The following is a 101585-nucleotide window of genomic DNA, read 5'->3' on the forward strand; positions in this document are numbered from 1 at the left end:
TCCCTGTTCCCTGTTCCCTGTTCCCTCCCTACGTAAATAATTTCAGTAATCAAATCGGATCGCTATTTTACCGTTCCCAAAATCTAAAATTGATACCTCCAGTTGTACGCCGGAAACGCCGAGTTGTTTTCCTTCTTCGCTTGATAGTGTTTCTTTCAGTAGATTGTTCTCCTTCAGTCTCTTCTGTGGGTTCAAGTGGCAACTGAGTTCTAGCTTCTTCCTTACTTCCCCACCAAGCGATCATCCAGCCTCCACCTAAAGCACCTAGTGCCCCCAATAAAATACTCATGGGTGCTGGATAGCCTAACCAACTAAAGCCTATCAAGAACAATAACCAATATTTCAATGCTGCATCAACGCCATCAGAGGAGGCTACAGACTGGGGTTGGGCATTATTCTTGCTGGCTGCGGTGATCCAACCTAAGGTGAAGCCGCCCATGATGCCGAGGAAGATGCTCAAGGCTATAGATGACCCTGTCATCGACAATACAAGGGTTAAAATTAACCCAAATATCAATTGTGATAGGAAGTTTGGCGAAAAATTTAAAAAGTCTTTTTTTTGTGCCATGAGGTAAACAAGGCTATTAGGGAATTATTGCTTTTAATTGTGCCTGTTGTGGCTGAGTTGTATCCAAAATCTTAACGTAGGGTTTTTCCGTGTCGCTGAATTGTTCAAATTGTTTAAGTTGGGATGCCAATAAATCGGCAGTTGCATCAGCGATATCCCCAGTACGTTTATGAAGGCGCTCTTGTACAACTTCTAAGGGTGCTGTGCATTGAACAATTTGCAGGGGTATTTGATGCTTTGCAGCTTGGGAAATAGCTTCTTGGCGTAAATTTTGTCGGTCATACTTAGCATCCAAAATTACGGAAAAACCTTGATTAGCCAGTATAATTCCTAATTCCAGCAGTCGTGTATAAGTTTTCTGCGTCATCTCTGGTGTATATATTTCATCACCACCCCGTTCTAATAAGGGAATTCCCGCCAAATGTTTTCTCACTGCATCTGAGCGAATGTGGATTGCTCCTAGTTGACGCGCTAAATATCGTGCTGTTGTACTTTTGCCAGAGCCAGATAAACCCGACATTAAAATCAATTGCCCTTGTTTGGGTTTAGTGTACTCCCAAGCTAGCTTGTAATACTTTGCTGCCGTTTTTGCGGCATCTTCCTTTACCGCCACTGGTACGCCAGGATCGTCTAACAAAAACGAGGTCACCTTTGCACGTACATATGATTGACGGATTAAATATATGGGTAATACCTGTAACCCTTCCCAATCACCAGTCTGCTCTACGTAGGTATTCAAATAGGCATTACTGAGGTCTTTTCGCTGCTGTGCTTCTAGATCCATTACTGCATAAGCGATATCGAACATGACATCAACAAAGCGAAACGGTTCATTAAATTCAATGCAATCGAACAGCATGATTTTGTCACGCCATAGAGCAATATTTCTCAGGTGTAAATCTCCATGACATTCGCGGATGTAGTTATTTTGAATTCTGCTGGCAAATAAATCTGGGCGTTCTGCAAAAAACTGCTCAGTGTAGGCTTTAGTTTCGTCAAACTGTACCTGCGTCTGAGGACCACCAATATATTTCTCGGTTTGCTCATAATTTTCGTCAAAGGCAGCTCTAACTTGCGGGACTTCACCAAAACTCCGAATATAATCATTTGTCTCAGTTTTGGCATGGTATTGAGCTACAACCTGTCCCAATTCTTCTAGACATGCCTCATTTAACTTACCTTGTTCAAATAGAGCACTCAACAAAGCTTCTTGGGGAAACTGGCGCATCTTCAGCACATATTCTACAGGCTCTCCCGTTCCCCCTAGATGGTATTGCTTCTCTACGAGAGTTATAGGTAACACTTCCAAATACAGTTCCCCAGCACCCCGCTGATTCAATCGCAATTCTTCGTGACAAAAATGCTCCCGTTTTTCTAAGGTTGAGTAGTCTAAAAAGCCAAAATTGACAGGCTTTTTCACTTTATAAACATAATCACCTGTGAGCAGTACATAGGAAACGTGGGTTTGAATCAGTTGAATGGGTTCTAAGACTGTATGAGGATAAAATCCAGGCTGCAACATTTGCTGAATTAACGCTGGAATAGTAGCTTCTGTCATCTTTTTTTGCTGGGTCCTGTGTAGTTAAAATACAAAAAAACCAGGAGTTTCCCCCTGGTATCATCAAAAACTATTACCTACTTTATCAAGCTTCTGAGACTGTTTGACTCTCTGTTTCAGCATCAGCCTCAGCAGCAGCACTGATTTGCGGCTGCGAAACGCTGACCACAACTTGTTCCGCTTCACTTAGAGGTGTCACACCTTGAGGTAAGGCTAACTCATGGATACGCAAACTGTCTCCAATTTGCATATTAGAGACATCAATTTCAATAACATCTGGTATATTTTCAGGCAAGCAACTCACTTGTAATTCAGTGATTACAGTGTCTAAAAAACCACCATCTTGTTTAACACCTACAGCATTCCCTACAATGCGCAGAGGCACTTTTACATTAGTTTCACCGTGACCTGCGACCGCGAAAAAGCTGAGGTGGTAAGGCGTACCTTTGGCTGGATGAACTTGAAGTTCCCGTAGCAGGGCTTTGCCTCGCCAAGGTACGTCAGTAACGTTTAAATCAATTAAGGTATTGTTAACTGAAGCTGCTTTGAGCAAGCGCTCAACAGTTTTGGCATTAATAGTCAAGGAAATTGACTCTGTACCTTTGTGACCATACAAATTTGCAGGTATTTCTCCAGAACGGCGCAAAGCTTTTGATTTGCTACCTTCTGGTCGCTTTTGACATTCGACTGTAAGAGGCATACAAGTTGTGAGTTATAAATTATCTTTGGTTCTCTTTTACAAAGTTTTGATGCCGTCGGCAACCCCTACCTTGCGAGAAGGGCTAGCCTAGCCTGCGGGAACTACTTCGTCAAAGGGTAACGCCTGCCGTAGGATGCCCGAAGGGCTTTAGGGCGAACGCCCGAACGAGAACGGAGTGAAACTTCGTAAGAGATTTTGCGCTTTGTACTTTGCCATTTGCTAATGACTAGCGCTATGCGCTGAGTAAGGAGACGGGAGTGCCGTCAGCTTGCAATAAAGCACGTTTGGGCCCGTGAATTGGGTCTTCTACAATTATGGTTTGATCGCGGCTAGCTCCTAAGGAGACGATCGCGATCGGGACTTCCATCAATTCTGCTAAGAATTTGAGATAGTCCAGAGCTTGCTGTGGCAAGTCTTGCAGTGTGCGGCAGTTACTTGTGGATACTTGCCAACCTGGTAAGGTTTTGTAGATGGGACGACACCGGGCAAATTGACGCGCACTGGTGGGGAAGTGTTCGCAGCGTTCGCCATCTATTTCGTAGGCGATACAAACTTTGATTTCCTCAAGTTCATCGAGGACATCTAGTTTGGTAATTGCTATACAGTCCATGCCGTTAATCCGGACGGCATAGCGACCGATTACAGCATCAAACCAGCCGCAGCGACGCTTCCTGCCAGTAGTTGTACCAAATTCAGCACCGCGATCGCACAACAATTCTCCCAATTCACCTTGTAGTTCGGTTGGAAAAGGTCCTTCACCAACTCGCGTTGTGTAAGCTTTCGACACCCCAATTACCCGGTCAATCATTGTCGGTCCTAATCCGGTGCCAACGCAAGCCCCCCCTGCTACTGGATTCGAGGAGGTGACATAGGGATAAGTGCCATGATCTAGGTCGAGGAGCGTCCCTTGTGCGCCTTCAAACAAAATATTTCGCCGCCGTAGAATCGCATCGTAGATCTTGAGCGAACTATCGACAACGTAAGGTTTTAAACGTTCTGCATACCCCAGATATTCTTCAATCACCTCTTCTGGGTCGAGAGGTGGCAAGTTGTAAAGCTTTTCTAAAATTGCGTTTTTATAATTAATCGTCCACTCTAACTGGTCACGTAACCCCTGTGGGTCCATCAAGTCTAAAACTCTGATGCCTGTACGCTCTGATTTATCAGCGTACGTGGGACCTATACCTCGACCAGTAGTGCCAATTCTGTGGCTTCCCCGTCGCTCCTCTGATGCCTGGTCGATCAATCGATGGTAAGGCATGGTGACGTGGGCCGTCTCAGAAATTAGCAGATTATTAGTAGAAATATTTAATTTTTCTAGTTGATCGAGTTCTGCTATCAAAACTTTCGGATCGATAACTGTACCACAGCCGATAATGCATTCGGTATCTGGATACAAAATACCAGAGGGAATCAAATGTAGCTTAAAGGTTTGGCCTTTAACTACAATTGTGTGTCCAGCGTTGACACCCCCTTGGTAACGTACAACAACATCTGCGGAGCGGCTGAGTAAGTCAGTTATTTTACCTTTTCCTTCATCGCCCCACTGGGCACCTATGACAATGACGTTAGCCAAGCTTTTATTTTATAGAGGTAAAGTTTCCACAAACAATAATTATCAACATATTCTGTTACTTATGTCAAGAAGATTAGAGAATATTTATTGAAACAAATTCTTCAGCAAGCTAAAACTAACTAAGCCAAGGGCTAGCTATGAAGAGTGCATACTTACGCATGAGGTTAGTCTATAGTCAACAGTAAAAAGTCAAGAATAAATCTGGACTCATTAGTATTAATTGCCTTAACTAAATTAAAGTGCAATATCTTTGCGCATTTGCTGATGAAATGTAGTCATGGATTTGCTCAGTAAAAAGTTATGTAATTTGATTTATTAGTACATATATATTTTTAATTAAATGTGGTGTCGGAAAGCACATTCATTGATGCAACCGTAATGATTATATAACTGCTGTAAAGTTCAATCTTTCTCAAAAAAGTATCTTAACTATAGTAATCCGTGTAGGAGTTGTAAAATTACTCGCTGAGTCAGGGAACAGGAAATAGTTAATAGGGAAAAAAGTTGTTTTGACAAAAATCCAATAAAATTTTTATAGCATTTTGCAAGTAATTTAATAACTCAAATAATTATTAGGACAACAGATGGGCACAAATAAACAAACATACAGCAGAATTCAGGAGTTAGAATTCAGAATTCAGAAGTAAAACAGTCTTTATGCTTGGGTTTGAGGCTTAGGATCTGTACTTCACTAACTTGAAATTCGCTGTAATTCTGTAATTTATTCTTTAATGAGAAGCACTATATAAGACCCGTATTCAATTTTTCGCACCAGAATACAGAGAAGCTTTTGCTGATCTGCACGAACGTGTTTGTCAAGGTGAAAAGGGTACTTTAGAGTTTGAAATAGTGGGGTTTAGAAACATATAATTATCGAGTTTTGACTGCCAGTAATGGTGTGGAAGCAGTAGCAATATATGCTCAGTACCAGCAGCAAATTAGTGTAGTGTTACTGGATATGATCATGCCAGCGATGGATGGTGTGATCGCTATTCGCAAGCTAAAAAAAATTAATCCCCATGTCAAAATTATTGTCATTAGCGGACTGTTATCAAATCAAAATAAAAAAGAAGCGGCTAACTTGGGTGTAAGAGCATTTTTATCCAAACCCTGCACTGCTAAAGAGTTATTACAGACGATTAGTGCAATTAATTGCTAAATAGTGAGTCATGAATGCTGAGTTAAAAATCAGGTAATTCCACTGAAAAAATTTTCATCCCCATAGGTGCAAAAGGGACGCGAGAAGGGGGATGACGAAGGTGTAGAGGACTCAAAGGTGGCTTCCCATCAGGTGAAAGACGCGGGGACACGGAGAATAACTAATGACTAATGACAACTAACCCGCCAAGTGCAATAAATTAACAATACTTTTACGAATATCTCTTCAGATACAGATTTTTTTTCGCTATCTTATTGTTAAGATTATTTAAATTTTTTCAGAAAACACCACTATGGCTTTATACGCTGAATTGCATCGGCATCTGGGCGGTTCGGTTGTACCTCGTGTGTTATGGCGATATTTCGAGAGACATGCATCGGAGTTAATTTCCCGATTTGCGGACTATCCAGAATTTGAAGACTTTTATACAAGGCCGCGCAACACCCTAGATGAGTATCTAGAATTGCATACCCTAGTAGAAAGTGTGCAGACTGTAGAGACTTTGCCTTACTTTATCTATCGCTTGCTACGGGGTGCTTACATATTTGAGAATTTGGCTTATTTGGAACTGCGCTACACTCCCTATCTCCGCACACCTGAACATCTGAGTCAATCCGAAAGAATTGACAAGATGGCAGAAATTGTAGAAGTTGTGGGACGAGCTAGTCAGTTGGAAGAATATCCGATTGTGACTAGCCAAATTCTTTGTATGCACTCGCGCCTACCTTATGAGGTGAATAAGGCAATTATTGATTTGGCGGCGCAAAGTAAACAGTATGTCTGTGCGGTAGACATCGCTGGGGGTGATAGCTACTATGCCGAGCGTATGGAAGAATGGATTAACCTGTATGATTATGCTTGCTCCTTGGGTATTAACACCACAGGACACCTTTACGAAACCACAGCAGGTTGTTACACCCAACTTCTACCCTATCTAAAACGGATTGGTCACGGAATTCAAATTCCGCTGTTGCATCCTGAGTTACTCCCAGATGTAGCTAAAAGGGGACAGTGTTTGGAGGTTTGCCCCACGACTTACCTAAAAACAGGTACTTTACAGGATATACGTCAACTCAAGTTAGTTTTTGACAGATGTTTTGAAACTGGGGTAGACATTGCTATTTGTACTGATAACGCTGGTTTGCACAATGTGCGTCTGCCATTTGAGTATGAAAATCTTTTGACATACGACATTATTAGCTTTAAACAGTTGCAAGCTTGTCAGGATGCAGCTTTTCGCCATGCTTTTGCTTGGCCTCATGGCGAACGTCCTGCATCTCTGTTGAACGGATTGCTAAAACCTGAACCCCCGAAAGTTTTGGCAATGAGAGATTAATCAATCACTGATGGCAAAAGTGTTAAATAAAGGGCCATTGGTATTGCACCGAGATTCTTATTAAGTGCAATACCTTGGCACCATAACGAGCAATATGCAGGCAAGAGTTATTTAACACACTCAATGCCAACTATGGGCATACAGTCAAGGAAATCCTGCCAAAACTCTTGACCAAATTCTGTCACCCCATCAGGGGAGACTATTGGTTTTTGCCAGCGAACCTCTTTGAAACCTACGCTGCGTAACGCCCATTCATAAGTAGCTGTGCCGAGGTAATAGTTATCAAAACTGAATTGCTGCTTGCTATCAGAGATTGTGAATGTGTATTTTATCGGCGTGCCTTCTCTTAATGGTGAGGTTATGCTTTTGATAAATCCATACTTTTCAGTTGAGAGATAGGACTTAAGGGGTTGGGAGTCATTGTTATTAATGGTGACGAAACGACCGCCTGGTTTTAGGTTGGCAAATATGCTCTGACTTATTTTGAGTAATTGTTCTCTGCTTTGGGCGTAATTGAGTAGATAGGAAGCCACCACCAGATCAAAGCTACCAATTTTACCCAGTTCAAATACATTACCAAGAATATATTCAATGTTTTGGGGTTCTCTGGTTTCTTCCTGTCTTGCGAGTTCAATCATTTTTTCGGAAATTTCGACACCTATCACCCGTGCTGCATCTAGGAGTTTGAATTGTCTGGTATAAAATCCTTCTCCGCAGGCCAAATCTAGGAGTGATTTGCCTACAATATCCCCTAGCAGATGAAAGTATGTATATGCTTCAATATGCAGGCGAAACGGCAATTGTTTGGATTTTTTATACTGCTGGGCTATGGAGTCATAATATGTCATTTTTTTACTCCACTAACAGGCGTGATGTTCAAGAGCGAGTTTCTATAACTGATTCAACATCTATAGCAGTGCTATTAATTCTCAGCACCGTGCTTCGTATTGCCCTAGAAATTGCAAGAATAACAATTGTCGGACGTAAAAAATTGAAAATCTATAATAACCGTAAATCTAAATTTATAGTTTCATTTAATGCTTAGAAAAAACTGTACTGCACACCGTGCAGTACACAGAAACCAAACAATAATTAAGCACCAATACCTTCTGTAGCACCACCGATGGCTTTCCAGCCAGCAAGACCACCTTGGATTGGTGAAACTTCAGCAAACCCAGCAGCCTTTAATGTTTGGGCAGCACTAGCTGATTGTTCATCATTTGTGCCATAAACATAGATATGGCGTTCTGTGTGCAAAGAGGATTTAGCTCTTTTTGCTAGTTCATCCAAGGGAAAGGGAATTGCTCCACTAATATGACCTTGGTTGTAGGTTTGGCGATCGCGCACATCAATAATTGTAAAAGCTGGGTGCCCCCATTCTAAACGCAGCTTTAGATCGTGGGCATCAGTTACTAAATTGGTACTCATCGGCTTTTTTACGCTTATATCCATAAAAGCAATCTATCAAAGATCTAATTTCGATCGATATTTCTTTACAATTAATAAAAATTTCTTTTGAACGGGAAACAAAATTGCTTATTCTATTCAGTGGTTGGCTATTCGCCTACACTGTAATTTATGACATCTACTATTCACGCTTTACCAACAGAAGTCGTATATCTAATTACAGCTGGAGAGATCATCGACTCTTTAGCTTCTGTCGTGCGCGAATTGGTAGAAAATTCCCTTGATGCAGGCGCAACGAGAATTGTAGTTTCTTTGTGTCCCCAGCAGTGGCGAGTAAGCGTAGCAGACAATGGTTGCGGAATGAACCTAGATGACTTGCAAAAAGCCGCAGCCACTCACAGCACCAGTAAGATTTATAGTTGTGCAGATTTGTGGAAAATTAGCAGTTTGGGTTTTCGTGGGGAAGCACTGCATAGTTTGACAAATTTGGCGAATTTAGAGATTTTAAGCCGTCCTGCAAATGAAAATTTCGGATGGCGCGTGATTTATCGTGATGGTGGGAAAGTTGACCAGGTAGAAATAACCGCGATCGCTCCTGGTACTGTGGTGACAGTCTCTAATTTATTTGCCAGTTGTGCGGCGCGTCGTCAGGGTTTACCCCCAGTAGCACAGCAAATGAAAGCCGTGCAAACCACAATTCAACAAATTGCCCTATGTCACCCCCATGTTACCTGGCAAGTTCGGCAAAATAACCGTGAATGGTTCACCATCTATCCGGCTGCATCAATTAAACAATTACTACCGCAGTTTCTACCTCAAGTTAAAGAAGCTGACTTACAGCAAATTCAACTAAAATTACCACATCCTCCCAACTCAGAACTGACAACTCACGACTCAGCACTGACATTGGTGGTAGGATTACCCGATCGCTGTCATCGTCATCGTCCAGATTGGGTGCGTGTAGCGATTAACGGCCGGATGATCAAAACACCCGAACTTGAGCAAACAATTCTGGGAGCATTTCATCGGACATTACCACGCGATCGCTATCCAGTTTGTTTATTACATCTTGTCATTTCTCCCGATCAAATAAACTGGAATCGCAACCCAGCAAAAACAGAAATTTACCTCAACGAAGTCAGTTATTGGCAAGAACAAGTTACTCAAGGAATTGAGCAAGCACTGCGCCTCAGTTCAGCCAATATTAAAGAAGCAGTTCACATAACGCGAGTTAGTAAATTACTCAAAGCCGCAGAAGCTAAAGGCGGTTACAATTTTAATCCTAAAAATTCCAATGAAGGAGATAACAATCAGCACTCAGGACTCAGCAATCCTTACTCTTTAAAAGCGGTTGCTCAAGTCAGCAACACTTATATTGTGGTGGAACATCCTGAGGGAATGTGGCTAGTAGAACAGCACATTGCCCATGAGAGAGTTTTGTACGAGCAATTATGCGATAACTGGCAATTTATTCCCGTCGAACCGGCAATAATTCTCTATCAATTATCCCCAAAACAAGTAGCACAATTACAACGCATCGGTTTAGATATAGAAACCTTTGGTGAACAACTTTGGGCAGTCCGGAATGTACCTGCAATGTTGCAGCAACGAGAAGACTGTGCCGACGCAATTTTAGAACTCAGTTTAGGTGGTGATTTACAAGCAGCACAAGTAGCCGTTGCTTGTCGCAGTGCCATTCGTAATGGTACACCGATGGATTTGCCAGAAATGCAAACACTTTTAGATCAATGGCAGCGTACTCGTAATCCTCGCACCTGTCCTCACGGAAGACCAATTTATTTATCATTGGAAGAGTCTGCTTTAGCGCGGTTTTTTCGGCGTAATTGGGTGATTGGGAAGAGTCATGGAATTTGACTTTCAGGGTTATTCATAAACCCTCTGTATAATATGCTTAGCCTGCCCAAGTTCCTCCTCACCAGTTAAAAAAATTGAGAATAAGTAAGGCTATCGGTACAAAGTTATTGCCCATTATTAAAAACTGCAAAAAAAAATGACCAGGTAGGTGCGAATATGTCGTTTCAGCGCGTCCACCAATCCAATTCCGAGAATACCCAGACTTCACGGAGTACTTCTCAGTTTACGCCTCGCCCTTTCTCTGTCCAGCAGCCTGAACATCCTCTAACACAGGCGAAAATTGAGAATCAAGCCTTCGAGCAAACCCAGTTTGAAGCAACAGGGCTACGGCTTAAGGAGAAGTACGGCACAATCACTCCTGTGGAACAAGAAAAGCTGGGTGTACTGCAAGCCAAAATGGATAGCTTTTGGGCACAGCAGATGGAAATGGCTAAAGCACAGCCGAATTTGTTGGAAATCCTCATTCGCAATGCTCAGTCAACTTCAGCAACCTCACCAGCAGCAATTATTCAGCCCAAGTTAACGTTGGGACAACCAAACAACCTATACGAGCAGCAAGCTGAACGTGTTGCCGATCCGCCTATACCGATTCCTTCTGATCAACAGGAAATAAGGGTTTACTTTGCAGGAATAACTCAGCCAAAGGCTCCTCCCGCTGGAATGTCTTTTATTAGTCAGCAATCTTCCCAATCTTCACTGGGGACTGTATTGGGTTGGACTGGTATTCCTAACGCACCTGCTTATACTGCTCCCAGACTTGATGTGAAAGAATCCCATGTAAGAAAACCCAATAATACAGTAATGCATTATGCCGAAATCCTACCTACAACGTCAAAAGATGCTGTTATCGAATCTTATTATCCGGCACCTGGGGATCATGCAAGGGGTACATATACCGACAAAGGAAAAACGTATATCTCCATTTGGCGAATTAGCAAAGTGATTTCTAAGCTAGTTCAGGATGGGGAACAGGAACATGTGGATGATGCACAAAGAGCTTATGACATCACCTACAAACTCATTGCCGATCAAATCAATCTTCTGGCTGCTAAAGGTGAGAAATTTGGTCCTGCAACTACCCCAGACAAAGCCCGTCAAATGGCTGAAGCTGAACTTTTCAAGTTACTTCCTGCACCACTGCAAACTGGCTATGGTGGTTGGGTTGCTATGCTTGATTTTCTTCTAAAAATGACCAATGCACGAGATGTAAAAGGTTGGCATACGCTAGATAGTTCTGCAAGTACCCAAGGTAATAAAACAATTTATACGATAGTTAAAACCGGGACTACTCAGATCACAACAGTCCCATCGGATAAGCTCGTCAATTATCCATCGGATAAATTCTAAATCGTATCTACAAATCACTCTATGAGAATATTTTTCTTGATATCGAGAATCCTTGGAAAAAATTTGCTATTAATTTAAAGCCCAATCTTCTAGAAAAAACAAGCGATCGCACAATACCCAGATCCAACTAGTTTTTGATTTGGCGAGTAGGAGCGATCGTAAACTTAAGACAACGCACTCAACGTCACCCTATGGACTGGCAATCTAAAATCACGATTGACCCTAATATCTTGGTCGGCAAACCCATTATCAAAGGCACTCGCCTTGCTGTGGAGTTTATTATCGACCTGCTTGCTCAAGGCTGGACAAACGACGAAATTCTCCGCAATTACCCTGGTATCACTCTTGAAGATATTCAAGCGTGCCTCAGCTATGCCAGCGCCACCCTCAAAGCAGAAAAAGTCTACGCCTTTCCTGCATAGCTCATGCGCTTTCTTGCCAACGAGAACTTTCCCAGAGATGCTGTAGAAGCCCTACGACAGCAGGGGCACTATGTAGTTTGGATTCGCACTGATGCGCCTGGGATTGCAGATCCAGAGGTGTTGAACCACGCTCAAACAGACGATCGCATTCTGCTAACCTTCGACAAGGACTTTGGTGAACTTGCCTTTCGTTCACAGTTACCTGCTACCAGTGGAATTATCCTGTTTTGGATTAAAGCTCCCTCTGGTGCAGTTGTGGCTCAAAAAGTTGCTACTGCGATCGCATCCCGAAATGATTGGGCAGGTGATTTCAGCATGAGAACTTTCTAAAAACACCTACTATTGATTTAAAATCCTACTTCTTGAAAAGAACAAGCGATTACACAATACCTAGACTCAACTAGTTTTTGATTTGGTGGCTAGGAGCGATCGTAAACTTAAGACAACGCACTCAACGTCATCTTATGGACTGGAAATCTAGAATCACGATTGACCCGAATATCCTTAGTTGCGTTTAATTTTCAAAGATTTTCTTTTGTGTCTCGCTTTGCTTCTATCAATTCCTGTAGTATGTCAGCCTCGTCTACGGTGTAAAACTTTTGATTTGGTTCTGCATTAATTTTGTCCATTAATGCGTAAAACGCCTCTGTATCGTTGCGATGTTCTAACAAATAACGTTTTAACTCAGATTTACTCATTTTCACAAAGTTCGGCTTGGTCATTCGTCATATCTCCATTTCCCATTGCGGTTGATCACAATTCCTGTTTCTTCTCCAGCCAAGATATAGATGTTTCCTGTTCGTTCATCTAATCTCACTATGAAGATAGCTAATAGCAAAGTTGTCAGGTTTTGGCTGAGAATGAAACAAGTCAGGTTTTGTTCATAAGTCGGATAGCGCGGATACCTCATCAACGTTGATTTACTTTTTTGATAGCCGCATCACACCACAATCTGATTGCTTGCTCCATTGCCTCGCTATGCCCAACCTCTAATTCCAGAGCTAATCGCTTGAAATTCTTCAGTAAATCTTTTGGTAAGTAGGCAGCGCTTTGGGTGTAATCGCTGTGAGTCCTTTTGTTAATTCGATTTTCCATAATGAGAAGACAGTTAATTTGCTGTTATGCTAGCACGCTAGCAAATATCTAGAGGAAAGGATGTATCTGAGATTGTCGATCCACAGGTGTTAAGCCGCGCTCAAATCGGCGATCGCATTCTCCTCAGCTTCGATAAGGACTTTGGTGAACTTGCCTTCCGTTCACAGTTACCTTGCTATTGATTTAAAATCCTACTTCTTGGAAAAAACAAGCGATCGCTAACTCAATGTATCCTGCGATCGCATCTCGAAACTATTAGGCAGGTGATTTCAGCATGAGAACTTTCTAAAAACACCTGCTTTGATTTAAAATCCAACTTCTTGAAAAGAACAGGCGATCGCTAATTCAGCGTGTTCTTTTAACGTATCTTGATCGAGAGTATGAACCAGATACTGGGGAGTGACAGCCAGTAGTTTATCGATTCTGTTTCTAGCTGCTGCTACTACTGATTCATCAAGGCTACCGCTACTGAGAGAATCCCCAAAATCTTTAGCGATGTGATAGGTACGTTCCAAAGATGATGAATTAATGTTACGCGAGACAATAAACAAATCGCAGCCAGCATGAATTGCCCGCGCCACTGTACCTTTGTGGTTAAACATATCTGAGACTGCTTTCATATCTAGGTCATCAGATACCACTACGCCCTGAAAACCTAGTTCTTCTCGCAGTATGGCGTTGAGAATGCCTTGGGAAAGAGTTGCTGGCACATCAGGATCTATTTTAGGAAACAGGATATGGGCCGTCATAATCAAAGGCACCTGTTCCTCAATTAAAGCTTTGAAGGGTATGAGTTCTCGATTTCGCAGATCTTCTGTAGACAGATGCAGTACTGGTAGTTCCAGATGGGAGTCCTGGCTGGTGTCACCATGACCGGGGAAGTGTTTGGCACATCCGAGAATTCCTGACTCCTGAAGTCCGAGGTAGTATTCCCGCACAGCTTTGGCAGCAGTTTCGGGAGTCGTACCAAAGGCACGAGGGCCAATGACAGGATTTTGGGGATTAGAATAAATATCTGCTACAGGTGCCCAGGATATATTAATTCCCAGAGACTTGAGTTCTATTGCTGTGGCTTTTGCTACCTGACGCGATCGCGATTGCAACAGTGAGGCATGAGGAAAACGAGTAATTGGTAAAGGTGTACGCACGACCCGACCGCCTTCATGGTCTAGGGTAATAAACATGGAATCACGTTCGGCGTATTGTCGTATCTGGTCGATCAACTCTCTAAAAGTTTGCAACCAAATTTCATAGGAAGTGCCATCCAAAAAGTTCTTCGCGAAAAAGATTACCCCTATCGGTTGTAATTCACTAAGTGCCCGTTTATCGTCGTCACTTAATGTCGTGCCGGAAACACCGAGAATTAAATGATGCCCAAAGCCCTGGAGATGCTGCGTTACTGACATAACGTTTTACCTGTGGCTATCTATTCAATAGCATTTAATTTCTGATACCAGAGGTATGGTAATTGCTAGTAGCTATTTATGCAATCAGCTATTAGCAATCAGCCATGAGTAATTAGCAATAATCAAGACTCGATTAAAAGTCGGAGACTAAGGCAAGTTGCCTGACAGGTTTGGGTTTTCCAGTTTTGGGGTTGGAAGCTTTCAAGGTCATTTTGGGTTTACTACTTTGCAAAATCACGGCTTCATAGGGCACTACTCCAGCAATTTCGCTGTCGAGACAACGCGCTGCTGCTTGTGATAGATCTAAGCTTCGAGGTGGAATATAAGGACCGCGATCGTTCACTCGCACAATTACAGCTTTTCTTGTTTTTAAATTTGTCACCTGCAAATATGTATTAAAGGGCAGGGACTTATGGGCTACTGTCAATTCATTTTGGTTGTATATCTCGCCGTTTGCTGTTAAACGTCCATGAAAATAGCCCCCATACCAAGAAGCTAACCCAGATATTTTGCTTGGAGAAGGGGTGACACCATACATTTCCCTCTGCCCTTCTACGAGTGTCAGTTTTGGTGCTTTGAATGCAGAACGCAGATTATTAATCCAATCAATTGCTAATAATTCACCACTTCTATGGAATCGTCGAGAAATCTGTTTTTCAATTCCCCATAAAAAGCGATTACCTGCCATTAACGCAGGTATACCATCTACTAAAGCAGGCCGTAATTGATGAGCATCTAAGTTGGGTGACTTAACTAAGGGCATTAAGCGTTGTTGCATTGACTTTGCAGCAATTTCTGTGGGCAAAGTCGCAACTGCACGGTTATTTACCCAGACTTCATAGTTCTCTCGACCTCTATGAACAACCAATACTGGCAAGGAAGCAGACATAAAATTCTGCTCAACAGGATTAGCAAAGCGAAAGAAATCTTGCAGCGATCGCAGGATTTTATTCGGTAAAAAATCTCGGTTTAAAGAGCCAGAGTTAATTATTTTTCCAGAAGACAACCCGCTAGATGTCTGTAAGATAGGTTGTTTTGATGCTATCTCTTGACCAAAACTACAAAGCTGTTTTTTGCTATTGTTAACTGCTGTTTCCTTAGCATTTGGCGGTTGCTCTAGATTTGTTTTGCTTTCACTCTTTCCCCAATCTATTCTTAAAAATCTTGTGGGTAGTAACGTCGTGCTCCAAACATTTATCGACTGTTTAGGTTGCACAAACAATGGGCGGTGCCTACTTACAAATTTTCCCAGATTGGCTGAAACTTTTGTTGGTAATACATTTGCTGTAATACTTGGTGGTAAGTTGTTGCTAAATGACAAAAAAGAACTAATCCAAGATGTCATGCAAAGGAATTCAAACAATATCATGTCGGTTTAATGTCCAAGTAACTGCACAATTCAACAGTGCACCCCTGGTTTTGCTAAACAACATTCTTTGGCTACGAAATTAAAATTTTATTCTTTGAAACAGAAAAAAATCCTCTCATTTTTTGGCAAAACACTGAGCGATCCCCAGCAGGGATCATCATATCTTGTTGTCAGTAAATATACAAATAAAACTTTTAGATATTGTTTTGAATTATTAGCCTGTTTTAAATTTAAATTTTTTATAATTCACTTTCATCCCACAGGAAAAAATGCATAATCATTTATTTAACAACTGCAAAAATACCTAAATATAAAACTAAAAAGTATTAATTTTTACATAAAACATTTATTTATAAAAATAAAATACACCGATAAGTGACCAACAATCTTCACCAATTGGGAAATTTAGCGTGAAAACAAATTTCAGTAGATTGGTAAAAAATCAATTCTGGGTGTCTACACAACAAGGTAAAAGGCTCAAATTAAAAGCTTTTAAGTTTTAAACATGAGTTGCTTTAAATAAAAATAATCTGATTGAGTGAGACTTTTGGGATTGATCGGGTATAGCGAAAGACCTAAAACTAATAGTGCTAAATAGTGATTTCACAGCCTATTTAAAAGTTTTTTTGGGAAGCGATCGCACAATCGCTGCGAAATGTAACAGATTGCAACGTATAATGAGAACGGCAAAATGACTAAGAAATCTTGAAGAGCAGTAGGGTTAAATGCGAGTAGCGATCGCGGGAGCGGGTCTAGCAGGACTTTCCTGCGCAAAATATCTCACAGACGCGGGTCACACTCCCATCGTCTTGGAACGCCGAGACGTACTGGGAGGTAAAGTGGCAGCGTGGCAAGATGCTGACGGAGACTGGTACGAAACAGGTCTGCACATATTTTTTGGGGCATACCCCAATATTTTGCAGCTATTCAAAGAACTAGGAATTGAAGATCGTTTGCAGTGGAAAGAACACACCATGATCTTCAACCAGCCCGATGCCCCAGGCACATACAGCAGCTTTGATTTCCCAGATTTGCCAGCACCCTTAAATGGCATAGTGGCAATCTTGGGAAACAACGATATGCTCACTTGGCCAGAAAAAATTCGTTTTGGTCTGGGTTTGTTACCAGCAATGGTGCAAGGGCAGAAGTATGTAGAGGAAATGGACAAATACTCTTGGACGGAATGGCTGCAAAAGCAAAACATTCCCCTACGAGTGGAAAAAGAAGTTTTTATTGCCATGTCTAAGGCATTGAATTTCATTGGCCCAGAAGAAATTTCCGCTACCATCCTGCTAACAGCCCTTAATCGCTTCCTCCAGGAGAAGAAAGGCTCAACAATGGCTTTTCTTGATGGTTCACCAACTGAGCGATTGTGTCAGCCGATAGTAGATCACATTACCGAACGCGGTGGGGAAGTTAGATTAAATGCCCCCCTGAAAGAAATTTTGCTCAACGGAGATGGCACCGTGCGGGGATTCTTGCTCCGGGGATTGAATGGAGCAGAAGATGAAGTTTTAACAGCAGATCTGTACGTATCTGCCATGCCCGTTGACCCCTTGAAGGTCATGCTGCCAGCACCTTGGAAGCAAATGGAGTTTTTCCAGCAGCTAGAAGGACTAGAAGGAGTGCCAGTAATTAACCTCCATCTATGGTTTGATCGTAAACTTACAGAAATTGACCACTTACTATTTTCGCGATCGCCCCTCCTCAGCGTTTATGCTGATATGAGCAATACCTGCCGTGGATATGCTAATCCCGATCGCTCAATGCTGGAATTAGTTCTAGCACCGGCAAAAGATTGGATCGCCAAATCCGATGAGGAAATTGTCAATGCAACCCTTGCCGAACTAGAAAAACTCTTCCCCGACCATTTTGGCGGAGACAATCCAGCAAAGTTGCTGAAATATCATGTGGTAAAAACGCCGCGTTCAGTTTACAAAGCGACTCCTGGTCGTCAACAGCACCGTCCCTCGCAGAAAACCCCCATTGCCAACTTCTATCTCACAGGAGATTACACCATGCAACGCTATTTAGCCAGTATGGAAGGGGCCGTACTTTCTGGTAAGCTGACAGCGCAGGCGATCTCTGAAGCACTCCCGGTGGCAAATGCCTCAAACCTGCAAACGCTAACTCGATCGCCCGCAACGAATGCTGCAACTGCCTGATTCACCCCCGCGCATGAAAACGCTGGTCTCTGTAGACGATTCCTACAAACTTTGTCGGCAACTAATCGCCAAGTATTCCGCGACTTTTTACCTCAGCACTTTGCTCCTGAGTAAAGAAAAGCGTCCCGCTGTTTGGGCAATTTATGCTTGGTGTCGCCGTACAGATGAACTGGTAGATGGCCCTGGATCTGCTATGACCACACCAGAAACCCTAGACTTATGGGAGCAGCAGCTAGAATCAATTTTTTCTGGCAACCCAGCAGAAAATTTTGATGTAGCTTTAGCGGATACTGTCCAACGCTTTCCAATAGACATTCAGCCCTTTCGGGATATGATTGCTGGTCAGCGGATGGACTTATACCGCAGTCGCTATGAAACGTTTGAGGAGTTATACCTCTACTGTTACCGCGTCGCTGGTACTGTCGGCTTAATGTCCACCGCAGTCATGGGGTTGGAAAATACCAGAAATACAGCCCCTTGGAACCGCGATCAACAGCCATATATTCCGATCAAGGAAGAAATTGCCTTGGGAATTGCCAAGCAACTTACCAATATCTTGAGAGATGTTGGAGAAGATGCGCGGCGAGGGAGAATTTATATTCCTTTAGAAGATTTGGCACGATTTGACTACACCGAACAAGACTTATTCAAGGGTGTAGTAGATGATCGCTGGCGTTCTTTAATGCACTTTCAAATTACAAGGGCCAGAGATTTTTACCGCAAGGCAGAAAAAGGAATTTCCTATCTCTCTGCTGATGCCCGTTGGCCTGTGTGGGCAGCCTTGATGCATTATAGTCAAATCTTAAATGTCATTGAACGCAACGATTACAATGTGTTCACTCAGCGTGCTTACGTCCCCCAGTGGAAAAAATTGCGGACTTTACCACTGGCTTGGATGCGATCGCAAGTGCTATGAAGCTTAGTCAAGGGTCAATAGTTAAGAGTTAATAGCCAAGCTAATCAGCACGGGTCAAGAGTCAATAGTCTCAGAGCTTTTGACTAATGACCAATGGCTAATAACTAATGACTAAAAAATGTTTGACTTCTCTGAATCTATCTGCTACCATTGTTATTCGTGACCCAGGAGAGGTGGCTGAGTGGTCGAAAGCGGCAGATTGCTAATCTGTTGTACGGCAGGCAACTCCGTACCGAGGGTTCGAATCCCTCCCTCTCCGTTTTCCAAGGTATTGGAACTAAGTGATGAATAATGAAAGCTCAATTTAATCACTAGCGAAACTATACCTTATATATTTTTTTTTACAATTGAGCGCCATAAATTTTTCCAAAGTGATAAAAATATTTTCTTTGGGTATAGGTATTAATTTTGGTGTGCATACTTCTATATCTTCAAGGGGATGATATTATTTATCCTTTGGAGTCTGTTAAAATCGGCCTAACCTGAAAATATAGTTTAGAATCCTACTTTCAGGCTCCTAAAGATTAGAGGAGTGAAAGTATTTATGCAAAGAATTAGTACTGCCTTAGCCTTGAGTATAGCTACCCTAGCAACAGGTTTCTTTCTAGGGGCTTGTAGTGATAGTGCTACTAACGCGAATAACACAGGTAACACTCAAAATGCCGCCCCAGCAGTGAACTCAACTACTACAACTAGCAATGCTAAGGGATTGAAAATTGGTTCCCTACTGCCAACAACCGGCGACTTAGCATCTATCGGACAACAGATGGTAGGTTCAGTTCCCCTGCTCGTTGACACAGTTAATGCTTGTGGTGGAGTTAACGGTGAACCAGTGACGTTAGTGCCAGTAGACGATCAAACAGATCCTAAAGCAGGTGCTGCTGGTATGACCAAACTAGCAACCTTAGATAAAGTTGCTGGTGTAGTGGGTTCTTTTGCTAGTAGTGTTTCTACTGCTGCTGTCTCTGTTGCTACACCGAATAAAGTGATGCTGGTTTCTCCAGGTAGCACCAGTCCTGTATTTACCGACAAGGCTCAAAAAGGTGACTATAAAGGCTTTTGGGCGCGTACTGCTCCCCCAGATACCTACCAAGCACTAGCTTTAGCCCAACTTGCTAAGAAAAAAGGATTTAAGCGCGTTTCTACAGTAGTCATTAATAACGACTATGGCGTTGGTTTTGAAAAAGCATTTGTGCAAACTTTTGAAAAGTTAGGTGGAACAGTAGTTAATAAAGACAAACCCGTCCGCTACGACCCCAAAGCCCAAACATTTGATACCGAAGCTGGTGCGGCTTTTGCTGGTAAACCAGATGCAGTGCTGGCAGTGCTGTATGCCGAGACAGGTAGCCTGTTTCTCAAAGCTGCTTACCAACAAGGCTTGACTAAAGGAGTGCAAATTCTACTGACAGATGGCGTCAAAGCTCCTACTTTCCCAGAGCAAGTTGGTAAAGGTAGTGACGGCAAATATATTTTAACCGGAGCGATCGGTACAGTACCTGGTTCTGATGGAAAAGCCTTGGAAGGATTTAACAAGCTATGGAAAGATAAAAAGGGTGGTTCCCCTGGAGAATATGCTCCTCAAGCTTGGGACGCAGCTGCATTGTTGGTATTAGCTGCACAAGCTGCTAAAGAAAACACAGGCGTTGGCATCGCCAATAAAATTCGAGAAGTTTCTGCTGGATCAGGTACAGAAGTTACTGATGTTTGTGAAGGGCTAAAATTACTGAAAGAAGGTAAAAAAATTAACTACCAAGGAGCTAGTGGCAACGTTGACGTTGATGCTAATGGCGATGTTGTTGGTGTCTACGATGTCTGGACTGTCGGAGATGATGGCAAAATCAAGGTAATTGACAAAGTTAGTCCTAAATAGAGAGAGGTTAAGAAAACCTGTATTTAGGCTGTAAATTTAACCTTTTGCAAAAGTCGATTTTAGGAAAAACCACAGATAAACACCAATTTTATTAGTGTTTATCTGTGGTTCCGAATCAAAAACTAGGATTTTGACAGAAAATCTGATAAGTGCTGAGTGAAATATACTTACAACTCAGCACTCACTAAGCTAATCATCATTCAAACTGCATCTTTGCGTCTTGCTGATGCTACGGATTATGCAGCTTAAAGCACATTAGCTTACTATGCTTTTAGAAACCACTGAAGTTATAACCAACTCCTACCAACAAACCTATGTCGGTATTATCAAAAAAGCCAGCATTGACAGCAGCTGTGGCTGTAAATTGAGAAGTTAGCGGGAAATCAACACCACCAGTTATTAAAAAGGCAGCTTCAGAATTATCCCCAGTTTTAAACGCTGCACCTGCGCCAATGTAGGGTGCAATCGGTAAAGGTTCGCTAAATGGGTCTGCTACCTGCTGAAAGCTAAAGTCATAGGTGAGGGGCACTAAAATCGTGGTATTGTCACCTAATATTGCTGATGGTCGCACTGAGAAAGTATTTGTCAGCCCGACTTTGCTGATGACCGCAAAGTTACCATCACCTAAAGCTGAGTCACTACCACTCAAACCAATGTTACCAGCAACACCAATATAGCTTCTACCTCCACGGGTAGGCCTACCTGGGTCGATATCTGCTTGCGCCACTGTAGCAGCAGATGGTTGAGAAGTAGACTGTTGAGAAGTAGATTCTGGGTTTTGAGTTACAAACCCAGCAGCTGAAGTAATTGCTGTACCTGGAACGGGTGTAACTATACGAGTAGCGGTTTCCTGTGTAGCAGCGTTAGGAAACTGCTGCAACACTGCTAAATTATCAGTTTCACTAGGTAGTTTTTGGCTTGTCGCCTCTATTTCAGTACCTAATTGCTTGGGAGACTCTACAGTTGTAGTAGCCTCGCTTAACGGCTGATTGCTTGATGTGTCTACTGTTTGGGCTAAGGTAGGTAAGCTAGTACCTAAAATGGCTATAGCTGCTAAACTGGGTAGCCAAAAAACAGTTTTACGAAGAAAAATAGTATTCACATTCACTCCTGACAGAATATTGCCACACATAGATAAAGGTTTTTTGTGTTGACTCAAGAAACCTTAGCAATATTCAACCATTTAACACGAAAAAATTAATTCTTACATCCTGTATTTAACGGAATTAGCTAGGATTTGAGCCTCAGGAGTAGTGCAAAAATCAACTTCTGAATGCAGCACTATCAACGCTGGTTATAAATGCTTATATAGCAATCCGATTTGATTACTGAAATTATTTACGTAGGGAGGGAACAGAGAACAAAAGTGTACTGAGTTTTTTTCAAAAATCAAATATGAGTCCTATAGTTTTGGAATTAGCTTCAATTAAAAACTTACTTCGCTGCGCGAAATTCTGCGCAGCGCTATGAGAGTCCCTATTGTAAACTACCGACAGCTTCGGTAATTAGCTTTGAGATAAAAGGTAGAATAGCTCGGTTTTTAGCGTTGGCTTTGCCTTCAGTAAATACTACTAAGAGGTAAGGATGGCGATCGCGTATCTCAATATATGCTGCATCGTGGCGCACTTGACTTGTCCAACCAGCCTTTGACCAAAGTTGGGCATCTTGAGGAAGTCCACCGCCCAAAAAACCCGTTACTTGGTCTTCTTCGACATCAGTAGGTAAATCATCAGGCTTGAGACTACGTTTGAGCAAAGCCATCATTGCTTGCGATCGCGCACTTGAAACGGCTACTCCGCCAACAATACTATGTAATAATCGGGCGATTGCATTTGTTGTCAGCATATTGCGATTTTCTAACATCTCTCCATAAAATGCTCTCTCCCTCCCATAGGGCCCATCACCCCAAGTTTTTTGGCAGACGTTAATCGTCTCCATTTCCTCCCAACCTAAAGACTGAAAATAGCGGTTGACAAAATTGCGCTGGGATTTCCAGGTTTCAAATGGGCCGGGGGGTAATTCTGGACCGGAAGTTGTGCCAGTGAGAACATCTACAACTAAACTGGTAGCATCGTTGCTAGAATCTACAATCATATCGCGGATGGCTCTTTCTAAGTCTTTGGAAGTTTGCACCATCCCTTTTTCTAGCCATTCGTTAATTGCTACCAGATAAAACAATTTCACGACACTTGCTGGGTAAATCCGCTCAACACCGCGATAAGTAAAACCACGTACAGAATGGTTCCAAAAGGCATCTGGAGTTAAAGCTCCACCAGTATTTACTAGTACAGGTGGATCGTAGACAATCCAAGTCAGAGCAATTTGATTCCGAGCTAACGTCGGAAATGCTGCCCAAGTTGCTTCTAAAATACTTAACCCTAGATTATCGAGTTGTTCGTCTTTTCGGAAGAAAATCATATTTAGTTATTAACCTTGCAGAATGCTCTCTAATCCAAAATCCATCATCCAAAATCTCTCAGCGGCTGAGTACAATTGTCTCGCTGACCTAAACTTATATGATTCTCCTGAATGTGCGCGCCTGGCAACTCAAGCCGCTTCTGGGCGACATCTGCGGGTAACATCAAATCATCAAGATGCAGCTGTTGAGGTGTATTTGTGTGAAGATGACTATCCAGGGTGGGTATCTCTTGCTGATGTAGGTTTATTACAAAGAGCTACTTTACCTTATCGGGTGACAATATTTTCTGAATCTGAGATTAAAAAACTGCTGCCAGAGGTAATCGCTTTTACTCACAAAGCGATGCAACAATCAAATTATTATCTTTGGGGTGGTACGGTGGGGCCAAATTATGATTGTTCTGGATTGATGCAAGCGGCTTTTGTGTCTGTAGGTATTTGGTTACCTAGAGATGCTTATCAACAAGAAGCTTTTACGCAATCAATTACTATTACAGAATTAGAGCCAGGAGATTTGATATTTTTTGGCACTCCCCAAAAAGCAACTCATGTCGGACTCTATTTGGGAGATGGTTGCTATATCCATAGTTCGGGGAAAGATCAGGGACGAAATGGAATTGGGATTAATCGGCTATCGGAACAGGGAGATGAGGTTAGTCGGTCATATTATCAGCAGCTGCGCGGTGCTGGCAGAGTTATCAAGAGTTACGAACCACAGAGACGCTGAGGACGCTGAGGAATATGAGGAGTGGCTTGGTTTCAGACAGGACAAATGGGGAAAATGGGGCGATTTTAGGAATTGTCCCCGATGTTTCGGTGGTGGTACCTGTACGTGATGAAGTGGAAAGCTTGCCATTATTAATAGAGGCGATCGCTTCTTGTTTAAGTGCCCATCAGTTAACCTATGAAATTATCTGTGTAGATGATGGTTCAACCGATGGTTCCGCCGAATTGCTCAAGCAACAAGCACAAACACGCAATGATTTAAAAGCAGTAATTCTGCGGCGTAACTATGGTCAAACTGCGGCAATGGCTGCGGGTTTTAATTATGCTTTAGGTAAAGTTATTGTCACTTTAGATGCTGACCTGCAAAATGACCCAGCTGATATACCCATATTATTAACCAAACTAGAAGAAGGCTATGATTTAGTCAGTGGTTGGCGACACAAACGCCAAGATGCTGCTTTGTCGCGGTTACTTCCTTCAAAAATTGCCAATTGGCTGATTGGTAGGATTACAGGTGTCCAATTACATGACTATGGCTGTTCTCTCAAAGCTTATCGTGCCGAAGTTTTGGCAGATATGAATCTTTACGGTGAACTGCATCGTTTTTTACCAGCCCTAGCTTACATTGAAGGCGCAAGAATTACAGAAATCCCCGTGCGTCATCATCCCCGGCGTTTTGGTCGCAGTAAGTATGGGTTATCGCGGACTTTCCGGGTCATGATGGATTTGTTGACGATTTCTTTTATGAAGAAATTTCTCACACGCCCAATGCATGTTTTTGGGCTGTTGGGCTTATTCTCAATGGTTTTAGGAGCAATTATCGGAATTTACTTGACCTTCATCAAATTGGCTTGGGGTGAAATGATTGGCAATCGCCCATTGCTGATTTTAGCGGTTCTGCTATTAGTAACAGGGGTGCAGCTGTTTTCCTTTGGTCTGTTGGCAGAGTTGTTGATGCGTACTTACCATGAATCTCAAGGTAGACCTATCTATCGCGTGCGGGAAGTGGTAGCAAAAAATGTTAACTAACGTAACAATAAGAGGAAAACACCTTTAGTATTCAACTGCATCTGCCTTGAAAGTCTTTGAGAACTTGGAATTCCAACTAAGACGTAACCTGCTGGCTTTATTTACAGCAGGTTTATTATTCTGGTCTAGTTTGGGTGCTTTATTACCAACGCTACCACTATACATGGAGGATGTGGGTGCGACCAAGCAACAAATTGGCATTGTGCTGGGTAGTTTTGCGATTGGGATGTTGCTATTTCGCTCCGTATTTGGAAGGTTAGCAGATCGACGGGGCCGGAAAATAGTCTTGCTGATTGGGATATTGGTCAATGCGATCGCACCGCTTGGTTACATCGTAGTGCAATCAATTCCTGGGTTAATGGCGGTGCGTGCTTTTCATGGCATCAGTATCGCGGCTTTTACTACAGGTTACTTAGCATTGGTAGCAGATTTAGCACCAGAAAAAAATCGTGGTGAAATCATGGGCTACATGAGTCTGGTAACTCCGATTGGTGCAGCTATTGGCCCAGCTTTAGGGGGATATTTACAAGCGGCGAGTGGTTACACACTGTTATTTTTGTTATCTACGGGATTGGCTGTGGTTGGTTTATTGTGTCTTGTACCTATTGTTAATCCCCCAATCCACAAACAGCATCAAGTTGACAGTAATGATGGCAAGTTTTGGCAATTGTTATTTAGTCCGAGAGTGAAAGTCCTAGCAACAATCATGCTGATGATTGGCTTGGCTTTTGGAACTTTGCACACCTTTGTACCTTTATTTATCAAAGCAGCTCAAGTTAATTTAAACCCAGGCTTGTTTTATACAGTTGGGGCACTTGCTAGTTTTAGCGTCCGCTTTTTCACTGGCAAAGCTAGCGATCGCTATGGTAGAGGTTTGTTTATTACCCTAAGCCTGGTTGTTTATGCTGTATCCATGATCTTGTTATGGAAAGCTAGCAGCGCGAATGTTTTCTTAATAGCTGGAATTTTGGAGGGGGCTGGTTCTGGTATCCTCATGCCGATGATTTCCACTGTGGTTGCAGATCGGACGCTACCACAAGAAAGGGGACGGATATTTTCTATCTGTATTATGGGGTTAGATCTGGGAATTGCGATCGCTGGCCCTGTTTTCGGTTCTGTTGCTGAACAAGTCGGCTACCGTAATATGTTTGCTTTTTGTGCTGGTTTAACTATTCTGGCACTGCTAATTTTTCTTACCCAGTGCAACAAAGACCTTCCTGGTTCCCTGCGCTTTGCCTTGGGTCGTGGGAAGGATGCTTATTCCCTTAATCAATCTTGATATACAGCAAAAGACGCAATATTTATTGCGTCTCTAACTTTATAATTAACGGGCGAGGAGGGATTCGAACCCCCGACACCGTGGTCCGTAGCCACGTGCTCTAGTCCACTGAGCTACACGCCCCTGCCAGGAAATTATATTAACACGTTCTCTCAAAATGATGCAAGAAGATTTTTTATCTAATTCTGCCAACTTAACCCATCTTGATCGGCAAGGACACGCACAGATGGTAGATGTGTCTGAAAAAGTGCCCACTGTTCGCCAAGCTGTAGCTACCGCCCAAGTACGAATGCTGCCGGAAACTTTTGCCGCCATCCAAGGCGGGAATGCTCCCAAAGGCGATGTGTTAGGAACTGCCAGGATAGCTGGAATCATGGCAGCTAAACAGACAGCTAATTTAATTCCTTTGTGCCATCCCTTGCCATTGCAAAAAGTTGAAGTTGAGGTGATACCTGATGCTCAACTGCCAGGCTATAAAATTTATGCCACCGTTAAAACTAAAGCTGAAACTGGGGTAGAAATGGAAGCTTTAACTGCTGTTTCTGTCGCGGCTTTAACTTTATACGATATGGCAAAAGCTTTAGAAAAATCGATTCAAATTGAATCAATTCGGCTAATTAGTAAAACTGGCGGAAAATCAGGAGATTATTCCCCGCCAGAATCATAGCCTACTCAAGCTCGCCTATAGCTTCGCTGAGATCGGTTGGACTTTCAAACTCTTCATCTTCTGGTAATTGCTCTAAAATTGAAAGCACTTCCTCATCAGCGCCTTGCTCTTGAGCGTACTCAATTAATTCTTCTGTGGTAGCAGGATAATCAACACCTTTCAAGTATTTTTGTACTGAAACTGGGTTAGCTTTAGCCATTTTCATCTACCTCTGAATTTCATTTCCATCTTCACAAGTAGCTCTGTTAACTCCCTCTACCAAAAAGAAGAATCATTTTTAAGTTATAAAGATTTAAAGTCAACCAATGGGTTGATGTAACAATTTTTATATCAAATAATTTTTGATATCAATAATTTATTTAAAAAACGAATTTGATTAATATTGAGACTTGAATAATTATTAAATACTGGAAAAATAATTTTTATCTAACATTCTTCAGCCACAAGATGTTATAGTATTTATCTTAAATAGACATATAAATAAAAATACTTAAAACAAGACGAGATTTATTAGATTACGCTGATAATTATAAATTGAGATTAAAGCAATGTCCTCTCTAAATAATGATGCTTTTGAAGCAGGACGTGTTTACAAATCTAGTGGTGCAATTCCTTTTAATTTGTTGCGATCGCCAATTTATCATGCTTGGGAGCGATCGCATCTTCAAGGAGCTAACCCCTGCGCGCTACAAGCCGAAAAACTATCGAGCTTAGATACAGAACGTTTGGTAGAGCAAAATAGTCATCTGATCGCTGCTGTCCGTCCCTATTTTCGGCTACTGTCACAAGCGGCGGGGCAAGATCGCCACGCAGTCATGTTAGGCGATCGCCACGCCATCGTTTTGGATATGGTAGGTGACGAGCAAACCGTAAATGGTCCCGAAGCTGTTCCTGGGATCGGTTCACTGCTGTCGGAAGCTGTAGCTGGTGCCAATGGGCTTGGCACGCCTTTAGCAGCAGAAAATTATGTAGAAATCGTTGCAGCAGAACATTTTATTCAAGGGTTTAATCAGTTTACTTGTCAAGGCATTCCCCTACGAAATGATAAAAAGGAAATTGTCGGAGTCCTGGGTATATCTTTACAGCGTCCAGATACTAGACAACGGCTAAAAGAAATATTGCTGTGCGCATCTGGTGGGATTGAAGCACAATTGTTAATCGCAAATTTACAAGACGATATTCGCCGTGTACTAACATCAAATTCTCAAGAGTATCAGCCATTAGAAGAACTACGTCAAGATATTATCCAAGCACATCAGGCGGCACGCTTAAAACTTGAAATTGGCTCTCGCATGGTAGCTGTTAATCGCTTAGATTATGCGATGCAATTACTGCAAAAAGCTGAGAAATCAATTCAAATATTTCGTCACCGTGCTGAAGTTTGGCGTAATTTGGCATCATTAGAGATTGGTACAGTCCAAGCTGTGTCGCTCACTGATAGTATTCGTGATTTAGTAGATCTGCTCTCAACTGAAGCCTCTATCCGTAAACTAGAAGTTGTCACATACTGGCAAGAGCCTATTACAGTTGCGGCCGATTCTAGAAGCCTGTTACGCAAGCTTTTTCGTTATTTTTTGCAAGCTTTTGAGAGTGCAGATAGAGGCGGAACAGTAGAAGTGGTAGTGTCTAGGATGCTTAATTCTGATTTAGCACAAGTGAATTTTATACCAATTTCAGTATTAAATATTGATCAATCAGAACATACCCAGTACACTTTTTCTCTACCGATAGCAAACAAGAATTTATGACCAATAACAGTTCAGTCAGACGCAAAGTGGTGATTGCAGACGATGATGATGATAGTCGAGAGATGCTTGTTTTTTTACTTGAGGATGAAGGCTGGGAAGTCAGAGAAGCACGGGATGGCAGAGAAGCTTTAGAAAGAGTGGTTAACGAGCGACCTGACTTATTAATTTTAGATAATCGGATGCCAGAACTAACAGGGGCAGAAGTTTATCAGCACCTCCAGGCAAAAGGCATCAATCTAGCAGTTGTATTGGCTACAGCCTATGGTCATGTAGAAGAATTAGCCTCATCCTTGGGTATTTCTTATTTTCTGAATAAACCCTATGACCCTACAGAATTATTGAAAATAATAGAGTCTGCTTACAAAAATTCTCCAACTTAGTGCTACATCTGTTCATTCTCAAGGTAAATTTTCCCTATTGCCTAGTTCTAATAGCAACTGCACCCCTATGACCTTTAGAATAACTAGGGTGTGTTGAAATATGTAACAAATATTTATGCCTCCTCGTTGGCCTACTAAACCCGATCGCCAAGACCCAGCCTACCGCAAGATAGATGACAGAATGAATTTTGCTGTACACGTGGCGATCGCAGCTACGATTAATTCTGGGCTGTGGTTTTTCCAAAATCTGAAAGCAGCTAACTGGGAATGGCTGCCTTGGTTGACAGTAAGTTGGATCGTTGTATTGTTGGTGCATTTAGTTTATATCAGTGCGATCGCAAATTATTCCGATACACCACCAAAATCCACCTGAAGATAGACTACCAATGCTAGGGCGATTGTAACCTGTGACTGTAGAGTTAGCCTGACTAATTGAGCGATAATGTTAAATAACCTGAGAGTTTGCGCTCTTTGTTGATATGGGGTTATTTTTATGGCTAAGACTAATACCACAGAGCTACTAGAAGCCCTAGCAGCCGAAATAGGTGAAAACATCTACATAGACATTGCTAAGTGGCATCTTTATTTATCTAATGCCAAATTGCATACAGTTGTTGCCGAACAACTGTATCCCTTAATTACTTCTAATACTGTCAATGAAGACCGAGTTATAGCCGTATTAGAATCCATCCCTGTCAAAATTGGTGGTGGGAGAAAGGAAATTCCTTTAATTGATTTACTACCATTGCAATGCCAGGTAAATTTAGTAGATATTTTGGAAAAATTCCAACGTGAGTTTTAATTTTTCTATCCACCCTAAGTGTCCATACTGGCTCTTGCAGCAACCTTCAATGAGGAAGTGGACATGACTGCATATCAATTCCATGATGAACAGACCCTAGCAGAAACAGCAGAAAAACTGGGTAAAAAAGCTTTGGATTTGGGTTTGATACCTAGTTTTGTAGTGCGTTATTTTCCCGATAGCAGGCAATATTACATTCCCAACGAAAAAGAATCTGAACCGTTGACACCAGAAGAAGCATACATGCGGTTTAAAAAACTAGTTGAACAATCTGGTAAGGCTTAAGTAAGCATTCTCTTGTTAACTGGGGAAATTGAGCACTTACTCAAAGTAAAACACTTCAAACATTGACGCTAGTTGTAGTTAAATTTCAAGCAAATTTAGTGAGGTTAATTAGATGTTTTTACAAATCAAAGATACTAATGATTTAGTAAAGATTGTTGATTTTGAGGAATTGATTGATCCTAATAGTGATAGTGTTCATGCACAGGATCAAGAAGGTCAAGAAGAACAGGAAACAGAAATCTTTAAAAAAGAAGAGTTGGTTTTTCCTTCTGGGGAAAAGTTACCACTTTGTTGGTTAGATGCTAACTATAGAAAAGCTAGCTATAAAAAAGCTAGCTAAAACTTGATGGGTAATAGGTTCTTTCTGATTACCTATTACCCAAATTAGGTGTTACTGGATGATATAACTTTGTCTACTACTGTCGCCGCTTTCTCTTCAGAAGAGGGAAAGAATGTTTTAGTTGTCCAGTAAGTCAAGATATGAGATAAAACTCCTAAAGGACCAGCAAATAAACATAGTGCAAGGGAGTGAATTGTCCAAATACCTGTTTTTTGCCCTTGCCAATATATCCAACGGCCAACAAATAAATCCATCACCAGAAAATGAATCCAACCAGTTGCCGCGGCTTTTTCATCGGCAAAAAATCTTGCAATGTCAGCTAATTGGGGATTAGATAAAGCTTGGGCATTTTCTGGGGTAATGCTGTTGATAAACAAATACAAATATGCCCCAGCTAAAGGTACAAAGGGTATATATGATTCCATTACCCGCCGAGTCACTTTCCAATTAGGTAGGAGAATCATCAGTGCCCAGAAAGGTAAAACAAAAAGATTGGCAATATTAAATAATTGTGTGATGTTCATGAAGTTTATTGTTTGCCCTTAGTGACTAACTCTGTCACAAATTATCCTACTCCCAAGATGGGTTCATGGAGAAATATAACAGACAATAATACAGATATTATGGGAGTCAGCAGCGCAATGTTAGAGCAAATTCCTGTTGTGATCACACGCAATCCCCGATTCCAAACTATAAAGGCGATCGCACCCAGAAAAATTGCCAAATAGAAGATTCCTAAGCATTGAGTATTCGTCTGTTAAAACCTAAATCCGAACAGAGGAATCATGCATAATAAAAATAAAAATCCAAATAAATTAAACAGAAATATCCCAATATCGGTAACCAATTTTTCGTGTTTAATTAATACTGAAAAGACAGCCCAAGACAAAGCAGTAGAAAAGGTGGCTATTGTTCCTAAATTCATACCTATATCCAGTGATTTGCCTTGAGCAATTAAAATTTATAGTCCGACAAATTCTAAGCAATTAATTAAAGCTAATTTTTTAGATATTTTTTCCTTAAACCAGAAACCTGATAATAGAAGAGGTAAGGGGTAGTAGGAAGAATCTTCCGCTTTTGCCCGTTCCTCTTCTTTTAATGCTGATTAACTTACAAAGCTACAAGTTGCGATTCTATCTCCGCAGATTTCAAATCACGACCGATGAAAACTAAACGGGTTTGCCTTGCTTCTTCTGGTTGCCAGGGGCGATCGTAAAATTTATCAAATCTGGTTCCTACACCTTGCATGACTAAACGCATGGGTTTATTTGGCACAACCACAAAACCTTTAATGCGATAAATCTCTTGCTGGTTTACTATGTGTTGCAGTTGTTGTTGTAGTTTTTCTGGGTCAAAGGCACGGTCTAAAATTACGTGAGTTGAGGTAATCTCTTCGTCGTGGTCGTGGTCTTCTTCAGTGTCGTGATGACTGGGACGGCTATCTAAGTCATCTTCCACAGCGGCTTGGAATCCCAGTAATATAGATGGGTCGAGTTGACCGCGATCGCTCTCGACAATCTTCACCACCCTTGGTAACTCTTGTTTAACCAACTCCTCAACTTTTGCTTTTGCATCAGCATCTACCAAGTCAGTTTTATTTAAAATTACTAAATCTGCACAAGCCAGTTGATCTTCAAATAGTTCTTGCAATGGTGTTTCATGTTCTAGGCTATCATCTGCTTGCCGTTGTTCTGCTACTGCCTCGGGATTGCTGGCAAATGTCCCTGCAGCTACAGCTGCACAATCTACGACGGTAATCACCGCATCCACCGTTGCACCAGTACGAATTTCCTGCCAGCGAAAAGCCTTGATCAGAGGTTTTGGTAAAGCTAAACCAGAGGTTTCAATCACAATGCAGTCGATGCTATCCCGCCGCTTGAGCAGCTGTTGCATTGTGGGGTAAAACTCTTCTTGCACGGTGCAGCACAAGCAGCCGTTAGTTAATTCAAAGATATTGCTCCCATCATCACTATCTTCGGGACAAATTTGACAGGATTTTAATAATTCCCCATCAATACCGAGTTCCCCAAATTCGTTAACTAAAACCGCAATTCGGCGTCCTTGGTTGTTTTGTAGCAGGTGGCGAATTAGGCTGGTTTTACCACTGCCTAAGAAGCCTGTGATTACTGTGACAGGAATTTTAGTAGCCATTGTTTAATGAGAATTTTGCCCAAAAGCCATAATTTGACTCTGTTTGCATTTTGCCTGATCGCCGCGCCGATTGGAAATCAGGATTTATATGTATGAAAAGGAACAGGGATGAGGCTGAGGCGGAAAGAGTAGAGCGGGACAAGAAATACAAATGACAACTGACAAATGACCAATGACAAATGACTAAATAGCAGTAGGGGCAACTTCCTTGCGATCGCCTAATTTTACTCAGGAGACCCCAGGGAAATCGCCCCTAGAATTTACAAAGATTGACTTACAAAAATTTACTCAGCAGTAGCGAGTTCGGTGCTACCACGTGTACGCTTACGTGTCAGGGTGTTGTACAGCATGACACCAATTGCTTTGATCAAGTTGCCTTCCAATTCTTGGAACATCTTCATGTTCATGCCAAAGGCAGCGTTAGCTTCATCAACAATGCGATCGGCTGTAGCTTCATCGATCGGCAATTCATCCAAAGCTTGACGATATTTAGCTTTGAATTCCTTCTCGTCCGGAATCTCTGCAAATTCATAAAAGGCAGTACCCTGCCCTTCCGAAAGGTTCATTGCCGTTACAGCAATGTTTTTGAGTATTTGACCACCAGATAAGTCACCGAGGTAACGGGTGTAAGAATGTGCAATTAATAGTTCTGGTTGTGTTGCAGATATTTCTCGGATGCGCTGCACGTAAGCTTCGCCCGCCGGAGATAGCTGGATTTGCTCTCGCCAGTTGAAGCCATAGTAGTAACTCAGGTCTTCCTCTAAGGTCTGCTTACGGTTGAGTTGGGGAAAATTAATTTTGCTAACAATCGGATGGTCAACAAGCTTTTCCATTTCCTCTTCCATAGCTGAGTAGATGAAATAGAAGTTACCAACTAGCTTGCGGTATGAGCTTTTCTCCACCACTCCTTTTAAAAAGCACTTGACAAAACCGACGTTTTCTGCCATCGTATGGGCTTTCTTAGTGCCTACACGCAATTTGCTTGCTAAATTGCTACTCATGCTAAATTTCTCAACTTTAAAAGGTCAACTACCAGAGTTCCGATTTACTAACGGCTAAAAAAGGCCATTAAAACGTTACATTAAAACTATTTGATGAGAATTTATATTAAAAATTTTTAAGCTCCTTGAGTTTGGGATCTAGTTTTACATAGCAAAACGTCTTATCAGGTGAGAATCTCTAGTTACGAAATTTGATTCTAAGTTCTAACTAGCTAATTTGGATATTTGCCAGAACAACTGCCGATTTGGCTCTAAATCCTAGAAAGTCATGCTTTTTACAGTTTATTTATCTTTGCTTACTTTGTAAAGTGATATTAATTACCGATAACCGGAAACAATACTGTCGAGATGACTGTCAGCAATAGTGATAGTTGCAGAGATTATTTATCAATTCCTGAGCAACAAGTCTCTACGAGAATCTTTACAATTAGCCAAAAATATTTATAAGTATTTTTACTTAACAACAGTATTTTTAGATTATAGAGATTCCGTCAAAAGAACAAATATATAGTAAGTTGGTAGGCAACAATCAACTGACAAGGAAAGAATCGTCGTCAGTTGAAAAGCAACGAGTGGCTATGTCTACAGACAACTTTGATGCTGACATTGATCTACATCTAGTTACTTCACCAATCAAAAGCTAATAAGTCAGAATTGTTGAACATAGTGTAAAGTGCTATTCTCCTGTGTGACTGTGTGGAGTGTTTAAACATATGGTTTCATCAATAACTCGAACTCAAGGCGGCCTTCATGAAGGTTCCGCTGTGGAAGACAATATCGAAAGTAATTTTGCACTTAACTTAATAGCACTACCAAAAAATCCTTTATTTGGTACAGATGGTATTCGCGGACGAGTAGGAGAGTTGCTGAGTGCGCCTTTAGCATTGCAAATAGGTTTCTGGGCGGGTATTGTTTTGCGTACTCATGCTGCCAACTCAGGTCCAGTTATTCTCGGACAGGACTCTAGAAACTCCAGTGATATGCTGGCGATGGCCTTGAGTGCCGGGTTAACAGCAGCGGGAATAGAGGTTTGGTATTTGGGGTTATGCCCTACTCCCTGCGTTGCTTATCTTACAAGCATTAGTGATGCCATAGGCGGAGTGATGATTTCTGCCAGCCACAATCCACCAGAGGACAACGGGATTAAGATTTTTGGTGCGGATGGTGCGAAGTTACCGCTAGCATTACAAGCAGAAATTGAAGCCGGACTACGTGGCAATAAGTCAGCTGTTGCCAGTGTCAGTAATTGTGGGCGGCATTATTTAAGAAAAGAGTTAGTCGGGCATTATAGCGAAGCCTTAAAACAACCCTTGCACAGTGCAGTCAATCTTCAGGGGATGAAGATTGTTTTAGACTTAGCATGGGGGGCAGCAGTTGGATTAGCCCCAGCAGTATTTAAGGAAATGGGAGCAGAGGTTATTTGCTTGCATAACGAAGCAGATGGCGATCGCATCAATGTTAATTGTGGTTCTACTCATCTAGACATTCTCCAAGCTACTGTCAAGGAACACAACGCCGATGTCGGCTTTGCCTTTGATGGAGATGCCGATCGCGTTTTAGCTGTAGACAGTAAAGGAAGGCAAGTGAATGGCGATTACATTCTCTACCTTTGGGGACGCCACCTCAAGCAAAAACAACAACTGCCAGATAATTTGATAGTTTCTACTGTCATGGCCAACTTAGGCTTTGAAAAGGCTTGGCAAAAATTAGGTGGTAAATTGACTCGCACAGCTGTAGGCGACCAATATGTGCAAGCCGAAATGCTGCGACAAGGAGGAATGCTAGGAGGCGAACAATCGGGTCACATCCTTTGCCGTCATTATGGCATTACCGGAGATGGCTTGTTAACAGCCTTACATATAGCAGCTTTAATTAAAGAAGCTGGTGTTGCCCTCCACGACATGGTAGACCAAAGCTTTCAGACCTATCCCCAACTATTACAGAACGTGCGAGTTATAGATCGCGATCGCCGGATGGCGTGGAAAGATTGCGAACCGCTACAAAAAGCGATCGCCCTTGCCGAAACAGCAATGGGTGATGCTGGCAGAATTTTAGTCCGTGTTTCTGGCACAGAACCAGTCATCAGGGTTATGGTGGAAGCGGCAAATGCTGAGCTTGCTCACCACTGGACAAATGAATTGGTTTCACAAGTCCAGCAACACTTAGGATAACCAGTGCTGACGTGCTGAGTTAAATATCAGGACTCAGCACGCAGAACTGAAACTCATGGCCAAACCCAAGAAAAAATCTCAAAAATCAAAAAAGCGATCGCAATCCGAAACACCTACTCTTAGCCTGAAAGAACGGTTAGCCCAAAAGCGCAAAGCCACCCTCGCACGTAAAGAATTTACGAGTTTATTGACCGCCGCCACCTTTGGCGGTGTCTTCTTTGGGATACTGCTTTTTTTTGTAGGTGGAATTAAGGTAGCAGTTCCTGGTGCTTTAGCAATTCTCATCTTTTCCCTATCTTACAAATACCCCCGCCAAGCTCTTTTTGCTTTCCTAATTTACGTACCTTTGGGGGGTACTATCACTTACTACCTCGGCAGTAGTCCTATACTTCAATTAGCTAAAGACGCTTTTTATGTTCCAGCCTTAATTGGACTTTGGCAAAATTGTCGTAAGCAGGGGTTACCCTTCATTCTGCCTCAAGCCATTAAAACTCCACTATTAATTTTATTAACATTTTGCTTACTAACACTGGTATTTATCAATGGCGGGCAGCAGTTCAACCCACCTAAAGTAGGATTACTAGAACAAGTACCAAATGAATTTCCTATAGGTTTGGGCATTTTAGGATTAAAAGTATTTTTAGGCTATGTACCTCTAATTACCTGTGCTTATTATTTAATTCGCAATCAAAAAGATTTTCTATTTTTATCGCGCTTACAAGTTGTTGTAACACTGATCTGTTGTGTCCTAGGATTTATTCAATACTTGTTACTACTAACTGGTGTCTGCCAAGGTACTAGAGGTCTAGAAGGTGATGCCTTATTTAGAGCAACATTAGAAGCTCGGTGTTATTTTGGTGGTGCCCTACTATACAGTCCAGAAGAAGGAGTAATTCGCCTACCAGGAACCTTTGTAGCTCCTTGGCAATGGGCATGGTTTTTAATTGCTAGTACCTTTTTTACCTTTGCTACTGGCTTCAGCGATCCTTCAATAATTTGGCGGTTTATAAGTTTAGGTTCTTTAGCTTCCGTCTTTATTAATGCTGTGATTTCTGGGCAGAGAATTGCCCTAGCTTTAGTACCAATCTGCTTCGTAATTTTACTATTTCTTACTGGTCAAATTGCCAACCTCAAACGTTTTATTCCCATTGGTGTAGGACTGGCTGTGATTCTGGGAATTGCCATGATCGCCAATCCTACTGTAGTGCAAGAACGAACTGAGAGTTTTACTGGTCGCTGGGAAGCTTCACCACCCCAAGAATTTATTGTTCAGCAATTTGAAGAAAACTGGACAAATGTCGATGGACCGTTAGGAAGTGGTTTAGGAAGAGCCACTAATTCTGCTCGTTCAATGGGTTCAACTAAACTGGTGGAAACCTACTACCCTAAAGTACTGTTTGAAGTAGGAATTTGTGGATTAATAGCTTTCTTGCTATTAGTCACCATCCTCACAAAAGCTGGATTCAAGACCTATCGCTCGTTAAAAAACCGTAATTTCCGCAGTTATGGAGCTTCTTTATGGGTGTTTATCTTGTTTATTAGCTATAACACCTACTATTACCCTCTAGACGTCGATCCTGTTGCTGTTTATTACTGGTTTTTTGCAGGTGTTCTTTTTAAATTGCCAGTAATAGAACAACAAGAGAAGGACAACATGGAAGTAGAGCAGACAGGAAATAAAAAGCGTCCTCTCAGATGAGAATTTAACTCAATATGAAACCCAAGCCAAATATAATACTCCCGTAAACTCTCGGAGGGCAAATACTTAATTTTAGACTAGGCTAGATTCAAAGTTAAAAACTTATATATTTAGCTTGATAACGGCTATTTTTGATTATTAATAAATTCAAAAATATTGTTTAACTTTTTAATCCAAGTTAGAGATACATAATCTTTTTAGCCTTGCGAACAAAAATTATTATATATGATACAAAATCAAAATCCTGAATATCGGAGGAGATTTAATTGGATTGACCAGACGAAAGGTTTTGCAATCTTAGCCATTCTAATATTTCATTTTTTTCAAAATTATCCAGAACGAATACAACTGATTTCTATATTAGACCGAAATACAGCCAAGCTAGGATATGCTGCTGTAGATATATTTTTTGTTATGGCTGGTTTTAATACAAGTTACAGTCTAATTTCTAAATTAATTAAATTCCAATCACAAGATATTAAAATAAACTGGCGATCGTGGCTTACTAAAAGATTACTAAGAATTTACCCAGCATATTTATTATCTGTTATATTAAGTTGTTTGCTTTATTATTTGTTTTCTAATTTAAAGATAAAATCTTATACTAACTTTATTTTAACCTGTCTAGGTCTAGCAGGAATTAAGTTCCAAGCTATTAACCCAGGGTTTTGGTTTTTCACAGTTATCTTAGAAGCTTATATATTTACTCCTTTAATATTTCTAATTTGTCGTAATCAAACCAAAAGAATACTTTGGTTAGGTTTGATATTTGCCAGCTTAACAAAATTTATATCCATCTACTTTCTACAACAAAATAATATTGAAAATTACTTGTTTTTTTTACAAAATAACTTTTTAGGTAGCTACGTATTTCAATTTTGTCTGGGAATTTATTGGGGATTTATTTATGCAGAAAAACAAAACTTCAGAAAAATAGATTTTATCATCTCGGCTAGTATTTTTAGTCTAGGACTAGTTTTTTACGTTATTTTGGGCATTACAAAAATAAATATCATATATATGCTAGGCTTTGATATCTTATTTACTCCCTTCTTTTTCTTGGGTATCCAAGCGTTATTAAGTCGTTTAGATAAAATAGCTAAACTAGAATGGATTTTAAGTTTTACTTCAATGCTAGGAATTTATTCTTACCAAATTTATTTAATTCATCAACCTTTGTATTTTGTCTTATTACCAAAATTAAATAATATTTTACAAACTAATGTTTATTTTAAAATTATGCTGTCATTATTATTGCTAACTATTTTAGTGGCAATCTATACCTTTTTATTTACTAAATTAGAAAAAATTGTTACCAAAAAACTATTAACTGTCATAAGTAAGTAAAATTCAAGTTCATAAAGATTAAATTTAATAAACTTAAGAGAGATAAAAATGGTAAAGGTAATTGCGGTTATTTTCTTATTTATCAACTAAACAAAAATATATATGAGTAATTTACCTTTAATTTCTGTAGTTATCCCGACCTATTATCGAGAAGAAGCACTACGCGATAGTCTTGTAGATGTCTTGAAACAGGATTATCCGAATTTTGAAGTTATAGTGGTAGACCAAACCCCAAAACATCAACCAGAAATTCAAGCTTATCTGGAAGAACAGGCAACCGTAGGCAAAATTAAATGGTTCCGCTTAGATTGGGCAAGTTTACCAGGTGCACGCAATTATGGGGTGCGGCGGTCAGAAGGTGAAATAATTTTATTTATTGATGATGATGTTCAGTTAACACCTGGTTTTTTATCAGCCCATGCGAAAAACTATGTGCAAAATCCAGAGGTAGGGGCTGTTGCTGGACGAGTATTTGACAGAATGAAATTAGGTGATTCTGGAGGCGATTTGCAAATTGAATATCTTCCACCGCAAGCGATGGACCCAGGAATTGCTTGGTATCACATAGATTTAGTCCATACCATCAAACCTCAGCAAGTACTGACAGCTAGGGGTTGTAATATGTCCTTTCGCCGCGAAATTTTTACCAAGCATGGACTGAGATTTGACGAACGTTTTCGTGGTAGTGCAGTGCGCGAAGAATCAGACTTTTGTTTGCGCCTGCGGCAGACGGGATATAAGATTTGGTATGACCCAGAGGCTGATTTAGTGCATTTAGGTGAAGAAACAGGCGGTTGTCATGATATGAGTATGCGATCGCTCAAATATCAACTCACCTTTTACCATAACCATTTCTTACTGGGACTGAAAAACCTCACGGTTACCCAAGCTTTACGCCTTTACGCCCGTTTATTTGATTGTCACGTTTTGGGAAGACCTCCTTGTCATAAAAGCGGTTCTCCGATCAAAATTGTGACTCGCGGCTTTTTCTATATTTTGGGTTTTCTCAAAGCTGTAAGCACTATCATTCAATCAATATGGAATGATGGACAAATTTATAGTCGTCTTGATCAAGAATTTTAGTTGATTTTAACCGCAGATGTACGCAAATATATTACCTATTAATTAGTTTGGTATTTTTGTAGGGTGGGCATTGTCCACCTTACAAAGTTTTCACTGTTACTGAAATATTTCAATTTTATTAATTAACTTACTTATGAGAATTTTAGTTGCTAGCCATACTTACATTGTAGATTTAAACTGCGAAAAATTACGCACTTTATCTCAACTAGAACCAGGAATTGAAGTGATTGTTGTTGTGCCTAAACGCTGGCAACCTGGTGGTGTACAAAATAAAATGATTGAAACTGAATACCGTGATGAAGGCTCATTTAAAATAGTACCAATTTCTAACTTTAGTCAAAATCATCAGGGACTTTTAGCATTTGGTGCTGATTTAATAAATTTGTTAAAGCAGTTTCGTCCTCAAGTTATTCAGGTAGAACAAGGCTCTAGAGGACTAGCGTATACCCAAATGATTGCGTTAAATCAACTCTTGGGTTTGAAAGCAAAAAATGTATTTTTTACTTGGTGGAACTTGCCATACGAACTAAAATTGCCAGTGGCTTTACTAGAAAAATATAACCTCAGCCATAGCCACGGAATTATTTGTGGTAATCAGGATGGAGCAGAAATTTTACAACAAAAAGGGTATCATGGACCAATTAAAGTAATGCCGCAACTGGGTGTAGATGATAAATTATTTACTCCCCAATCGCTACCAGAACTAGCTACTAAATTAGGAATTTTACCAACCGATTTTGTAGTCGGTTTCGTTGGCAGATTTGTTCAGGAGAAAGGGTTGCTAACGCTTTTGCAAGCATTAATATCTTTAAAAGATAAAGCTTGGAAGTTACTGCTGCTTGGACGAGGAGAGTTACATACAGAATTACTTAAAATAGCAGCAGAAAATAACATTAAAGAACGAGTGCTTGTGATTGAAAGTGTCGCACATAATGTAGTGCCTCAGTATATCAATTTAATGCATACTTTAGTACTGCCATCAGAAACTACTTATAAATTTAAAACTTTAACTGCTATTGGCTGGAAAGAACAATTTGGTCATGTACTCATTGAAGCAATGGCTTGCAAAGTACCTGTAATTGGTTCAAGTTCTGGCGAAATTCCCCATGTAATTGGTGATGCTGGTTTATTGTTTCCTGAAGGAGATTTCCAAGCCTTAGCTAATTGCTTAACTCAATTAATTGAAAACCCAGAATTCGCTCAAAAAATAGGTGCAATGGGTTATCAAAAGGCAAAGGCTCAATATACAAATCAAGCTGTAGCACAGCAGCAATTATATTTTTACAAAGAACTTGTTAATAGTCAATAGTCATTGCTTATCGGACAAAATATAAAGGATAAATGACAAATGACAAATGACAAAAATCTGCGAATTCTCCACATTATTCCCTCAATTTCTCTAATTTATGGTGGTCCCAGCCAAATGGTGTTAGGACTGGCTCCCGCCTTGGCAAAAGAGGAAGTAGAAGTTACAGTAATCACAACTGATAGTAATGGTGATACTGGACAAAAACCGTTGGATGTTCCCTTAAATTTTCCAGTTAAACAAGATGGTTATGAAATAATTTATTTTCGTTGTGCTCCATTTCGTCGCTATAAGTTTTCCCTAGATTTACTTAAGTGGCTAAAACTTCACGCCTGCGAATTTGAGATTGCACATATTCATGCCTTATTCTCTCCTGTTAGTAGCGCTGCGGCGACTATCTGTCGTCAGCAGAAATTGCCCTATATTTTGCGTCCTTTGGGAACTCTTGACCCGGCTGATTTACGTAAGAAACAGCTATTAAAACAGCTTTATGCCGCAATTATTGAACGGCGAAATTTAGCTGGTGCAGCAGCAATTCATTTTACTAGCGATCAAGAAGCAAAAATATCAGCAAGATTTGGAGTTACTACGCAAGATTTAGTGATTCCTTTAGGTGTGGTTCCGCCTAAATTCATCAAGCAAAAACAGAAGAGTTTGGTACGCAATGAGTTGGGGATACCAAATGATGTACCTGTAATAGTATTCATGTCACGCATTGACCCCAAAAAAGGTTTGAATTTGTTGATTCCAGCGCTAGAAAAGCTGTTAGTATCTGGCTGTAATTTTCACTTTGTCTTGGCAGGGACAAATCCCCAAGATCCAGATTATGAACAAAATATCATCTCTCAAATCCAAAATTCACCACTGCGATCGCACACTACAATTACAGGCTTTGTCACAGGTGAGTTAAAAGCTAGTTTACTGCAAGCTGCCGATTTGTTTGTCTTGCCTTCGTACTATGAAAATTTTGGTATTGCTGTTGCTGAGGCGATGGTAGCAGGAATACCTGTGGTAATTTCCGACCAAGTGCATATTTGTCACCAGATACTTGAAAGTGAATCGGGGTGGGTAGGTGCAATGGATGTACAAGTACTGGTAAATTTACTGCAAGAAGCTTTGCAAAACCCCGAAGAACGCCAACGCCGGGGATTGAATGCCCAACAATTTGCATTAAAACATTACAGTTGGGATGCGATCGCTCACCAAACTATCCTGGCATACAAGCAAATCTTGCGATCTTGAAGAAGGCAGAAGTACGATAGCGTAGCGTTAGCGAGTCTTCTCCTAAGGGGAGACGCTAAGAGCGAACGAGCGTCGGGCAGAGGGCAGAAGGTTCTGTTAAGAAAGGGATTCAGACCCCTCCTGAACGTAGTGGAACCAGCGAACAAAGTTTCCAGAGGGCTTGATATCCTTACTGCTTTTAGTCGTGGGCAGAAATTGAAGGTATTCCTTCTGCCTCCTGCCCTTTGCTTTTTTTATTCATCATGTATTGAGCTTCTTTAAGGGAAATTACGTAACATAAAATTTTCTTGCACATCTCTTAACCCGATGGGGAAACCGGGGTTTTATGTCACGATCGCATAGTAGAATACATAATGCCTTCTAACTACAGGAAAGCTCTCATGACTCTCCGTCTAGGTGATACAGTACCCAACTTTACGCAAGCCTCTACACACGGCGACATAAATTTTTACGAATGGGCAGGTGACAGCTGGGTAGTGCTGTTTTCTCACCCTGCTGACTTTACACCTGTTTGCACCACCGAATTAGGCACAGTTGCCAAGCTGAAACCAGAATTTGACAAGCGCAATGTCAAAGCGATCGCCCTCAGCGTCGATGATGTAGAATCCCACAATGGATGGGTGGGCGATATTGAAGAAACCCAAAGTACTACTCTCAACTACCCAATTTTGGCAGATGCAGATCGTAAAGTTTCTGACCTTTACGATATGATCCACCCTAATGCCAACGCAGCGGTAACAGTGCGATCGGTTTTTGTTATTGACCCCAATAAGAAGCTACGTCTTAGCTTTACTTACCCTCCTAGCACTGGACGCAACTTTGATGAACTATTGCGGGTAATTGATTCTCTGCAACTGACTGATAATTACAGTGTGGCTACACCAGCTGACTGGAAAGATGGAGATGATGTTGTAATTGTCCCCTCACTCAAAGATCCAGAAGTGCTGAAGCAGAAATTCCCCAAAGGTTACGAGGAAGTCAAACCCTATCTAAGGATGACACCTCAGCCTAACAAGTAAATCTGAAAATTATTTCATGTAACTGTTTGGTGTAAAGGCGCGAAGATAAAACTTTGCGCCTTTATATTTTTGCGTGAGAATAAAGATAAAAGTTAGTCTGGTAAGCATTATGTTTTCATCTCCCTTGGTGTTACAAATTCCGCCATCAATGCAAATGACAGACGAACAATTCTTTGAGTTTTGTCAGGTAAATCGTGATTTACGTATTGAGCGTAATAAATTAGGAGAAATATCAATTATGCCACCCACAGGATCAGAGTCAGGTAATCGTAACTTCAGCATAGCTGGTCAGTTATATGTGTGGGCAGAAAAAGATGGTACAGGTATTTGTTTTGACTCTAGCACTGGATTTAAGCTATCAACTGGTGCAGATAGATCGCCTGATGTTTCTTGGATGAAATTAGAAAGGTGGAATACTCTTTCAGCCGAACAACAACAAAAGTTTGCTCCGATTTGTCCAGATTTTGTAGTTGAATTGAGACTCCCCAGCGATAAACTCCAACCTCTTAAGGAAAAAATGGAAGAATATATAAAGGAACCAGGAGTAAAGTTAGGCTGGTTAATTGATCGCAAACACCGCAAAGTTTATATTTATCGTTCTGGTTTACCAGAAGAATGTTTAGATAACCCTAATACTGTAAGTGGTGATCCGGTATTACCTGGGTTTGTCTTAAATATGAGTAAAGTTTGGTAATTAAATTCGTAGTCCTGGATTGTTAAGCACTAATGTACTTACTATTAACGAAGAGTAGATTTTATTGAAATTTCTCTGCCAAAATTGTATAAGCTTCATTTACCAGCCGCATTTTTTCTTGAGCTTGTTGTTGCAATTGGGGTTTAGCTACAAATAAATCTGGATGCCATTTTTTTACCAAAGTTTTATAAGCCTGTTTTACTTCAGTAAATGACACACCAGGTTGTAATCCTAAAATGGTATAAGCGCGAGTAATTTTGTCTTTTTCTGCTTGGGTTTTAGGTTGCTGAGGCGATTTGTTGCTTTGGGATGTATTTTGTTGTTTGTTAGCTTGAAAACCAGGAGAACGCATTTCTGCTTTCATTCGTGCTATTTCTTCATCGAGTTCCCAATTGCGAAATTTGGTTTCCAATTCTGCTGGATTTGGAGAGGGTGAAGCCTTCGGTGGTGGAGGGGGAGAAGCGCTAACACGGTGAGTAGAAGATGTTTGAGAAGTAGCAGAAGTGCGATATGTGGAAGATGCAGAAACATTCACCCTCTCTTCTACTTTTGAGTAACTTCTTTGCTCCTTTTCGACTGGGGGAGAATATGCTGTATATTTTGGCGTTTCTCGATAAGGTTGATAGTTTGAAGATATCTTGGCTTTTGTTAACTCTTGCAGTAATTGATTAAAACTATTTTGTAAACCCTGCAAATTTTTGCGCTTATTAGCAATTTCTGGTGGCTCTTGGCAACCTGTAAAGCGAATTACTTTTTTTGTTTTTTGCTCATATTCAGCTAATACTGATAATCCTTGATTGCTCAAGCGAGAAAAATAATCTTCGGTTGTAGCTATGCAAATTTTAGCAACCTGCTGATGATAAGTTTCCTTAGCTGATTTTTCTTCTGAATCTTGAATATTTTTGTTTAATAAATAAGAAATACTACCAACCACAGCCGCACCGACAGGGCCACCCAATAACCAACCAATCCCACCACCAACTGCTATGGCTCCAGGTTCACTTAAATCATTACTATTACTTGGCTTGGGAGGTAATGTAATTTGTGGTTCAATAGGTAAGGAAATTAATAAATCTTCTGGTCTTTCTTCTCGAAAAAATTCATAAGCTTGATAAAGCCATTTCATCACAGAGCGTTGTAACTCCATAAGGTCTTTTTTTAAAGTACCTATTTGCCAAGTTTTAAAGTTATTCTCCGCGAGTGCTACTGTGGCATCAGTTTGATATTTTCTGAGTAGGTTGGATAAATCTAACCAATTACGTAACTCTGAAATACTAGTGTTTAAGCCTTGTTGAATTAGATTGGCAGCTTTTTGTTTAACTTCAACTTTAGCCTTTTGTTTTTCATCAAAGGAGTTAATTTCACTCAGGATAGGGTCAATTTTAGCTTTTAAATTTAATTGGATTTGGGAAGCGATCGCCTGCACTCTCGGTAACCGCACATCCCCACGATTTTGTTGTAAAATACCTACAATATTTTGCAAAGCTGCTTCAAAGGTTGCTAATCCGCTACTAGTAGCCGCCGCCGCATCACCTTTTAATCTGGCTCTTAAAGCAGGTAAAGCATCAACACGATATAAATTACTAAACCCAGGCGGTAATTCGGCGCGAAAACTTTCTGCAACAAACAACAGACGATTTTGCACTTGCTGTTGTTCTTCGGGTTCGAGTAAGTTAATAAAATTAGCGACAAAAATAACTGTTTTAATACCCCGATCTAATAACCAATCACGCAAGTTTTCACGCTCACCTAAAGTCATTAGCTTGCGGGCATCGAGTAATTGTACTACTAAATCTGTAGATAACAGGCGATCGCGTACTAAACTATCTTGTTCTTCGCGATCGTTTGTACCTGGTAAATCTAGTAATTCTATACCCCTCTCTAAAAAAGGATGAGGACAAAAAACTTCTACAGAGATTACATCTTGACGCATCTGTCTGTTACCATCGAGAATTGCATACTGCTGCAAAATTTCCGTACCGCTGCGATAAATTTCTGTACCATCTCTCAACATAATCCGAGTGCGCAAATCAGTACCATACTTGACAGTAATTGCTGCGCCTGTTGTGGGAATTAAATCAATTGGTAAAGTACGATTTCCTAAGATGGCATTTAGCAGGGTGGATTTACCATGATTAAAAGGGCCAAATACCGCAATCTGAAAGTTAGGATTAGTCAGATAATTAGAGATGGCATTTATATCTTGATATAGTTGTGATTTGCGCTCTAAATTTAGTAATGCAGATGCAGATTTGAGTGCATTTACCAAATCCTGATAATCTTCAGACTGTTTTTGCATAGTTTCCTTGTTTCACGTTGCGTATGCAAATAAATTTTGTATTTGTAACCACAGATGTAGACACGAAGTGGCTTCCCGAAGGGTACACAGATAAACACCGATAAAATATCTACATTTATCTGTAATTTAATTCTTCATTTCCTAATATCACCTGAGAATAAAATCAAACTATTGTAGGGTGGGCACTGCCCACCAATAATACTATTAGCTATAGTAAGCCAATAAATTACTATAGGCTGTCTCAATCTTTTGCAATTGTTCTATTACATCTTCCTGCAAATTTTTTAGCCGCTTTAACTCACTTTCGCGGTTAATCTCACGAGTGGCTTTTTGCTTTAGCAGATTATCTAATTCAGATTTGCGAGATGTAATATCGTCGTTAATGCGCTTACTCACTTCTCTTTCATAAGAATCGAAACACTCTTTCACTGCATCATACACAGTTTGCGATTGTTCATGGGCTAACTGTGGTAGGTATTTCACTAACTCTTTCTTAGTAGTTTTTACTAACTCTTTACGTGCTTGATCTGCTTGTAGAAAACCTACTCCTAAGCCTAGCAATGCAAAACCAATCGGCCCAAGGAAAATACCCGTTACAGCCGTAATTATGCCGCCAATACCAATTACGGTAAAGTAGTTTAACAAAATATTTTTCCAATCGAATCCTGCGCCAGCTAATGCAACACCAGCTAGGTTTCCTCGCGATAGAGATAACAATCCCATTGCCCATTTTGCCCATCCAGGAGAGTTATCATCTTCTGGAGTAGCAGCAGGATTTACTCTTACTTGCTGTCCTGTTAACTTTTCGGTAATTTGATCTGTAACTTGACTATAAGATGCGCCATACTGTGCAGCACTCAGAGAAAGTTCTCTAAAAGCTGCATTGATATCTTTTTCAGCAGTTAAAGTCCAAGCAGAGAATTTATCAGTAATGTATTGCTCAAATGCTTTTTGTAGTGCAGCATTAAATGCTTCTCTTTTTCCATTACTGAGGAAATCCAACAAATTTAACTCTGGCTGATAGCGCAAGAAATCGGTTTCAAAGGTATTACCTAAGTTTAAAACGTAGCTGCGAAAGGATTCAGAAATCTTTCTGGCTTGGGTATCTCTGGTGTTGATAATTTCTTTTTGGAATTGATCGCGGATAGTTGTAAGTTTATTAAACTCTGGTTCTACAGAGCCAATCCGTTGTTTCAATTCATTGACATCTTTATCAAGTAATGGTAGACGTCTTTCTATAGCTTCGCGAGTGTGATTGCACGCTTGTCTAGCTAAGGTTCTGACTTGACGAAGTTCCGCGATCGCACGTTCTCTAGTCAGAAAAGTATTGAGCGATCCCATAAACTCTGGAAAGCCAGTCCCCTCTAAACCAGCTTGGGGATTTTTCAACCTTTTTCTGAGTGCTTGAATTGATGAAAGTTCAAAAACACGCTCATCATAAATATCCCGACCATCTACATGACAATATTCTGCTAAATTCGCTTTGAATACTTGTCTTAACCTGTTTTCTGCTGCATTTAGCTCTTCTATATCATCAGGATCAATCAATGATTCCCGCACCTGATCCCAAGCATTGATTAAAAAGAAAACCGTCAATCCTCGACCTTTAATGTAATTTTCTAAATAGCGACGTTCACCCAAGGTACAAGGTTGCGATGCTCTCATCACAAACAAGATAGCATGGCAATTATTTACATAACCTAAAGATAATTCGTTACGCGCTTCTGTATCATTTAATCCTGGACTATCGACAATTTCAATTCCCTTTTCTAATAGCATTAAGGGATACTCAACTACTGCATAATCGACATCAGGAAATGCTTGTTTTTTTTCTTGTTCTAATTTTTTAGCTTCAGCCGGGTCAATAGTATACTTGTATTTGAAGCTTTGAAAATCTAGCTGTTGTGGACTTTTACCATCATTAAAATGAATTGTGACTTTTTTCTCTGGCCCGTAGCGTAAAACTGTTAAGACTGCGGTACAGGGATTAACATCACTTGGTAACAAATTCTCTCCAATCAAAGCATTGAGAAACGTACTTTTACCTCGTTTCATATCGCCTAAAACTAACAGGCGAAATACACCTTGTTTGAGATTTTTACTAGCTACTGTAATATCTTCAATATCTCGTTCTAAACTCAGCTTTCCTGATGAAGATTCCCCTGCTAATTCTGCTTGATTAATTGTGTCAGCAAGTCTACTCAAACATACTGACATGGACGATCGCACTTGCGCAACACGTTCTAAATCGTTGATAAATTTGTCAGCCGCAACTTGATTAGTCATATTGACACCCTAAACTAAGGTTTATTTTTTGGAGATTCCAGAAAAAGTTTGTAAGCCATCCAAGCCAGTGCAGCAAAAATCACAATTCCAGCTACGGCTGCGGCTATTCTGACAGCAACCAGCACCGCCACCCCAATCCCGAAAAGTTGTACACCGAGAATCGCTTTTTTCATCCACGGCTGAGACAACTTTTCTGACTGATGCTTGACAGTTTGATGAAAAGGCGGATTAGGACGATTTATATCCGCTTCCATTTCTCGGAGTCGTAATTCCACTTCTCGTTGTCTGAGTTTACGTTCGCGCTGTTCTAAATCTTGATTGCGATCGTTTTCCATTAATGTCCACCCTATCTAGGACAATGAAATAGTTTCAGTATTTATAATCTTTATTATGTATTTTATTTTACTAATAAATAATACTCATCAGTATAATCGCTACTTTAATGTGAAATGGTAAACAGCAAAATTCGTCAGATAATTTAGATTCCACCAGTTGAGCTTGTTTTTTCGGATTTTTGAAACAATAGCTGAAAGGTTGTGAATTTATCTGCCAAATTTTTAATTTAAGGTTTTTCGCAAATATTTAATCTCAGTCTCTAATACCTATCTGTGATATGTAAAATGGTCAGCGTATCTCGCTCAATGCAGGCGATCGCTCATGGCCATGACAAAACGGCAAATGCCGTCATTCTTACGCTTTCCCAAAAATCCGAATCTTTCTCAAAGACTAATGTTGATCGGGTTAGTCATTACCCTGTTTTTCTTATTCCTGGCGTTCTTCGCACCCGTATTTCAAGCTTGGGGATGGCTGCAAGATCCCAAAGATTTGTTAAGTAACCCGATTCAAGAGCCACCTTCAGCCAAATATTGGTTTGGCACCAGTCGCTTAGGTCATGATGTCTTCTCTCGCACAATCTTTGGTGCTCAAGCTGCTTTGCAAGTGGTGATATTAGCAACGGCGCTGAGTATGGTAATTGGTGTGCCTTTGGGTATGGTCAGCGGTTATCTTGGCGGTAGACTGGATAAACTATTGCTGTTTCTCATGGATAGCATCTACACCCTACCGGGACTATTGCTATCAGTGACGCTAGCATTTGTAGTAGGGCGGGGGATATTAAATGCAGCGATCGCCATTAGCATTGCCTACATTCCCCAATATTACCGAGTTGTTCGCAATCACACTGTGAGCGTGAAAACTGAGGTGTTCATTGAAGCTGCTCAAGCAATGGGCGCTTCAACGTGGGTTGTGCTGTCTCGATATCTATTTTTCAACGTTATTCAAAGCGTACCTGTATTATTTACCCTCAACGCCGCCGATGCGATTTTAGTCTTAGGTGGTTTAGGGTTTTTGGGTTTGGGATTGCCAGAAGAAGTTCCAGAATGGGGACATGATTTAAAACAAGCACTAGAAGCACTACCCACTGGCATTTGGTGGACTACACTTTTCCCCGGTTTAGCGATGACACTGATGGTGGTAGGGTTATCACTACTTGGTGAAGGTTTAAATGAATTTGTCAATCCTCGTTTGCGACGACAAAATAGTATTCGGAAATAATTCAGTCAACCGTGAACAGTAATTAGTACACAGGCTGATCATTGATTTGGAGATTCATGTGAAAGACAATTTGACTTTAATTGCCGCTGCCACTGGCGGGTTTATGCTTTCTGTTGCTTTATCTGGCATTTTACGGGGAACACCAGTCACAGCTTGGCAGGGTGAATCGGGTGTGAAGTCGGCGAATGTTACAAATTTACAATTTGCAGCCAAAAAAACTGAGAGTTCAGAATTTTTTAGCAACAAGACGCAAAAAAGCTAATATGCTTTTTGAAAGTATGGGGGATTGGGTAAGAGTCAAGAGTCAAGAGTTAGGAATTCTCCCCCTACTTCCTTGTCCCCCTGGTTTTCCTTGTCCCTCTTGTCCCTAGTCCCCAGTGTTCCCTTGTGAATATCTAAAAAGTGGTGGTGAATTCTCAAGTAATTGGTATTGATTTGGGGGGAACAGCGATTAAGCTGGGGCGATTTGATCGAGATGGCAATTGCCTGCAATCTCTGACAGTAGCAACTCCCCAACCATCCACACCAGAAGCTGTGGTGGCGGTAATGGTGGATGCGATCGCCCAAGTTGATCCAGATAATCAAACTGTAGCCATTGGTGTCGGCACTCCTGGCCCTGCTGATGCCAAAGGACGCATTGCAAAAATCGCCATCAACCTGGCAGGGTGGCGTGATGTGCCTTTGGCAGATTGGTTAGAAGCGAAAACAGGCAAACCAACGATTGTCGGTAATGATGCTAACTGTGCAGGGTTGGGCGAATCTTGGTTAGGTGCCGGTCGCTGCTTTCAAAATTTTATTATGCTGACTTTAGGCACTGGCGTTGGCGGTGCAATTATTTTAAATGGCAAACTGTTCATTGGACATCAAGGCGCTGGGGGAGAACTGGGTTTAATTAGCTTTAACCCTGACGGCCCGGTGTGTAACAGCGGCAATCGCGGCTCTTTAGAACAGTACACCTCAATCACAGCGATTCGTCGGCGCACTGGCAAGGAACCGCTTGAATTGAGCGCTTTGGCGCAAGCAGCAGATGCCAATGCCTTGAAGTTTTGGCAAGAATATGGTAGCGACTTGGGTATTGGCTTAACAAGTTTGATTTATGTTTTAACTCCAGAAGCGATCGTGATTGGTGGCGGAGTTAGTGCCAGTTTCCAGTTTTTCTTACCAGCTGTAAAAGCAGAAATTGAGCAACGAGTTATGCCGACATCGCGTGTTGGTTTACAAATTTTACCCGCAGAACTGGGTAATGCTGCGGGGATGGTGGGTGCAGCAAAGTTGGCATGGCAACACCTTTTAGGACGTTAGATGATACTGCCAAAAATCACAGCGACTGATGCATTTGTAGGGTTTCCCTTGAGGACAATCCATCAATTGACCCGTTGCAAAAATCGGAAATAAAAAGGAACCACAGATGAACACAGATGAACACAGATAAATATCAGTGTTATCTGTGGTTTGATATGTTTAATTTTTCCCGTTCGGACGCTGAATAATCGTTTCTATCACCCGCCGCTTCGCCTTTGGATCAATTCCTACCAAACGTAAGTACTCACCACTATATTCAGCTAGACATGATTCTAAAGCTGAGATTGCATCTGAGTGCGCATCGATGTGGGTGTTAAGACAACTTTCCCAAGAACCTGTGCGGAAGCGGCGTTCATTAACGTGTTCAATATTAATTGTGTAACCTTGAGCCAAAATTTGCCGAATCTGTTCTTGTGTCTCTAGGGTTAAATGCGGACTCGATACTTCCTTCTGAAAACCATTAGTTTTTGGGGCTTGATTTCCACCATTCCTTGACGGCTGACTAGTTGGTGTCACATCAGCAGGTGGCGGCGCAGCTTGATAACTTCTACCGCGATTCAGGCGATTGTACTCATCAACTAACTGAGAATTTTCCACCCGTTTTTGTTCGCTTACCATCAAGTGACCTGATTCAATCAAATGAGACAGGCTAAAATCTGGCTTTTTAAAGGCTGGCGGTCCTTCTAGGCTGTTTACCACGCGTAAGGAAACGCGCTCAAATCCTACTTGATGGATAAATTCCCGGATTTGTTGATCATAAATACGCGATCGCAAAGCGCTAAAGAAGTCAATCGATTGATTGGCAAATGTATCAACTAGCTGTTCAATTTCTCGCCCAGAAAGTCCATCTGGTTCAAAAATTCCCCCAACAATCCCCACTTTATCGTCGCGGTTCGGTTCCCAGTAGAATTTCTCCATGCGACCATCCCGAATTAATGGTGCATAAAGAGTGGAAAAATCATTTCCTGTGACAATAATCGGCACACGATGTAAAGGTGTGGAATCGTAGCTTCCAGGTAACTGCACATCTGTAGGATTATCAGCAATATTCATCAGTGTGGCATTCACTAACTGGGTATTTACAGTATATTGAGTGCCTTCATCAAAGCGTCCTGCACCTGCATCTAAATCATTAATCATGAGCACGCACATTTTACCGCGCACTTTGATTAGTTCCGCTGTTTCACGATAGCGCAGACGAATTAAACGCGCTGGATCTCCTGCATCTGGACTTTCCAATTCCCCACCAGAGATGTGAGTCACTTCGACACCCATTTTCTCGAAGACTAACTCACATTGAAAAGATTTTCCTTCACCTTTTCGTCCATGAATTCCCAAAATCAAGGGTACACGCACCCCAGGAAGATCTAAGAAGTTTTTGGTAATGTGGACACCGAGTTTATCCAGAAACTGAGGAGCAATGTAGTAACTCATAAAATTATTCTTGCCTGGGACTTATTAAATTAATGCTAAGTTTTTTGTGTCTATTTTTCATTTATCTTTTGGTAGAAAGGGAATGCTAACTACCACAAACGCTGAATTGGATAGGCATCAAAAATTGTATCAGCGCTAAGTACAGGGATATTTTCTACTATGGACTGTGCAATTAACAGTCTGTCAAATGGGTCACGGTGATGTAAAGGAAGTGTACTAATTTGAGCAAGATGACTGATTTTAATATCTAGTAATGTGAAATCATTGAAGTTGAGTTGCTGTGTGATGAATATTTCAAATTGCTGATTAAAACTAAGCTTTCCTACACTCTGCTTTATTGCTATTTCCCAAAGACTAGCTATACTCAGCAAAATTTGATTGTCCTCGTCATTGATTAGCTCTATTACTTGATTACTAAGTCTTGAATTGTCAGTTACATACCAAATAAAAGTATGTGTATCAAGCAATAGCACCATCACATATAATCCTGAAAATCTTCTAGCGGTTCATCAAAGTCATCAGATATTATAATTAAACCCTTGGCACTACCTGGTTGACGGCGGCGTTTCACTTGCAATACAGGAGTTAGCTTCACTACAGGTTGATTATCTTTGATAATAATAATTTCTTCCCCACTGAGTGCTGCTTCAATCAAGTCTGGTAAGTGTTGGGATGCTTCAGCTAAAGTAATTTGCTGCATAATATTAAGACCTTGGGGCACCTTTAAATAAAAAATCAGATGCTACTACTATCCTAACTTTGGATTATCAATTAAATTATAAGGAAACCAACTTAACCAAGCGTCCCAATTTTCTAAGATTTGGGCAAATTCTGCATAACCTCCTGCATTCGGATGAACGCCGTCATTTCCTATAGCTTCATCTCTCCAAATAGTTGATTTTTCTAATATGGAAAAAATGTCTAAATAAGGTACGTTCAATTCATGACAAACTAATGCAAACTGTTTAGATAAATCGCTAATTCTTTTCTTTCTCTGGGGGTCTTCTTGTTCTGCATATGGCGCAGGACCAATCATTAAAACAGGATATAACTGCTTAGCTTCAGTTAAAATTTTGCGAGCATTTCTGATGGAATCTATCAGGTCTACACGAGTTTTACCGTTTTCTACTGTTGTGTCATTTAGCCCAAAAGAAAATACAACTCTGCCATAAGAATTTTTAGGTAAGCGAACTGATACTTCTTGTAACCAACGCTTTGCTATATCGGTACTCGTATCTCGCCTAACTCCTAAATTATAGTAGGTTATGTCATAACCTTTTTTATTAGCATTAATGCATATTCTGCCTGTCCAACCAAGATACTCAGGGTCGCCAGTGCCATTAACAAAGGAGTCTCCAACAAAACAAATTCTGAGATCTGGTAGCTGTATTGAATTCATAATTCCGATTCATGAAAGAAGAGAGGCAGATAATTCTACCTCTCCTATGGGGGAATTAATAAATAACCTAAAGCCCCTAAACTAATTCAGCTTGTCAGCTTTAGTATCTGCTGGGTTTGTGAACGATGAAGCTTAGTACTTGGCACTGCTTGATGTTGTCAAAACCAACAACACGGATATATTGGTTGGAATACTGAGAACGGCAAGCTTGAACTTCGTTCAGTACTTCTTGAGTAGATTTAGCACCAAACAAAGGTAGCTTCCACAGTGTCCAATATAATTCTGTTGGCTCAGAAGTTTCGTTAAACTCAATTGCTGGGATGTAACCTTGGTTGAGGATGTACTGGATCTGCTTGGCAATTTGAGCGTCAGAAAGAGGTGGCAAATAGGAAAGGGTTTCGTAACGACGCTCTTTTGGTAAAGTTTGCATAGCTGTTGATAATGGGTTGCGATTTTTTAGTACTATGTTGACCGACTAACTGGATAGGTTATCCAAATTTGGGTCTGAGCTTGTTTGCTGTTCTGGTTGCAGACTGGGGTTTGATGTCTCTATTTGAGTGATTCGCTCTAGATGCTGGCGACGCTGTTCCATATTGGCTTGCTGAATGCCAGTACGAACCATTTCTGGTAAAAACTCTGCAATTTCCTCAGCAATGTGTTCTCTAACAGTCATGATCCGCAATGCCAAATCTGGCTTTTCCTTTAACAATTGGGCAATATACGATTCTCCATCCTGAATTTTGTCAGCAGAAAAGTTATGCAGCCAAATCGCCAATGGAGGATTAGTTTCGCCTACCTGTGCCAGTACCGTCCTTAGTGCCTGATAAGTCAGGTAGCTTTGGAGAGTCTTGGCTGTGTCTTTCGCAATTTGCTTCAGATTCATGCTTGACCCCAGCCTTGAAAGTATGAGTATGAAGGATAAAGGATGAAATTATTGAAGTAATTTTAACTTCAGCCTCTATCCATACCACTTTCAACCTTTATCAGACGGTATCCATTGCCTCGAATTCAAACTTGATTTCTTTCCACAGTTCGCAAGCAACAGCCAATTCAGGAGACCACTTAGCCGCTTCACGGATAATGTCGTTACCTTCACGAGCCAAGTTGCGACCTTCGTTACGAGCTTGAATACAAGCTTCTAAAGCTACACGGTTAGCTGTAGCACCAGGAGCATTACCCCAGGGGTGACCGAGTGTACCACCACCGAATTGCAGCACGGAGTCATCACCAAAGATTTCTACTAGTGCAGGCATGTGCCATATATGGATACCACCAGAAGCAACCGCCATTACGCCAGGTAGAGAAGCCCAGTCTTGGGTAAAGTAAATACCGCGAGACTTGTCTTGCTCGATGTAGTTTTCACGCAACAGGTCAACGAAGCCCATTGTAATACCACGCTCGCCTTCCAATTTACCAACTACAGTACCGGTATGGATGTGGTCACCACCAGATAAACGCAGGGCTTTAGCCAATACACGGAAGTGAATACCATGGTTCTTTTGACGGTCGATTACAGCGTGCATCGCCCGGTGAATGTGCAATAGAATACCGTTATCGCGGCACCAACGAGCCAATGTAGTGTTAGCGGTGAAACCTGCTGTCAGGTAGTCGTGCATGATGATGGGCTGTTTGAGTTCTTTTGCGTACTCAGCCCGTTGCAACATTTGTTCACAGGTGGGGGCGGTGACGTTGAGGTAGTGACCTTTGATTTCACCGGTTTCTGCTTGTGCTTTAGCAATAGCTTCAGATACAAACAAGAAGCGATCGCGCCATCTTTGGAATGGTGCGGAGTTAATGTTTTCGTCGTCTTTGGTGAAGTCCAAACCACCGCGCAAGCACTCGTATACAGCGCGACCGTAGTTCTTAGCAGACAGACCTAATTTGGGCTTAATTGTACAACCCAGTAAAGGACGACCATATTTGTTTAACTTATCACGCTCAACTTGGATACCGTGGGGAGGGCCTTGGAAGGTCTTGATGTAAGCAACAGGGAACCGGATATCTTCTAAACGTAGCGCCCGCAAAGCTTTAAAACCAAACACGTTACCTACAATCGAGGTCAACACATTGGTAACAGAGCCTTCTTCAAACAGATCCAGGGGATAAGCAACATAACAAATGTATTGGTTATCTTCGCCAGGAACTGGTTCGATGTCGTAGCAACGACCTTTGTAGCGATCTAGGTCGGTGAGCAAGTCTGTCCACACAGTTGTCCAAGTACCAGTGGAAGACTCAGCCGCCACAGCCGCACCTGCTTCTTCGGGGGGAACTCCAGGCTGTGGTGTAACACGGAATGCCGCTAGAAGATCTGTATCTTTAGGTGTGTAATCGGGTGTGTAGTAAGTTAGTCTGTAATCTTTAACCCCGGCTTGATACCCAGTTTTTGACTGAGTCTTCGTTTGAGCGTAAGACATAAATTCCCTTCCAAGAAGTCACACTTTGTTACTTATCAAATCACGTTGTATGCAATTTTCCCCCACTCTCCACTGTTCCTCTGTAGGCAAGGAGAAGATTAGAAAAATTTTTTGTTAGGGGTCGTCTATGGCAAAGAGGTAGCGGTTGCTATTCAGGAACATTTGGTGAAGTATCCAAGACATCATCACTAACTTCCTTGATTTTTCGAGGTACACGACTGTGTACTTCTGATTCTTCCTCTGTTCCCAGCATATAAATTCTTTTTATCTCTTTCTCACACTCCTCTAAATATTGCCTAGCCCACTTAACCTTGCTGCTTTACAAGGCTGGCTTTTACCCATTTTCCCTAAAGGATAACCTAGGTATTTGGGCTTTTTCGCTCGTACATCTGCTGTTTTTCCTTGATTTCCAGGGAAATCTTCAGAGTAATTTGGCTTGAGGTGGGTTTAGAGGAATGGTAAGCGCAAGACAAAAATTGCACACCACGTAATTTGTAGCTTGTCTCACAATATATCAAGAAATCAATAAGTTATACTTTGAAACTTTTTAACTTATATATTTAAATTTGTTATTACATAAAGTTTTAAACATTTTGTTAAGAATACTTTACAAAGTCTCTCATGAATTGTATGTGCCTTTGGTAAGCAAGGGTTTAAGGGTCTACACACAAGGCGGATACGGGAGACAAGGGAGCAGGAGGACAAATGACCAATCCCCAGTCCAAGAGAAAAATTGCTGAAGGCGTTTAAAAAATTCCTGGTAGGGGAACACTGAAATTAACCCCCAGCCAATTTCAGCAACAGACATCTTGTAGCGGTGGGGAGAGGAAAAATCAATTTCTTGAAACTTTTCCCTTGATCCTTTCCCAACTTCTGTAAGAAGCCTAATGGCTTGGGTACTGTCTCCAAAGGGAATGTTACCGTGGTATTGTTTTGCAAGCGTACTAATGTACTGATTACTTCTATCCTGGCAGGATTTATGGTGCTGCCGAGTCTGGGAATTGTTACATCAACAAATCCAGCAAGGGCCCAAAAAACCGCTAGTCCTGCTCCGACACAAAAAAAACCTGTTACTAATTCGTCCAAGCCAACTACCTCTTACCCAGCTTCTGCGCCACCCCCGCGAGTAGATCCCTTGCCCGACCAACGGGAAGAGCAAGAGCATTCAATAGAAACCGATTATCGTGTCAGTAATTTATTAGCGGATGTTACTGGCAATCTTTGGGTAGCTTCTTGGCGAGGCTTGTCGCGAATTGACCCCAAAACTGGCAAGATTGTCTCTCGCGTTAGCCTACCTAATGTTGCCATTAGTGCTTTAGCTCAAGACAAAGTAGGGCGCGTGTGGGTAGGAAATTATGAGGGTCTAATCCGCGTAGAACCTCGCACTAGCGAAATCACGGCGCAGAATTTATTTTTGCCTTCCAAACGGGTGTTATCGCTATTGATTGACAAACGTGGTTATTTGTGGACGGGAACTGATAACGGCTTAGCCTTGATTAGTCCTGACCAAGGCTTAATTATGACCACCTTAAAAAACTTGCCTGGTGTTAGCGCTAACGCCCTAACTTTAGATGCAGAAGGTCACCTGTGGGTAGGCACTTTAGACGGACTGATCCGGGTAAATACTGCTAATGCTTTAATTATGAAGCGGATTGCTGATTTACCGGGGACGACTGTGCAAGCTTTAGCTATTAGCCCAGAAGGCTTAATTTGGGCGGGAATGCCGAATAATTTGCTAGTAATTAACCCGAAAACTGGTGCAGTGCTGCGGTCTGTGACTCGTTTGCGTGGACGTAACGTTACAGCAGTCCGCTTTGCCCAAGATGGTAGTGTTTGGATCGGTACGAACAATGGTTTGTTACGATTAAATCCAAATACAGGATCTGTATTGGATGAAGTTGCAGGCCTTCCTTCCAGTCGGGTGCTTGCCCTTGCCCCTGATATCGCCAATAAATTATGGATCGGTACCAGTGAAGGTCTAGCTTGGTTAATGCCCAAAGTGGGTAGTGCAAAAACCCATCTTGCTTTTAGTCGCGCTGTGAAATGAGTAGTCATTTGTCATTTGTTATTTGTCCTTGGCAAATGACAAATGACGAATAATAAATTACAAAAACTCCAAAATCTTAATAATTGGCAATGGTAGTTACCACCCAGCAATTAATTCAATGGAAACAACAAGGACGTTCAATTGTAGCGTTGACCGCCTGGGATTATGCGATCGCCCAACTCCTCGATGCAGCTGGGGTAGACTTAATCCTGGTAGGTGACTCTATGGCTGTGGTTCTGGGTTATGAGACAACATTGCCAATTACTTTAGAGGAGATGCTATACCATGCTAAAGCCGTGCGCCGTGGCGTGAAACGCGCTTTAGTTGTGGTAGATTTGCCATTTTTGACTTATCAAGAGAGCATTCAACAAGCAATGCACTCGGCTGGACTGGTGCTGAAAGAAACTGGCGCTCAAGCTGTCAAGTTGGAAGGTGGCTACCCAGCAATGGTAGAAACGATTGCTCGTTTGGTGCAAGCAGGAATTCCAGTTATGGGACACGTGGGTTTGACACCACAATCAGTTCATCAACTCGGTTTGCGACAACAGGGCAAAACTCATGAAACCGCAGAGAGAATTTTAAACGAAGCGATCGCTCTTGAACAAGCAGGCGTATTTGCAATCGTCTTAGAGCATATACCTGCTGATTTAGCACTGCGTATTACAGAAAAACTCCGTATTCCTACCATTGGCATTGGTGCCGGAATCCATTGTAATGGACAAGTGTTAGTCACATCTGATGTTCTTGGACTTTCAGAAAGACAGCCACCTTTCGCTAAAATTTATACTAATCTACGGGAGAATATTACTAAAGCTGTACAGGATTATGCACTAGAAGTGCGAGAGCGAAAATTTCCTTAGTAAATATAAAAAATGACAAGGAAGCAGGGGAAGAATATTTACTCCTGACTATTGGCAAAAAAATAGTAATTGAAGATGAAGATACTGCAATTATCACTATCAGAAAACTAATTACCCGAAATCAGGAAGTGATAGATTTGCAAATATAACATCAGCAATTACTAAAGTTATAGCTTGAATCGAGAGGAAAACAGGCAATATTTAGTTTGAGCAATTTGCTGCAAACTTGGGTTTATAAGAAGGTAGACAATAATAGTCTTTTAGAGACAATATTTAGAAGCTGTACCCAGTGCAGTGTAAGTAGACTCCTATACTTTATAAGAAGCTGTTCTGAGTCTACAATATGCAGCAAAAGCCTAGACAATAATAAACGTCTTTTTAGTTTTGACTTCGGTACATAGGTACTAGATTATTAGCGTTAAGCTTAACTGTAGAACAAATAACACAGTCCTTGGATTTGGATGTTATACAATTTCAGCAAGTAGGAAAGCCATTTTTGCCAAATCCATAAATCCAGAAAAGAAGTCTAAACTAAAATATTTTTAGAACAAGCGCATTAAGCGGATCAACGCTTGATACAAAGGCTGAGATAAATAGTTATACATCTAGTTGAGTGAGTCTCAACTGCAAGCATCATCCTTTCCCTAGCCAATGCAGAGTGATTTTTTGTTTAGTCTCAATTTCAGTAGAAATCGCAAGGTTCACAACCTTTTAATTTTGTAAATCTGCGTATCTTTTATCAAGACGAAAATCAGGCGCAGGCTCTAACAAAAGCCAATGTTTACGCTTAGTCTTATTCTTGAGGATATTCACATAGTTATCAGCGTAGCGGAAAGCTGATGCACGGTCATAAGCAGCAATAGCCACAGCTTGCGAGAAAACCTTTGTAGGGATTTCAAAGCCTGCAAATTTCTGCATTAAAATAAACAAATCCTCTTCTGTTACAGGTAAACTAGTTTCTTCTACCTGTTCTGGTTCATTAAAGATATCTTCATTTAGCACTTTGGACATTTAGCACCTCACCAAAAGCATAAGAAGCGAAACCTGCGATGAAATTGAGCTGTTGCTCGCGAGTCTGTAAATTTACTGGGAGTTCATTACTAGAACATCCAATCTCCCGCAAAATTTCCAAACAGTAAGCACTCAGTTCAGTATATGAAGCTCGTTCCCAGTTCAGAGCCACCTCTTTCGCCTTTTCTAGATTGACTCTAATAACCGTCATTACAGGGCTTGTCATAAATCTACCCTCCTAAACTGGATATTCGTCATTTTGATCTGAACAACAAAATGACGTAACCGTGTTATTGCGGAATTTCTCTCGGTGGGGGGGGAGAATATCAGGGTATTTACGGTCAAACTTTCAAGGTTAAAGCTTGCTTTATTTATTTAATTAATACAACCTAAGTACTTATAGATTTGCTTGGTTATTTATATCGTTAAAAGGGTTTCAGCCTAAATTTGTTAATATTTTTTTATTTTTTTAGTATACTTACTTGCATACACTTAAGCAATAATACGCAAGTAGCTAGATAATGGATGCAGAGCTAACAATGGATGAAAACCGCTAATTTTTCGGTTACGAAATACTTCACATCTGTAGAGTGAGCGCTTGCTCATGAATCCGAAAAAGAATTATGGTACATATCTCGCAACATTGTCGATACTACATTGGTTATAGTTTTTGATGATGTACGAAGAATTACGGGCGATCGCCTGCGATGATATCAACGTCCCCAGTCTTTCCCCGAAATGGCATAGTTGAATTTTCGGATAGCAATGCTGTCTAACGGTGGTGCAATCAAGAAGGAAATTTGCTGTTGTGGAGTAACGAACAAGCTGAACAAGAACGCCAACGCGCTGATACATTAGCAGCTAAGTTAGGCGAGCTAGGTGTTGATCCTGATGCGATCGCATAAAGGTATAAAGAAAATAATGAATATAACTACCCGAACAGTAGAAAAGAAAACCAAAACACAGTTCGGTTAAAACGAGATGCATCTGAAGACAGGAACACTGAAATTTCATGAAACAGCAACAAAATCAATTCAGTCATCTCACAGCGATAGAAAGAACTAACTTGTCATTCCCTGCACAGTTTTTACTAACTCAAAATCTGCTGCAAGGAAAAATACTAGATTTTGGTTGTGGCTTTGGCAATGATGTTAAAATCCTGCGTCAAAAAGGCTGTGATATTACAGGATACGATCCTTTTTATTTTCCTCAATATCCTCAAGAAAGATTTGATACAATAATTTGCTTTTATGTTTTAAATGTTTTATTTCCTGAAGAGCAAGCTAATGTGCTCATGCAAGTATCACACTTATTGAAACCAGGGGGTAAAGCTTATTATGCAGTGAGAAGGGATATTAAAAAAGAAGGTTTTAGAGAGCATTATGTTTATAAGAAGCCTACATATCAATGTCTTGTAAAACTTCCCTTCCATTCAATTTATTTGGATGATATTCGAGAATTTTATGAGTATATTCATTATAATTACCAGCATAATTCATCCAATAATTGTATATTTTGCAACCCCCATAAAAATCTAATTTTATTAACAGAATCGGCAACTGCCTATGCTATTTTAGATGGTTACCCTATTAGTAAAGGGCATGTTTTGATTATTCCTAAACGCCATGTCAGCAGTTATTTTGATATACCATTTAAAGAACAGTCTGCTTGCTGGTTTATGGTGAACAAAGTTCAAGAAATTCTCAAAACAGAATTTGCACCTGATGGTTTTAATGTAGGAATAAACATCAATCGAGCAGCAGGACAAAATATGATGCACGCCAGTATTCATATCATCCCTCGTTACACAGGTGATACTGTTGGTTCTAAAGGTGGAATTAGAAATGTGATTCCTAAAAAGAAGTAGTTTTCTGAAGTACATCTTGCACCAATGGCGACAACCGCGATTCCAGCAAATGTGTAAATCTGAAAACTCTACAGAATGTATTTATTTCTGGAAATATTTAACCGAGTTTATCAGGATCTATTCCCAACGCTCTTAATTGTTCTGCTAGTTTTTGAGCGCGTTGTTCTGCTTGTTGAGCACGTTGTTCTGCTTGTTGAGCACGTTGAGCTTCTTGTTGAATTTGTTCTTTTGGCGTAGGATAACGCTTACCTTCCTCGTCATACCAATACAGCCATTCCCGCGTTACACCAGAATAGTTTCCTCGTTCGCAGCCAATTCCTAAGCCAATTTCTGGTAGCCAAACTGGGTTTCCTGCTTGCAATTCATACCTACCATTAACTAATTTATGCACTTCCAGGCGAGGTTTGCGACGACGACGAGAAGAATAAATTACGTAGTACAGTACGCCTAATTCTGCATATTGATCTAATTTAGTCGTGTATTCTTTGCGATAATTTTGGGAAACTACCTCTAGCACTAAAATAGGTACAACATTTTCATCCCACAACACATAACTGGGACGTAACTCTTCATCATAAAAACGCTCTACACCCAAACTCAAAAAACCATCAGGCACAATTGGCGGTTCATCTGGGTGATAATAAATACCCATATCTACCCCAAAAAACCAGTCCATGCGTTCTGCCCAAAGTATCAGTAGTATTGCCTTGAGCAAGCCTGGTATTAATTCTTGCAGTTCATTATCCACAGGTGCGTCGTCAGAGTCTGGTAGTTCTTCGGCAGAGGGCAAATACCTCGGCAGGTTGTACTCTAACATGGTTGATTTTCCCAAAACTCACCAGAATTATAGCGATTTATCGGGTTACTGACAGCAACCAATCACTAGGCGATAATTACTTTATCTGCTGATAGATATACGTATCTGATATGTTGCCTCAACTCTGCTTGTGAGAATCCCTCCAATCCTGATGGAACCCAGTTTTGCTCTCACTGTGGAGTTTCCCTAATCGTATTGCGACACTATCGTCCCATCCGGGTATTAGGTAGTGGAGGATTTGGCAAAACCTACTTGGCTGAAGACGTTGAAAAGTTTAATGAACTATGTGTCATTAAGCAATTTGCACCTCAGATACAGGGAACTGGCGCACTACAAAAAGCAACGGAATTATTTGAGCAAGAAGCAAGGCGACTGCAACATCTAGGAGAACATCCACAAATCCCCACGCTATTTGCATACTTTGAGCAAGATCATCGTTTGTATTTAGTGCAGCAGTTTATCGATAGGGAGAATTTATTAGATGAATTACAACACCAGTTGCGATCGCCTTCAGAAATGCCTGCTACAGTAGCTTATCCTCAGCAAACATCACCGTCATTACCTGATGTACGGCACAGTAAATCAGTGATGACTGTTGCTATTAGTTCAGATGGACAAACTCTGGCGAGTGGGCGTGCAGACAGCACTATCAAGATTTGGAACCTTCAAACTGGAGAGTTGAAAAATACTCTTACTGGACATCAAGATGTAATTTTTGCTGTAGCGATTAGCCCAGATGGCAAAGCTTTAGCAAGTGGAAGTTATGACAGGACAATTAAAATTTGGGATTTACAGACTGGCGCTCTAAAAAATACCCTCACCGAACATCGCTATGCAGTTAGTTCTTTAGCAATAAGTCCAGATGGACAGACTTTAGTGAGTGGAAGTTGGGACAATACTATCAAAATTTGGAATTTACAAACTGGTGCGCTAAAAACTACTCTGACTGGGCATAGCGATTTAGTTTATACCGTAGCAATAAGTCCAGATGGACAGACTTTAGTAAGCGGAACTAAGGACAAGACAATTAAAATTTGGCGAGTCCCATAAGAAGTTGGCATTTAGTTTAAGGGGGCGCTTCTCTAAACTCTAGCGATCGCACTCTCTTATCCTCATAAATCTATCTCATGATAGATGTACTAAATTTAGAAATAACTGTAAGAATCAAATAAGACAATATCTAGTCTGGGAAATTCACTGGTAGCGATCGCCGCGTTGGTTAAGTAGACAGGAAGTGAGATTACCCAGCATCTACTCATACACTGAGAAATCTCAGTAACTCTTAACTATTGATAAATATCTATTGCTGGCCCCGGTTCATGGTTTATATTTACCCAGAGGTGGTGTAAACAGCCACCGATCTTCAAACATTAGGAGGCAGCGCCATATCCCCCCCGTGTAACTGATGCATACCCTCAGTACAAGGTGTCAGTTTAAGGATAAGTTGATATTAAAACAAACAATTTTTGCTGAATTGCAACGGATAAGGACTACACTTAAAAGTCTTGTGCAGCAAAACCTGTAGCTTTAAATTAAAGTAATCATGTCCAAGGTTCTTGTCTCCGATCCTATTGACCAGGCTGGAATTGACATTCTCTCGCAAGTTGCTACTGTTGATGTCAAAACAGGTTTAAAACCAGCAGAACTGGTAGAAATTATTGGTGAGTATGACGCGCTAATGATACGTTCTGGTACGCGCGTTACCCAAGAAATTATTGAAGCTGGCACGCAGTTAAAAATTATCGGTCGTGCTGGCGTGGGTGTGGATAATGTGGATGTTCCCGCCGCCACGCGCCACGGAATTGTAGTAGTTAATTCTCCTGAGGGTAACACGATCGCGGCTGCCGAACATGCGATCGCTATGATGTTATCTTTATCTCGACATATCCCCGATGCTAATGTGTCGGTGAAAAAAGGTGAGTGGGATCGCAAAACTTTTATCGGCGCAGAAGTTTACAAAAAAACTATCGGCATTGTTGGGTTGGGTAAAATTGGCTCCCATGTAGCCGCTGTGGCGAAAGCGATGGGGATGAAACTACTAGCTTACGATCCCTTTATCTCTACAGACCGAGCCGAACAGATTGGCTGTCAGTTAGTAGATTTAGATTTGCTGATGCAGCAAGCAGACTATATCACCTTACATATCCCCAAAACCTCAGAAACTACCCACTTAATCAATGCCAAAACTCTGGCAAAGATGAAACCTACTGCTCGCATTATTAACTGTGCTCGTGGTGGCATTATTGATGAAGCAGCTTTAGCGGTGGCCATCAAAGAAGGTACAATAGCTGGTGCTGCATTAGATGTATTCGAGTCAGAACCCCTAGCCGAATCTGATTTGCGATCGCTAGGTAAAGAAATGATCCTCACCCCCCACTTGGGAGCATCGACTGCGGAAGCGCAAGTCAATGTGGCGATAGATGTTGCTGAACAAATTCGCGATGTCCTCTTAGGCTTACCTGCACGTTCAGCCGTAAATATTCCCGGACTTGGTCCTGATGTCTTGGAAGAACTTAAACCCTACATGCAGCTAGCAGAAACTTTGGGCAACCTAGTAGGACAGCTGGCAGGCGGCCGAGTAGAATTACTCAATGTGAGATTGCAAGGTGAACTGGCAACTAACAAGAGTCAGCCGTTGGTGGTAGCCTCCCTTAAAGGACTGCTTTACCAAGCACTGCGGGAACGGGTAAATTACGTCAATGCCAGCATTGAAGCTAAAGAACGGGGAATTCGAGTAATTGAAACCAGGGATGCTTCTGTACGTGACTATGCAGGTTCCTTGCATTTAGAAGCCACAGGTACTTTGGGAACTCATTCTGTCACCGGCGCTTTATTAGGCGAGAAAGAAATTCACCTAACTGATGTTGACGGTTTCCCAATTAACGTCCCTCCCAGCAAATATATGTTATTCACCCTGCACCGCGATATGCCAGGTATCATTGGCAAACTCGGTTCCCTACTCGGCAGTTTTAATGTGAATATTGCCAGTATGCAGGTAGGCCGGAAAATCGTCCGTGGTGATGCAGTCATGGCTCTCAGTATCGATGATCCATTACCTGAAGGCATTTTGGCTGAGATTACCAAGGTGCCTGGAATTCGAGACGCGTATACAGTAACACTATAAAGTGCTGAGTGCTGAGTGAAAACAAGTTAGGACTAACTCTGAAATCTCTCAAACTTATTAACTCTCAGACTCAGCACTCAGCACTCAGCACTCAAAAGATGGCAAAAACCTGGTGGGAACTACAAATTTTATGCGAACCAGACCTAGAAGATTCAATCTTTTGGCGTTTGGAAAATTTTGGCTGTCGTGGTACAGCTATTGAAGGTAAAGGAAATTCCTCTTTAGTACGGGCTTATTTACCGGAATTTCAAGCACAGCTATTAGATTTAGCCGCGCTGTCGCTGTGGCTGCGTCAAGATGCTCTGTGTGTGGGATTAGCTGCTCCGGCTTTACACTGGGAGTTAATTAATGAAGAAGATTGGGCTACTAGCTGGAAGCAATATTGGCAACCCGAGAAAATAGGCGATCGCTTTTTGATCAATCCGGCGTGGCTACCATTACCAGAAACATCAGAACGCCTAGTGATTCGCCTCGACCCAGGTGTAGCATTTGGTACGGGTAACCATGCTACAACTCAGTTGTGCTTGGAATCACTAGAAATGCGAATGAGTGAACTACCTAAAGCTTTTGCTAACTCATCTCCTAAAAATGAGCATGTGGTAATTGCGGATATTGGCTGTGGTTCTGGTATTCTTTCGATTGGGGCAGTGCTATTAGGCGCAGAGAAAGCCTATGCCGTAGATACTGACCCTTTGGCAGTGCAATCGACCTTTAGCAATCGCGCACTCAACGACATTAGTCCAGAACGTTTAGTACCAGCAGAGGGGAGTGTAGATATATTGCAGAAGCTGATTGAACAACCAGTAGATGGGATTGTCTGCAATATTTTGGCTGATGTGATTATCGAGTTGGTTCCAGAAATTAGTGCCATCGTCAAACCAACAACTTGGGCAATCTTTAGCGGGATTTTACTTGAGCAATCTAAAGCTGTAGCTGATGCCTTAGAACAGCATGGCTGGGTCATTGCTACTTTGTGGAAAAAGAAAGAGTGGTGTTGTTTAAATGTCCGGCGTTCTTAAGAAGGCAGTCTCAATGAAACCAGTTTCACCGCTAAGCATGAAAGAGAGACTGGGAACTAGTATTTTTACTCAGCACTTAGTACTCAGTACTCAGCACTTTCAAGTCAGAGGGCAGAGGGCAGAAGCAAGAAAGAGCTTTTAAGGTATACCCTTGTATCTTGTCTATCTGGGTTTAAGAGTCTCACTAAATCAAATATTTGGTAGTCTACAATTACTCAGAGATTCCGTTTCTCAATAATTGAGCCTTGCCTTCTGCCTCCTGCCTCCTGCCCTCTGCCTTCTTCATTCGCCCTTAGTAGCTTGTGTAATTTGTTGAGTAAGTCTTGTAACGTATAGGGCTTGGGCAAAAATGCTTGAACCTCTGTGCCCAAAGCAGAATTATATTGAGAGCTATCTGTAAGCCCGCTGGCGGCAATCATCAAAACCTGCGAATTAATTTGCTTCAATACCCGGATTGTAGTCAGCCCATCCATTTCTGGCATCATCATATCCATCAACACAGCACTGATTTCATCTTTATGCTGCAAATATACAGCGATCGCCTCAAGTCCATCATTAGCTGTAAGGACTCTATAATTTGATTTTTCTAGTGATGTTTTGGTAATTTCTCGGATAGGGGCTTCATCATCCACAACAAGAATTAATTCTCCCTGCCCTTGTAGCAGTTCTTGATTTAATGATGCTGACTCTGGGCTGGCCAACACTGTTGGTAAAAATACGCGAAATTTGGTTCCTTTGCCAACTGCACTCTCTACAGTCACAAAACCCCCATGACTTTTAATAATTCCTATAACTGTTGACAGCCCCAGTCCTGTACCTTTGCCTTGCTCTTTGGTAGTGAAAAACGGCTCAAAAATTCGCAATAAAACTTCCGGTTTCATGCCCATTCCCGTATCTGCAACAGTAATCACACTATAGGGGCCGACAGAAGCATCAAGATTCATCCGGGCATAATTTTCATCAATGAAAATATTTTCTGCACAGAGGCTCAAAGTCCCGCCATTAGGCATTGCATCACGAGCATTGACTACTAAGTTCATTAACACCTGATGCAGTTGGGTAACATCTCCAGAAACAGCACAAAACTCTGGCGATATATCTATTTGAACTTCAATCGACTTGGGAAATGTCTCTTTAATAACATGGTGAATTTCTAATAGTAAGTGCTTGAGTTCTAAAATTGTATGCTTACCTTCTAAGCCACGGGCAAACGACAGAACTTGCTTGACCAAAGCTGCCCCGCGTTTAGCGCTAGTTTCAATTATGGTCAGTAAACGCTGTTGCTTTTCAACATTAAGTTGTGTCTTGAGCAAGAGTTGCGCTGATGTAATAATTGGCGTGAGCACATTGTTGAGGTCATGGGAAATACCACCAGCAAGAGTACCAATGCTCTCTAGACGCTGAGCTTGGAGAAATTGCGCTTCCAGTTGTTTTTTCTCTGTGATGTCGGTGTTGACAATCAGGATTGATTGCGGCTGTCCCTGAAAATCAAGTACCAAAGTCCAACGGCTGGAGACAATGATTTCTTTACCTGCTTTCGTAACTTGAGACAACTCCCCCTGCCAAGAGCCACGGTCAACTACAGAATCCTGGGCTTGTTGCAGTTGCGGCGAAATTTCATGGAAAATTAGCTGATGGGCATTTCGATTCATCACCTCAGCTGCCTTCCAACCGTACAAACGCTCGGCACTTTTATTCCAGAATCGGATGTGGTTGTCTAGAGATTGGACAATAATTGCATCAGTGGCGACATCAAGCAAGGCAGCTTGTTCTCGAATTTTCTGTTCTGACTTTTGACGCTCGATGAGTTCGCTTTGGATCTGCTGATAAAGTTCCGATTGCTTAATAGCGATCGCCAATTGGGTTGCTAACTGCTTGAGCAAATCAATCTCCAACTGCTGCCACTGTCGCGGTTCGGAACAGTGGTTAGCTATCAACAATCCCCATAACTTTTCCCCTTGCACAATTGGTATGACTAAGTTGGCTCTGACTTCAAGTCGAGCCAAGAAATCAACATGACATTGAGAAAAACCAGCTGTGTAAATATCTGCCACCGCTTGGGTGCGACCTTGTTGATAGAGTTGGCGGCAAGTAGCTTCTAGAAAAAAGGAGTCTTTGATTGTTGTTCCTAAAATAGGTGACCAACCAGAAGCTACAGATTCTACTACCACAGAGCCGCTCCAATCCTCCCAGAAGCGGTAAATAAATACCCGATCAGTTTGGAGAAACTGCCGGACTTCCGACACTGTAGTGTTAAGAATTTCTCTTAAGTCAAGAGACTGGTGGATATGTTGCGCTATCTGTGCCACCAGTCGTTCTCGCTCAGCTTGCTTTCGCCAAACTTCCTCTTGATGCTGGCGTGCAGTTAGTTCAGCCAGTTGTGCTGCTCGGCTTTGGCTTTCCAGGCTTACTATCTCTCGATAGTGAAGGAAGAAGTCAGCCAAAGCAGGCTCCTCTTCCAGTAAGGGAGCCAAATGATTGATCACTCGCTGATCTGCTTCATAAGACACTTCTGGGTGAGTTTCCATCCATACAAGGCAAGACTTCACATAAGCGATAAATACGATCAGATGGTTGTAGTTTTCAGATCCCAGAATCCGGCGCAGCTCCTGACGACAATGCTCAGCTTGCTCTGATGCGACGGCAATAAATATTGCACAGTAAAGGAGACTCGTTTCTAATGCCGAATTTGATTCTGGCCAGACAGCGAAAAAACGAGAGTTCGCTGCTAGTATGCTGAGGTGCTCATCAATGTCTATTACTGATGGAAAAGGAGATTGCAGTAACTCTAGAACTTGCCCTGCACTCATCCCTAGGGGACGTAGAGTGCAACTGTGACAGATCATGCAGTAAGGTACAGCACAGAAGCGCGAAAGGTAAGCGGAAAGTTTTTCTTTAAACAGATCTGGCAGCGGATTGTTCACATAGGCAGAAAGTGTCTGTTGCCATAAATTTTCCAGCACTTGTGGAGTCTGTTCTGCTGGTTCAAAAAAAGGTGGAACAAAACCAAATTTTGCCTTAATTTCTGCCTTAATTTGCTCAGCACTTCGCTCTACAGCAATAAAAGCTTTCTTTCCATTTGATTCTGGCAGCATTACGTTCTCAATCGGCTTGTATTCGGTAGTAGTTAGTGCCAGTTTTGCTGGGCGATCAACTATATTTTTAATCATTTTGATTTAGCACTCCCTAAGCAAATAAAGAGTGGATTAAAGGCAGTAACGCTGTACCAAGTTCTGATTTAGTAACAAATCCATCTGCACCTACAGCAAGAGCAGCAGTGCGATATTCACTGCCATCGTTTAGTGTTAAAACGACAACGTATGGCGCACTGGAGCGCTCCTTAATCTGACGTGTTGCTTCCAGACCATTGATTCCCGGCATAGCCAAATCCATCACTACCAGATCCGGACTCAATTGTGGCACCTGTTCAACTGCTTCTTCTCCTGAGAGAGCACGCCCAACGATTTCGAGTTGCCTATCCATAGCCAAAAAGCGGGCGGCGGATTCAAGAAAAGCAAGGCTGTCATCTACTAAAAGAATGCGCAGAGGAGGCATAATGTTGATTGCTAAGTGTCCAGAAAACTAGTAATACTGGTAAATCAAGCTACATATTGTATTTGACTTTGAGCAAAGTCTTCTCATCTGTGCTCTACCTGATTCATACATTACGCTACCTCCTAGGATAACTAAATCAGGAAAACCCTGAGATCCCAGCAGAAAAATCCTGAGATATTCCTGAGTCGTCACTGGTCGAGCCAGGGAAGAAATGACAAAAGACCATTGACTTTTGCCGATTGCTTATTGCTTGTTACCTTCCGACACTAGCTATCCGAAATCACTAACCCCATACGAATGGCATAGCGTACTAAACCAGCCACATCATGAATGTCTAGCCGCTTCATCAGTTGCATCCGGTGAGTTTCTACTGTTTTAACACTGATATATAGTAGTTCAGCAATTTCTTTTGTGCTTCTTCCTTCCGCAATCAACTGCAAAATTTCGCGTTGCCGTGATGTTAATTGTGTTAAAGAACTAGACTCATCACTCACCCGTTGTAAGTAATTAGCAACAACATGCTTAGAGACTGCTGGACTTAAATACGTTTCACCCTGACAGATGGCTCTGATTGCCACTTCTAGTTCACTGATACCAGCGTCCTTCAGTAAATAGCCCATTGCTCCTATACGCAATGCTTGCAACACATATTCCTCATTCGCGTGCATAGAAAGCATAATTACTCGCACCTGGGGAAATTCTTTAACTACATGTGCCGCGGCTTCTAAGCCATTCATTTCTGGCATGGCAATGTCCATCAAGACTACATCAGGTTGATGTTCTGCAATCAAGCCTAGAGCCTCACGCCCATCACCTGCTTCTGCAATTACTTGTATACCTTCGATATTTTGTAGGAGCGCACGCAATCCAGCACGGACAAGCGTATGATTGTCTGCTAATAAAACACGAATCAATTTTGGGGCTGCGGTCATTTAGCTGAGGATCTGAAACTAGCTGTTTGTGGCTTGAGCAAGCCATGCATGAATAACAAGCTTCATACAAAAAGGTATGAAGTCGTTATTGGGAATAAAGCTATTTGTGGGATATTTAGGGTTTGCTCTGAGAATTAAAAAATAGGGCAGGTGGATTTACTCCATAAAAACTGGCTTATTAACTAGTGGTATGTGTGATTAATTTTGAATCATTTTAGTGAGCAGTTTAATGCTTAAAAAATCGCTTAAGCGCCGACTAAATAACCATCATCACAATGAATAACATTAACTACTAGCTACTCAACCTTTCTTTTTATGCCAGTTTTGTAAGATGGCATTATTTTCATATTCTCCCTTGTTTTCCCCTGAAAAAATCAAGTAAATTCAGCTTAATTTTCACAAAGGGGTAAAATAGCATGAATTTCAGTGCCGTGTTGATGCACGGATTTCATCTCTATTTGACCACCAATCAGTAAAACACGCTCCTCCATTCCTAGCAAACCTAAACTTTCTCCCTTCGTGGCTTTTTCCCGCGCTGCATATACATCAAACCCAATCCCATCATCGCGAATTATTAGGTGCAGCTGAGTTTCCTGTTGCCATAATTCAACAGTTACCCGTTGTGCTTTGGCATGGCGCACGATATTCGTTAAGGCTTCTTGAACAATACGAAAGCAGGTCGTTTCTAGGTTTGGCGATAGCTTGGTTTTTAAAGGCTTGCTCACAAATTCTCCAATGATGCCAGCGCGTTGAGTTTGGCGATCTATATACCACCGCAGTGCTACAACTAATCCCAAATCGTCCAATAAGGAGGGTCGTAAATCAAGGGAGAGGCTACGTACTTGTTGCAGAGAAACTTCAACTATGTCAATACTTTCCTGTAATGGTAATTCTGTCTTATTTACATTGGATGAATGTTGTAAGGTTTGCAAATTAATTTTTACTGCTGTCAATGCTTGACCAATTTCATCATGTAATTCATGGGCAAGGCGACGTCTTTCTACTTCCTGTGCCTCAATTAACTTGCTAGAAAGCGTTTGTAGTCGCTCTTGCATTTTTAGCTGTATATCCTGCGATCGCTTGCGTTCGTTAATATCTTGAATAACGGCAATGAAATATTTTGGCTTTCCATTTGGCTCACGTACGAGTGACCCAGTAAGATTAATCCAGACTAAGGAAGAATTTTTGCGGATGTAACGCTTATCCATAGAGTAAGTCTGGATTTCACCTGCTAATATCCGGTGAACGTACTCCAGATCGGGATCGAGATCGTCAGGGTAGGTAATATCCTGAAAAGTTCGCGATTGTAGTTCTTCAGAGGTGTAACCGACAATATCGCAAAGCTTTTGGTTGACTAGTAGCCACCTGCCATCTGTGTCTACTTGAGCAATACCAACAGCGGCAGAATTAAATATGGCACGGAATCGCGCCTCGCTCGTCCGTAACTCTGACTCTACTCGCTTGCGTTCTGCAATTTCAGTTTTCAATTCCTCATTGATTTGAGCCAGTTCTAAAGTCCGGTTTTTTACTCTTGTTTCTAACTCTTCGTTTACTAATTGCAGAGCATTTTCTACCTGCTGACGCTGAGTAATTTGTTGTCGTAGTTCTTGATTAGTGGCTTCCAACTGTGCCGGACTAGGTAGGGCGATCGCTTTAGGCACGAGTGGTACTAGCGCCATTGCTGTGTACACTGATACCAGTGCTGTAATGGCTTTGAGCAATCCTGAAAGCCAATAAGTTGGATACCACAATGTCCAAACTTCCATTACATGGGTAGTTCCACAGGCAACAATGAAGGCACTAAACATCAGAAATATCCAATCAAAAGGTACATCTTGCCGTTGACGCACAAAATACACCAAAGTGATTGGAATCGAGTAATATGCCAAGGCAATCAGCGAGTCGGACATGACATGCAGCCATACCAAACCTGGCTTCCAGAGATAGCAGTGACCGTGAGGGATAAATGGCCCTAAAGTAAACAGATTATGCCAAAATTCGGACATATTGGACTTGATTGAACAACAAGCAGATATTTTAAATAGGAAAGTAATACCAATTTAAAAAAGAATGAGACAGATCCCCGCTCTTAACGACAATCCATGACACGCAATCATTGATTAAATCGGTATAAAGAAATCAATTTTTAGCTAACTTCAAAACAGTTTTTATGCAGTAATAGAAAGTTTTATAGATGGAATATTAATTAATTTTCACAAACTATTCTTGTTATTAAAGGCGCGAAAGTTCGCGCCTCTATGCGAAACAATTCTAGATTATGCTTTGAAGATGTTGCACTAACTGCTGTGCTTGCATGACCCCCTCAATCCGATCTACTGGTTTACCTTGTTTAAACAGTACTAAAGTTGGTAGAGCGTAAATTTGATACTGACTTGCTAGCTCTGCATATTTTTCTGTATCAATTTTAACAATACGTAAGCGATCTTTAAGTTGTGCATTGACCTGCTCTAGAATTGGCACCATCATCTGGCAAGGACCGCACCACTCTGCATAAAAATCTACCAACACAGGTACATCTGAACCAGACAACATCTCTTCAAAGCTGTTGAATTGTTTTTTCGTAGCCATATGACACACCGATTTTCTCTTGTTTGATTTCAATAGTAATGCGTGCCTTAGAAAAACGGTGTAACATCATTTTGTTTTTATCAAGCTAAATTAGCTGTCATCGCAATCAAAATTTGACAACTCGCTAAAATTTAGAATTGCAAAACTCAATTAGTTTATAGAAATGTAGTAATAGTTTAAATTTTTAAATTGCAATTATACTGACATTCATTGAGGTATTCTTCATTGAATCACACCTTGGGTATATTTAAAGATCCTTGAATTACCCAATTAATCAAGATATCTGCGATTCACTACCCAATTTCTGATGAATACAATTATAGCTGTCGAATGCAGTTAACTCATCCTCAAATTTCAGTCGATGGGGTTTGGTATCATACCATTTCTCTAAATCCTGACTAGAGATAATTCTCCCCCTGCACCCTCCACTCTGCTATCCATTTGTAGCTTTATTTGAAGAATTGGTATTAGTTGTCAGTAGCCAGTGATAAACTAGCGCAGTCTTCGGGTGTCTTCAAGTATAAATCTACAAATCCATACCCAAACCCCCATAGAAGGTACAAATCACCATAAGATCATTAGCGCGGTGATTCAAAAAAGATTTCATGGAACTCTTGAATGAGAATTTACAAAAATTGCGCGGTCAAGTTGCAATTATCACAGGCGCTTCACGGGGAATTGGCAGAGCGATCGCACTTGAATTAGCTAGCTACGGTGCCAATGTAGTTGTGAATTATGCTAGGTCTAGTGCTGAGGCTGATAGCTTAGTTACGGAAATTACAGCAGCATCTGGTCAAGCTGTTGCCCTGCAAGCTGATGTTTCTAAAATCGAGCAAGTAGAGGCACTATTTAACGCTGTTATTGACAAATTTAAGCGTATTGATATCTTGGTTAACAATGCAGGTATTACTCGTGACACATTACTTTTGCGGATGAAGCCAGAAGATTGGCAGGCAGTGATTGACCTCAATCTTACTGGTGTTTTTCTATGCACACGCGCTGCTAGTAAAGTTATGCTTAAGCAACGTTCTGGGCGGATTATCAATATTGCTTCTGTCGCTGGGCAAATGGGCAACCCTGGTCAGGCAAACTACAGCGCCGCGAAAGCAGGTGTCATCGGCTTTACCAAAACTGTAGCTAAGGAACTGGCTTCTCGCGGGATCACCGTTAACGCTGTCGCCCCCGGTTTTATCGTCACTGACATGACCAGCAATCTCAGCAACACCGAAGAAGTTCTTAAATACATCCCTCTCGGTCGCTACGGACAACCAGAAGAAATTGCTGGCATGGTACGCTTCCTAGCTGCCGATCCCGCCGCCGCCTATATTACTGGGCAAGTGTTCAATGTCGATGGTGGCATGGTGATGGCGTAGATATGACTGGATGTTAAGTGTAAAGTGCTGATGAAGCAGTAGCAGTACTCTACACTTAACATTCATAACTGAGAAATCAGAGTCCAAACAGCGCTGGTTCTACACCTACTTGTTTCCAAGCGTTACGAACAGCGTTCTGTTCCTTACTTCCTTGACCATATAATTCTCCAGCCACGGAGATTGTATGGTGTGCCGCCTTGGAAAAATTTGACCGAGAGCGCAGTCTGTCTCTTAAGGTGATGTACCAAATTTTGCCAGCCTTTTCCCAAGCATACCCTCCGATTTCTATTGCTACTAAGTAAAAAGCATGGTTGGGAATACCTGAATTAATATGCACACCACCGTTATCTTCAATTCCCTTGTATAAATCTTTTACATGGGCTGGTTGGGGATCTTTACCCAGTACAGGATCATCATATGCGGTTCCTGGTGCCTTCATCGAACGAATGCCCACACCTTTAACCCCAGGCATAAACAAATCTGAGCCGATAATCCAGTCAGCCTGGTCTGCTGTTTGATTGAGTACGCGTTGTTTTACCAAGGAACCGAAGACATCAGACATAGACTCATTGAGTGCCCCCGGTTCATTTTTGTAGCGTAAACCAGCTTCGTATTGGGTGACACCGTGAGTTAGCTCATGTCCAATCACATCAATTGACTTGGTGAAGCGAGTAAAAATTTGCCCATCGCCATCACCGTATACCATTTGGCTACCGTCCCAAAAGGCGTTGTCATAGCTCACACCGTAATGAACAGTAGAATCTAAACGTAAACCGCGATCGTCAACAGAATTTCGTTTGTATACTTCCTTGTAAAAGTCATAAGTAGCACCAGCGGCATCGTAGGCTTCATTCACTGCTGGGTCATTGCTGGGAGGATCGCCCTCACCACGAACTAATTTGCCTGGAAGCTCTGTACTTTTATTAGCATCATAGATGGTGCGGCGCTTCTCCCCAGTTGATTTTACTGTTGGCATCAGGCTCAAGATATCGCGCTGTCCGCGAATCCTTGCTGAACGGGTTAAGCTCTGAAAAGCCCAATCGCTCTGTTGGGGATTGCCACGTTTGGCTATCTCTTTCAACATATGCGGCGGGACAACACAACAGATAGGACAAATCTGGTCAATTGGATGACAACCTTTTGACTTCGCCACTCTTTGATTTTTACGATCCATAGCTTCTATCCTTAATTATGTAAGTGGCGATCGCAAGTTGAACGGCGATCGCCACTTTGATTGATCCAAGAACATTAGCCGAAATTTACTGCTTACGTCACAAAAAGTCACTGAATAAATTAATACTTAATCCTTCCGCATCCTCCCAAAGATAGTAAAACCGATCAAAAGGAAGACGCTCATGGTTGTAGCTACCATCTGTACCAAGGTCAAGTGCTGCGTTCGCATCGCTAACAAATTGCAAACCAAGGTAATTGACCACAGGGTGAATGCAGCTCGACGTTGGGAGAATCCCCAAGCCAGCAAGCGGTGGTGCAGATGGTCTTTGCCAGGAGTACTCATAGGGTTTTTCCCAGCCATCAGTCGGCGCACAACTACTTGAGTAGTGTCCAGTACTGGCAGTAGCAAAAATAAAACTGTAGGAATTAAGGAAAATACGGTGTTTACTTGGAGTTTACCTAAAATACTAGTTGCGGCTAGCACATAGCCGAAAAAGTAGGCTCCAGCATCACCCATAATAATCCGTGAGGGATGGAAGTTATGGCGCAAAAAGCCTAGGGCTGCACCTCCTAATGCAGCCAATACTAAGGTCGCTGCTGCGCGATATGAAATCTGGGCAGAAACCGCCAACAGACTCATAGCAGTAATAAAACTTACCCCGCCTGCTAAACCATCCATACCATCCATCAAATTGATGGCATTGGTAATTCCTACTACCCAAAATACTGTCAGTGATATGGAAAGAAAATAGTCGATTGGTGTGCCAAAAGCGATTTCAATTCTAATACCGTTAGCAACCAGCAACAGTGCTGTGAGAACCTGAGTAAACATCCGTACTGAGGGAGGTAAGCTAAACTGGTCATCAATAAAGCCAACCAGAACTAATATCGTCCCTCCCAAGAGAATAGTCAGTACTTGCGCCAATACGTTTTGCAGTTCAATTGGCCGTAAGAGGGTAGCGAGTACAAGTGCAGCAATCACACCTGTATAAATAGCCAAACCTCCGGCATTGGGCAAAGGTTCTCGGTTAAGCCGCCTTGCGTTTGGTTGGTCAGCCCAACCTACCCGTAAGGCAAATTTGCGTACTGTGGGAATTAACTGCCATGTTACTAACCAAGCCAAGAGAAACGTAAATACTACAGCCAACCAGCCGGTGCCGCTAGGGTCGGCAATACCGAGGGACTTAAGGGAGTCGTATAGATTCATCTCCCAATTCAACCATTACTGCTACTATTCAACATGAGCATCAACTGTATATTAATCAATTTTTTTATTTCCATTTGTTATCTGAACTAGTTTTAGGAGTTAGCACTCTTGCTCTGTGAGTGCTAAATTGTCTAATGGAAGCGCTTGAGAAATGAAACATGGCGAAGATTATTGCATTTGATGAGGAATCACGGCGGGCCCTAGAACGGGGTGTTAACGCTCTTGCTGATGCCGTAAAAATTACCCTGGGACCAAAAGGTCGTAACGTTCTTTTAGAAAAAAAATTTGGTGCCCCCCAAATTGTCAACGATGGTATCACTGTTGCCAAAGAAATTGAATTAGAAGATCCATTAGAAAATACAGGTGCGAGACTCATCCAAGAAGTGGCATCTAGAACTAAAGATGTTGCTGGTGATGGTACTACTACCGCCACGGTTTTAGCACAGGCTTTGATCAGAGAAGGGTTAAAGAATGTTGCAGCTGGTAGCAACCCAGTCAGTTTAAAACGAGGAATCGACAAAACAGTTGAGGCGCTGGTGGCAGAAATTGCCAAAATAGCCAAGCCAGTCGAAGGAAGTGCGATCGCTCAAGTTGCTACAGTTTCGGCAGGCAATGATGAAGAAGTCGGCAGTATGATTGCCGAAGCAATGGATAAAGTCACAAAAGACGGTGTAATTACCGTTGAAGAATCTAAGTCCCTGACAACTGAACTAGAAGTAGTAGAAGGGATGCAGATTGACCGGGGTTACATTTCCCCCTACTTTATCACCAACAACGAACGGCAGACGGTGGAATTTGAAAATGCCCGCATCCTGATCACCGACAAGAAAATCAGCAGCATTCAGGATTTAGTACCTGTGCTGGAAAAGGTTGCTCGTTTGGGTCAATCATTGCTGATTATCGCGGAAGATGTAGAAGGAGATGCTTTGGCGACTTTGGTTGTGAATAAAGCGCGGGGTGTCCTTTCCGTAGCTGCAATCAAAGCACCTGGATTTGGCGATCGCCGTAAAGCTTTGTTACAAGATATTGCCATTCTCACCGATGGACAATTGATTTCTGAAGAAATCGGCTTAAGCTTGGATACCGCTTCTATCGAAGCCCTAGGAACTGCTCGCAAAATTACCATCGACAAAGAAAACACCACAATTGTCGCTGGTAGTGATACTAAGCCAGAGGTGCAAAAGCGGATTGCGCAAATCCGCAAGCAGTTGGAAGACACCGATTCCGACTACGATAAAGAAAAACTGCAAGAACGTATTGCCAAACTAGCTGGCGGTGTGGCGGTAATTAAAGTAGGGGCGGCCACAGAAACCGAACTCAAAGACCGCAAACTGCGAATTGAAGATGCTTTGAACGCCACTAAAGCGGCGGTAGAAGAAGGTATTGTTCCTGGTGGTGGAACTACCTTGATTCACCTGGCAGTAAAGGTAGAAGCGATTAAAAACAGCCTCCAAGATAGTGAAGAACAAATTGGGGCTGATATCATCGGACGAGCTTTAGAAGCTCCCCTACGCCAAATAGCCGACAACGCTGGTGTTGAAGGTTCTGTAATCGTTTCGAGAATCAGAGAAACTGATATCAACGTTGGTTACAACGCTGCTACTGGGGAATTTGAAGACTTAATTGCTGCTGGTATTATCGACCCTGCGAAAGTCGTGCGTTCTGCCTTACAGAATGCTGCTTCCATTGCCGGTCTAGTCTTAACCACTGAAGCTCTCGTTGTCGAGAAGCCTGAAAAGAAAGGTCCTGCTGCTCCCGCTGATGGCGGTATGGGCGGTATGGGCGGCATGGGCGGTATGGGTGGCATGGGCGGCATGGGTATGTTCTAATCTCTGCTTCTCCATCTTCTTCATATAAATATTTATTAAGCAGTTTGTCTTAGCCTAGACAAACTGTTTTTTTATGATTTCTGACCGCAAGGTAAGGGAGTGATATCATATCGGCTTGAATAGTTAATCAATTTTGGATGTTAAATTGACTTTGTAGGGTGGGCAATGCCCACATATTAGGTTTTGGTGCGCATTGCCACTATACAAAATTATTAATTTTTACCAATGATTTAGAATTGCTATATTTTGCTATTACCAATAATCAAAAATATAATTTTGAAAATTAAAGGATATCTAGAAATTACTAATGACTAGCAATTAATTATTAAAGGTAAAAGTACATGCTCAGAACAATACGTCGGCGAGCTAAAGCTGTTAATCAGGCATTTTTCAAAGACTTTTATCACCAACCTGGGACTATACCAGGAACTCTTTTTATTGATGAGAATGCTGAATATCCCGAAATCATTTTGATTGATTACAATCAAAATGATTACATTCGCAAACAAATAGAAACTCCAGAGGAATGCATTTCTTATCTAGATAAGACATCTGTAACTTGGGTAGATGTACAGGGTTTAGGAAATCAAGACATATTACAAAGATTAGGGAAAGTTTTTGAGCTACATCCTCTAGTTTTAGAAGATATAGTCAATGTGCCAGAACGTCCTAAAACAGAAGACTATGAAGACCAATTATTGATAATTGCTCGCATGGTAGTTCCCAAGGAAATTGCATTTGGTTTTTATAGCGAACAAGTAAGCTTCATTCTGGGTAAAACTTATTTGCTGACTGTACAGGAAGAGCCAGAACATGATTGCTTTGAAGCAGTGCGATCGCGCATAGAAAAATCTAAGGGGATTATTCGTAAGTCAGGAGCAGATTATTTAACTTATGCCCTGTTAGATGCAATTATTGATGGCTTTTTTCCTGTGCTAGAACGTTACGGTGAGCTAATTGAAGATTTAGAAGAAGAAGTTATAGTTAAACCTACCCAAAAAACACTACAGAAGATTTATCAAATTAGGCGAGAATTACTGCAAATACGACGTGCTATTTGGCCGCAGCGGGATGTAATTAGTTCTTTGATGCGAGATAGCGGTGAACTTATCAGCGATGAAGTGCGAATGTATCTCAGAGATTGTTATGACCATGCAATACAAGTAATTGATATGGTAGAAACTTATCGCGAACTGACATCAGGATTGATGGATGTTTACCTGTCGGCAGTTAGTAACAAAATGAATGAAATCATGAAGCTACTAACGGTAGTTTCGTCAATTTTTATTCCCTTAACTTTTGTAGCAGGAATCTATGGAATGAACTTCAATACCGAAAAATCCCCATATAATATGCCTGAACTGAATTGGTATTGGGGATATCCGATGTGCTTGGCAATCATGGCTGCGATCGGAGGTGGATTACTATTCTTTTTTTGGCGGCGGGGCTGGCTAGAACGGTCTGTAACTATGAAACAAGATTAAATATAGGGTATAGGTATGAAGCGAATATACAAAATTACTACAGGGAGTCTATATTTTAAGTTATGAGAGGCAATGGCGACCAAAATTTACTGGTTTTGACGCTTTATATTATCGGCGTCTCTTACATCTTTAATCTGATGATTGAGTCGATCGATGACAAAATTAAATTTGAATATAAAAAAGCAGTCGTTGACGATCAACTCAAAGAGCAAAATCTCCAAGACCAAGTGGGAATTACTTTTAAACTCAGCCCTTCATACTCATTTGATGAATTGAAAGAGTTGTCAGTTAGCATTGAAAATAAATCTGACAATCTTGCCATCTACATTGATTGGGACAATAGCTCTATAGTAGTCGAACATAACAAGCAATCACGCCGAGTAATTCGCAAATCGCCAGACTTGACCCGTGACTTAGCTGTGCCGCAAAGTCCCAGCCTTGTCGCTCCCAAGAAAACGCTGACGGCAGCAGTGACAGCAGAAGATGTTTTCGCGCGTGATGTAACCACAGGCACTTACTCAACAAAACAACCTCTAGTAAATATTAGTGCGTTGCAAAAAAGTCCTGTCAAGGCGCAAAGAAAGTTGTACAACGACTTTGTTAACAGAACAAAACAATTAGAATTTTCGCTACAGTTGGTGCTGCGAATATCTGAGGTGCGTGTTGGTCTAGCTCCTGGTGTGAATATCCCACCAATGTGTATTGTCAATTGTCCTTTTACAATCAGAAAGTTGCCTTGGACATACGCTCTGCCTTGGAATAAAAAGAAGTAATTCAAATCAGACACACAATGCCATCCAAGATTACACTGGATCTAGGGAGAGAGTAGACGTAGGCGGTTGCAGATCGGTCACAACAACTGATTTGAGGAAAGTCCGGGCTCCCGAAAGACCAAACTTGCTGGATAACGTCCAGTGCGAGCGATCGTGAGGATAGTGCCACAGAAAGATACCGCCAATGAGTCATTAGTCATTAGTTATTAGTCATTTGTGAAAGAACAAAGGACAAAGGACAAAGGACAAAAGACAAAGTTGGTAAGGGTGCAAAGGTGCGGTAAGAGCGCACCAGCAGCGTCGAGAGGCGCTGGCTCGGTAAACCCCGGTTGGGAGCAAGGCGAAAGGAACTATGGTTGGTCTTTTACCAGTTCCGCTAAAACAGAGCCGCTAGAGGCGTCTGGTAACAGGCGTCCCAGATAGATAACCGCCCTCATGTACGGAAGTTACATGTAACATCTCTACATCAGAGAACAGAACCCGGCTTATGATCTGCTCTCTTCCTTTTTTGTCATTGGTCATTGGGCATGGGGTATTAGGCATTAGTATTGAGTCCAGAGTCAAGGGTCAATAGTAGACTTCTTGCAGAAGTCGGGAAAAGGGGAAGGGTAAAGGGGGAAAGGTTTTGTATTTTCCCCTTCCCCTTTAACCTTTTCCCACCTCTTGCAAAAAACACTTTTGCAAGAGGTCTAGTCAATAGTTATTTCTTCTTCCCCCTGCTTCCTTGTCCTCCCGAAGTTCTGATCGCCGGAAGCCAGCAATCAGACTTCTCTGTTTGTCTCCCAGTCCATGTTCCCCCTTCTGATTGAATGTCTCTCGCTTATCCACGCCGTCAGCGGCAGCTTGAAAGTTTAGTTAAAAAATTAGGTCTACTAAAAGAAGCACCTATACAGTGGCAACTGCTTGATTTAGCGCTGACTCATCCTACTGTCTCTGAGTCAGCAAATTATGAACAACTGGAGTTTGTCGGTGATGCTGTGGTGCGGTTAGTAGCGGCTGTGGTGTTGTGGGAACATTATCCAGATTGTCCAGTGGGGGATTTTGCAGCAATTCGTTCGGTTTTAGTGAGCGATCGCATCCTCGCTCAATTGGCCAGAGAATATGGTTTAGAGCTATATTTATTAGTCGCTGGTAGCGCTACTGCTGATAAGGTTGGTCAAGAATCTCGGCTGGCCGATGCTTTTGAGGCTGTTCTTGGTGCATTGTATCTCAGTACGAATAATCTCGATCTCATCCGTTCTTGGCTAGACCCTCACTTCAAACAACTAGCAGCAGAAATTCGTCTCGATCCAGCTAGGTTGAACTACAAAGCGGCTCTGCAAGAATGGACTCAGGCGCAATTTAAAGTTTTACCTGAGTATCGCGTTGTGGAAGTTACTCAACCCCACCGCAATCAAGAGCGTTTCGTTGCTGAAGTTTGGTTGCACGGTAAACAGTTAGGTCAAGGCAAGGGACGTTCTATTAAAGCCGCGGAACAAGCCGCTGCCAAAGTAGCTTTTTTATCTATTAGTAATCCGGAACAACCCTGAACTCAACAGGCGCTTTATGCGCAGATAATTCAGTTATTAGTCCAGAGTTAAAGTCTAGTGTCAAAAATTTAACTCTTGGCTCTTGGCTAATGACTAATAACAAATAACTAATGAATAACCAAATTACAATTGCTGTCCTAGGCGTTGGGCGTTGGGGCGTGCATTTGCTACGGAATTTTTTAGAACATCCCCAAGTCCGTATTGGCGCGGTATAGACCCAAACCCTGAACGGTTGGCGGCGGTAAAACGGCAATTTAATTTAAATGACAATGTATTATTAACAACCGAGTGGCAGGCTGTAAAGCAAGTGCCAGATTTGATTGCAGTGGCGATCGCTACTCCAGCTGTCACTCATTATGACCTGATTAAGTATGCTCTTAACCAGGGATACCATGTTTTGGCAGAAAAGCCCTTAACTTTAGACCCATTAGAATGTTGTGAACTTTGCCAGTTAGCAGAGGAACAGCATTTAATACTGATGGTGGATCACACATATTTATTTCACCCAGCCGTTGAGAAAGGGCAAGCTGTGATTCAGGCAGGTAAGTTAGGTAATTTACGCTATGGCTACGCCACCCGCACTCATTTAGGACCAGTCCGACAAGATGTGGATGCATTGTGGGACTTAGCTATTCACGATATTGCCATTTTTAACAGTTGGCTGGGTCAGCTACCAGTAAAAGTGCAAGCAACAGGTACGATGTGGTTGCAGGGAGTAGGGGACAAGGAGACAGGGAAGACAAGGAGGACAAGGGAGCAAGCAAATAAATTTAATTCTCCCACCCTACGGGAAGCTAGCTTTCAGACGTCTACATCTTTCTCATCCCCCTCACCGCAAAACCAAGGGCTAGCTGACTTAGTATGGGTAACCCTAACATATGCAGATGGCTTTCAAGCATATATCCATCTATGCTGGCTGAATACCGATAAACAAAGACGGTTGGCGGTTGTAGGTAATCGTGGTAGCTTGATTTTCGATGAAATGTCTAGACTATCGCCTTTAACCCTGCTACATGGTGAGTTTGATTTCCAAGACAATCAATTTCTGCCTGTGAATCAAAGCCAAGAGGTGCTGGAAATAGAAAAAGGCGAACCATTACAGCGGGTTTGCGATCGCTTTATTTCTTGTATCCTCAAAAATACTCCCCCAGTTATCTCATCTGGCAGGGTAGGCACAGAGTTAGTGAAAATTCTCTCTGCCCTCACCGTATCTCTCCAACGGGGTGGGCAAGCTGTGTTTTTAAAAGCTGAGAACTGGGGATTAGAAGCTGATGACTGGGAACTAAAGACTGGGAACTGGGTACTAGGGACTGAGGACTGCGGGTTAGGGGACAAGGAAGAAAAAGCAGGGGAGTAGGGAGCAGGGAGCAGGGGGACAAAGTGAGACAGTGCTGCGGGAGGAGAGCCACTGCGCCCTTACGGGTTTCCCGGCTTATAGACACCCAGAGAGTGGCTTCCCGCAGGGTAGCAAGTGGCGTTTTCCCTCCGCAGGCGACTGCGGTAGCGAGTCTTCGAGCGTCAGCGGTAGTCAAGTCTAAGCGTCACCCGTTCGACAAAGTCGTTCCCGCTGGGTAGGGAGGATGAGTGAGAAAAAATGACTCTTGCCTATTGCTTATGCCTTTTGACCAATGACTAATGACTAATGACCAAATCTCTACCTTTCCGAAGTACCATTAGCACAAGCTTCTCCTGTCGGTAGGCTAGAAAAGGCACTTTGCTGACTAAGAAGACTGACTTCACGAGTATCTTCCAAAAGCGGCAACTCGTCTTTGGGTTCATCTATCCCTGTTATGGTAGATTCCTTGATTTCTATAGAATCTAGTAGCTGTTCTTGTTGAAGGTTAACATAGCCGTTCATTTCCCTTTTTGCCTGATCTGTAGCGGAGACTTCAATATTCTTTAAATTCTCTTCCTCTTCTGGAGGAGATAACAGTGAAATATCAATTAAAGGCAAAGTGATAGTTACCGTTGTGCCTTGATGAAGCCCCGTACTCTTAAGGCTAATACTACCTTTCATGAGTTCGATTAAGTTGCGTGAAATCGCCAGTCCTAATCCCGTGCCTTCAATCTTGCGTGTACTCGCACCATCTACCATTACAAAGGGGCGAAATAGTTTATGCTGTTGAGCAGGATCAATGCCCATGCCTGTATCTGTGACATGAATCAATACCTGAGATTGATCGTAGCTTTCCTGAATTTCACAAGCGATCGTGATGCTTCCCTCTTCGGTGAATTTAGTAGCATTGCCAATTACATTAATCAGTACTTGCTTGAGCTTTGCTGCATCCGCCTTCACTGGAATTGACTCGCTACCTAGGTCAGTTTTCAACTGTAAGCCTCTTTTTTGCACATTTACTGACTGTAAATTAATTACTTCTAGGAGTAATTTACGGAGGTCTAGCGGTTCTGTAACTACTGAAAGCTTGCCTGCTTCAATTTTAGAAATGTCGAGTAAATCATTAATAATTCCTAATAGATGAATCGCTGTTTCATCGGCACGCTTGAGGAATTCTATTTCTTCTTCTCGGTTATCGCATGAGCCATCGTGAACCAGGCGAACACAGTTAATAATAATATTTAGTGGGTTACGCAACTCATGGGAAGTTGTAGCTAAAAACTGACTTTTAATTTGATTAGCAGTTTTTGCTTCTTTCCAAGCTATTTCTAGTTCTTCTGCCCAAGCTTTGAGTCTTTCAACCATTTGGTCTAAGGCTTGTGCTAGTTGATTAAACTCGCGGATTTTAAAATTGTGGGGAACTGGTTGGGCAGTGTGGTGGCTGTAAATATTAAGAGCATAATCTCGCAATTCTTCTACGGGCCCTGCGAGGTAAGGAGCTAAATATAAGGATGCCAGTAAGCTTGCACCTATTAAGCCCACTGTTAAAACGATGAGAATCAGCTTTATTTCTTCCAAACCAAAAAGAGCATTGTCTACACTGGTAACAGCTAAAACAATCCATTTTTGCTGCGATTGTTGATTAATGGGATCTGTAATTGCCGTATAACCAGCTACTAATTCTTGCCCCTGTTGAAAAGATAAATCTGTAGAACCTGTTTGCCCGATGTTTGCATTTTGAATAATACTTTGGAGTTGGGAAGCATCTGAGTACTGTTGAATATTACTCCCCACTCTTTCTGGTAATGGATGCGCTAAAATTGTGCCATCTTCAGCGATGACTACCAGCGAGCCTGTGAGCGATCCCGGCTGTTGGGTAGTTTGTTGGTACAATGCTGACTGAAGACTTAAGTTGTAGAGCAATTGACCAGCAGTATTGAAGACAGGAGCCGACATTAATAATCGCAATTGGTTTTGTGGATCTCTAGAACCAGTGGTTCCTGCCTTTGGAGGTAATATCGCTGTAATATCAACTCCTTGACTGGGCAAAGATGAACTCAGTTCGCCAATAGGTTTGTTATCACAAGTACTGGCAACTATTTTCTCTGTTTGTAAATTTTTTAATTGAATACACTCAATTGGGATTGGCAATTGCTGTGTTATCTGAGTAAGAAATTCTTGCGCCTCATTCAGTGAACGAGACTCGATAACTTTTGTTTTACTAATAATGAACAAACTTGTTTTCAGGGTAGCGATCGCATCTGCAATCTTCTCTCCTTTAAGAACAGCACTTTCTGTTAAATTCTGTCGTGCAGTTTTCAATAGGCTAGTGCGTGCCTTATTTAAGGCAACAATTTCCCCTATTAATAACACCGGGACAAACAGCAGCAATATTCTTGTTAATAAAATACGCCGAAAGGATGATTGACGGGTCTTAGCCATCGAAAGTCTCACTTCGCATCTGCAAACCACAACAGCCAAAGATATGCAATTAGACCAGCTAGATGAGACATCTTATTAAGTTATTAGTACTTTATTGGCAAATGCTAAAGATATCAAAGTTTGCATCTGCAAAAAGAAACATGGTATACCAAAACCCGTGAAGGTTAGCTGTAAAAAAGACTTTTGTTGCATATCTATGACAGTGGTGAAATCATTAAACAAGAGCTTGGATGTATGGATTTTTGTTAAATCAACACACAACAAGGAAAATATTAAAAATATCAAAGCAACTCAATGATGCAACATCGTCCTCATACCACAGTTATTTTGGCAATGAGTGCAGATGGCAAAATAGCGGACTTTAGGCGATCGCCAGCTCGGTTTGGCTCAAAGGCTGATAAAGCACACCTGGAAAAACAAATCGCTGCCTCTGATGCCGTTCTCTTTGGTGCCGGTACTCTCCGTGCATACGGTACTACACTAACCGTATCACATCCGACACTGCTGCAACGTCGAACACAGGAGGGCAAATCTACCCAACCAGTTCATATAGTCATTACACAATCTGCTAACCTCAAGCCGGAAATTCACTTTTTTAAACAACCAATTAAACGCTGGTTGCTCACGACTAGAGCCGGGGCAATTTCCTGGCAAGGACGCGAACAGTCACTTCCTACAACGGGGGGAACCGCAAAGGATTGTGCTGCAAAATTCGAGCAAATTCTGGTTTTTGAAACACCAAATGGCAAGATTGATACTCCTGCCGCCTTAAAGCACCTGGCATCTCTACATATAACACGCTTAGCGCTATTGGGGGGTGGGGAGTTAGTAGCTTCTATGCTGGAGCTAGATTTAATAGATGAATTATGGTTAACGGTATGTCCCTTGATTCTAGGTGGTGCTAATGCGCCCACACCAGTATCTGGCGCAGGATTTCTCGCGAATTTGGCTCCCCGCCTTCAACTTCTAGAAGTTCATCAAGTTGAACAGGAAGTGTTTTTACACTATCGGCTACAACGACCAGGATCTTAGATTACCCTAATAAGGATTGGGCATTGGGCATTGCTAATTACTTACTTTTCCTTGTCCCCTGTGTCTTCCCTAATCCAGTCTCTAGTCCCTAATTCTTCTAAAAACCCACACGATGATAGAAAAACTAAAACCTCGCTATTCTATCGTTTGGATCAACACAATTGCCGAAATCCCCCAACAAGCTTGGGATGCTTTGGCATTACCGCTCAAAACTCCTTTTTTAGAGTGGGAGTGGCTGAACAATTTAGAAACATCTCACAGTGCTACGCGCAGAACAGGTTGGTTACCAAATCACTTAACACTGTGGCGTGACAGAACGCTGATTGCTGCGGCTCCACTCTACCTGAAAGGACATAGTGCTGGCGAATTTGTCTTCGATCATCAGTGGGCAAATTTAGCTGAACGTATTGGGGTGGATTATTACCCAAAATTGTTGGGGATGACGCCGTTTACTCCTGCGGAAGGCTATCGTTTCTTAATCGCCTCGGGAGAAGATGAAGATGAAATTACAGCCTTGATGCTGCATGAGATTGACTCTTTCTGCACTAAGCAGCGCATTTCTGGGTGTCATTTTCTTTATGTTGATCCCCAATGGCGTCCTGTGCTGGAAAGGCAAGGGTTTACAAGTTGGTTGCATCACAGCTACATCTGGGAAAATGGTGGATTTAAGAATTTTGATGATTATTTAACTGTGTTCAATGCCAATCAGCGCCGCAATATTAAGCGGGAACGCAAAGCTGTAGAGAAAGCAGGCTTAAGACTACAACCGCTGACTGGTGATGAAATCCCCCATTCTCTATTTCCCTTGATGTACCAGTTCTATGCAGATACTTGTGACAAGTTTGGCTGGTGGGGTAGTAAATACCTGACAAAGAGGTTTTTTGAACAGTTACACAGCAATTACCGCCATCGAGTGTTGTTTTTTGCGGCTTACAGCGAGCAAGATAGTCGCCACCCGCTAGGAATGTCTTTTTGTCTATTTAAAGGCGACAGGCTTTATGGGCGCTATTGGGGCAGTTTTCAAGAAATAGATTGCTTGCATTTTGATGCTTGCTATTATGCGCCGATTCAGTGGGCGATCGCTAACGATATCCAAATTTTTGACCCTGGTGCTGGTGGACGCCATAAAAAACGGCGCGGATTTCCTGCTAAACCCAATCACAGTCTGCACCGCTTTTACAACAACCGTTTAGAACAAATTTTGCTGCCTTATATCAAGGAAGTGAATCAACTCGAACAGCAAGAAATTGAGGCGATGAATGCTGAATTACCTTTCAGCAACCGAGATGTTTAGGGACAATAATTTACAAACAAACCAAGAATCCACAAGAAGTTAGGAAAGGAAGAATTACACTTGAAATGGAGTAGAAATTTGCAGAAATTTGATTTTAATAATGACTATGGATTTGATAGTAGAAGACTTGGCTGCAATTGACGATCAGCTTTCTCACCGTCATATTGAACTCGATCCCAGTGGATATTTCATTATTTACTTGGATCGGGAGGTAAAGTTAATTTATGCCAAGCATTTTACAAATGTAATTGATGAGCGCGGTTTAGCTGTAGATCCAGAAACAGGAAAGGTGATTCCCGCTAAAGGAAAAGTAGAAAGAACTCACACAACTGTATTTAGTGCTAGAACCGCCAAGGAACTTTGCGTCAAAATATTTGAAGAAACTCAGCCCTGTCCAGTAAGCTTTTTAGACCATGCAGCTTATTTAGGTAGAGAATTTGTCCGGGCTGAGGTGGCTTTAGTGACAGGGCAAGAGTACATTCAAGATTGAATTTAACTGTTAATTGTTGACCGTTGACAGTTAACAGTTAACAGTCAACTATCAGCTATTAGCTATTGTTCGATGGTTGGTTAACTTGGTAGAGATAGTAAGTTGCCATCGGGATAATAGTAGCGGCAATTAATAGCCCTACTACCCAAGCAGTGGCATTACCTTTATCTTTGTCAGTTTCTTCTGCTGTCTTGAAGGTGCCTTCTACCTGCACATTCTCAACGATTTTGGGTGGACCGGGATCTGTTTGGCCAGAGAGGACGGCGACTAGGCGATCGCTTGCATCTAAGAATGCTTGGTTATATTTGTTACCACTACGCAATGGAGCCATGACGGTTTCCGTAGCTACGCTCTCAGCAATAGAATCTGAGAGCAAAGGCTTGACTTTATCTCCAGTAATAATGGCGGTGCCATTGGTAACCGTGTCAATTACCAATAGAGTTTGATTGGCTTGTGCTTCTTTTGTGGGAAACCATTTTTCAAACAGCGCTTTGGCAAAACTTTCTGGTGTTTCTCCATAGTCGAGTCGGCGAATGGTGACAATTCTGGTTTCGTAACCAGTTTTCTTTGCCAAATCTTCCAAGGTGCTGCTAATCTTACCTTCATTCACACGGCTGATCGCGTCTGCTTGATCCACAACCCAGGTGCTATTATCTACTGCAAGGTTGGGTATTTGATATGCCCCAGTGGCTAAGGCTGATGGCACAACTAGACAAGAAACTAGAGCGATCGCTACTAATGGCAGAATTAGCCTAATCAGGTATTTTGGGATGATAATTACTTGGTTGAGGAGCTGTTTCATTGGATAAACTCTCAGACAGTCTTGCACCAAAAATACTACACAACCACTGTCAAAATCACCTGGTTTATAGCTTTTTTCATTTGAAAGTTTTAGCTATATCCCAAATATGGATTTTACTGTGAAAGTTTTGTGGCTCAAATGAGTTTTGATTCTTGCTGCTACAAACTGCCACCGCCAAGAAATACCGCCCAATTTAGATAATTTCCTAAATTGGGCGGATTTTGCAAACCATTTGGGGATTATACCATATAGTTTAAGATTTTTGAGTGCGTACTTTAACTTCTTTTCTAAACAAATTAAACACACAAACACAAAGGAAGACAGCTTATTTCTTTGCACTCAACTGCTGCACAAAAGCAGTATGTTCTAGTGACTTCAACCCCGCTTGCACTACCTCCAACACCTGTGCCATCTGATTATTTAATAGCACCTCTACAAATTCAGGGCGATCGCCTCACTCGCCACTTTGAAGCGGGGGCGAATTGGATTGTGTTTAGGGTAAGTACTCTCTAACTATTTGCCAATCCTCACTGTAGTAAACCTTTATATGAGAGAGTGGGGATTTATTTAGACTGCTAAACTTGTAACTAAAGGCAACTAAATGTTAGCAAAAAAGGCAAGAGGAAAAGTTCAATGAATACTGTTGTTCTCAATCTCGAACCGATCGCTCATTTAACCGATGAGCAATTTTATCAATTGTGTATTGCTAATAGAGATTTAAGCTTGGAAATGAATGCAGCAGGAAAATTAATCATTGTGCCACCAGTAGGAGGAGAAAGCGGGAATCAAGAAGCAGACTTAATTACAGACTTGAATAATTGGAATCGTCAAGCTAAATTAGGTAAAGTTTTTAGTTCTTCAACTATTTTTATCCTTCCAAATGGTGCAAAACGTTCGCCTGACGCGGCTTGGGTAAAATTGGAACGATGGGAAGCTTTAACACTTGAACAGCGAAAAAAATTTCCGCCACTTGTACCTGATTTTGCCATTGAACTGCGTTCGGAATCAGATCGGCTTCAACCGCTGCAAGAGAAAATGCAGGAATATATAGAAAATGGTCTGCGTTTAGGTTGGCTGATTAATCCTCAAGATGCAAAAGTAGAAATTTACCGACTCAATAAAGCTGTGGAAGTGCTGCAAATGCCAGCGATTCTTTCGGGAGAAGATATATTACCTGGATTTGAGTTGCAAGTGTAGCTAAGCGATCAGACTGATGCATTTATTGGTGGTTTAGAAGAGAAAATTTTTATGAATGAGCGATCGCATAGTTGTAGTAACCACAGCGATGTTGAATCGCAGCGATCGTAATAAATGCTCATCACTCAACTGGGCTAGCTGTTGCAGGAGATTGTTAGACTCTAAGGGCAGTTGACGATAGAATTCCATTTGCTTTCCTCAATTTACAGCAATGGATGCTTGGCTCCTCAGTATAAATATATGACTATCATTCTTACTAACGACGACGGTATTGATGCGCCTGGAATAAAAGCGTTGCTCAATGCTGTCAAAGAAAAAAATGTAATTGTAGCTGCGCCGAGAGATCATCAATCTGGCTGTGGACATCAAGTTACTACCACTCGCCCCATCACCCTTCAGCGGCGATCGCAAACTGAATATGCGATCGCCGGGACTCCCGCTGATTGTGTGAGAATTGCAATCTCACAAATTAGTGAAGATATCAAATTTGTGTTGTCGGGAATCAATGCTGGGGGTAACTTGGGCGTGGATGCCTATATTTCCGGTACAGTGGCGGCGGTGCGAGAAGCCGCAATGAACGGTATTCCCGGAATTGCCATTTCTCACTATCGCAAAGCCAAACAAAATTTTGATTGGGAACTCGCTGCTAAGTTCACATCTGAAGTTTTGGCTGACTTACTTCAGCGTCCCCTAGAACCAGGAAATTTCTGGAACGTGAATTTGCCACATCTGCAACCAGGAGAACCATACCCAGAAGTGGTGTTTTGCCAACCCTGTACTAAAGCCTTGCCAATTAACTACCGGATTGACGGCGATGATTTTTATTATGTAGGGGAATATAGCAAACGCGATCGCACTCCTGGTAGCGATGTGGATGTCTGTTTTTCTGGCAACATTGCTGTTACCAAATTAAGGGTGTAAATGTAGTCAAGAGTCAATGGTCATTTGTAATTGATTATTTCTCCACGTCCCCTTGTCTTCCTTGTCCTTCTTGCCCCCACGCCTCTACCACTATCCTTCCTCATCTGACCCTTGTAGCAGTATCATCAGCTTATCCAGGGTTTGTGTCAGTTGACTGAGTTTTTGTAATGAATCATCCTGGGATTCAGCAAGAGTCTGCACAGCGTCACACAATGCGAAAATTTGATAACCTTGCTGCTGTAACTGCTTTCCTTGCGCTTCGACTTGCACGCTGAGAGTCTCCAGTCTTTGCGCAAGGCTTTCAATTGTCTCTGTAGTAGAAAGTACTGCTTCGCCGATTTGCTCAACAATCGATTCCAATCGGCCTATTTTAACCTCGACTCCTGTTGTCATCATGATCTTTACCACCCTAATTTTGAGAGATCAACATAGTAATATCGCTACGGATCTTGAATAATTTAATATACGCATTAACACTAGGAAACCGCCACTATTAAAATGTAATTGATAATTTTTACGTATTTATTCGTAGCTAATTATAGGGAGAATAAACTTAATTACAAATTTGTCTCATCTTTACTTACCTTTCTCCGGAGATGATCAAATAACTTTATCCTAAAAATATAAAAAATCCGGCTCTCAACAGTCTTGTTAAAGTTCAAGTAAATACACGGAAAAAACAAAATCTTTTTAATACTCTTAAGTATATATTCAAATCAAGGATAAGTAATTTTACTTTGAGCGCTCGATATTAAGCCGGATGATGTACCCCACACAATTACACAGTTTTTTTCAAAACGCCACTTCTACAGCTTGGGATTTACAATTTATTCCTCACCCCTCAGTAAAATCTAAATTTAAACGTTGTCTAGATATTGTGGGTAGCTTGGTAGGGTTATTAATTTTAGCAATTGTATATGTGCCAATTGCGATCGCCATTAAAATTGATAGTCCAGGGCCAATTTTCTTTACTCAAGAACGCTATGGGTATCTAGGAAAACCATTCCGTATTCGCAAATTTCGCTCAATGGTTAGTAATGCGGAGCGTTTAAAATCTTTAGTTAAAAATGAGGCTAAAGGACTCATTTTTAAAAATCAAAACGACTTTCGCGTAACTAATGTCGGCCGCTTTTTGCGACGTACTAGCTTAGACGAAATTCCTCAGTTTTGGAATGTTTTAGTAGGTGAAATGAGCCTAGTAGGTACACGCCCACCTACGGCTGATGAAGTAGTTAATTATTCACCACGTCACTGGCAACGTTTGAATGTCAAACCTGGTTTAACCGGCGAATGGCAAGTTAATGGTCGTTCTCAAGTAACAGATTTTGAACAAATAGTTGATCTAGATCTACGTTATCAGCAAAATTGGCATATATTTTATGACTTGTTACTGATTGCCAGAACATTGTATGTCCTCTTCCATAAAACAGGAGCTTGCTAATTACAAGATGCCGATAATTTGAAGAATTCGTAATTCGTAATTGATTTTTAGATAGAGATTTACAAACCAAGAGCAACGAGGTTGCTTCTCTAAGTAGGAAATTTCCGGGTCTGCTAAAATTACGAATTACGAATTAGTAATTATTAATTATTTTAATTTATTTACATTACTAAGTTAATTGCATTGCGCAGAAATACAATGCCGATCGCAGAAAAAGCTAACCCAGCAAAGCGAATTCTATTTGGCAACATTGAGTACATTTCTCTAGCACTCATAACTACAGCACATTGAGTTAAGGTAACGCCTAGGACATAAATAACTAAAGGCAACATTCCAGTTTCAATGGCAGATCCAGTACCAGCATAACCGTGAAATAAACCTGCGATCGCTCCCAGCAGTAAAAGTAACAGCCAGTTCGGTTGTTTTAATATCATCAGCATAGCGCCAAAGGCGATTGTGGAAGTTGCAATCCCAATTTCTGCACCTACTAAATTCACCTGGAACAGATGCATTACTGTACCAAAAACTCCTGCTGACACAAAAGCCGCAGCAATCAAAGCGCCACGAACCATTCCAGCCGAGAGTAGGCCTATGACTACAAGACTAGCCAAACGATCTAAGCTAATTACTGGATCTGCGATTCCCCAAAGCAAGCCTTCCCAGGAATTAGAAATAGACGGATGAAAGTCAAATCCACTCAAGGAACTCAATATACTAATTAAAACTAGAGATGCGATCGCCCCAGCATGACGACGCTGTAACCTAGTAGATGTTGATAACTCAACTGTTAACATCAATTTATACCGAATATTTATTTTTTTGGTAATTTATATTACCCAAGTTTCTCCAGAAACTAACACAGTCTTCACTATAAATATCGGTAAATACGTAAAGTTATGTAAAATTGCTGTTTTTACACAATTTTTAATTGATGCTTGAATTAGAGGGAACTATTTTATCTATTGGTTTAATTCTTAGTGAATCAGCAGATTTCATTCGCATGGGAATTTGAATGACAATTTCTGTCCCTTGTTCTGCTGCTGAAATACACTTTAACTGACCACCATGTTGAGCAACAATTTGGTGGCTAATAGACATACTTAGATTTGTGATTGTACTAGATTTATTACTAAATAATGGATCAAATATTTTTTCTTGTACCTCTTGTATCAGACCACAGCCGTTATCTGTAATCCGAATCAGCACTTGATTACTGCCCTCTAAAACCTCAGTATGAATACAAATTTGAGGCTTATTAGTTGAGCCTTTTAAACTATCAATAGCATTATTTAGGATATTAATAAATACTTGATTAAGTTGTCCAGGATAACACTCCACTTTCGGCAATTGACCATAGTCTTTAATAACTTGGATCTCCGTATGATCCGTTTTGCCTTTTAAGCGGTTTTGTAAAATCAGGAGAGTGCTATCAATTCCTTCGTGAATATCAACTTCCTTTATATTTGCTTCATCTAATCGAGAAAAATTTCGTAAACCTAAGATTAGCTTGCGAATGCGATCGGCTCCCATTTGTATAGAGGATAAGATTTTTGGTAAGTCTTCTCTAATGAAATCGAGATCAATCCTCTCAATGCGAACTTGAATTTCTGATTGGGGAATTGGATAGCATTCTTGGTAAAGTGAAACTAAATCGAGCAAGTTTTCGGCATATTCATTAGCTGCTGTACTATTGCCATAAATAAAATTAATCGGGTTGTTAATTTCATGAACAATACCCGCAACTAATTGTCCTAAACAAGACATTTTTTCGCTATGAATTAGTTGAGCCTGAGTTTTTTCTAATTCTTGCAGTGTAAGTTTCAGTTGACTGTTAGCTACCTCCAGTTGTGCTGGACTTGGCAAAGCGAGGGCTTGAGGAATTATCGGCAGTAATACAATAGCTGTATAAATTGAAATAAAAGCCGTGATCGCTTTAATTAAACCAGACAGCCAATAAGTTGGATGCCAAAGCGTCCATATTTCCATTAAGTGTGTTGTACCACAAGAAACTATGAAAGCTCCAAATAATAAAAGGATTGATTTAAAGGGCAAATCCTCTCGCTTCCTAACAAAGTAAACCAGCGCAATAGGAATCGAGAAATAGGCTAAGGCAATCAAAAAATCAGATAGGATATGTAGTAATAATAACCCTGGTTTCCAGAGGTAGCAGTGTCCATGCGGAATAAATCCTCCATCAACAAAGAAACTTTGTAATAATTGCAGCATAAAGTATTTACTTTGTATAATTTGTTAAATAAGTTATTTGACAAATTATACGCATACTACAGAGAATTGTCTCTAGTACTTAAACGCTAATGTAATAATTCCTCTATCTGATGCTGGCTCCACAACTTCCTGTACAGACCTTGTTGTTGCACCAGTTCTAAATGATTGCCCATCTGGACAATTTTCCCGTTGTCGAGCACAAAAATGCGGTCAGCAGCCGCAGCAGCAGACAGTTGGTGAGTAATAAAAACAACTGTTTTTCTATCAGTACCAGTAGAGAGATTTTTTAGGATTTGTGTAGCAGTTTGATTATCTACACTGGAGAGGGCATCATCTAATATTAAAACTGGCGCATCAACTAGCATTGCCCTAGCTAAGGCAGTACGTTGCCGCTGTCCACCAGAAAGCGTAATTCCGCGTTCACCAACTATAGTCTCGTAATGCTGCGGAAAATTGCTAATTTCTGAGTGAATCTGTGCCTGCTGCGCCACCATCTCTACATTTTGCTGTTCTCTAATTGGGTCACCGTAGCGGATATTATTTCTGATTGTGGTGCTGAAAAGAAAGCTATCTTGTGGAACATAAGCGATCGCACCTCGTAAATCTGCTAATGCTATCTTCGTAATATCCAACCCATCCAAAAATAACTGCCCTGCTTCAATCTCCAACAAGCGTGGTAGGGCATTTGCTAAAGTAGATTTCCCTGAACCGATAGCCCCAACAATTGCCACCGTTTCCCCAGGATTGATCGTAAAGTTGATATTCTCTAAAGCCGGGGTAGTAGCACCAGGGTAAGTGAAACTAAAATTTTTAGCCGTCAGTTTGCCTTTAACATCACTCTTGGGTAAGTGGATGACATCGGTTGTGTCTTGAATCTTCGGTGTCACCGAGAGAATAGACTCTAAACGATCGATACTCACCTCACCCCTTTGATAAGCAGTAATGGTAAATCCTAACAAAGCAGTAGGAAAAACTAGACGTTCTACATAAATTAGTAGTGCTAGAAAATCACCAACAGCAAGAGTTCCAGCAGCAATTCGTGTTGCACCTAGCCAGATAATTACCAGTGAACTGATATTAGCTAAACCGCCAATCAGGGGAAACAGAGTATTCCGGCTTTTGGCTAATTCCAAATTAGCAGTCAATAGTGCCTGATTCTTCTTGGCAAAGGCTCGACGCTCGTTTTCTTCTTGAGCGTAGATTTTAATCAGGGCAATGCCGCTAATATCTTCTTGGATGAGTTCGCTAATGTCAGAAAGTTGCTCTTGTACTACCGTTTGTTGTTTACGGAGGCGATCGCTAAAAAGATGCACCAAGAAGAACATCAAGGGATATACTGCCAGGGAAGCTAAAGTGAGATCGACACTAATTGTCAACATCACTGGCAGGGTCAGAGCATAAGCAAAAACTGTATTTGCTAAACTCAGGACTGCAAAACCCAACAACCGCTTGATATTTTCTACGTCACTAGTAGCCCTACTAATTAAATCGCCAATAGTATTGGTGGCAAAGTAAGCAGGCTCTAGCTTAAGTAAGTGTTCAAAAATCCGCTGTTTTAAGTCAAATTCTACCTCGCGTCCCACGCCAAACAGCCAGATGCGTGAAGCCATGCGGATTAACCACATTGCTGAACTGAGCAAGATGATGATGACTACGTAATTTAAAACTTCGTACCAGCTAAAGGTTGTTGAGAGTTTGTCAACACAAGCGCGAATCAACCAAGGAATGTAAACGCCTAATCCGTTTACAGTTAACAAAGCCAGAATACCTAACATTGCCTCCCGCCAATGGGGACGCAGGTAAGCACCAAGTTTAGCCAGTCGTCGAGATTGTATCATTCAGAAAAAAGTCGGGGAGCAGAGGGTAGGGGAACTTAGTGCCGCAGAGAAATAACAAATGGCAAAGGACAAATGGCCCTTCGGGTTCACCAGTTGCTACAAGGGAGGGAACCCCAACGGACAGTTTGACGCCACTTGCTTTAAGCCGGGAAACCCGTCCAACGCAGTGGCTCCTCAAGTCGGGTAACCCTTTCGGCAATTGCTCATGGGGGACTCGGGGTCCCCTCTGGGGATTAGGGGCGAACCCCCAAGACCGCATTGCCTCACCACGCAACTGTCCTCCGCAACGCACTGGTTCACCAATGACAAATGACTCTTGCAAGCAAATCTACTGAACCTCCTTTTATTCTGGCAGAAATCATAGTTTAAAAAGGCCAGCCACCAGAACATAGTGCTTTGGCCTAGTTATTGTTAACTTTTTAGCTTTATGTCTGACGACCACGCAAGAAAAAGTAAATCTGGTTGAGATAACTGTCCCAAGCTTGGGTTGTGACTTGCAGGGTTTCTGCACTTGGTACAAAGTCTTCAATTCGTAATCCGCGTGTTCTAATGTCCTGAGGATTCTGCAATAGGTAAGGCGGGACTTTTATATCTAATGGATTCAAAGCGATGGTTGACCGAACCATATCACTTTGAGGTAGAATGCCATTTTCTACAACATCGGAGATATTGGCCGTGCTATCTGGAACCGACGCCACCAAAGTTTCAGATGTGGGGGTAAGTTGTCCTAAACTAGCTAACTGAGGATTACCTACTGTTGCTATTGGTGCCCTAACCAGGAAGTAGGCAATAGCTGGTGTACTGGCTAACAGTAAAATTGTCAGCGCCCAACCCAAGAAGTATCCTCCTGGTTTATCGATTCCACCTCCCTTAATTCTCTGAGCAGCAAAAAGTAACAACAAAACCGACGCTCCCAGAGGTCTTAGCGGGAATGATATCAACCTCCACATAGACGCCACCGCTGGTTCGTTGGGATTAATGAATGCCAGCGCGATGACGATCAACGCAATGACTACGAGTAATCGCCCGACAAAATTACCTGTTGGATAGAATCTTTGGAACAAAGAATATACAACAGTGCCAATTAATAACCACAGTAGTACCCGGCTTAGGAGTAGAAACATAATATATTAACTCTCAAATTTTCCGCGGTCAGCCTCAAGGTTTTGGGCAGCGGATTTATTTTCTCGTCAAATTGTAATCGTACTGTTACCTGACTTAAAATACCTCAAACCTCACAACCAAAGACTACCGTCGTAGTGATTTTAGTGCAATTTTTTGATACTGGGTGTATTATCTAGAATTTTGCCAATGAGTAATGAGGCACTAGTAACTTAAATTAATTAAGTAGTTATAACTCAAAAGGAAAAACTATGTCGCCTAGAAAGCCCACAATTTTAGTGACGGGGGGAGCAGGATATATAGGTTCCCATACAGTTCTTGCCCTCAAGCGAGCGGGTTATGAAGTAGTAATTCTTGATAACCTAGTGTACGGGCATCGCGACTTAGTAGAGAAAGTTCTACAAGTAGAGCTGATAGCAGGCGATACATCCGATCGCGCTTTGCTCGATCAGCTATTTCAAACCCGCAATATTGATGCAGTCATGCACTTTTCAGCCTACGCCTACGTAGGAGAATCAGTTACAGACCCCGCCAAATACTACCGCAACAACGTTTTAGGTACTTTGGTGCTGTTGGAAGCAATGCTGGCAGCGTCCATTAAGAAATTTGTCTTTTCTTCTACTTGTGCAACTTATGGAGTGCCGGAGGTTGTACCGATTCCAGAAAATCATCCTCAAAATCCGATTAATCCCTATGGCGCTACTAAGTTAATGGTGGAGCGCATTCTCTCAGATTTTGACGTTGCCTATGGTTTAAAATCAGTACGTTTTCGCTACTTCAATGCTGCTGGTGCCGATCCCAATGGACTACTCGGTGAAGATCACAACCCAGAAACCCATTTGATCCCCTTGGTGCTACTGACAGCTTTAGGCAAGCGCGAATCCATTTCAATTTTCGGTACTGATTATCCTACGCCCGATGGCACCTGCATTAGAGATTACATTCACGTTAGCGACTTAGCAGACGCCCATATTTTAGGATTGGAATATTTATTGAAAGACGGGGATAGCGAAGTTTTCAATTTAGGCAATGGTCTAGGTTTCTCTGTTAAAGAAGTAATTGCAGCTTCCGAGGAAGTGACAGGATTGACGATCCCCGTGCAGGAATGCGATCGCCGTCCCGGAGATCCACCCTCTTTAATCGGCAGTAGTGAGAAAGCCAGAAAAATCTTAGGTTGGCAACCTCAATACCCAGGCATCAAAGATATTGTGCTACATGCGTGGCAGTGGCATCAACAGCGGCATAAGTAATCATGGGGCATGGGGCATTAGGCATTTGTCAAGGGTTAATAGTCAATAGACTTCTTGCAGAAGTCGGTAAAAGGGAAAGGGGAAAAGGGGAAAGGAACTCCAAACCCTTTCCCTTTAACCTTTTCCCTTTCCCCCTCCTGCAAAAATATATTTTTGCAAGA

Annotated in this window: 97 protein-coding genes, 2 tRNA genes, 1 other RNA gene and 2 pseudogenes; 55 read left to right on the forward strand and 47 right to left on the reverse strand. The window is 41.6% G+C overall.

Annotated features, from left to right (window positions below; genetic code table 11):
• Window positions 1–67 precede the first annotated feature (67 nt).
• The 4 genes from BV372_RS06275 to BV372_RS06290 form a co-directional block, all read right to left on the reverse strand.
• Window positions 68–568 carry a hypothetical protein gene (locus tag BV372_RS06275; protein ID WP_086684800.1) on the reverse strand — a complete coding sequence of 167 codons (501 nt, stop codon included), beginning with the start codon at window positions 566–568 and terminating at the stop codon, window positions 68–70.
• Window positions 569–584: 16 nt separating this feature from the next.
• Window positions 585–2126 (reverse strand): AAA family ATPase, encoded by a 1542-nt coding sequence (locus tag BV372_RS06280; protein WP_086684803.1) that lies wholly within the window; start codon window positions 2124–2126, stop codon window positions 585–587.
• Between the two features lie 85 nt (window positions 2127–2211).
• Window positions 2212–2826, reverse strand: coding sequence for a 50S ribosomal protein L25/general stress protein Ctc (locus tag BV372_RS06285; protein ID WP_086684805.1), 615 nt, complete (start codon window positions 2824–2826; stop codon window positions 2212–2214).
• Window positions 2827–3058: 232 nt separating this feature from the next.
• Window positions 3059–4402, reverse strand: coding sequence for an adenylosuccinate synthase (locus BV372_RS06290; RefSeq protein WP_086684808.1), 1344 nt, complete (start codon window positions 4400–4402; stop codon window positions 3059–3061).
• An 856-nt stretch (window positions 4403–5258) separates the two neighbouring features.
• On the opposite strand from BV372_RS06290, the pseudogene BV372_RS06295 reads away from it, so the two are divergent.
• A pseudogene (locus BV372_RS06295) lies at window positions 5259–5561 on the forward strand (response regulator); the annotation flags it as partial.
• Between the two features lie 292 nt (window positions 5562–5853).
• Window positions 5854–6897: an adenosine deaminase gene (locus BV372_RS06300; protein WP_086684811.1), complete on the forward strand. Its 1044-nt coding sequence runs from the start codon at window positions 5854–5856 to the stop codon at window positions 6895–6897.
• A 107-nt stretch (window positions 6898–7004) separates the two neighbouring features.
• Here BV372_RS06300 and BV372_RS06305 read toward each other — a convergent pair whose 3' ends face one another.
• Window positions 7005–7745 carry a class I SAM-dependent methyltransferase gene (locus tag BV372_RS06305; RefSeq protein ID WP_086684814.1) on the reverse strand — a complete coding sequence of 247 codons (741 nt, stop codon included), beginning with the start codon at window positions 7743–7745 and terminating at the stop codon, window positions 7005–7007.
• A 244-nt stretch (window positions 7746–7989) separates the two neighbouring features.
• Entirely contained in the window at window positions 7990–8325 is a 336-nt protein-coding gene (locus BV372_RS06310) for a rhodanese-like domain-containing protein (protein ID WP_086684817.1), read from the reverse strand.
• 150 nt (window positions 8326–8475) lie between these two features.
• Here BV372_RS06310 and mutL point away from each other — a divergent pair, with 150 nt between their 5' ends.
• The 4 genes from mutL (at window position 8476) to BV372_RS06330 (ending at window position 12278) form a co-directional block, all read left to right on the forward strand.
• On the forward strand, window positions 8476–10179 hold the full coding sequence (gene mutL, locus BV372_RS06315; RefSeq protein ID WP_086684819.1) for a DNA mismatch repair endonuclease MutL: 1704 nt from the start codon (window positions 8476–8478) through the stop codon (window positions 10177–10179).
• 156 nt (window positions 10180–10335) lie between these two features.
• Window positions 10336–11526, forward strand: coding sequence for a hypothetical protein (locus tag BV372_RS06320; protein ID WP_086684822.1), 1191 nt, complete (start codon window positions 10336–10338; stop codon window positions 11524–11526).
• Between the two features lie 191 nt (window positions 11527–11717).
• Window positions 11718–11948 carry a DUF433 domain-containing protein gene (locus BV372_RS06325; RefSeq protein ID WP_086684825.1) on the forward strand — a complete coding sequence of 77 codons (231 nt, stop codon included), beginning with the start codon at window positions 11718–11720 and terminating at the stop codon, window positions 11946–11948.
• A 3-nt stretch (window positions 11949–11951) separates the two neighbouring features.
• Window positions 11952–12278 carry a DUF5615 family PIN-like protein gene (locus BV372_RS06330; protein WP_086684828.1) on the forward strand — a complete coding sequence of 109 codons (327 nt, stop codon included), beginning with the start codon at window positions 11952–11954 and terminating at the stop codon, window positions 12276–12278.
• A 191-nt stretch (window positions 12279–12469) separates the two neighbouring features.
• Here BV372_RS06330 and BV372_RS06335 read toward each other — a convergent pair whose 3' ends face one another.
• From BV372_RS06335 to BV372_RS06345, 3 genes are read right to left on the reverse strand one after another with little or no spacing between them, the layout of a single operon-like run.
• Complete coding sequence (locus BV372_RS06335; RefSeq protein WP_086684831.1) at window positions 12470–12670, reverse strand: hypothetical protein; 201 nt, start codon at window positions 12668–12670, stop codon at window positions 12470–12472.
• A complete protein-coding gene (locus BV372_RS06340) occupies window positions 12667–12858 on the reverse strand; it encodes a hypothetical protein (protein ID WP_086684834.1) in 192 nt (63 codons plus the stop codon). Before BV372_RS06340 ends, BV372_RS06335 begins: the two co-directional genes overlap by 4 nt.
• A complete protein-coding gene (locus BV372_RS06345) occupies window positions 12858–13043 on the reverse strand; it encodes a ribbon-helix-helix protein, CopG family (RefSeq protein WP_086684837.1) in 186 nt (61 codons plus the stop codon). Before BV372_RS06345 ends, BV372_RS06340 begins: the two co-directional genes overlap by 1 nt.
• A 71-nt stretch (window positions 13044–13114) precedes the next feature.
• Here BV372_RS06345 and BV372_RS36025 point away from each other — a divergent pair, with 71 nt between their 5' ends.
• Window positions 13115–13225 (forward strand): DUF5615 family PIN-like protein, encoded by a 111-nt coding sequence (locus tag BV372_RS36025; RefSeq protein ID WP_256973102.1) that lies wholly within the window; start codon window positions 13115–13117, stop codon window positions 13223–13225.
• A gap of 123 nt (window positions 13226–13348) precedes the next feature.
• Here the strand turns inward: BV372_RS36025 and nagZ are convergent, their stop codons facing one another.
• Window positions 13349–14449: a beta-N-acetylhexosaminidase gene (gene nagZ / locus BV372_RS06350; RefSeq protein WP_086684838.1), complete on the reverse strand. Its 1101-nt coding sequence runs from the start codon at window positions 14447–14449 to the stop codon at window positions 13349–13351.
• Window positions 14450–14582: 133 nt separating this feature from the next.
• Entirely contained in the window at window positions 14583–15818 is a 1236-nt protein-coding gene (locus BV372_RS06355) for a septal ring lytic transglycosylase RlpA family protein (protein ID WP_086684841.1), read from the reverse strand.
• 725 nt (window positions 15819–16543) lie between these two features.
• On the opposite strand from BV372_RS06355, the gene pds reads away from it, so the two are divergent.
• From pds to BV372_RS06375, 4 genes are all read left to right on the forward strand, one after another.
• Window positions 16544–17983: a 15-cis-phytoene desaturase gene (gene pds / locus BV372_RS06360; RefSeq protein ID WP_086684844.1), complete on the forward strand. Its 1440-nt coding sequence runs from the start codon at window positions 16544–16546 to the stop codon at window positions 17981–17983.
• Entirely contained in the window at window positions 17967–18899 is a 933-nt protein-coding gene (gene crtB, locus BV372_RS06365) for a 15-cis-phytoene synthase CrtB (protein ID WP_086684847.1), read from the forward strand. Before pds ends, crtB begins: the two co-directional genes overlap by 17 nt.
• A gap of 167 nt (window positions 18900–19066) precedes the next feature.
• Window positions 19067–19158 (forward strand) — tRNA-Ser (locus tag BV372_RS06370).
• A 285-nt stretch (window positions 19159–19443) separates the two neighbouring features.
• Complete coding sequence (locus BV372_RS06375; RefSeq protein WP_086684850.1) at window positions 19444–20769, forward strand: ABC transporter substrate-binding protein; 1326 nt, start codon at window positions 19444–19446, stop codon at window positions 20767–20769.
• Window positions 20770–21040: 271 nt separating this feature from the next.
• Here the strand turns inward: BV372_RS06375 and BV372_RS06380 are convergent, their stop codons facing one another.
• The gene (locus BV372_RS06380) at window positions 21041–21871 is read right to left on the reverse strand and encodes a hypothetical protein (RefSeq protein WP_086685053.1); all 831 of its coding nucleotides are present in this window, start codon (window positions 21869–21871) and stop codon (window positions 21041–21043) included.
• Between the two features lie 374 nt (window positions 21872–22245).
• Complete coding sequence (locus BV372_RS06385) at window positions 22246–23187, reverse strand: serine hydrolase (protein WP_086684852.1); 942 nt, start codon at window positions 23185–23187, stop codon at window positions 22246–22248.
• Between the two features lie 22 nt (window positions 23188–23209).
• On the opposite strand from BV372_RS06385, the gene BV372_RS06390 reads away from it, so the two are divergent.
• The 3 genes from BV372_RS06390 to BV372_RS06400 are packed head-to-tail and all read left to right on the forward strand — an operon-like array spanning window position 23210 to window position 26221.
• A complete protein-coding gene (locus BV372_RS06390; RefSeq protein ID WP_086684855.1) occupies window positions 23210–23914 on the forward strand; it encodes a C40 family peptidase in 705 nt (234 codons plus the stop codon).
• 14 nt (window positions 23915–23928) lie between these two features.
• Window positions 23929–24942, forward strand: coding sequence for a glycosyltransferase family 2 protein (locus BV372_RS06395; RefSeq protein ID WP_086684858.1), 1014 nt, complete (start codon window positions 23929–23931; stop codon window positions 24940–24942).
• Window positions 24943–24988: 46 nt separating this feature from the next.
• Window positions 24989–26221, forward strand: a complete 1233-nt coding sequence (locus BV372_RS06400; protein ID WP_086684861.1) for an MFS transporter — start codon at window positions 24989–24991, stop codon at window positions 26219–26221.
• A 49-nt stretch (window positions 26222–26270) separates the two neighbouring features.
• Here the strand turns inward: BV372_RS06400 and BV372_RS06405 are convergent.
• Window positions 26271–26344 (reverse strand) — tRNA-Arg (locus BV372_RS06405).
• Window positions 26345–26381: 37 nt separating this feature from the next.
• Between BV372_RS06405 and moaC the strand changes: the two genes are divergently transcribed.
• Window positions 26382–26888: a cyclic pyranopterin monophosphate synthase MoaC gene (gene moaC / locus BV372_RS06410; RefSeq protein WP_086684864.1), complete on the forward strand. Its 507-nt coding sequence runs from the start codon at window positions 26382–26384 to the stop codon at window positions 26886–26888.
• Window position 26889: 1 nt separating this feature from the next.
• Here the strand turns inward: moaC and BV372_RS06415 are convergent, their stop codons facing one another.
• Entirely contained in the window at window positions 26890–27087 is a 198-nt protein-coding gene (locus BV372_RS06415) for a DUF2795 domain-containing protein (protein ID WP_086685056.1), read from the reverse strand.
• A gap of 349 nt (window positions 27088–27436) precedes the next feature.
• On the opposite strand from BV372_RS06415, the gene BV372_RS06420 reads away from it, so the two are divergent.
• From BV372_RS06420 to BV372_RS06445, 6 genes are all read left to right on the forward strand, one after another.
• Entirely contained in the window at window positions 27437–28636 is a 1200-nt protein-coding gene (locus BV372_RS06420) for a sigma-54-dependent Fis family transcriptional regulator (protein ID WP_086684868.1), read from the forward strand.
• Window positions 28633–29016 carry a response regulator gene (locus BV372_RS06425; RefSeq protein WP_086684871.1) on the forward strand — a complete coding sequence of 128 codons (384 nt, stop codon included), beginning with the start codon at window positions 28633–28635 and terminating at the stop codon, window positions 29014–29016. Before BV372_RS06420 ends, BV372_RS06425 begins: the two co-directional genes overlap by 4 nt.
• Before the next feature lie 115 nt (window positions 29017–29131).
• Window positions 29132–29389, forward strand: a complete 258-nt coding sequence (locus BV372_RS06430; protein WP_086684874.1) for a 2TM domain-containing protein — start codon at window positions 29132–29134, stop codon at window positions 29387–29389.
• 120 nt (window positions 29390–29509) lie between these two features.
• On the forward strand, window positions 29510–29818 hold the full coding sequence (locus tag BV372_RS06435; protein WP_086684877.1) for a DUF3181 family protein: 309 nt from the start codon (window positions 29510–29512) through the stop codon (window positions 29816–29818).
• A 63-nt stretch (window positions 29819–29881) separates the two neighbouring features.
• Window positions 29882–30103, forward strand: a complete 222-nt coding sequence (locus BV372_RS06440) for a hypothetical protein (protein WP_086684879.1) — start codon at window positions 29882–29884, stop codon at window positions 30101–30103.
• 112 nt (window positions 30104–30215) lie between these two features.
• A complete protein-coding gene (locus BV372_RS06445; RefSeq protein ID WP_086684882.1) occupies window positions 30216–30443 on the forward strand; it encodes an acetyltransferase in 228 nt (75 codons plus the stop codon).
• 44 nt (window positions 30444–30487) lie between these two features.
• Here the strand turns inward: BV372_RS06445 and BV372_RS06450 are convergent, their stop codons facing one another.
• Both BV372_RS06450 and BV372_RS06455 read right to left on the reverse strand, forming a co-directional pair.
• Window positions 30488–30967: an ABA4-like family protein gene (locus BV372_RS06450; RefSeq protein ID WP_086684885.1), complete on the reverse strand. Its 480-nt coding sequence runs from the start codon at window positions 30965–30967 to the stop codon at window positions 30488–30490.
• A gap of 41 nt (window positions 30968–31008) precedes the next feature.
• A pseudogene (locus BV372_RS06455) lies at window positions 31009–31179 on the reverse strand (EamA family transporter); the annotation flags it as partial.
• Between the two features lie 49 nt (window positions 31180–31228).
• Between BV372_RS06455 and BV372_RS36030 the strand changes: the two are divergent.
• The gene (locus BV372_RS36030; RefSeq protein WP_179197994.1) at window positions 31229–31393 is read left to right on the forward strand and encodes a hypothetical protein; all 165 of its coding nucleotides are present in this window, start codon (window positions 31229–31231) and stop codon (window positions 31391–31393) included.
• A gap of 160 nt (window positions 31394–31553) precedes the next feature.
• Here BV372_RS36030 and cobW read toward each other — a convergent pair whose 3' ends face one another.
• Window positions 31554–32594 (reverse strand): cobalamin biosynthesis protein CobW, encoded by a 1041-nt coding sequence (cobW, locus tag BV372_RS06460; protein WP_086684891.1) that lies wholly within the window; start codon window positions 32592–32594, stop codon window positions 31554–31556.
• 284 nt (window positions 32595–32878) lie between these two features.
• Complete coding sequence (locus BV372_RS06465) at window positions 32879–33595, reverse strand: heme oxygenase (biliverdin-producing) (protein ID WP_086684894.1); 717 nt, start codon at window positions 33593–33595, stop codon at window positions 32879–32881.
• Window positions 33596–34308: 713 nt separating this feature from the next.
• Between BV372_RS06465 and glmM the strand changes: the two genes are divergently transcribed.
• The 8 genes from glmM (at window position 34309) to BV372_RS06505 (ending at window position 44156) form a co-directional block, all read left to right on the forward strand.
• On the forward strand, window positions 34309–35766 hold the full coding sequence (gene glmM, locus BV372_RS06470; RefSeq protein ID WP_086684897.1) for a phosphoglucosamine mutase: 1458 nt from the start codon (window positions 34309–34311) through the stop codon (window positions 35764–35766).
• A gap of 55 nt (window positions 35767–35821) precedes the next feature.
• Complete coding sequence (hpsL, locus tag BV372_RS06475) at window positions 35822–37465, forward strand: hormogonium polysaccharide biosynthesis protein HpsL (RefSeq protein WP_086684901.1); 1644 nt, start codon at window positions 35822–35824, stop codon at window positions 37463–37465.
• A gap of 225 nt (window positions 37466–37690) precedes the next feature.
• Window positions 37691–38812 (forward strand): acyltransferase, encoded by a 1122-nt coding sequence (locus BV372_RS06480; RefSeq protein WP_086684903.1) that lies wholly within the window; start codon window positions 37691–37693, stop codon window positions 38810–38812.
• Window positions 38813–38914: 102 nt separating this feature from the next.
• Window positions 38915–39895 (forward strand): hormogonium polysaccharide biosynthesis glycosyltransferase HpsN, encoded by a 981-nt coding sequence (gene hpsN, locus BV372_RS06485; protein WP_086684907.1) that lies wholly within the window; start codon window positions 38915–38917, stop codon window positions 39893–39895.
• 133 nt (window positions 39896–40028) lie between these two features.
• Window positions 40029–41204, forward strand: coding sequence for a hormogonium polysaccharide biosynthesis glycosyltransferase HpsO (gene hpsO / locus BV372_RS06490; protein ID WP_086684910.1), 1176 nt, complete (start codon window positions 40029–40031; stop codon window positions 41202–41204).
• A 57-nt stretch (window positions 41205–41261) separates the two neighbouring features.
• Window positions 41262–42443 (forward strand): hormogonium polysaccharide biosynthesis glycosyltransferase HpsP, encoded by a 1182-nt coding sequence (gene hpsP, locus BV372_RS06495; protein WP_086685059.1) that lies wholly within the window; start codon window positions 41262–41264, stop codon window positions 42441–42443.
• Window positions 42444–42823: 380 nt separating this feature from the next.
• The gene (locus tag BV372_RS06500; RefSeq protein ID WP_086684911.1) at window positions 42824–43462 is read left to right on the forward strand and encodes a peroxiredoxin; all 639 of its coding nucleotides are present in this window, start codon (window positions 42824–42826) and stop codon (window positions 43460–43462) included.
• A 109-nt stretch (window positions 43463–43571) separates the two neighbouring features.
• Entirely contained in the window at window positions 43572–44156 is a 585-nt protein-coding gene (locus BV372_RS06505; protein WP_086684914.1) for a Uma2 family endonuclease, read from the forward strand.
• A 61-nt stretch (window positions 44157–44217) separates the two neighbouring features.
• Here the strand turns inward: BV372_RS06505 and BV372_RS06510 are convergent, their stop codons facing one another.
• The 3 genes from BV372_RS06510 to BV372_RS06520 form a co-directional block, all read right to left on the reverse strand.
• Entirely contained in the window at window positions 44218–46455 is a 2238-nt protein-coding gene (locus BV372_RS06510; protein WP_086684917.1) for a dynamin family protein, read from the reverse strand.
• A 204-nt stretch (window positions 46456–46659) separates the two neighbouring features.
• On the reverse strand, window positions 46660–48741 hold the full coding sequence (locus BV372_RS06515) for a dynamin family protein (RefSeq protein ID WP_086684920.1): 2082 nt from the start codon (window positions 48739–48741) through the stop codon (window positions 46660–46662).
• Between the two features lie 14 nt (window positions 48742–48755).
• Window positions 48756–49076 (reverse strand): DUF3040 domain-containing protein, encoded by a 321-nt coding sequence (locus tag BV372_RS06520; protein ID WP_086684923.1) that lies wholly within the window; start codon window positions 49074–49076, stop codon window positions 48756–48758.
• A 322-nt stretch (window positions 49077–49398) separates the two neighbouring features.
• On the opposite strand from BV372_RS06520, the gene BV372_RS06525 reads away from it, so the two are divergent.
• The 3 genes from BV372_RS06525 (at window position 49399) to BV372_RS06535 (ending at window position 51597) form a co-directional block, all read left to right on the forward strand.
• Window positions 49399–50295 carry an ABC transporter permease gene (locus tag BV372_RS06525; protein WP_086684926.1) on the forward strand — a complete coding sequence of 299 codons (897 nt, stop codon included), beginning with the start codon at window positions 49399–49401 and terminating at the stop codon, window positions 50293–50295.
• 58 nt (window positions 50296–50353) lie between these two features.
• Window positions 50354–50557 carry a hypothetical protein gene (locus BV372_RS06530; RefSeq protein WP_086684929.1) on the forward strand — a complete coding sequence of 68 codons (204 nt, stop codon included), beginning with the start codon at window positions 50354–50356 and terminating at the stop codon, window positions 50555–50557.
• A gap of 143 nt (window positions 50558–50700) precedes the next feature.
• Window positions 50701–51597 (forward strand): ROK family protein, encoded by an 897-nt coding sequence (locus tag BV372_RS06535; protein WP_086685062.1) that lies wholly within the window; start codon window positions 50701–50703, stop codon window positions 51595–51597.
• Between the two features lie 159 nt (window positions 51598–51756).
• On the opposite strand, the gene BV372_RS06540 is transcribed toward BV372_RS06535, so the two are convergent.
• The 7 genes from BV372_RS06540 to BV372_RS06570 form a co-directional block, all read right to left on the reverse strand.
• Window positions 51757–53031 carry a ribulose bisphosphate carboxylase small subunit gene (locus BV372_RS06540; protein ID WP_086684932.1) on the reverse strand — a complete coding sequence of 425 codons (1275 nt, stop codon included), beginning with the start codon at window positions 53029–53031 and terminating at the stop codon, window positions 51757–51759.
• 89 nt (window positions 53032–53120) lie between these two features.
• Window positions 53121–53507 (reverse strand): type II toxin-antitoxin system VapC family toxin, encoded by a 387-nt coding sequence (locus BV372_RS06545; RefSeq protein WP_086684936.1) that lies wholly within the window; start codon window positions 53505–53507, stop codon window positions 53121–53123.
• Window positions 53507–53731, reverse strand: coding sequence for a type II toxin-antitoxin system Phd/YefM family antitoxin (locus BV372_RS06550; RefSeq protein ID WP_086685065.1), 225 nt, complete (start codon window positions 53729–53731; stop codon window positions 53507–53509). Before BV372_RS06550 ends, BV372_RS06545 begins: the two co-directional genes overlap by 1 nt.
• A 48-nt stretch (window positions 53732–53779) precedes the next feature.
• On the reverse strand, window positions 53780–54430 hold the full coding sequence (locus BV372_RS06555; RefSeq protein WP_086684938.1) for a GDSL-type esterase/lipase family protein: 651 nt from the start codon (window positions 54428–54430) through the stop codon (window positions 53780–53782).
• Between the two features lie 100 nt (window positions 54431–54530).
• The gene (locus tag BV372_RS06560) at window positions 54531–54860 is read right to left on the reverse strand and encodes a ribulose bisphosphate carboxylase small subunit (RefSeq protein WP_086684941.1); all 330 of its coding nucleotides are present in this window, start codon (window positions 54858–54860) and stop codon (window positions 54531–54533) included.
• 45 nt (window positions 54861–54905) lie between these two features.
• Window positions 54906–55313: a chaperonin family protein RbcX gene (locus BV372_RS06565; protein ID WP_086684944.1), complete on the reverse strand. Its 408-nt coding sequence runs from the start codon at window positions 55311–55313 to the stop codon at window positions 54906–54908.
• 100 nt (window positions 55314–55413) lie between these two features.
• On the reverse strand, window positions 55414–56844 hold the full coding sequence (locus BV372_RS06570) for a form I ribulose bisphosphate carboxylase large subunit (RefSeq protein WP_086684947.1): 1431 nt from the start codon (window positions 56842–56844) through the stop codon (window positions 55414–55416).
• 892 nt (window positions 56845–57736) lie between these two features.
• Between BV372_RS06570 and BV372_RS06575 the strand changes: the two genes are divergently transcribed.
• Both BV372_RS06575 and panB read left to right on the forward strand, forming a co-directional pair.
• Entirely contained in the window at window positions 57737–58891 is a 1155-nt protein-coding gene (locus BV372_RS06575) for a two-component regulator propeller domain-containing protein (RefSeq protein WP_086684950.1), read from the forward strand.
• Between the two features lie 89 nt (window positions 58892–58980).
• The gene (gene panB / locus BV372_RS06580) at window positions 58981–59751 is read left to right on the forward strand and encodes a 3-methyl-2-oxobutanoate hydroxymethyltransferase (RefSeq protein ID WP_086684953.1); all 771 of its coding nucleotides are present in this window, start codon (window positions 58981–58983) and stop codon (window positions 59749–59751) included.
• Between the two features lie 711 nt (window positions 59752–60462).
• Here panB and BV372_RS06585 read toward each other — a convergent pair.
• Window positions 60463–60762: a hypothetical protein gene (locus BV372_RS06585; protein ID WP_086684956.1), complete on the reverse strand. Its 300-nt coding sequence runs from the start codon at window positions 60760–60762 to the stop codon at window positions 60463–60465.
• Entirely contained in the window at window positions 60743–60988 is a 246-nt protein-coding gene (locus BV372_RS06590) for a hypothetical protein (protein ID WP_086684959.1), read from the reverse strand. The genes BV372_RS06585 and BV372_RS06590 overlap by 20 nt, the downstream gene beginning before the upstream one ends.
• Before the next feature lie 786 nt (window positions 60989–61774).
• On the opposite strand from BV372_RS06590, the gene BV372_RS06595 reads away from it, so the two are divergent.
• Window positions 61775–62629, forward strand: a complete 855-nt coding sequence (locus BV372_RS06595) for an HIT family protein (protein ID WP_086684963.1) — start codon at window positions 61775–61777, stop codon at window positions 62627–62629.
• A gap of 97 nt (window positions 62630–62726) precedes the next feature.
• Here BV372_RS06595 and BV372_RS06600 read toward each other — a convergent pair whose 3' ends face one another.
• Window positions 62727–63446 (reverse strand): Uma2 family endonuclease, encoded by a 720-nt coding sequence (locus BV372_RS06600; RefSeq protein WP_086684966.1) that lies wholly within the window; start codon window positions 63444–63446, stop codon window positions 62727–62729.
• 108 nt (window positions 63447–63554) lie between these two features.
• Here BV372_RS06600 and BV372_RS06605 point away from each other — a divergent pair, with 108 nt between their 5' ends.
• The 3 genes from BV372_RS06605 to prmA all read left to right on the forward strand — a co-directional run bounded on the left by BV372_RS06605 (window position 63555) and on the right by prmA (window position 67589).
• Entirely contained in the window at window positions 63555–64496 is a 942-nt protein-coding gene (locus tag BV372_RS06605; protein ID WP_373270748.1) for a protein kinase, read from the forward strand.
• A 493-nt stretch (window positions 64497–64989) separates the two neighbouring features.
• Window positions 64990–66570 carry a phosphoglycerate dehydrogenase gene (gene serA / locus BV372_RS06610; protein ID WP_086684972.1) on the forward strand — a complete coding sequence of 527 codons (1581 nt, stop codon included), beginning with the start codon at window positions 64990–64992 and terminating at the stop codon, window positions 66568–66570.
• A gap of 98 nt (window positions 66571–66668) precedes the next feature.
• Window positions 66669–67589: a 50S ribosomal protein L11 methyltransferase gene (prmA, locus tag BV372_RS06615; RefSeq protein WP_086684975.1), complete on the forward strand. Its 921-nt coding sequence runs from the start codon at window positions 66669–66671 to the stop codon at window positions 67587–67589.
• 215 nt (window positions 67590–67804) lie between these two features.
• Here prmA and BV372_RS06620 read toward each other — a convergent pair whose 3' ends face one another.
• The 5 genes from BV372_RS06620 to trxA form a co-directional block, all read right to left on the reverse strand.
• Entirely contained in the window at window positions 67805–70759 is a 2955-nt protein-coding gene (locus BV372_RS06620) for a GAF domain-containing protein (protein ID WP_256973101.1), read from the reverse strand.
• A 16-nt stretch (window positions 70760–70775) separates the two neighbouring features.
• The gene (locus tag BV372_RS06625) at window positions 70776–71144 is read right to left on the reverse strand and encodes a response regulator transcription factor (protein ID WP_086684978.1); all 369 of its coding nucleotides are present in this window, start codon (window positions 71142–71144) and stop codon (window positions 70776–70778) included.
• A 266-nt stretch (window positions 71145–71410) separates the two neighbouring features.
• On the reverse strand, window positions 71411–72076 hold the full coding sequence (locus BV372_RS06630; protein WP_086684981.1) for a response regulator transcription factor: 666 nt from the start codon (window positions 72074–72076) through the stop codon (window positions 71411–71413).
• A 389-nt stretch (window positions 72077–72465) separates the two neighbouring features.
• On the reverse strand, window positions 72466–74082 hold the full coding sequence (locus BV372_RS06635) for a sensor histidine kinase (RefSeq protein WP_086684984.1): 1617 nt from the start codon (window positions 74080–74082) through the stop codon (window positions 72466–72468).
• 265 nt (window positions 74083–74347) lie between these two features.
• Window positions 74348–74665, reverse strand: coding sequence for a thioredoxin (gene trxA, locus BV372_RS06640; protein WP_086684987.1), 318 nt, complete (start codon window positions 74663–74665; stop codon window positions 74348–74350).
• A 605-nt stretch (window positions 74666–75270) separates the two neighbouring features.
• Between trxA and fabG the strand changes: the two genes are divergently transcribed.
• Window positions 75271–76038 (forward strand): 3-oxoacyl-[acyl-carrier-protein] reductase, encoded by a 768-nt coding sequence (gene fabG / locus BV372_RS06645; RefSeq protein ID WP_086684990.1) that lies wholly within the window; start codon window positions 75271–75273, stop codon window positions 76036–76038.
• Between the two features lie 76 nt (window positions 76039–76114).
• On the opposite strand, the gene BV372_RS06650 is transcribed toward fabG, so the two are convergent.
• Window positions 76115–77212 (reverse strand): M4 family metallopeptidase, encoded by a 1098-nt coding sequence (locus BV372_RS06650; protein WP_086684993.1) that lies wholly within the window; start codon window positions 77210–77212, stop codon window positions 76115–76117.
• A 126-nt stretch (window positions 77213–77338) separates the two neighbouring features.
• Window positions 77339–78418 carry an MraY family glycosyltransferase gene (locus BV372_RS06655; RefSeq protein ID WP_086684996.1) on the reverse strand — a complete coding sequence of 360 codons (1080 nt, stop codon included), beginning with the start codon at window positions 78416–78418 and terminating at the stop codon, window positions 77339–77341.
• Window positions 78419–78576: 158 nt separating this feature from the next.
• On the opposite strand from BV372_RS06655, the gene groL reads away from it, so the two are divergent.
• The 6 genes from groL (at window position 78577) to BV372_RS06685 (ending at window position 85390) form a co-directional block, all read left to right on the forward strand.
• Entirely contained in the window at window positions 78577–80247 is a 1671-nt protein-coding gene (gene groL, locus BV372_RS06660; RefSeq protein ID WP_086685000.1) for a chaperonin GroEL, read from the forward strand.
• Window positions 80248–80588: 341 nt separating this feature from the next.
• The gene (gene corA / locus BV372_RS06665) at window positions 80589–81731 is read left to right on the forward strand and encodes a magnesium/cobalt transporter CorA (protein ID WP_086685003.1); all 1143 of its coding nucleotides are present in this window, start codon (window positions 80589–80591) and stop codon (window positions 81729–81731) included.
• A 62-nt stretch (window positions 81732–81793) separates the two neighbouring features.
• Window positions 81794–82504: a hypothetical protein gene (locus BV372_RS06670; protein WP_086685006.1), complete on the forward strand. Its 711-nt coding sequence runs from the start codon at window positions 81794–81796 to the stop codon at window positions 82502–82504.
• A 48-nt stretch (window positions 82505–82552) separates the two neighbouring features.
• Window positions 82553–83008: RNase P RNA component class A (gene rnpB / locus BV372_RS06675), an RNA gene on the forward strand.
• A 305-nt stretch (window positions 83009–83313) separates the two neighbouring features.
• Window positions 83314–84033 carry a ribonuclease III gene (rnc, locus tag BV372_RS06680; RefSeq protein WP_086685009.1) on the forward strand — a complete coding sequence of 240 codons (720 nt, stop codon included), beginning with the start codon at window positions 83314–83316 and terminating at the stop codon, window positions 84031–84033.
• Between the two features lie 151 nt (window positions 84034–84184).
• Window positions 84185–85390, forward strand: a complete 1206-nt coding sequence (locus BV372_RS06685) for a Gfo/Idh/MocA family protein (RefSeq protein ID WP_373270747.1) — start codon at window positions 84185–84187, stop codon at window positions 85388–85390.
• A gap of 297 nt (window positions 85391–85687) precedes the next feature.
• Here BV372_RS06685 and BV372_RS06690 read toward each other — a convergent pair whose 3' ends face one another.
• Window positions 85688–87811 (reverse strand): ATP-binding protein, encoded by a 2124-nt coding sequence (locus BV372_RS06690; protein WP_086685012.1) that lies wholly within the window; start codon window positions 87809–87811, stop codon window positions 85688–85690.
• Between the two features lie 294 nt (window positions 87812–88105).
• Here BV372_RS06690 and BV372_RS06695 point away from each other — a divergent pair, with 294 nt between their 5' ends.
• The 3 genes from BV372_RS06695 to BV372_RS06705 all read left to right on the forward strand — a co-directional run bounded on the left by BV372_RS06695 (window position 88106) and on the right by BV372_RS06705 (window position 90627).
• Window positions 88106–88843: a RibD family protein gene (locus BV372_RS06695; RefSeq protein WP_086685014.1), complete on the forward strand. Its 738-nt coding sequence runs from the start codon at window positions 88106–88108 to the stop codon at window positions 88841–88843.
• 112 nt (window positions 88844–88955) lie between these two features.
• Entirely contained in the window at window positions 88956–90137 is a 1182-nt protein-coding gene (locus BV372_RS06700) for a GNAT family N-acetyltransferase (RefSeq protein ID WP_086685017.1), read from the forward strand.
• Window positions 90138–90243: 106 nt separating this feature from the next.
• Window positions 90244–90627, forward strand: a complete 384-nt coding sequence (locus BV372_RS06705) for a DUF4346 domain-containing protein (protein ID WP_086685020.1) — start codon at window positions 90244–90246, stop codon at window positions 90625–90627.
• 58 nt (window positions 90628–90685) lie between these two features.
• On the opposite strand, the gene psb32 is transcribed toward BV372_RS06705, so the two are convergent.
• Window positions 90686–91429 (reverse strand): photosystem II repair protein Psb32, encoded by a 744-nt coding sequence (gene psb32 / locus BV372_RS06710; RefSeq protein ID WP_086685023.1) that lies wholly within the window; start codon window positions 91427–91429, stop codon window positions 90686–90688.
• Window positions 91430–91798: 369 nt separating this feature from the next.
• Between psb32 and BV372_RS36035 the strand changes: the two genes are divergently transcribed.
• On the forward strand, window positions 91799–91942 hold the full coding sequence (locus BV372_RS36035; RefSeq protein ID WP_179197995.1) for a hypothetical protein: 144 nt from the start codon (window positions 91799–91801) through the stop codon (window positions 91940–91942).
• A 120-nt stretch (window positions 91943–92062) separates the two neighbouring features.
• Window positions 92063–92626, forward strand: coding sequence for a Uma2 family endonuclease (locus BV372_RS06720; RefSeq protein WP_086685028.1), 564 nt, complete (start codon window positions 92063–92065; stop codon window positions 92624–92626).
• A 33-nt stretch (window positions 92627–92659) separates the two neighbouring features.
• On the opposite strand, the gene BV372_RS36040 is transcribed toward BV372_RS06720, so the two are convergent.
• On the reverse strand, window positions 92660–92815 hold the full coding sequence (locus BV372_RS36040) for a hypothetical protein (RefSeq protein WP_179197996.1): 156 nt from the start codon (window positions 92813–92815) through the stop codon (window positions 92660–92662).
• A 51-nt stretch (window positions 92816–92866) separates the two neighbouring features.
• Here BV372_RS36040 and surE point away from each other — a divergent pair, with 51 nt between their 5' ends.
• Window positions 92867–93547 (forward strand): 5'/3'-nucleotidase SurE, encoded by a 681-nt coding sequence (surE, locus tag BV372_RS06725; protein ID WP_086685031.1) that lies wholly within the window; start codon window positions 92867–92869, stop codon window positions 93545–93547.
• Between the two features lie 90 nt (window positions 93548–93637).
• Here surE and BV372_RS06730 read toward each other — a convergent pair whose 3' ends face one another.
• A complete protein-coding gene (locus tag BV372_RS06730; protein ID WP_086685034.1) occupies window positions 93638–93943 on the reverse strand; it encodes a hypothetical protein in 306 nt (101 codons plus the stop codon).
• A gap of 367 nt (window positions 93944–94310) precedes the next feature.
• Here BV372_RS06730 and BV372_RS06735 point away from each other — a divergent pair, with 367 nt between their 5' ends.
• Window positions 94311–94988, forward strand: coding sequence for a sugar transferase (locus BV372_RS06735; protein ID WP_086685036.1), 678 nt, complete (start codon window positions 94311–94313; stop codon window positions 94986–94988).
• Window positions 94989–95149: 161 nt separating this feature from the next.
• Here the strand turns inward: BV372_RS06735 and BV372_RS06740 are convergent, their stop codons facing one another.
• The 3 genes from BV372_RS06740 to BV372_RS06750 all read right to left on the reverse strand — a co-directional run bounded on the left by BV372_RS06740 (window position 95150) and on the right by BV372_RS06750 (window position 99052).
• A complete protein-coding gene (locus tag BV372_RS06740) occupies window positions 95150–95782 on the reverse strand; it encodes a HupE/UreJ family protein (RefSeq protein ID WP_086685038.1) in 633 nt (210 codons plus the stop codon).
• A 130-nt stretch (window positions 95783–95912) separates the two neighbouring features.
• Entirely contained in the window at window positions 95913–97214 is a 1302-nt protein-coding gene (locus tag BV372_RS06745) for a sensor histidine kinase (RefSeq protein WP_086685041.1), read from the reverse strand.
• Between the two features lie 86 nt (window positions 97215–97300).
• Entirely contained in the window at window positions 97301–99052 is a 1752-nt protein-coding gene (locus tag BV372_RS06750; protein WP_086685044.1) for an ABC transporter ATP-binding protein, read from the reverse strand.
• 38 nt (window positions 99053–99090) lie between these two features.
• Between BV372_RS06750 and BV372_RS37035 the strand changes: the two genes are divergently transcribed.
• Window positions 99091–99387: a hypothetical protein gene (locus BV372_RS37035; protein WP_143844993.1), complete on the forward strand. Its 297-nt coding sequence runs from the start codon at window positions 99091–99093 to the stop codon at window positions 99385–99387.
• Between the two features lie 90 nt (window positions 99388–99477).
• Here the strand turns inward: BV372_RS37035 and BV372_RS06755 are convergent, their stop codons facing one another.
• Entirely contained in the window at window positions 99478–100176 is a 699-nt protein-coding gene (locus tag BV372_RS06755) for a hypothetical protein (RefSeq protein ID WP_086685047.1), read from the reverse strand.
• Between the two features lie 249 nt (window positions 100177–100425).
• On the opposite strand from BV372_RS06755, the gene galE reads away from it, so the two are divergent.
• Window positions 100426–101424, forward strand: coding sequence for a UDP-glucose 4-epimerase GalE (galE, locus tag BV372_RS06760; RefSeq protein ID WP_086685050.1), 999 nt, complete (start codon window positions 100426–100428; stop codon window positions 101422–101424).
• The last annotated feature ends 161 nt before the right edge of the window (window positions 101425–101585 follow it).

The sequence above is a fragment of the Nostoc sp. T09 genome, assembly GCF_002154695.1.
GTDB lineage: Bacteria > Cyanobacteriota > Cyanobacteriia > Cyanobacteriales > Nostocaceae > Aulosira.

Excerpts from the sequence above, each read along its gene's own strand:
- BV372_RS06275 (WP_086684800.1), bottom strand. The coding sequence starts at position 568 with ATGGCACAAAAAAAAGACTTTTTAAATTTTTCGCCAAACTTCCTATCA.
- BV372_RS06280 (WP_086684803.1), bottom strand. The coding sequence starts at position 2,126 with ATGACAGAAGCTACTATTCCAGCGTTAATTCAGCAAATGTTGCAGCCT.
- BV372_RS06285 (WP_086684805.1), bottom strand. The coding sequence starts at position 2,826 with ATGCCTCTTACAGTCGAATGTCAAAAGCGACCAGAAGGTAGCAAATCA.
- BV372_RS06300 (WP_086684811.1), top strand. The coding sequence starts at position 5,854 with ATGGCTTTATACGCTGAATTGCATCGGCATCTGGGCGGTTCGGTTGTA.
- BV372_RS06305 (WP_086684814.1), bottom strand. The coding sequence starts at position 7,745 with ATGACATATTATGACTCCATAGCCCAGCAGTATAAAAAATCCAAACAA.
- BV372_RS06310 (WP_086684817.1), bottom strand. The coding sequence starts at position 8,325 with ATGAGTACCAATTTAGTAACTGATGCCCACGATCTAAAGCTGCGTTTA.
- mutL (WP_086684819.1), top strand. The coding sequence starts at position 8,476 with ATGACATCTACTATTCACGCTTTACCAACAGAAGTCGTATATCTAATT.
- BV372_RS06320 (WP_086684822.1), top strand. The coding sequence starts at position 10,336 with ATGTCGTTTCAGCGCGTCCACCAATCCAATTCCGAGAATACCCAGACT.
- BV372_RS06325 (WP_086684825.1), top strand. The coding sequence starts at position 11,718 with ATGGACTGGCAATCTAAAATCACGATTGACCCTAATATCTTGGTCGGC.
- BV372_RS06330 (WP_086684828.1), top strand. The coding sequence starts at position 11,952 with ATGCGCTTTCTTGCCAACGAGAACTTTCCCAGAGATGCTGTAGAAGCC.
- BV372_RS06335 (WP_086684831.1), bottom strand. The coding sequence starts at position 12,670 with ATGACCAAGCCGAACTTTGTGAAAATGAGTAAATCTGAGTTAAAACGT.
- BV372_RS06340 (WP_086684834.1), bottom strand. The coding sequence starts at position 12,858 with ATGAGGTATCCGCGCTATCCGACTTATGAACAAAACCTGACTTGTTTC.
- BV372_RS06345 (WP_086684837.1), bottom strand. The coding sequence starts at position 13,043 with ATGGAAAATCGAATTAACAAAAGGACTCACAGCGATTACACCCAAAGC.
- nagZ (WP_086684838.1), bottom strand. The coding sequence starts at position 14,449 with ATGTCAGTAACGCAGCATCTCCAGGGCTTTGGGCATCATTTAATTCTC.
- BV372_RS06355 (WP_086684841.1), bottom strand. The coding sequence starts at position 15,818 with ATGATATTGTTTGAATTCCTTTGCATGACATCTTGGATTAGTTCTTTT.
- pds (WP_086684844.1), top strand. The coding sequence starts at position 16,544 with ATGCGAGTAGCGATCGCGGGAGCGGGTCTAGCAGGACTTTCCTGCGCA.
- crtB (WP_086684847.1), top strand. The coding sequence starts at position 17,967 with ATGCTGCAACTGCCTGATTCACCCCCGCGCATGAAAACGCTGGTCTCT.
- BV372_RS06375 (WP_086684850.1), top strand. The coding sequence starts at position 19,444 with ATGCAAAGAATTAGTACTGCCTTAGCCTTGAGTATAGCTACCCTAGCA.
- BV372_RS06385 (WP_086684852.1), bottom strand. The coding sequence starts at position 23,187 with ATGATTTTCTTCCGAAAAGACGAACAACTCGATAATCTAGGGTTAAGT.
- BV372_RS06390 (WP_086684855.1), top strand. The coding sequence starts at position 23,210 with ATGCTCTCTAATCCAAAATCCATCATCCAAAATCTCTCAGCGGCTGAG.
- BV372_RS06395 (WP_086684858.1), top strand. The coding sequence starts at position 23,929 with ATGAGGAGTGGCTTGGTTTCAGACAGGACAAATGGGGAAAATGGGGCG.
- moaC (WP_086684864.1), top strand. The coding sequence starts at position 26,382 with ATGCAAGAAGATTTTTTATCTAATTCTGCCAACTTAACCCATCTTGAT.
- BV372_RS06415 (WP_086685056.1), bottom strand. The coding sequence starts at position 27,087 with ATGGCTAAAGCTAACCCAGTTTCAGTACAAAAATACTTGAAAGGTGTT.
- BV372_RS06420 (WP_086684868.1), top strand. The coding sequence starts at position 27,437 with ATGTCCTCTCTAAATAATGATGCTTTTGAAGCAGGACGTGTTTACAAA.
- BV372_RS06425 (WP_086684871.1), top strand. The coding sequence starts at position 28,633 with ATGACCAATAACAGTTCAGTCAGACGCAAAGTGGTGATTGCAGACGAT.
- BV372_RS06430 (WP_086684874.1), top strand. The coding sequence starts at position 29,132 with ATGCCTCCTCGTTGGCCTACTAAACCCGATCGCCAAGACCCAGCCTAC.
- BV372_RS06435 (WP_086684877.1), top strand. The coding sequence starts at position 29,510 with ATGGCTAAGACTAATACCACAGAGCTACTAGAAGCCCTAGCAGCCGAA.
- BV372_RS06440 (WP_086684879.1), top strand. The coding sequence starts at position 29,882 with ATGACTGCATATCAATTCCATGATGAACAGACCCTAGCAGAAACAGCA.
- BV372_RS06445 (WP_086684882.1), top strand. The coding sequence starts at position 30,216 with ATGTTTTTACAAATCAAAGATACTAATGATTTAGTAAAGATTGTTGAT.
- BV372_RS06450 (WP_086684885.1), bottom strand. The coding sequence starts at position 30,967 with ATGAACATCACACAATTATTTAATATTGCCAATCTTTTTGTTTTACCT.
- BV372_RS36030 (WP_179197994.1), top strand. The coding sequence starts at position 31,229 with ATGCATAATAAAAATAAAAATCCAAATAAATTAAACAGAAATATCCCA.
- cobW (WP_086684891.1), bottom strand. The coding sequence starts at position 32,594 with ATGGCTACTAAAATTCCTGTCACAGTAATCACAGGCTTCTTAGGCAGT.
- BV372_RS06465 (WP_086684894.1), bottom strand. The coding sequence starts at position 33,595 with ATGAGTAGCAATTTAGCAAGCAAATTGCGTGTAGGCACTAAGAAAGCC.
- glmM (WP_086684897.1), top strand. The coding sequence starts at position 34,309 with ATGGTTTCATCAATAACTCGAACTCAAGGCGGCCTTCATGAAGGTTCC.
- hpsL (WP_086684901.1), top strand. The coding sequence starts at position 35,822 with ATGGCCAAACCCAAGAAAAAATCTCAAAAATCAAAAAAGCGATCGCAA.
- BV372_RS06480 (WP_086684903.1), top strand. The coding sequence starts at position 37,691 with ATGATACAAAATCAAAATCCTGAATATCGGAGGAGATTTAATTGGATT.
- hpsN (WP_086684907.1), top strand. The coding sequence starts at position 38,915 with ATGAGTAATTTACCTTTAATTTCTGTAGTTATCCCGACCTATTATCGA.
- hpsO (WP_086684910.1), top strand. The coding sequence starts at position 40,029 with ATGAGAATTTTAGTTGCTAGCCATACTTACATTGTAGATTTAAACTGC.
- BV372_RS06500 (WP_086684911.1), top strand. The coding sequence starts at position 42,824 with ATGACTCTCCGTCTAGGTGATACAGTACCCAACTTTACGCAAGCCTCT.
- BV372_RS06505 (WP_086684914.1), top strand. The coding sequence starts at position 43,572 with ATGTTTTCATCTCCCTTGGTGTTACAAATTCCGCCATCAATGCAAATG.
- BV372_RS06510 (WP_086684917.1), bottom strand. The coding sequence starts at position 46,455 with ATGCAAAAACAGTCTGAAGATTATCAGGATTTGGTAAATGCACTCAAA.
- BV372_RS06515 (WP_086684920.1), bottom strand. The coding sequence starts at position 48,741 with ATGACTAATCAAGTTGCGGCTGACAAATTTATCAACGATTTAGAACGT.
- BV372_RS06520 (WP_086684923.1), bottom strand. The coding sequence starts at position 49,076 with ATGGAAAACGATCGCAATCAAGATTTAGAACAGCGCGAACGTAAACTC.
- BV372_RS06525 (WP_086684926.1), top strand. The coding sequence starts at position 49,399 with ATGGCCATGACAAAACGGCAAATGCCGTCATTCTTACGCTTTCCCAAA.
- BV372_RS06540 (WP_086684932.1), bottom strand. The coding sequence starts at position 53,031 with ATGAGTTACTACATTGCTCCTCAGTTTCTGGATAAACTCGGTGTCCAC.
- BV372_RS06545 (WP_086684936.1), bottom strand. The coding sequence starts at position 53,507 with ATGGTGCTATTGCTTGATACACATACTTTTATTTGGTATGTAACTGAC.
- BV372_RS06550 (WP_086685065.1), bottom strand. The coding sequence starts at position 53,731 with ATGCAGCAAATTACTTTAGCTGAAGCATCCCAACACTTACCAGACTTG.
- BV372_RS06555 (WP_086684938.1), bottom strand. The coding sequence starts at position 54,430 with ATGAATTCAATACAGCTACCAGATCTCAGAATTTGTTTTGTTGGAGAC.
- BV372_RS06560 (WP_086684941.1), bottom strand. The coding sequence starts at position 54,860 with ATGCAAACTTTACCAAAAGAGCGTCGTTACGAAACCCTTTCCTATTTG.
- BV372_RS06565 (WP_086684944.1), bottom strand. The coding sequence starts at position 55,313 with ATGAATCTGAAGCAAATTGCGAAAGACACAGCCAAGACTCTCCAAAGC.
- BV372_RS06570 (WP_086684947.1), bottom strand. The coding sequence starts at position 56,844 with ATGTCTTACGCTCAAACGAAGACTCAGTCAAAAACTGGGTATCAAGCC.
- panB (WP_086684953.1), top strand. The coding sequence starts at position 58,981 with ATGGTAGTTACCACCCAGCAATTAATTCAATGGAAACAACAAGGACGT.
- BV372_RS06585 (WP_086684956.1), bottom strand. The coding sequence starts at position 60,762 with ATGTCCAAAGTGCTAAATGAAGATATCTTTAATGAACCAGAACAGGTA.
- BV372_RS06590 (WP_086684959.1), bottom strand. The coding sequence starts at position 60,988 with ATGACAAGCCCTGTAATGACGGTTATTAGAGTCAATCTAGAAAAGGCG.
- BV372_RS06595 (WP_086684963.1), top strand. The coding sequence starts at position 61,775 with ATGAAACAGCAACAAAATCAATTCAGTCATCTCACAGCGATAGAAAGA.
- BV372_RS06600 (WP_086684966.1), bottom strand. The coding sequence starts at position 63,446 with ATGTTAGAGTACAACCTGCCGAGGTATTTGCCCTCTGCCGAAGAACTA.
- serA (WP_086684972.1), top strand. The coding sequence starts at position 64,990 with ATGTCCAAGGTTCTTGTCTCCGATCCTATTGACCAGGCTGGAATTGAC.
- prmA (WP_086684975.1), top strand. The coding sequence starts at position 66,669 with ATGGCAAAAACCTGGTGGGAACTACAAATTTTATGCGAACCAGACCTA.
- BV372_RS06620 (WP_256973101.1), bottom strand. The coding sequence starts at position 70,759 with ATGATTAAAAATATAGTTGATCGCCCAGCAAAACTGGCACTAACTACT.
- BV372_RS06625 (WP_086684978.1), bottom strand. The coding sequence starts at position 71,144 with ATGCCTCCTCTGCGCATTCTTTTAGTAGATGACAGCCTTGCTTTTCTT.
- BV372_RS06630 (WP_086684981.1), bottom strand. The coding sequence starts at position 72,076 with ATGACCGCAGCCCCAAAATTGATTCGTGTTTTATTAGCAGACAATCAT.
- BV372_RS06635 (WP_086684984.1), bottom strand. The coding sequence starts at position 74,082 with ATGTCCGAATTTTGGCATAATCTGTTTACTTTAGGGCCATTTATCCCT.
- trxA (WP_086684987.1), bottom strand. The coding sequence starts at position 74,665 with ATGGCTACGAAAAAACAATTCAACAGCTTTGAAGAGATGTTGTCTGGT.
- fabG (WP_086684990.1), top strand. The coding sequence starts at position 75,271 with ATGGAACTCTTGAATGAGAATTTACAAAAATTGCGCGGTCAAGTTGCA.
- BV372_RS06650 (WP_086684993.1), bottom strand. The coding sequence starts at position 77,212 with ATGGATCGTAAAAATCAAAGAGTGGCGAAGTCAAAAGGTTGTCATCCA.
- BV372_RS06655 (WP_086684996.1), bottom strand. The coding sequence starts at position 78,418 with ATGAATCTATACGACTCCCTTAAGTCCCTCGGTATTGCCGACCCTAGC.
- groL (WP_086685000.1), top strand. The coding sequence starts at position 78,577 with ATGGCGAAGATTATTGCATTTGATGAGGAATCACGGCGGGCCCTAGAA.
- corA (WP_086685003.1), top strand. The coding sequence starts at position 80,589 with ATGCTCAGAACAATACGTCGGCGAGCTAAAGCTGTTAATCAGGCATTT.
- BV372_RS06670 (WP_086685006.1), top strand. The coding sequence starts at position 81,794 with ATGAGAGGCAATGGCGACCAAAATTTACTGGTTTTGACGCTTTATATT.
- rnc (WP_086685009.1), top strand. The coding sequence starts at position 83,314 with ATGTCTCTCGCTTATCCACGCCGTCAGCGGCAGCTTGAAAGTTTAGTT.
- BV372_RS06690 (WP_086685012.1), bottom strand. The coding sequence starts at position 87,811 with ATGGCTAAGACCCGTCAATCATCCTTTCGGCGTATTTTATTAACAAGA.
- BV372_RS06695 (WP_086685014.1), top strand. The coding sequence starts at position 88,106 with ATGATGCAACATCGTCCTCATACCACAGTTATTTTGGCAATGAGTGCA.
- BV372_RS06700 (WP_086685017.1), top strand. The coding sequence starts at position 88,956 with ATGATAGAAAAACTAAAACCTCGCTATTCTATCGTTTGGATCAACACA.
- BV372_RS06705 (WP_086685020.1), top strand. The coding sequence starts at position 90,244 with ATGGATTTGATAGTAGAAGACTTGGCTGCAATTGACGATCAGCTTTCT.
- psb32 (WP_086685023.1), bottom strand. The coding sequence starts at position 91,429 with ATGAAACAGCTCCTCAACCAAGTAATTATCATCCCAAAATACCTGATT.
- BV372_RS06720 (WP_086685028.1), top strand. The coding sequence starts at position 92,063 with ATGAATACTGTTGTTCTCAATCTCGAACCGATCGCTCATTTAACCGAT.
- BV372_RS36040 (WP_179197996.1), bottom strand. The coding sequence starts at position 92,815 with ATGGAATTCTATCGTCAACTGCCCTTAGAGTCTAACAATCTCCTGCAA.
- surE (WP_086685031.1), top strand. The coding sequence starts at position 92,867 with ATGACTATCATTCTTACTAACGACGACGGTATTGATGCGCCTGGAATA.
- BV372_RS06730 (WP_086685034.1), bottom strand. The coding sequence starts at position 93,943 with ATGATGACAACAGGAGTCGAGGTTAAAATAGGCCGATTGGAATCGATT.
- BV372_RS06735 (WP_086685036.1), top strand. The coding sequence starts at position 94,311 with ATGTACCCCACACAATTACACAGTTTTTTTCAAAACGCCACTTCTACA.
- BV372_RS06740 (WP_086685038.1), bottom strand. The coding sequence starts at position 95,782 with ATGTTAACAGTTGAGTTATCAACATCTACTAGGTTACAGCGTCGTCAT.
- BV372_RS06745 (WP_086685041.1), bottom strand. The coding sequence starts at position 97,214 with ATGCTGCAATTATTACAAAGTTTCTTTGTTGATGGAGGATTTATTCCG.
- BV372_RS06750 (WP_086685044.1), bottom strand. The coding sequence starts at position 99,052 with ATGATACAATCTCGACGACTGGCTAAACTTGGTGCTTACCTGCGTCCC.
- BV372_RS06755 (WP_086685047.1), bottom strand. The coding sequence starts at position 100,176 with ATGTTTCTACTCCTAAGCCGGGTACTACTGTGGTTATTAATTGGCACT.
- galE (WP_086685050.1), top strand. The coding sequence starts at position 100,426 with ATGTCGCCTAGAAAGCCCACAATTTTAGTGACGGGGGGAGCAGGATAT.